General features: G+C 67.1%; 98 protein-coding genes (1 of these 98 running past the window's edge). 38 read left to right on the top strand and 60 right to left on the bottom strand.

Annotation, left to right across the window (positions count from 1 at the left end; genetic code table 11):
- Both gltB and AC5P7U_RS06340 read left to right on the top strand, forming a co-directional pair.
- Positions 1-16, top strand: partial view of a glutamate synthase large subunit gene (gltB, locus tag AC5P7U_RS06345; protein WP_414554846.1) — the 3' end only. 4439 nt of this gene lie to the left of the window's left edge; the window shows 16 of its 4455 coding nt (coding positions 4440-4455); its start codon lies off the left edge, out of view; it ends in the stop codon at positions 14-16.
- A gap of 85 nt (positions 17-101) precedes the next feature.
- Positions 102-1547 carry an FAD-dependent oxidoreductase gene (locus AC5P7U_RS06340; protein WP_197564321.1) on the top strand — a complete coding sequence of 482 codons (1446 nt, stop codon included), beginning with the start codon at positions 102-104 and terminating at the stop codon, positions 1545-1547.
- Here the strand turns inward: AC5P7U_RS06340 and AC5P7U_RS06335 are convergent.
- Entirely contained in the window at positions 1533-3944 is a 2412-nt protein-coding gene (locus AC5P7U_RS06335) for an ATP-binding protein (protein WP_312560650.1), read from the bottom strand. The two genes, AC5P7U_RS06340 and AC5P7U_RS06335, sit on opposite strands and share 15 nt — an antisense overlap.
- A 157-nt stretch (positions 3945-4101) precedes the next feature.
- Here AC5P7U_RS06335 and AC5P7U_RS06330 point away from each other — a divergent pair, with 157 nt between their 5' ends.
- Entirely contained in the window at positions 4102-4968 is an 867-nt protein-coding gene (locus AC5P7U_RS06330; RefSeq protein WP_308308737.1) for a methylglyoxal synthase, read from the top strand.
- A 332-nt stretch (positions 4969-5300) separates the two neighbouring features.
- Here AC5P7U_RS06330 and AC5P7U_RS06325 read toward each other — a convergent pair whose 3' ends face one another.
- Genes AC5P7U_RS06325 through ttcA form a run of 3 tightly spaced genes read right to left on the bottom strand, consistent with a single transcriptional unit; the run spans position 5301 to position 8002 of the window.
- A complete protein-coding gene (locus tag AC5P7U_RS06325; RefSeq protein WP_495220880.1) occupies positions 5301-6080 on the bottom strand; it encodes a M48 family metallopeptidase in 780 nt (259 codons plus the stop codon).
- A gap of 59 nt (positions 6081-6139) precedes the next feature.
- Positions 6140-7045 (bottom strand): recombination-associated protein RdgC, encoded by a 906-nt coding sequence (locus AC5P7U_RS06320; RefSeq protein WP_004153441.1) that lies wholly within the window; start codon positions 7043-7045, stop codon positions 6140-6142.
- Between the two features lie 36 nt (positions 7046-7081).
- Positions 7082-8002 (bottom strand): tRNA 2-thiocytidine(32) synthetase TtcA, encoded by a 921-nt coding sequence (ttcA, locus tag AC5P7U_RS06315; RefSeq protein WP_414554845.1) that lies wholly within the window; start codon positions 8000-8002, stop codon positions 7082-7084.
- Between the two features lie 91 nt (positions 8003-8093).
- On the opposite strand from ttcA, the gene AC5P7U_RS06310 reads away from it, so the two are divergent.
- Positions 8094-8297 (top strand): YdcH family protein, encoded by a 204-nt coding sequence (locus tag AC5P7U_RS06310; protein ID WP_004153435.1) that lies wholly within the window; start codon positions 8094-8096, stop codon positions 8295-8297.
- A gap of 100 nt (positions 8298-8397) precedes the next feature.
- Here AC5P7U_RS06310 and plsB read toward each other — a convergent pair whose 3' ends face one another.
- The 5 genes from plsB to AC5P7U_RS06285 all read right to left on the bottom strand — a co-directional run bounded on the left by plsB (position 8398) and on the right by AC5P7U_RS06285 (position 14954).
- Complete coding sequence (gene plsB / locus AC5P7U_RS06305; protein ID WP_053448401.1) at positions 8398-11034, bottom strand: glycerol-3-phosphate 1-O-acyltransferase PlsB; 2637 nt, start codon at positions 11032-11034, stop codon at positions 8398-8400.
- Complete coding sequence (locus AC5P7U_RS06300; RefSeq protein ID WP_197564317.1) at positions 11034-11987, bottom strand: hypothetical protein; 954 nt, start codon at positions 11985-11987, stop codon at positions 11034-11036. Before AC5P7U_RS06300 ends, plsB begins: the two co-directional genes overlap by 1 nt.
- A gap of 280 nt (positions 11988-12267) precedes the next feature.
- Positions 12268-13089: a S1 family peptidase gene (locus AC5P7U_RS06295; protein WP_004153433.1), complete on the bottom strand. Its 822-nt coding sequence runs from the start codon at positions 13087-13089 to the stop codon at positions 12268-12270.
- Between the two features lie 219 nt (positions 13090-13308).
- Positions 13309-14034 (bottom strand): orotidine-5'-phosphate decarboxylase, encoded by a 726-nt coding sequence (gene pyrF, locus AC5P7U_RS06290; RefSeq protein ID WP_004153432.1) that lies wholly within the window; start codon positions 14032-14034, stop codon positions 13309-13311.
- Complete coding sequence (locus AC5P7U_RS06285; RefSeq protein WP_004153431.1) at positions 14031-14954, bottom strand: 5'-nucleotidase, lipoprotein e(P4) family; 924 nt, start codon at positions 14952-14954, stop codon at positions 14031-14033. Before AC5P7U_RS06285 ends, pyrF begins: the two co-directional genes overlap by 4 nt.
- Before the next feature lie 101 nt (positions 14955-15055).
- Here AC5P7U_RS06285 and AC5P7U_RS06280 point away from each other — a divergent pair, with 101 nt between their 5' ends.
- Positions 15056-15706, top strand: coding sequence for a YceH family protein (locus AC5P7U_RS06280; RefSeq protein WP_495220879.1), 651 nt, complete (start codon positions 15056-15058; stop codon positions 15704-15706).
- A gap of 123 nt (positions 15707-15829) precedes the next feature.
- Here AC5P7U_RS06280 and AC5P7U_RS06275 read toward each other — a convergent pair whose 3' ends face one another.
- Both AC5P7U_RS06275 and AC5P7U_RS06270 read right to left on the bottom strand, forming a co-directional pair.
- Positions 15830-16354, bottom strand: coding sequence for a GNAT family N-acetyltransferase (locus AC5P7U_RS06275; protein WP_004153424.1), 525 nt, complete (start codon positions 16352-16354; stop codon positions 15830-15832).
- A 268-nt stretch (positions 16355-16622) separates the two neighbouring features.
- Complete coding sequence (locus tag AC5P7U_RS06270; RefSeq protein WP_049456653.1) at positions 16623-18599, bottom strand: UvrD-helicase domain-containing protein; 1977 nt, start codon at positions 18597-18599, stop codon at positions 16623-16625.
- A 101-nt stretch (positions 18600-18700) separates the two neighbouring features.
- Here AC5P7U_RS06270 and AC5P7U_RS06265 point away from each other — a divergent pair, with 101 nt between their 5' ends.
- Entirely contained in the window at positions 18701-19321 is a 621-nt protein-coding gene (locus AC5P7U_RS06265) for a thymidine kinase (RefSeq protein WP_008264720.1), read from the top strand.
- Between the two features lie 99 nt (positions 19322-19420).
- Entirely contained in the window at positions 19421-20128 is a 708-nt protein-coding gene (locus tag AC5P7U_RS06260; protein WP_004153410.1) for an SEL1-like repeat protein, read from the top strand.
- Between the two features lie 36 nt (positions 20129-20164).
- Here AC5P7U_RS06260 and AC5P7U_RS06255 read toward each other — a convergent pair whose 3' ends face one another.
- The 4 genes from AC5P7U_RS06255 to AC5P7U_RS06240 form a co-directional block, all read right to left on the bottom strand.
- Complete coding sequence (locus tag AC5P7U_RS06255; protein WP_004153409.1) at positions 20165-21769, bottom strand: OpgD/OpgG family glucan biosynthesis protein; 1605 nt, start codon at positions 21767-21769, stop codon at positions 20165-20167.
- 104 nt (positions 21770-21873) lie between these two features.
- Positions 21874-22686 (bottom strand): bifunctional DNA-formamidopyrimidine glycosylase/DNA-(apurinic or apyrimidinic site) lyase, encoded by an 813-nt coding sequence (mutM, locus tag AC5P7U_RS06250; RefSeq protein WP_004153408.1) that lies wholly within the window; start codon positions 22684-22686, stop codon positions 21874-21876.
- A 52-nt stretch (positions 22687-22738) separates the two neighbouring features.
- Positions 22739-23071, bottom strand: a complete 333-nt coding sequence (locus AC5P7U_RS06245) for an EF-hand domain-containing protein (protein ID WP_197564461.1) — start codon at positions 23069-23071, stop codon at positions 22739-22741.
- Positions 23068-24270: a DesA family fatty acid desaturase gene (locus AC5P7U_RS06240; protein WP_197564462.1), complete on the bottom strand. Its 1203-nt coding sequence runs from the start codon at positions 24268-24270 to the stop codon at positions 23068-23070. The genes AC5P7U_RS06245 and AC5P7U_RS06240 overlap by 4 nt, the downstream gene beginning before the upstream one ends.
- A gap of 151 nt (positions 24271-24421) precedes the next feature.
- Between AC5P7U_RS06240 and AC5P7U_RS06235 the strand changes: the two genes are divergently transcribed.
- On the top strand, positions 24422-25243 hold the full coding sequence (locus AC5P7U_RS06235) for an ABC transporter ATP-binding protein (protein WP_197564463.1): 822 nt from the start codon (positions 24422-24424) through the stop codon (positions 25241-25243).
- Positions 25244-25387: 144 nt separating this feature from the next.
- Here the strand turns inward: AC5P7U_RS06235 and AC5P7U_RS06230 are convergent, their stop codons facing one another.
- Positions 25388-26596: a DUF4785 domain-containing protein gene (locus tag AC5P7U_RS06230; protein ID WP_197564464.1), complete on the bottom strand. Its 1209-nt coding sequence runs from the start codon at positions 26594-26596 to the stop codon at positions 25388-25390.
- An 11-nt stretch (positions 26597-26607) separates the two neighbouring features.
- Positions 26608-27486 carry a hypothetical protein gene (locus AC5P7U_RS06225; RefSeq protein ID WP_004153391.1) on the bottom strand — a complete coding sequence of 293 codons (879 nt, stop codon included), beginning with the start codon at positions 27484-27486 and terminating at the stop codon, positions 26608-26610.
- Positions 27487-27748: 262 nt separating this feature from the next.
- Here AC5P7U_RS06225 and AC5P7U_RS06220 point away from each other — a divergent pair, with 262 nt between their 5' ends.
- Positions 27749-28588: an acid phosphatase gene (locus AC5P7U_RS06220; RefSeq protein ID WP_004153390.1), complete on the top strand. Its 840-nt coding sequence runs from the start codon at positions 27749-27751 to the stop codon at positions 28586-28588.
- Positions 28589-28700: 112 nt separating this feature from the next.
- Here the strand turns inward: AC5P7U_RS06220 and AC5P7U_RS06215 are convergent, their stop codons facing one another.
- Complete coding sequence (locus AC5P7U_RS06215) at positions 28701-30971, bottom strand: TonB-dependent receptor (RefSeq protein ID WP_197564467.1); 2271 nt, start codon at positions 30969-30971, stop codon at positions 28701-28703.
- Positions 30972-31130: 159 nt separating this feature from the next.
- Here AC5P7U_RS06215 and AC5P7U_RS06210 point away from each other — a divergent pair, with 159 nt between their 5' ends.
- Both AC5P7U_RS06210 and AC5P7U_RS06205 read left to right on the top strand, forming a co-directional pair.
- On the top strand, positions 31131-32144 hold the full coding sequence (locus tag AC5P7U_RS06210) for a TIGR00266 family protein (RefSeq protein ID WP_312560668.1): 1014 nt from the start codon (positions 31131-31133) through the stop codon (positions 32142-32144).
- 177 nt (positions 32145-32321) lie between these two features.
- A complete protein-coding gene (locus AC5P7U_RS06205; protein ID WP_197564469.1) occupies positions 32322-33314 on the top strand; it encodes a patatin-like phospholipase family protein in 993 nt (330 codons plus the stop codon).
- Positions 33315-33349: 35 nt separating this feature from the next.
- Here AC5P7U_RS06205 and AC5P7U_RS06200 read toward each other — a convergent pair whose 3' ends face one another.
- Entirely contained in the window at positions 33350-35356 is a 2007-nt protein-coding gene (locus AC5P7U_RS06200; protein ID WP_312560672.1) for a hypothetical protein, read from the bottom strand.
- Between the two features lie 85 nt (positions 35357-35441).
- Positions 35442-35924 (bottom strand): Lrp/AsnC family transcriptional regulator, encoded by a 483-nt coding sequence (locus tag AC5P7U_RS06195; RefSeq protein WP_004153377.1) that lies wholly within the window; start codon positions 35922-35924, stop codon positions 35442-35444.
- 126 nt (positions 35925-36050) lie between these two features.
- Between AC5P7U_RS06195 and phhA the strand changes: the two genes are divergently transcribed.
- Together phhA and AC5P7U_RS06185 are read left to right on the top strand one after the other, a co-directional pair.
- Positions 36051-36944 carry a phenylalanine 4-monooxygenase gene (phhA, locus tag AC5P7U_RS06190; protein ID WP_308309557.1) on the top strand — a complete coding sequence of 298 codons (894 nt, stop codon included), beginning with the start codon at positions 36051-36053 and terminating at the stop codon, positions 36942-36944.
- Positions 36945-36974: 30 nt separating this feature from the next.
- Positions 36975-37625, top strand: a complete 651-nt coding sequence (locus tag AC5P7U_RS06185; RefSeq protein WP_197564472.1) for a DMP19 family protein — start codon at positions 36975-36977, stop codon at positions 37623-37625.
- A 53-nt stretch (positions 37626-37678) separates the two neighbouring features.
- Here AC5P7U_RS06185 and AC5P7U_RS06180 read toward each other — a convergent pair whose 3' ends face one another.
- The 9 genes from AC5P7U_RS06180 to AC5P7U_RS06140 form a co-directional block, all read right to left on the bottom strand.
- Positions 37679-38779 carry a GDSL-type esterase/lipase family protein gene (locus tag AC5P7U_RS06180; protein ID WP_414554843.1) on the bottom strand — a complete coding sequence of 367 codons (1101 nt, stop codon included), beginning with the start codon at positions 38777-38779 and terminating at the stop codon, positions 37679-37681.
- A gap of 101 nt (positions 38780-38880) precedes the next feature.
- Positions 38881-39636, bottom strand: a complete 756-nt coding sequence (gene kduD, locus AC5P7U_RS06175; RefSeq protein WP_049456664.1) for a 2-dehydro-3-deoxy-D-gluconate 5-dehydrogenase KduD — start codon at positions 39634-39636, stop codon at positions 38881-38883.
- 81 nt (positions 39637-39717) lie between these two features.
- Entirely contained in the window at positions 39718-40566 is an 849-nt protein-coding gene (gene kduI, locus AC5P7U_RS06170) for a 5-dehydro-4-deoxy-D-glucuronate isomerase (RefSeq protein WP_049456665.1), read from the bottom strand.
- Positions 40567-40761: 195 nt separating this feature from the next.
- The gene (locus AC5P7U_RS06165) at positions 40762-41820 is read right to left on the bottom strand and encodes a LacI family DNA-binding transcriptional regulator (RefSeq protein WP_004153364.1); all 1059 of its coding nucleotides are present in this window, start codon (positions 41818-41820) and stop codon (positions 40762-40764) included.
- A 39-nt stretch (positions 41821-41859) separates the two neighbouring features.
- The gene (locus AC5P7U_RS06160) at positions 41860-43404 is read right to left on the bottom strand and encodes a family 43 glycosylhydrolase (RefSeq protein ID WP_193391334.1); all 1545 of its coding nucleotides are present in this window, start codon (positions 43402-43404) and stop codon (positions 41860-41862) included.
- Positions 43405-43469: 65 nt separating this feature from the next.
- On the bottom strand, positions 43470-44753 hold the full coding sequence (locus AC5P7U_RS06155) for a TRAP transporter large permease (protein ID WP_053508035.1): 1284 nt from the start codon (positions 44751-44753) through the stop codon (positions 43470-43472).
- A 3-nt stretch (positions 44754-44756) separates the two neighbouring features.
- Complete coding sequence (locus AC5P7U_RS06150; protein ID WP_053508038.1) at positions 44757-45287, bottom strand: TRAP transporter small permease; 531 nt, start codon at positions 45285-45287, stop codon at positions 44757-44759.
- Positions 45288-45298: 11 nt separating this feature from the next.
- Positions 45299-46300 (bottom strand): TRAP transporter substrate-binding protein, encoded by a 1002-nt coding sequence (locus AC5P7U_RS06145; protein WP_004153359.1) that lies wholly within the window; start codon positions 46298-46300, stop codon positions 45299-45301.
- A 40-nt stretch (positions 46301-46340) separates the two neighbouring features.
- Positions 46341-47168: a 2-keto-4-pentenoate hydratase gene (locus tag AC5P7U_RS06140; RefSeq protein WP_004153358.1), complete on the bottom strand. Its 828-nt coding sequence runs from the start codon at positions 47166-47168 to the stop codon at positions 46341-46343.
- A gap of 155 nt (positions 47169-47323) precedes the next feature.
- On the opposite strand from AC5P7U_RS06140, the gene AC5P7U_RS06135 reads away from it, so the two are divergent.
- Genes AC5P7U_RS06135 through AC5P7U_RS06125 form a run of 3 tightly spaced genes read left to right on the top strand, consistent with a single transcriptional unit; the run spans position 47324 to position 50574 of the window.
- The gene (locus tag AC5P7U_RS06135) at positions 47324-48316 is read left to right on the top strand and encodes an alpha/beta hydrolase (protein WP_495220877.1); all 993 of its coding nucleotides are present in this window, start codon (positions 47324-47326) and stop codon (positions 48314-48316) included.
- Positions 48313-49935, top strand: a complete 1623-nt coding sequence (locus tag AC5P7U_RS06130) for a carboxylesterase/lipase family protein (protein ID WP_481458474.1) — start codon at positions 48313-48315, stop codon at positions 49933-49935. The genes AC5P7U_RS06135 and AC5P7U_RS06130 overlap by 4 nt, the downstream gene beginning before the upstream one ends.
- 51 nt (positions 49936-49986) lie before the next feature.
- Positions 49987-50574 (top strand): cysteine dioxygenase family protein, encoded by a 588-nt coding sequence (locus tag AC5P7U_RS06125; protein WP_197564508.1) that lies wholly within the window; start codon positions 49987-49989, stop codon positions 50572-50574.
- A gap of 37 nt (positions 50575-50611) precedes the next feature.
- Here the strand turns inward: AC5P7U_RS06125 and AC5P7U_RS06120 are convergent, their stop codons facing one another.
- Together AC5P7U_RS06120 and AC5P7U_RS06115 are read right to left on the bottom strand one after the other, a co-directional pair.
- Positions 50612-54430 carry a LamG-like jellyroll fold domain-containing protein gene (locus AC5P7U_RS06120; RefSeq protein WP_495220875.1) on the bottom strand — a complete coding sequence of 1273 codons (3819 nt, stop codon included), beginning with the start codon at positions 54428-54430 and terminating at the stop codon, positions 50612-50614.
- 138 nt (positions 54431-54568) lie between these two features.
- Positions 54569-57319, bottom strand: coding sequence for a TonB-dependent receptor (locus tag AC5P7U_RS06115; protein WP_049456673.1), 2751 nt, complete (start codon positions 57317-57319; stop codon positions 54569-54571).
- Between the two features lie 285 nt (positions 57320-57604).
- On the opposite strand from AC5P7U_RS06115, the gene AC5P7U_RS06110 reads away from it, so the two are divergent.
- The 4 genes from AC5P7U_RS06110 to AC5P7U_RS06095 all read left to right on the top strand — a co-directional run bounded on the left by AC5P7U_RS06110 (position 57605) and on the right by AC5P7U_RS06095 (position 60894).
- Entirely contained in the window at positions 57605-58624 is a 1020-nt protein-coding gene (locus tag AC5P7U_RS06110; protein ID WP_004153355.1) for a sugar kinase, read from the top strand.
- Positions 58611-59249 carry a bifunctional 4-hydroxy-2-oxoglutarate aldolase/2-dehydro-3-deoxy-phosphogluconate aldolase gene (gene eda / locus AC5P7U_RS06105; RefSeq protein WP_197564511.1) on the top strand — a complete coding sequence of 213 codons (639 nt, stop codon included), beginning with the start codon at positions 58611-58613 and terminating at the stop codon, positions 59247-59249. The genes AC5P7U_RS06110 and eda overlap by 14 nt, the downstream gene beginning before the upstream one ends.
- 96 nt (positions 59250-59345) lie before the next feature.
- Positions 59346-60374 carry an alcohol dehydrogenase AdhP gene (gene adhP / locus AC5P7U_RS06100; RefSeq protein WP_004153350.1) on the top strand — a complete coding sequence of 343 codons (1029 nt, stop codon included), beginning with the start codon at positions 59346-59348 and terminating at the stop codon, positions 60372-60374.
- A gap of 127 nt (positions 60375-60501) precedes the next feature.
- The gene (locus AC5P7U_RS06095) at positions 60502-60894 is read left to right on the top strand and encodes a hypothetical protein (RefSeq protein WP_308309560.1); all 393 of its coding nucleotides are present in this window, start codon (positions 60502-60504) and stop codon (positions 60892-60894) included.
- 70 nt (positions 60895-60964) lie between these two features.
- On the opposite strand, the gene ligD is transcribed toward AC5P7U_RS06095, so the two are convergent.
- From ligD to AC5P7U_RS06080, 3 genes are all read right to left on the bottom strand, one after another.
- Positions 60965-63451, bottom strand: a complete 2487-nt coding sequence (ligD, locus tag AC5P7U_RS06090) for a DNA ligase D (RefSeq protein WP_414554840.1) — start codon at positions 63449-63451, stop codon at positions 60965-60967.
- A 3-nt stretch (positions 63452-63454) separates the two neighbouring features.
- Positions 63455-64360, bottom strand: coding sequence for a non-homologous end joining protein Ku (gene ku, locus AC5P7U_RS06085; protein WP_004153346.1), 906 nt, complete (start codon positions 64358-64360; stop codon positions 63455-63457).
- Positions 64361-64527: 167 nt separating this feature from the next.
- Positions 64528-64926: a hypothetical protein gene (locus AC5P7U_RS06080; protein ID WP_004153345.1), complete on the bottom strand. Its 399-nt coding sequence runs from the start codon at positions 64924-64926 to the stop codon at positions 64528-64530.
- Positions 64927-65073: 147 nt separating this feature from the next.
- Here AC5P7U_RS06080 and AC5P7U_RS06075 point away from each other — a divergent pair, with 147 nt between their 5' ends.
- Positions 65074-65418: a hypothetical protein gene (locus tag AC5P7U_RS06075; protein WP_004153343.1), complete on the top strand. Its 345-nt coding sequence runs from the start codon at positions 65074-65076 to the stop codon at positions 65416-65418.
- A gap of 13 nt (positions 65419-65431) precedes the next feature.
- On the opposite strand, the gene AC5P7U_RS06070 is transcribed toward AC5P7U_RS06075, so the two are convergent.
- Positions 65432-67522: a TonB-dependent receptor family protein gene (locus AC5P7U_RS06070; RefSeq protein WP_495220872.1), complete on the bottom strand. Its 2091-nt coding sequence runs from the start codon at positions 67520-67522 to the stop codon at positions 65432-65434.
- Positions 67523-67693: 171 nt separating this feature from the next.
- On the opposite strand from AC5P7U_RS06070, the gene AC5P7U_RS06065 reads away from it, so the two are divergent.
- From AC5P7U_RS06065 to AC5P7U_RS06055, 3 genes are all read left to right on the top strand, one after another.
- Positions 67694-68896, top strand: a complete 1203-nt coding sequence (locus tag AC5P7U_RS06065; RefSeq protein WP_495220870.1) for an amino acid aminotransferase — start codon at positions 67694-67696, stop codon at positions 68894-68896.
- Positions 68897-69326: 430 nt separating this feature from the next.
- The gene (locus AC5P7U_RS06060) at positions 69327-70343 is read left to right on the top strand and encodes a class 1 fructose-bisphosphatase (protein ID WP_049457829.1); all 1017 of its coding nucleotides are present in this window, start codon (positions 69327-69329) and stop codon (positions 70341-70343) included.
- Positions 70344-70450: 107 nt separating this feature from the next.
- Positions 70451-71158, top strand: coding sequence for a 2OG-Fe(II) oxygenase (locus tag AC5P7U_RS06055; RefSeq protein ID WP_008265923.1), 708 nt, complete (start codon positions 70451-70453; stop codon positions 71156-71158).
- Between the two features lie 22 nt (positions 71159-71180).
- Here AC5P7U_RS06055 and AC5P7U_RS06050 read toward each other — a convergent pair whose 3' ends face one another.
- The 15 genes from AC5P7U_RS06050 to dnaA all read right to left on the bottom strand — a co-directional run bounded on the left by AC5P7U_RS06050 (position 71181) and on the right by dnaA (position 87996).
- Complete coding sequence (locus tag AC5P7U_RS06050; protein WP_495220868.1) at positions 71181-72272, bottom strand: PA0069 family radical SAM protein; 1092 nt, start codon at positions 72270-72272, stop codon at positions 71181-71183.
- Between the two features lie 102 nt (positions 72273-72374).
- Positions 72375-73118 carry a pyridoxine 5'-phosphate synthase gene (locus tag AC5P7U_RS06045; RefSeq protein WP_049457826.1) on the bottom strand — a complete coding sequence of 248 codons (744 nt, stop codon included), beginning with the start codon at positions 73116-73118 and terminating at the stop codon, positions 72375-72377.
- Between the two features lie 9 nt (positions 73119-73127).
- Positions 73128-73397 (bottom strand): hypothetical protein, encoded by a 270-nt coding sequence (locus AC5P7U_RS06040; RefSeq protein WP_004153332.1) that lies wholly within the window; start codon positions 73395-73397, stop codon positions 73128-73130.
- 39 nt (positions 73398-73436) lie between these two features.
- Entirely contained in the window at positions 73437-74897 is a 1461-nt protein-coding gene (gene cls / locus AC5P7U_RS06035; protein ID WP_053508105.1) for a cardiolipin synthase, read from the bottom strand.
- Between the two features lie 102 nt (positions 74898-74999).
- Complete coding sequence (locus tag AC5P7U_RS06030; protein WP_004153330.1) at positions 75000-75413, bottom strand: ExbD/TolR family protein; 414 nt, start codon at positions 75411-75413, stop codon at positions 75000-75002.
- 3 nt (positions 75414-75416) lie between these two features.
- Entirely contained in the window at positions 75417-75842 is a 426-nt protein-coding gene (locus AC5P7U_RS06025) for an ExbD/TolR family protein (RefSeq protein WP_040006786.1), read from the bottom strand.
- A 57-nt stretch (positions 75843-75899) separates the two neighbouring features.
- Positions 75900-76661: a TonB-system energizer ExbB gene (exbB, locus tag AC5P7U_RS06020; RefSeq protein WP_008265438.1), complete on the bottom strand. Its 762-nt coding sequence runs from the start codon at positions 76659-76661 to the stop codon at positions 75900-75902.
- 93 nt (positions 76662-76754) lie between these two features.
- Positions 76755-77423 carry an energy transducer TonB gene (locus tag AC5P7U_RS06015; RefSeq protein WP_008265902.1) on the bottom strand — a complete coding sequence of 223 codons (669 nt, stop codon included), beginning with the start codon at positions 77421-77423 and terminating at the stop codon, positions 76755-76757.
- A gap of 143 nt (positions 77424-77566) precedes the next feature.
- Positions 77567-78757: a tetratricopeptide repeat protein gene (locus AC5P7U_RS06010; protein ID WP_006479408.1), complete on the bottom strand. Its 1191-nt coding sequence runs from the start codon at positions 78755-78757 to the stop codon at positions 77567-77569.
- 132 nt (positions 78758-78889) lie between these two features.
- Positions 78890-79696, bottom strand: a complete 807-nt coding sequence (locus AC5P7U_RS06005) for a M48 family metallopeptidase (protein WP_006479406.1) — start codon at positions 79694-79696, stop codon at positions 78890-78892.
- 71 nt (positions 79697-79767) lie between these two features.
- Entirely contained in the window at positions 79768-80613 is an 846-nt protein-coding gene (locus AC5P7U_RS06000) for a CPBP family intramembrane glutamic endopeptidase (protein ID WP_006479404.1), read from the bottom strand.
- Between the two features lie 67 nt (positions 80614-80680).
- The gene (gene gyrB / locus AC5P7U_RS05995) at positions 80681-83140 is read right to left on the bottom strand and encodes a DNA topoisomerase (ATP-hydrolyzing) subunit B (RefSeq protein ID WP_006479402.1); all 2460 of its coding nucleotides are present in this window, start codon (positions 83138-83140) and stop codon (positions 80681-80683) included.
- Between the two features lie 112 nt (positions 83141-83252).
- Entirely contained in the window at positions 83253-84347 is a 1095-nt protein-coding gene (gene recF, locus AC5P7U_RS05990; RefSeq protein ID WP_197564346.1) for a DNA replication/repair protein RecF, read from the bottom strand.
- Positions 84348-85288: 941 nt separating this feature from the next.
- Entirely contained in the window at positions 85289-86389 is a 1101-nt protein-coding gene (gene dnaN / locus AC5P7U_RS05985; protein ID WP_005411731.1) for a DNA polymerase III subunit beta, read from the bottom strand.
- Positions 86390-86664: 275 nt separating this feature from the next.
- Positions 86665-87996 (bottom strand): chromosomal replication initiator protein DnaA, encoded by a 1332-nt coding sequence (gene dnaA, locus AC5P7U_RS05980; protein WP_006479319.1) that lies wholly within the window; start codon positions 87994-87996, stop codon positions 86665-86667.
- A 254-nt stretch (positions 87997-88250) separates the two neighbouring features.
- On the opposite strand from dnaA, the gene rpmH reads away from it, so the two are divergent.
- The 6 genes from rpmH (at position 88251) to AC5P7U_RS05950 (ending at position 96049) form a co-directional block, all read left to right on the top strand.
- The gene (gene rpmH, locus AC5P7U_RS05975) at positions 88251-88391 is read left to right on the top strand and encodes a 50S ribosomal protein L34 (protein ID WP_005411729.1); all 141 of its coding nucleotides are present in this window, start codon (positions 88251-88253) and stop codon (positions 88389-88391) included.
- Positions 88392-88396: 5 nt separating this feature from the next.
- Positions 88397-88891, top strand: coding sequence for a ribonuclease P protein component (gene rnpA, locus AC5P7U_RS05970; RefSeq protein ID WP_006479316.1), 495 nt, complete (start codon positions 88397-88399; stop codon positions 88889-88891).
- Positions 88891-90606, top strand: a complete 1716-nt coding sequence (gene yidC / locus AC5P7U_RS05965; protein ID WP_495220867.1) for a membrane protein insertase YidC — start codon at positions 88891-88893, stop codon at positions 90604-90606. The genes rnpA and yidC overlap by 1 nt, the downstream gene beginning before the upstream one ends.
- Positions 90607-90721: 115 nt before the next feature.
- On the top strand, positions 90722-93394 hold the full coding sequence (locus AC5P7U_RS05960; RefSeq protein WP_481457953.1) for a polysaccharide deacetylase family protein: 2673 nt from the start codon (positions 90722-90724) through the stop codon (positions 93392-93394).
- A 3-nt stretch (positions 93395-93397) separates the two neighbouring features.
- The gene (gene mnmE, locus AC5P7U_RS05955) at positions 93398-94747 is read left to right on the top strand and encodes a tRNA uridine-5-carboxymethylaminomethyl(34) synthesis GTPase MnmE (RefSeq protein WP_481457954.1); all 1350 of its coding nucleotides are present in this window, start codon (positions 93398-93400) and stop codon (positions 94745-94747) included.
- Between the two features lie 195 nt (positions 94748-94942).
- Complete coding sequence (locus AC5P7U_RS05950) at positions 94943-96049, top strand: glycerophosphodiester phosphodiesterase (protein ID WP_197564350.1); 1107 nt, start codon at positions 94943-94945, stop codon at positions 96047-96049.
- A gap of 94 nt (positions 96050-96143) precedes the next feature.
- Here the strand turns inward: AC5P7U_RS05950 and AC5P7U_RS05945 are convergent, their stop codons facing one another.
- The gene (locus AC5P7U_RS05945) at positions 96144-96914 is read right to left on the bottom strand and encodes a rhomboid family intramembrane serine protease (RefSeq protein ID WP_006479183.1); all 771 of its coding nucleotides are present in this window, start codon (positions 96912-96914) and stop codon (positions 96144-96146) included.
- A 106-nt stretch (positions 96915-97020) separates the two neighbouring features.
- Positions 97021-97983: a TerC family protein gene (locus AC5P7U_RS05940; RefSeq protein WP_495220866.1), complete on the bottom strand. Its 963-nt coding sequence runs from the start codon at positions 97981-97983 to the stop codon at positions 97021-97023.
- A 290-nt stretch (positions 97984-98273) separates the two neighbouring features.
- On the opposite strand from AC5P7U_RS05940, the gene AC5P7U_RS05935 reads away from it, so the two are divergent.
- Positions 98274-99443: a class I SAM-dependent rRNA methyltransferase gene (locus AC5P7U_RS05935; RefSeq protein ID WP_180878534.1), complete on the top strand. Its 1170-nt coding sequence runs from the start codon at positions 98274-98276 to the stop codon at positions 99441-99443.
- Between the two features lie 158 nt (positions 99444-99601).
- A complete protein-coding gene (locus AC5P7U_RS05930) occupies positions 99602-100840 on the top strand; it encodes a dipeptidase (protein ID WP_006478948.1) in 1239 nt (412 codons plus the stop codon).
- A 93-nt stretch (positions 100841-100933) separates the two neighbouring features.
- On the opposite strand, the gene AC5P7U_RS05925 is transcribed toward AC5P7U_RS05930, so the two are convergent.
- From AC5P7U_RS05925 to AC5P7U_RS05915, 3 genes are all read right to left on the bottom strand, one after another.
- Entirely contained in the window at positions 100934-102361 is a 1428-nt protein-coding gene (locus AC5P7U_RS05925; RefSeq protein ID WP_006478919.1) for an amino acid permease, read from the bottom strand.
- Positions 102362-102606: 245 nt separating this feature from the next.
- Positions 102607-103236 (bottom strand): leucine efflux protein LeuE, encoded by a 630-nt coding sequence (leuE, locus tag AC5P7U_RS05920; protein WP_006478918.1) that lies wholly within the window; start codon positions 103234-103236, stop codon positions 102607-102609.
- 15 nt (positions 103237-103251) lie between these two features.
- Positions 103252-104223, bottom strand: a complete 972-nt coding sequence (locus AC5P7U_RS05915; RefSeq protein WP_495220865.1) for a LysR family transcriptional regulator — start codon at positions 104221-104223, stop codon at positions 103252-103254.
- 91 nt (positions 104224-104314) lie between these two features.
- Here AC5P7U_RS05915 and AC5P7U_RS05910 point away from each other — a divergent pair, with 91 nt between their 5' ends.
- Complete coding sequence (locus AC5P7U_RS05910; protein ID WP_049457810.1) at positions 104315-105322, top strand: zinc-binding alcohol dehydrogenase family protein; 1008 nt, start codon at positions 104315-104317, stop codon at positions 105320-105322.
- 26 nt (positions 105323-105348) lie between these two features.
- Here the strand turns inward: AC5P7U_RS05910 and AC5P7U_RS05905 are convergent, their stop codons facing one another.
- Positions 105349-105954, bottom strand: coding sequence for a glutathione S-transferase family protein (locus tag AC5P7U_RS05905; RefSeq protein ID WP_197563723.1), 606 nt, complete (start codon positions 105952-105954; stop codon positions 105349-105351).
- Positions 105955-105999: 45 nt separating this feature from the next.
- On the opposite strand from AC5P7U_RS05905, the gene AC5P7U_RS05900 reads away from it, so the two are divergent.
- From AC5P7U_RS05900 to AC5P7U_RS05885, 4 genes are all read left to right on the top strand, one after another.
- Positions 106000-107556, top strand: coding sequence for a DNA recombination protein RmuC (locus AC5P7U_RS05900; RefSeq protein WP_049457808.1), 1557 nt, complete (start codon positions 106000-106002; stop codon positions 107554-107556).
- 71 nt (positions 107557-107627) lie between these two features.
- The gene (locus AC5P7U_RS05895) at positions 107628-108023 is read left to right on the top strand and encodes a hypothetical protein (RefSeq protein ID WP_006478889.1); all 396 of its coding nucleotides are present in this window, start codon (positions 107628-107630) and stop codon (positions 108021-108023) included.
- Between the two features lie 145 nt (positions 108024-108168).
- Positions 108169-108714: a glutathione peroxidase gene (locus AC5P7U_RS05890; RefSeq protein ID WP_006478851.1), complete on the top strand. Its 546-nt coding sequence runs from the start codon at positions 108169-108171 to the stop codon at positions 108712-108714.
- A gap of 147 nt (positions 108715-108861) precedes the next feature.
- Positions 108862-109152, top strand: coding sequence for a DUF6916 family protein (locus AC5P7U_RS05885; RefSeq protein ID WP_006478849.1), 291 nt, complete (start codon positions 108862-108864; stop codon positions 109150-109152).
- Between the two features lie 16 nt (positions 109153-109168).
- On the opposite strand, the gene AC5P7U_RS05880 is transcribed toward AC5P7U_RS05885, so the two are convergent.
- From AC5P7U_RS05880 to AC5P7U_RS05865, 4 genes are read right to left on the bottom strand one after another with little or no spacing between them, the layout of a single operon-like run.
- Positions 109169-109720 (bottom strand): GNAT family N-acetyltransferase, encoded by a 552-nt coding sequence (locus AC5P7U_RS05880; RefSeq protein ID WP_164240915.1) that lies wholly within the window; start codon positions 109718-109720, stop codon positions 109169-109171.
- Positions 109717-110250, bottom strand: coding sequence for a phage tail protein (locus tag AC5P7U_RS05875; RefSeq protein ID WP_006478789.1), 534 nt, complete (start codon positions 110248-110250; stop codon positions 109717-109719). Before AC5P7U_RS05875 ends, AC5P7U_RS05880 begins: the two co-directional genes overlap by 4 nt.
- Positions 110251-110281: 31 nt before the next feature.
- On the bottom strand, positions 110282-110812 hold the full coding sequence (locus AC5P7U_RS05870; RefSeq protein WP_164240914.1) for a phage tail protein: 531 nt from the start codon (positions 110810-110812) through the stop codon (positions 110282-110284).
- 54 nt (positions 110813-110866) lie between these two features.
- Complete coding sequence (locus AC5P7U_RS05865; RefSeq protein ID WP_006478712.1) at positions 110867-111406, bottom strand: phage tail protein; 540 nt, start codon at positions 111404-111406, stop codon at positions 110867-110869.
- A gap of 293 nt (positions 111407-111699) precedes the next feature.
- Between AC5P7U_RS05865 and AC5P7U_RS05860 the strand changes: the two genes are divergently transcribed.
- A partial coding sequence (locus AC5P7U_RS05860) for a beta strand repeat-containing protein (protein ID WP_495220863.1) occupies positions 111700-115343 on the top strand: 3644 nt, incomplete at its 3' end.

Here is a 115343-nt window from a genome sequence, read left to right as displayed (position 1 = left end):
GCGACGCGCCGCCTGACGGGAGCACCGGCCGCTGGCCGGCACCCCAGGATCACGTAGTGCCGGCCGCTGGCCGGCAACCGGAAAACATCAAAGAGCCCGCCATGAGCCGCAAGCACGCCTTCCAGTTCCTCGACCTGCCCCGCACCATGCCGCAGCGCATCCCGGTGGAACTGCGCACCTCCGGCGACTGGGGCGAGCTGTACGGCAAGTTCGGCAAGGAGGATGCCCAGTACCAGGCCGGCCGCTGCCTGGACTGCGGCAACCCCTACTGCAGCTGGAAGTGCCCGGTGCACAACGCCATCCCGCAGTGGCTGCAGCTGGTGCAGGAGAACCGCATCCACGAAGCCGCCACGCTGTGCCACAGCACCAACCCGCTGCCGGAAGTATGCGGCCGCGTCTGCCCGCAGGACCGCCTGTGCGAAGGCAGCTGCACGCTGGAGGAATTCGGCGCGGTCACCATCGGCGCGGTGGAGAAGTACATCGTCGATACCGCGCTGGCCAGCGGCTGGCGCCCGGATCTGGGTGCCGTGCAGCCGACCGGCCACAGCGTGGCGGTGATCGGTGCCGGCCCGGCCGGCCTGGCCTGCGCCGACCGTCTGGCCCGCGCCGGCATCACCGCCGTGGTCTACGACCGCTATGAACAGATCGGTGGCCTGCTGCAGTTCGGCATTCCCAGCTTCAAGCTGGACAAGGACGTGATCCACCGCCGCCGCGAAGTACTGGAAGGCATGGGCGTGCAGTTCCGCCTCGGCGTGGAGATCGGCCGCGATGTCAGTGTGCAGCAGCTGCTGGACACCCACGATGCGGTGTTCGTCGGCACCGGGGCCTACCGCTACACCGACGGTGGCCTCGACGGCCAGGACCTGAAGGGCGTGCTGCCCGCGCTGCCGTTCCTGGTGCAGAACAGCCGGATTGTCGGCGGCGACGATCCGAAGGGCCGGCCGATCGCTGGCTGGGAAGACACCATCGCCCTGCCCGATCTCAACGGCAAGCGCGTGGTGGTGCTCGGTGGTGGCGACACCGGCATGGACTGCGTGCGCAGTGCGGTACGGTTGGGCGCGGCCAAGGTCACCTGTGCCTACCGCCGCGACGAGGCCAACATGCCCGGTAGCGCCCGCGAGGTGGCCAACGCGCGCGAGGAAGGCGTGCGCTTCCTGTTCAACCGACAACCGCTGTCGATCGAAGCCGGTGCCGATGATGAAGTGATCGGCGTGACCGTAGTCGAGACCCGCCTGGGCGAGCCCGATGCAAACGGCCGCCAGAACGCGGTGCCGATCGAGGGCAGCGAATCGCTGCTGGAAGCGGACGTGGTGATCATTGCCTTCGGCTTCTCGCCGACGCTGCCGGCGTGGTTGTCCGAGCACGGCGTGGAAGGCCGGTCGAACGGCCGAATCGTGGCCGGTGGCAAGGACCGCCTGCCATTCCAGACCGCGCATCCGCGCCTGTTCGCCGGCGGCGATGCGGTGCGCGGCGCCGACCTGGTGGTGACCGCCGTGGCCGAAGGCCGCGACGCTGCCGCCAGCATCGTGCGCCTACTGGCGGTTTGAGTCCGGTACCAGCAGTACGGCCAGCAGCGCGTGCAGCGACGGCGCTTCCACCGGCTTGGCCAGGAAATGCTCGATGCCGGCGTCGCGGCAGGCCTCGCGTGTCCTGTCCAGCACGCTGGCGGTGAGCGCGATGATCGGAACCCGCGCACGGGCTGCACAGGCATCGGCGCGGATCGCGCGCGCCAGCGTGAATCCGTCCATGTCAGGCATGTGGCAGTCGGTGATCACCAGATCGAACGGCCACGCCTGCCAGGCCTCGAGGGCCTTGCGGCCATCCGTGCAGGCATGCACATGCAGCCCCAGGCCGCGCAGGCGCTGCTCCAGCAGGTGCAGGTTGGTGGGATGGTCTTCGGCCACCAGCACCCAGGCGGGCGGCAGCGCCGGCACCGCCGCGGCCGGCGGCGGTGAGGCCTCCGCAGGCCGCTCGCAGGCGGCCAGGTCCAGCTCCATCCACACCGTCGTGCCCTCGCCGGGCCTGCTGCGCAGCTGCAGTTCGGCGCCCATCGACGCCGCCAGTTCGCGGCAGATCGCCAAGCCCAGGCCACTTCCGCCGAAGCGGCGCGTCGTCGACGTCTCGGCCTGGGTGTAGGCGGCGAACACCGCCTGCTGCCGTTCCGGACTGATGCCCACACCGCTGTCGCTCACCTGCAGGCGCAGCCGCTGGCCATCCTCCAAGTGCTGCAGCACCCGCACCTGCAGTTCCACGCTCCCCTGCTCGGTGAACTTCAGCGCGTTGCCGGCAAGATTGAACAGGATCTGGCGCAGGCGCAGGCCATCAGCAAGCAGCCCGGGCTGCAACGCCGGATCAAGTTCGATGCGGAGGTGCAGGCCCCGGCTGGCCGCAACAGGCATCAGCAGCTGCTGCACTGCCCGCAGCATCGCCGCCAGATTGGTGGGCCGCAGCTGCAAGGGCGCAGGCTGCAGGCGCTGGCTGTGCAGCACATCGTCGAGGATCTGCCGCAGCATCCTCGCCGCATCGACCACCGTGGCAAGCACCTGCTGCTGGCGCGCATCCAGGTCGCTGTCGGCCAACCGTTCCAGCATCCCCAGCAGGGTGCTCATCGGCGTACGGATCTGGTGGCTCATCGTCGCCAGGAAGTGGGTCTTGGCCAGCGCCACCTGCTCGGCCTCGCGTCGGGCCTGTGCCAGCGCAAGGGTGCGAGACTGCACTTCGCTGACATCCATCCAGTAGCCGCTCCACTCGATGCCGTCGCCGCCACGCGGCAGCGGTCGTCCATGCGAATGCACCCAACGCCAGCCCTGCGGCGACTGCGTCCGGAAGAGGACATCGATCGGCTCACGCGCCAGCGCGGCCGCGTCAACCGCTTCCGTCAACCGCGCATGATCGTCGGGGTGGACCGCGGCCAGCAGACGCCGATGATCGATCAACGCGGTCTCGACGCTGATCCCGAACAGCGCATGCACATCCCCTGCGATCTGCGGAATGCTGTAGTGGCCTTCTGCCGAGCGACGCGCCTGGAACACCACCGCCGGCAGATTCGAGGTCACCTCCTGCAGCCGCTGGGCGGCCACGCGGCGGCGCTCGCTTTCGCGGTGCACGCGCCAATAGCCGAACGCGTACACCAGCGCGAGCGCCAGCAGGATCAGCGAAGACGGCACCAGCCAGTGCAGAGCTGAAAGTGACGACTGGCTTCGCGGCACCGCCGGCAACCAGGCCGCACGCATAGCCTGGCGTCGTGCGTCACTCAAACTGGACACGGCCTGCTCGAACGGTTCGATGATGCCCGCACAGGCTGGCACCGTGGCCAGCACGAGCGCATCGTCGAAACCGGCCGGTGCAGCGACGACCAGTGGATCTCCCCGGTAGCGCCGCAGGGCAGCCTCGACCTCACCCAGATTGGCGATCACCGCATCGACCAGGCCGGTGCCCAGCAGCGAGAGCGCGTCATCGAGCGGTGCCGGGGGAAGCAGCTGTGCGCCCGGTGCCTGTTCGGCCAGCATCGCGGCCAACGGCTCGGGGTCCGGACTGGCCACGGTGCGTCCGCGCAGCGCCCCTATTCCCAGCACCGGTGGCGCATCCCGGCGCCGTACGATCACCTGCGGCAGCTGCAGGTAGGGAGCGCTGGCCACCCAGCCCGGGGGCAGTTGCGAACGGGGCCAGCCCAGCAGCGCCTGGATGCCGTCGGGCACCCTGCCCTCGGCCACCGCAGCGGCCAGCAACGGTTGTGGCTGCAAGGGTCGCTGGGCACCCAGCAGCGCCAGGTAGTCCGCATCGGGTCCGTTCGCCTGCCCCTGCACGCTGGCGGACAACGGCGTGCGGTCGGATGGCCAGGCGATACGCAGCGGCGACCCGCAACGTGCGGAGGTGGTGGCTGGCAGCAGCAGGCATGCCATCACGGCAGCGGCAGGAAACCCAACGACGTTCACGGCAGGCATCCTCATTCGCCGGCGGGAGAAACGGCCGCGCAGCGGTACCGCTGCCTGCCACGCTAGCGACGTGTCAGCAGGCAGCAATGAAGAAAGTTGTAAAAACATCCAGAACGGGGAATGGCGACATACACTGCCGCTTTCACCCGTATCTGCGGAGCTCTTGATGCGCATCGGCCTGGCTGCCAACCGTCTCCACCATCACGACGTGCGTGCGGCCCTGTTCCGCTGGTTGCGTGCCAGCGAGCCCGGACTGCGCGAACTGGGGGTGTCGCTGCACGCGGTCGGCCGCACCCATGACGCGATCGGGCGACAGGGATTCCTGGCCGGGTACGACGGCCTGCACCGCTATCCCTACGGACGCGAAGGCGGCCTGATGAAGCTGGTGGCCGAGGTGGTCGGCATGGGCCCGGAACGGACGCTGGATGGCGCGATCTATCTGATCGATCCGGTCGATCCGTCATCGGTGTTTCCGGAAGCGACGGCGCTGAAACGACAGTGCGTGATCCACGGCAAGCCGTTCATTTCGACCGTGGCCACTGCGCGCGACTGGGTGGAGGTGGAGCGTGTGCATGCCGGGCTGCCAAGCGATCCCGGTGCTGACGATCTGCATGCGTTCGAAGGGCAGACGCTGGCGCTGATCGCGCACGATGCGATGAAGCCGGCGATGCTGGCCTTCGCCGACGAGCACTTCGCGGTACTGGCGCGATTCGGCGAGCGCGTGGCGACGGGCACCACCGGGCAGCGCTTGAACGAACTGGCCTGGAGCCGCGGCTGGCCCAGTGACACGCCGTGGGTGACGCGCTACCAGAGCGGCCCGATGGGCGGTGATGCGCAGATTGCCGACCGCGTGCTGGAAGGGCGCTGCCAGCGCGCGATCTTCTTCGAGGACCCGCATGTGGCGCGCCAGCACGAGGCGGACATCCAGCTGCTGGAGCGCGCGGTGACCACGGTGACCGACCAGGCGGTGTGCATTACCGCGCCGCGGGTGGCGGCACGCTGGGCGGCGGCGGCGGCGCTGCGGGTGGGGTGATGGAGGTTTCGGCCAACGGCTGAGCCCCTCGTGGCTGGCGGTATCTGAAGGCAAAGCCGTGCTGGGCCGGGCGGGTGAGCCATGCAGGGGACGCTGCAAGTACATCCCTGTAAGCTCGATGGCGCCATCCATGGCGCCAACGCCCCTGCATGGCTCACCCGCCCGGCCTCAGACAGTTTCCGTGCGTGCCCAGCCACGGAAGAAAGAAAGAAGAGCAGGAGCGGGTCGCGCGCTGCGCGCGCTCTTCTGTAGAGCCGGGCCATGCTCGGCTGCTCTTCAACGAGATGACTGGAACCCCGCGCTGCGCGCGTTGGCCGAGCATCGGCTCGGCTCTACAACAGCTGGCGTAGCATGGCCTTCAGTCTGCGCCCTTCCAGTTGGAAGTAGTCGCGCTGTTCTCGCCAGGCGGGGAAGCGCTGTTCCACTTCATGCCAGAACGCGGGCGAGTGGTTGGGCTGGATCAGGTGGCAGAGTTCGTGCACCAGCACGTACTCGAACGCTTCCGGGCGCCCCAGCACCAGCGCAAGGTCCAGCGCCATGCTGCCGTCGGGGGCCAGCGAGCCCCATTGCGAGGACATCACCTTCAGCCGCAGGCGGCTCGGCGCGCGCGGCAGGGTGGGCAGGTACTTCGGCAGCCAGCGGCCGACATCGGCACGGGTCTGGGCTTCGTAGAATTCGCGCAGCAGGCGGCGCAGGGTGGCATCGCCGCCACGGCTCGGCCATTGCACGCAGGCGCCGTGCGCGTCGATCTCCAGGCGCGCATAGCGGCCTTCCTGCCAACGCAGCGGCAACAGTTCACCGCGCAACGGCAGCACACCGGCTTCGCCCGGCTGCAGCGGCGCCGGCAGGCCGTGGCCCTGGTACTGGCGCAGCTGCAGCGCCAACCAGTCGCGGTGCTGTTCCAGGAATCGCTCGCCCATCACCAGGCTGGCGCGCGGCGGCAGGGTCAAGCGTGCGCCACGCTCGTCCACGCTCAGCTTGATCCGGCGTGCGCGCGGATCGCGCACGCGCAGCACCTCGATCTCGGCATCCTCCAGGCGCAGGCGGACGGTGTCACGCTGCACGGTGGCGGGCGGAGCGGGTGAGATCAGGCGGCGCAACAGGCGGCTCATGGCGCCAGCATAGCGCCGCTTCGGGCCGCTGGATGACCGGCGGCCCACGCAGTGCCTGTTCAGTCAGCCTTGCTGAGCTTGAAGGCTTCTTCCAGCAACAGGAACAGGCGGCGGATCTCGGCGCTCTGCAGGGCGAAGCGGGCGTCGAACTCGGCGCGGCGGCCGTCTTCGTCGGCGTGCTCCAGCTGGTCCAGGGCACCGTCGAGGAACTTCAGCTTGCGCACGATCAGGTCGTCGCCGATCACGAACGACAGGTTGTCTTCGAAGATCAGCGCCAGCTTGGTCACCTGCTTGCCGGCGTCCAGGTGCTTGTCGATCTCGTCGCAGCGCAGCTCCTGGTGCTGGCACTTGACCACCGCGCCGCCCTCCACCGGGTCCTTCATCTCGCACTCTTCGCCCAGGCTCAGCCCGGTCGGCAGCGGCTCGCCGGCAATCCAGCCGGTCAGGATCGAGCGCGGCGCGACTTCGGCATTCAGCGGCATCGCCGGGAAGCTGCCGAGCAGGCCGCGGATGTCGGACATGAAGTATTCGCCGGTCTTGCGGCTGGAGGTATCCACCGCGACATAACCGTGCTGCAGGTCGATGAAGGCGTCATTGCGCGAAGACTTCACAAAGGCGCGCGGCAGCAGCTCATGCAGCAGGTCGTCCTTCATGCGCTTGCGCTCGCGCCCGCCCGGGCGACGGCCTTCCTTTTCCTCGATCTCCTCCAGCTTGCGCTCGAGCAGGTCGTTGACCACCGCCGCCGGCAGGATCTTGTCCTCACCGCCCACGGTCAGCCACAGGTGCTCGGCGATGCGGTGGGAGAGCAGTTCCTTCTCCTCGCGGCCGAACGGCGAGATGAAGCCGCGCGAATTCATTTCCAGCGCGCCGACCGGCTTCAGCAGGGCGTGCGGCAGCAGGGTGTCGACTTCGGAAAAATCGGTGGCGGTCGGGAAACGGAAGAACGTCAGGTTGCGAAAGAACATGGAATTCCGGATGGCAAAGAGGAAGGGCGACCGACCTTAAATGGCGGGCGTCTCGGGATCTGCGTCGGCGTCGGCCGGGGAGCCGGCCAGCCAGGCATGGGCGTCGGGCAGCGGCGCGTCGTCGCGACGGCCCAGCGCCATGAAGTCGAACAGGGTGGTATCGGCCAGCTGCGAGGGCCGCACTTCGCCCATGGCACGCGCGATCTGCTCGATGCGGCCCGGGTGGTCCTTCTCCCACTGCCGGAGCATCAGGCCGACCTGGCGGCGCTGCAGGTTCTCCTGGCTGCCGCACAGGTTGCAGGGAATGATCGGGAACTGGCGTGCCTGCGCGTACTCGACGATGTCGCTCTCGCGCACGTACGCCAGCGGCCGGATCACCACGTGCCTGCCGTCATCGCTGCGCAGCTTCGGCGGCATGCCCGACAGCTTGGCGTGGTGGAACAGGTTCATGAAGAACGTGGCCACCATGTCGTCGCGGTGATGGCCCAGCGCGATCTTGGTGAAACCGTGCGTCTCGGCATAGTTGTACAGCGCGCCACGACGCAGGCGCGAGCACAGCGAACACATGGTCTTGCCTTCCGGAATGACCCGGCTGACCACCGAATAGGTGTCCTGCTCGATGATGTGGTACGGCACGCCCAGCCCGGCGAGGTACTCGGGCAGGATGTGCTCGGGGAAGTCCGGCTGCTTCTGGTCCAGGTTCACCGCCACCAGCTCGAACGGCACCGGCGCCTTCTTCTGCAGCTGCAGCAGCACGTCCAGCAGGGTGTAGCTGTCCTTGCCACCGGACAGGCAGACCATGACCTTGTCACCGGCCTCGATCATGCCGAAGTCGGCAATCGCCTCGCCCACCTGGCGGCGCAGGCGCTTGGCCAGCTTGTGCTGCTCGCGCTCGGCCACGCGCGGATCGCGGGCGGCGCGGGGCGGGGGATCGGGAAGGGAGATCACGGCACTCATGGTCTCCATTCTAACGGCTCGGAGCCGCCGCGGCCGGGCCGAGGGGCTCCCCTCTCCCGGCAGTCATCATCGCTGTGTATGCTCGGAGGCTGTGGACACCTACAGCCCCGCCGAGATCGTCGAGCACCTCGCCGCCCTGCGCGCCGAGCACCGCCTGCTGGATGAACAGATCACCCGCATGGCCGCCAACGGCGAGGACGAGCTGGAGTCCAAGCGCCTGAAGCGTCGCAAGCTGCAGCTGAAGGACTGCATCGCCCGGCTGGAAAGCCTGCAGATTCCCGACGAGCCGGCCTGACGCCGGGTTCGGATGGGGGCCAACCTTGGTTGGCCTACTGCTTTGGTGGGGGCCAACCTTGGTTGGCATGCCGTTCGCCGGGCAACCCTCGGCCCTGCCGTCAATCCTGCGGCGCAGCCTCGTCCGGGCGTGCCGCTTCCGGGCTGACCCGCTCGATGGTGTGGCGCAGCTCGCGGCCGAGGATGAACTTGGCATCCTTGGCCCAGGCATCCAGGCGTTCGTCGAACAGCAGCTTGCTGTTCTCGTCCGGCCACACCAGCCGCAGTTCGCGCAGCTTCTGGATGAAGCCGCGGAACAGGGACTTGTCGAAGAACTCCGGTGCCGCCGGTGCATACAGCAGGCTCAGGCGCTGCGCCGCCTGCTGGCACAGGCTTTCCAGCTCGGCCGCGCCGAGCACGCCGGGGCCGTTCTTCACCAGCACAGAAATGGCGATGTAGTAGCGCTCGAACGCCTGCTGCAGCGAATGGCCGATCGCACGCAGGCGGAACACTTCGTCGGTCTGCCCGGTGTTGCGCGCCAGGATGCCGCCGTCGTCATCGTTGACGTTCTGCAGCAGGCCTTCGCGCACGAACACATCGATGGTCCGGTCGATACGCTGGGCGAACTCGTCCTCGCTCCACGGCAGGAACAGTTCGGCCTGCAGGAACGGGTACACCGTGCGGCCCAGCTGGACCAGGCCGGTACGGCTCATGCGGCGGTTGTTCTGGAAGCAGCAGGCCACCCACGAGGAGGCGGTGAACAGGTGCACCACGTTGTTGCGGAAGTAGCTCAGCAGCACCGCGGTATCGCCGCTGACGCTGAGCACATCGCCCAGTGGGTGCTTGATGCGGGTGAGGACGTTGATTTCCTCGGCGTGGGCGATGATCCGCTCCGGCGAGTGCGGAGTGACCGTCACCCGGTCCGAATACGGCATCTCGACCAGCAGGGTCTTGCACAGCTCGATCTGCGCGATCAGGTCGGCCTCGCCCATCGCATGCTTGGGCGTGGACAACAGGGCCAGCGCCAGCAGGTTGATCGGGTTGACGTCGGCGGCGCCGTTGATGCGCACCTGGATGCGTTCGGCCAGCGTGTCCACCGTGGTCGACAGCCAGGCCGGCTTCTCGTCCTCGGAGACCGCTTCCCCCTTCCACTCCGGCGCCTTCTCGGCCAGCACATCGTTCAGCGCGATCGGCTCGCCGAAGTTCACTACCACCTGGCCGTAGTTCTGCTTGAGCACCTTGGGGATGCCCCACAGCAGCGACCAGATCGATTCCTTTTCCTTCGGCCGGCCGGACAGTTCGTCCAGGTAGCTGCCGCCTTCCATCAGTTTCTCGTAACCGATGTAGATGGGCTGGAACAGCACCGGCTTGCGCGGCTGGCGCAGGAACGCGCGCAGCGTCATCGAGATCATGCCGCCCTTGGGCTGCAGCAGGCGGCCGGTACGCGAGCGGCCACCTTCGACGAAGTACTCCAGCGAATAGCCGCCAGCCACCAGCTGTGCAACGTATTCACTCAGCACCGCCGAGTACAGCGCGTTGCCGCGGATCGAGCGGCGGATGAAGAACGCGCCACCCTTGCGCAGCAGGGTGCCGACCACCGGCAGGTTCAGGTTGATGCCGGCCACGATGTGCGGCGGCACGATGCCGCGGTCGTACAGCAGGTAGGACAGCAGCAGGTAGTCCATGTGGCTGCGGTGGCTGGGCACGTACACCACTTCATGGCCCGGCGCAGCCGCCTTGAACTTGTCCAGGTGATGCACCAGCACACCGGCATAGATGCGGTTCCACACGTGGCTGAGCATGAAGCTGGCCGAGCGCACCACCGGGCTGGAATAGTCCGCGGCGATTTCCCAGGCGTAGGCATGTGCCTTCTTCCAGGCATCGGCCGGCTTCGAATTGTCGCGCTTGGCCTGTGCGGCGATCGCCTCGCGCACCGGTTCGGCTGCCAGCACCTGGTCGACCAGCAGGCGCCGGGTCGACAGGTCGGGGCCGATCACCGATTCACGGATGCGGCGGAAATGGGTGCGCAGCACGCGCTGCAGCTTGCGCACCGTGCGCTCCGGCTCCAGGCCTTCGTCCACGGTGCTGCGCAGCGAGATCGGCGGGGCGAAGCGGACGATGGTGCTGCGGCCGTTGAGCAGCACCGCCAGCAGGCGGCGGAAGCGGCCGACCAGTGCCCAGTTTTCCGAGAACAGCACGGCGAACCAGCCGCTCTGCTTGTCTGGCGCGCGGCCGACGAAGATCGACACCGGCACCAGGTGCACGTCCAGGTCATCGCGCACGCGATGTGCCTGCAGCACCTTGGCCAGCGAATCGGAGTGGGTCTTGGCGCCACGCTGCTCGGGGATCAGCGAATTGCTGGAGCTGCGTCGCGACAGCGCCAGGTAGGCGCGCTTGCGGCCGGTCGGGTCACCGGCCAGCGGCACCAGCGGCGACGGCAGCCCGGCCTGGCGGCAGGCCTTGTCCAGGATCAGCGCGTTGGACAGGCCATAGTCTTCCAGCACGTACATGACCGGGCGGCCATCGTTGTACTGGCCAGGGTCTTCCGGTTCGATCTTCAGCGACAGCCACGGCTCCACCAGGCGGCCCAGCAGGCGCGCCCACAGCGGGCGGCGGCCGGCCGAACGCGCGTGCGCCGGCGGCGGTACCGGGTTCGGGCCGGTACCGGTCGAGGGGGACGCCGGCACCGTATCGGCGGGCGTCGACGGAGATTCTTCGCCGGGGAACGGCAGCGGGTTCTGTTTCGACATCGGCGCCATTATGGCTTAGGCGGTGGCGTTGCCGCTTCCCCGCCCTCGGCGGGGACTTCGGCCGGGGCCGGCGCTGCGTCGGCACGGGCCGCATCGGCCTTGCGCAACAGCGCGTCGGTGTCGGCCAGGGTGCGGGTCAGGTACCAGTGGCCCTCGCGCCGGCTCAGTGGCAGCTGCAGGCTCATCTCGCGGCCTGCCAGGTCGTAGTGCAGGCGCACCAGCGCGTTGTCACCTTCCACCGACAGCAGTTCCCCACGCACGCTGCGCAGGGCTTCGTCCACGCCCAGCCCGTAGCTGCCCAGCACGGCCTTGAGGGTATGGATGAACGGTGCCAGCTGCTGCAGGCTGCCTTCCATGCCCGCGGCCTGCAGGCCGGCCTCGTCATCGAAGCCGACCTTGCCGGCAGCGCCGACCAGCGCGGCGATGGTGCTGCGCGCACGGGCGCGGTCGCTGATCGGTGCGCCCTGCGCCCAGGCCGCGAGGGTCTCGACCAGGGCAATGTAATGCGCCTGCTGGCCGGGGGTGTAGCCCTTCTGGTGGCGCAGGTACTGCACGCCGAAGTTGCCCATCGACTGTGCGGCCTGGCGCACCGCACCGGCCTGGCCGGCCAGCTGGCGGTCGAAGCTGCGCTGCAGCTCGGTGCTGGCATTGGGCTTGCGCAGGGCGGCCAGCATCGGCAGCAGCTGGTCGCCCAGTGGCAGCTCGGTCAGCGGCCACTGGCTGTGGCCCTCGGCCCAGGCCTGCTGCAGGCGCTGGTACTGGCTGGGCGGTACCGACAGCCTGGCGTAACCGACCAGATCGTCTTCGGCCAGGCGCAACGCCATCGCCTGTACCGCAGCCACCGGCTCGGCCGCTGGCTTGGCCGGGTCGTTGCCAGACTCGCGGCACGCCGCCACGGCCAGCAGCAGCATGGCCGCCAGCCCCCATCCACGCGCAGACCTTCCTCGCACCGCCACGCTCATGCATTCGGACTCCCCGGACCGGTCCGCATCTTGCGGCCTGCGACGTGACAGCGGCAAGCCGGGCCGTCACGGTTTCCACAGCCGAGGATGCAAATCGCTGAAAAGCATAAAAAAAGAGCCGGGATCACAGGGATCACAGGCTCTTCAAGCCGGCACGGGGCCGGAGGACAGTGTTGTGGCACATGTCCGGTCCAAGGACCGGATGGCGGCGATCCTACGCTGCCCGGAAAGTTAAGGCAACACTTCACGTAATGCGATATATGTATTTGATTTTATTGAATCAATCGCGCTGCCAGACGGCCTCAATGAAATCTACGGCGTGTTTTTCGGCGATTCGGGCATAAACGCCGGGATAGCCGGCCAGCGCGCAGCCTTCGCCCCAGCTGACCACGCCGAACTGGGTCCAGCCCTCGCGCAGTCGCAGCAGCAGCGGCCCGCCGGAATCACCCTGGCAGCTGTCGATGCCCTCGCGGCCGGCACAGATCACCTTGCCGCTCGACAGCTCACCTCCGTAGGCCTGCTGGCATTCGTTGAACGGCACGAACGGCACCTGCACCGTCTGCAGCTGGGTGGGATAGACCCGGCCATCGCCGATGTCGGTGTCACCCCAGCCGATCACGGTGAACTCGCGGCCCGGCTTGAGATAGCTCGCATCGGGCCGCAGCCGCAGGGCGACCGGCTGCGCATCGGCCAGCGGCGCGCTGAGCTGGATCAGGGCGACGTCATGCTCCAGTGAGTTGCCGCTGTTGAAGGCCGGATGGATGTGGATTGCCTTGACGTTGGAGGCACGCGACGCGGCCTCGGTGGAGAGCGTGGCCTCGCCGGCCAGCACCGCCAGGCCGGTCGGATTCTCGCCCTGCAGGCAATGCGCGGCGGTCAGTACCCACGACGGTGAAATGAGCGTGCCGCCGCAGAAATGGCGGTCATGGTCCGAGTCGCCGTCGAAGACGCCCTGGATGCTGACCATGAACGGGTACTCGCCCGGTTGGGCGGCTTCGCCGCCGATGATGCGCGGTGCCTCGCGCACCTGCGGTGCGGCGATCGCAGGTGTGGCAGACGCGGCCAACAGCAGGCCGATGAACAAAGAGGTGCTGCGATACATGATCCCTGTACTCCTCTATCGATGGTTGGAACCGGCACGGCCGCGGTCCGTGCCGGTGCATCGATTGGGAAGCAGTGATGGCGTTCACAGGGCGAACGCGCGCACAGTTTCCACGCCATGCGCTGTCTGCGTCAGTGGTGGCCGCACAAATGCGAACGCCATCGCGCACGGGTCGCGATGGCGTTCATAGTGCCGGCGTGACCGGCGTTCTCCACTGCCTCAGCGCGCAGCCAGAGCCGACGCGATTTCCTGCTGGATCGCCCGCGCCGCCGCCTGCGGATCGGTGGCCAGGCGGATCGGACGGCCGACCACGATCGCATCGGCGCCATCGGCAAAGGCCTGGGCCACGCCGACCGTGCGCTTCTGGTCATCGCCGACCGGGCCGCCGGGGCGGATGCCCGGGCAGACGATCGAGAATCCAGCGCCGGTGGCGGCACGGATCGGGGCCGCTTCCTGGCCCGACGCGATCACGCCATCGATGCCCGCCGCCTGGGCGGCCAGCGCGCGCTCGACCACCACGTCCACCGGCTCGCGGTCGATGCCCATCTGCGCCAGGTCCGGGCGGCCCATCGAAGTCAGCACGGTCACCGCCAGCAGGCGCATGTCGCTGCTGTTGGCGGCCGCGCAGGCCTCCATCATCGCTGGATGCCAGCCGTGGATGGTGGCGTAGCTGACCGGCCACTGCGACAACCGCTTGATCACCGCCGCGGCGGTGGCCGGGATGTCGAAGAACTTCAGGTCGACGAACACCCGCTTGTCGCGCCGGGCCAGTTCGTCGAGCACCTGGAAGTACTCGCCGGAGGCGAGCAGTTCCATGCCGATCTTGTAGAACGCCACGCTGTCGCCGAGGCGATCGACCCACTCCAGTGCCTGCACGCGGTCGGGCACGTCCAGCGCGAAGATCAGGCGCTCGTCATCGCGCAGCGGCAGTGGCGCGCGGCTCACGGTGCGTAGTCCAGGGCGGCGCGCTTGGCGTCGTGGCGGGCCTGCCGCGACTGGCTGTAGTCATTGTTGAACTGCGCCGGCTCGAAGCCGCCGTAGGTCGGGTTCGGCAGCATCCACCAACGCTCGCCGAACCAGTCGTGGTACTGCTGCAGCAGCGCGTCACGGCCGTCGTTGGTGTTGGCGGTCACTTCCACGAAGTCGCCCAGCTGGTCGCCGAACTGCATCAGCACGCGGTACTGCTGCCCGGCCAGGCGGCGGCGGCAGTTCTTCTCGCTGCCGTTCTGCTCGCAGCCCGGCACCACGGTGCCCAGGCCGAGGAACACGCTGTCGTCGGCCACCGGCAGGCCCTGCTCGCGCAGGTTGGCCAGGGTGGCGTCCTTCAGGTGCACGGCGCGGTTGGAGATGTACAGCAGGGTCACGCCCCTGGCGTTGGCGGCCTTGGCGAAATCAACCACGCCGGGGATGGCCTTGGCCTTCTTCTCGGCCACCCACTGGTCCCAGGTCAGCTCGTCGTATTCCTTGCCATCGCGCACCAGGCGCGCCTGGTAGGGCGAGTTGTCCAGCACGGTTTCATCCACGTCCAGCACCACGGCCGGCTTCAGGCCCTTGGCCTCGTTGCCGCGCTCCTCCGGCACCAGTGCGTCCCAGTGGGCTTCCTTCAGCGCCGCGTCCAGGTGGTCGGCGGCGGCACGGTAGGTCTGCTCGGTGATCGCCTTGTACTCCTGCGCGCGCTGCATCCACAGCACCGCGTTGAGGTTGTCGTTGGCGGTGGCATCGAGCGTGCCATCGGCCTTGGCGGCGGCGGCCGGGGCCTCCGGGGCAGCGGCTTCGGCGGCAGGCGCATCCACGCGCTTGCAGGCAGACAGGCCCAGCGCCGCAGTGGCGAGCAGGGTCAGGGACAGGGAAACGGGACGACGCATGGGTTCACCGGCAATCAGATATACCGGCGCATTTTACCGGCAAAGCCGCCGCCGGGACGGCTATGCTTGGCGGTTGACCCGTTGCCCTTCCGGAGGCCGCCATGACCGATTCCGCCCAGACCCCCGACGTCCCCCTGCTCGACGCCGTGCAGGCCCGCCTGCTGGGCTGCCTGGTGGAGAAGGAGGCGACCACCCCGGACACCTACCCGCTGACGGTCAACGCCGCCCAGTCGGCGGCCAACCAGAAGACCGCGCGCGAGCCGGTGATGAACGTGGACGCCGGCAGCGTGCAGCACGCGCTGCGCCAGCTGGAGGCATTGGGCCTGGCCCGCCAGCACTTCTCCTCGCGCGCGGACCGCTACGAGCACCGCCTGCAGGCCGCACTGGACCTGACCCGGCAGCAGACCGTGCTGCTGGCGCTGCTGCTGCTGCGCGGGCCGCAGACCCTGGGCGAGCTGGTCTCGCGCAGCGAGCGCCTGCACCGTTTCGTCGACACCGACGAAGCCCGACACGCCATCGAGCGCCTGCAGCAGCGCGCGCTGCTGGTGGTGCTGCCGCGTGCCAGTGGCCAGCGCGAAGACCGCTACATGCACCTGCTGTGTGGCGAAGTGGACGGCGCAGCGCTGGCGGCGAAGTTCGCCAGCAGCGGCGGTGGCAGCGACGCAGCCGATCCGGGCCTGGCCGAGCGCGTGGCACAGCTGGAAGCGGCCGTGGCCGAACTGCAGGCGCAGCTGGCCGAACTGCGCGGCTGAAGCTGTGCCCGGGAGTGCCGACCGCTGGCCGGCAACCCTGGTTCACCGTGATGCCGGCCAGCGGCCGGCACTACCGGATGTCCTGCCGATGCGGTGCCGACCCACGGTCGGCACCCACCACGATCAAACCTCGGCCGCGCCCGGCGTGGCATACAGCCGGCTCGGGCTGTCCACGCCCGGCAGCTGGATCACCCCGCGTTCCTGCATGCCCAGGCCCAGCAGGATCTTCCCGGAAACCACGTTGTCCAGGTCGGTGATGCCGTACAGATCCACGATGCCCAGCTCCGCACGTGCATGCGCGAACACCGCCCGCGCCGCCTCCCCGGCATAGCCCTGCCCCGTGAACTCCGACAGCACGGCATAGCCGATATCCGGCCGCGGCAGGCCATCGCGCCGCACCAGCCCGGCATTGCCCAGCCAGGCACCATCGGCCAGCCGCTCGATGGCGTACATGCCGAACCCGTTCAACGCATAGCTGTGCAGCACGCGCAGCGCAATGTACTCGCGCGCCTGCGCTTCGCTGCGCACATTGCGGTCACCGATGAAGCGCACGAAGCCCGGATCATTCAACAGCGCCAGCATCGGCGCCGCATCCCGGTCGGGCTCGATCGCACGCAGACGCAGGCGTTCACTTTCGATGGGATGCACGCGCAGTCCTCCAGCCGAAACCCCGATTCTGCCTCAACGCCCGGCTGTTGCCGTGGCCTTTGATCTTCTTTTTTCTTTTCCGTGGCTGGCGCGCACGGAACCTGTCCAGGGCCGGGTAGATGGGTTGCGCAGGGGCGTGAGCCGCATGGATGCGGCGACCGAGCTTACAGGGACGTACTTGCAGCGTCCCCTGCGCAGCCCATCTACCCGTCCAACCACAGATGTAATGCGAACGGCGCCAACCACGAGGGGCTGCGCCGTTCGCCGATCAATCGAACAACGCCTCGATCGCCGCCAACCCCGCACTCGCCCGCTCCTTCTTCCGCGCCGCGTCGGCCACCGGATCCGCACCATCGCGCTGGATCTCCTCGGCCGGAATCTCCTCGAAGAACCGGCTCGGTTTCAGCCGCACGTGCTCGCCGAACTTGCGCGTCAGCTTGCTGTAGCTCATCCACAGCTGGATCTTGGCCCGGGTGATGCCCACGTACAGCAGGCGTCGTTCTTCCTGCAGGTTGCCCTCGTCCAGGCTGACCTGGTGCGGCAGCACGCCGTCCTCGCAGCCGACGATGAAGACATAGGGGAACTCCAGGCCCTTGGAAGCATGCATGGTCATCATCCGCACCTGGTTGCCGCCCTCGTCCTTGTCGCTGCGCGACAGCAGCGCCAGCTGGCCGGCCAGGTCGGCGGCGGTGGCACCGCGCGGGCCGCCCTCGAACCACTGCGCCAGTTCCTCGATGTTGTTGGCGCGGCGCTGGTAGCTGGCCTCCTCCTTGGCCTGCTGGCGCAGCTCGCTGAGCAGGCCGGATTCCTTGGCGACCTTGCGGATCATGTCGCCGGAGGTGACCTGCCGGGTCTGCGCACGCAGGTCGCGCAGGATGTCGGTGAAGCGGGCCAGGCTGTTGGCCGCGCGCGGCGGCAGCTGCTGCAGGGCACCGATCGCCTCGGCGGCCTGCGCCATCGGCATGTCCTTTTCCTGTGCCAGTTCAGCCAGCTTGGCCAGCGTGCCGGCGCCGACGTCGCGCTTGGGCGACTGCACCGCGCGCATGAACGCGGTGTCGTCGTCCGGGTTCACCAGCAGGCGCAGCCAGGCCAGCGTGTCCTTCACTTCCTGGCGTTCCAGGAACATGGTGCCGCCGGTCAGGTGGTACGGAATGCGCAGCAGCTGCATCGCCTTTTCCAGCGGACGCGACTGGAAGTTGCCGCGGAACAGGATGCAGAAATCGCTCCACGGCACATTGCGCGACTGCGCCACGAAGGCGATCTCGGCCGCGACCTTTTCGGCTTCGTGTTCGCTGTTGCGGCATTCCCACACGCGGATGCGCTCGCCGTCGGCCTGGTCGCTCCACAGCTTCTTCAGGTGCTCGTGCGGGTTGTTGGCGATCAGCGCGTTGGCTGCGCGCAGCACGCGGTTGGAGCAGCGGTAGTTCTGCTCCAGCTTGATGATCTCCAGCGCGGGGTAATCGCGCCCCATCTGCTGCAGGTTCTCCGGGTTGGCGCCGCGCCAGGCATAGATCGACTGGTCATCGTCACCCACGCAGGTGAAATTGCCCTTGTCGCCGGCCAGCTGCTTGAGCAGGCGGTACTGCGCGTCGTTGGTGTCCTGGCATTCGTCCACCAGCAGGTAGCCGATGCGCTCGCGCCAGGCCAGCGCGATCTCCGGGTTCTCTTCCAGGATCTGCACCGGCAAGCGGATCAGGTCGTCGAAGTCGACCGCATTGAACGCGGTCAGGCGCAGCTGGTAGCGCTCGTAGACGCTGGCAGCTTCCTTCTCGCGGTTGCTGCGTGCGGCGGCCATCGCCTGCTCGGGCGACAGGCCGGCATTCTTCGCGCGCGACACCAGGTTCTTCATGTCCTCGATGTCGTCGGGCTTGGCGCCGTACATCAGATCCTTGATCTGTGCCGCCGCATCGTCGGCATCGAAGATCGAGAAGCCGCGCTTCAGGCCCACCGCAGCGTGCTCGATCTGCAGGAACTTCAGGCCCAGCGCATGGAAGGTACAGATCGTCACCTCGTCGGCATCCTGCTCGCGCAGGCGCTTGGCCACGCGCTCGCGCATTTCCTTGGCCGACTTGTTGGTGAAGGTGATCGCCGCGATGCGCCGGGCCGGGTAGCGGCCACAGCCGATCAGGTGGGCGATCTTTTCCACGATCACGCGGGTCTTGCCGCTGCCCGCACCGGCGAGCACCAGCAACGGACCTTCGATGTGCAGGACGGCGGCGGCTTGGGGGGGATTGAGACCGTGCATGGGATGGGGATTGTAGCGGGGCCGGGTGACGACCACAGCCGGCCGCCGGTGGGGTTGCTGAACGGCTTCGGCGGACTGGGGCTGCGGCGTACAATCCGTCGATGGCCAAGCTCTACTTCTACTATTCGGCGATGAACGCCGGCAAGACCACCACCCTGCTGCAGAGCGCACACAACTATCGCGAGCGCGGCATGCGGGTGGCGATCCTGACTCCGCGCCTGGACGATCGCGCCGGCGCCGGCGTGGTCGCTTCGCGCATCGGCCTGCGCGCCGATGGCATGGCCTTCGACCGCGATACCGACCTGCAGCGCTGGGTCGAGCAGGATCTGGCAGCGAACGGACCGATGGGCTGCGTGCTGGTGGACGAGGCGCAGTTCCTGACCCGCGCCCAGGTCTGGCAGCTCAGCGAAGTGGTCGACCAGCTGCGCATTCCGGTGCTGTGCTACGGCCTGCGCACCGATTTCCGCGGCGAGCTGTTCGAAGGCAGCCAGTACCTGCTGGCCTGGGCCGACGAGATGCAGGAGATCAAGACCATCTGCCACAGCGGCAAGAAGGCGACGATGACCGTGCGCGTGGACGAGCATGGCCACGCGGTACAGGATGGCCCGCAGGTGGAGATCGGCGGCAATGACCGCTACGTGTCGGTCAGCCGCGCCGAATTCAAGAAGATCACCCGCGGTGAAGGACGGATCGATCCGGCGCAGGCGCCGCTGCCGTTGTAACACCAGCCGGAACATCCCGGCCCATGACCACCGGCGGTTTACAGGCTCCCGCCGGCTGCCTAGGCTGGGGCCGATCAGCTGTCGAACAGGACGTCCGCCATGCGCCGCACCCTGCTTTTGCTTGCCCTGTTGTCTGCCCACCTGCCCGCCCTGGCAGCCGAGCGTCCCGCTTCTCCGGAAGAGGACGCGACGCTGATCAATGCTGGCTTCCTCGACAGCCACCCGGACATCATGTACCGGCAATGGGGCGTCGGCGCGCTGCATCGCAATGACGTCAAGGCCGCCATGGATCATTTCCGCCGGGCCGCGCGCTATGCCGACAAGCCCGCCCAGGGCTACCTTGGCGAAATGTACTGGTTCGGGGTCGACCAGCCACGCGACCCGGTGATGGCATTCGCCTGGATGGATGTGGCCGCAGAACGCGGCTATCCGTTGTTCGCCGAACTGCGCGACGAGTACTGGGCAACCCTGCCACTGGAACAGCACCAGGCGGCACGTGCGCAGGCGCAGGCGCTGCGCGCAGAGTACGGCGATGCCGTGGCACGGCCACGCATGGCGGACGTTCTCAGGAAGGGTCGCCGGGAAATGACCGGCAGCCGCACCGGCTCGATGAGCAACAACGTCGATGTCGTCTTCATGGACGGCGGCATCAGCCGAACCATCAAGGCCGACCGCCTGTACGACCCGAAGTACTGGGACCCCAAGCAGTACGAACGCTGGCAGGACGAGACCTGGATGAAGATCCGCCGCGGCACGGTGCAGGTGGGCGTGCCGACCCAGAGCACCGCCACCGAGGCCAAGCCCTGAACGGGACGGGCCGGTGGCTGGCCGGCCCGTCACCGCTCAGTACAGCGTGCGCTCCGGCGCTCCGGCCGGCGGCGGGGTGTACTGGTACAGCCAGGTCTCGGTGAGGGTCTTGCCGCCACTGCGCAGGAACAGGCGGATGTCGATCTGCTCGGTGCTGCCTTCCGGCGGCACCAGGTCGAACATCGCGCGGTAGCCGTTGATCTCGCGCAGCGGCCGTGCCGACACGATCTCGACCCGGCCGCGGCTGGCTTCCACCACCGCTTCAACCTCGGCCTTGTCGATCAGCGAGGCCAGCTCGCCACCTTCGAAGTCCACCGCGAAACGCCAGCTGAAATACTCGCGCTTCTTGCCGACCACGCCGCCCAGGCCGGTACGGCTGGCGACGCAGTGCGCCAGCGGCGGCCGTGCCGGCGGTTCGGCGCCCCAGTACAGGCGGTAGCCGACCAGCAGTTCCTGGCCCGGCTGCGGCTTTTCCTTCGGGTTCCAGAACGCCACGATGTTGTCGAAGGTCTCGTCCACGGTGGGAATCTCCACCAGCTGCACCGAGCCTTCGCCCCACTCGCCCTTCGGCTCCACCCACAGGCACGGGCGCTTCTCGTAGAACACGCCATCGTCCTGGTAGTGGTCGAAGTTGCGGTCGCGCTGCAGCAGGCCGAAGCCGCGCGGGTTGCGGTCCACGAACATGTTGAAACGCAGGTTGCGCGGGTTCAGCAGCGGCCGCCAGATCCACTCACCGGCACCGGTCCACAGCGACAGGCCGTCGGTATCGTGGATTTCCGGGCGCCAGTCCCAGCCCATGCGGCGGTCGTTCTCGCCCACCTGGTACATGCTGGTGCACGGTGCGATGCCCAGCCGCTCGATCGTCTTGCGCGGGTATAGCGCGCTGTCGATGTCCATCAGCAGCACGTCACCATTGGTGATCGCGAAGCGATAGGCGCCGGCCACGCTGGGCGAATCCAGCAGGCCATAGACCACGATGGTCTCCGAATCAGCCGACGGCTGTTCCAGGTAGTAGGCGATGAAATCCGGGAATTCCTCCGGCTTGCCCATGCCGGTGTCGATCGCCAGGCCACGCGCGGACTGGCCATACTGGCCCTCCTTGCCCACCGCGCGGAAGTAGCTGGCGCCGAGGAACGCGGCGAAGTCGCGGTCGGTGTCCTTGCGTGTGTTGAGGCGGAACCCGGCGAAGCCGAGGTCGGCCGGCAGTTCGCCATCCTTGATGCCGCTCTTTCCGTAGTTGAACGCCGCGCCGTCATAGGCCAGCTCCTGCGCCTTGCCGTCGACCACATCGAACATGCGTACCGGCGAGTGGAAGTACAGGCCCAGATGGAAGAACTTGGCCTGGAACCTGCCCGGCTGGTCCGCCCACAGGGCGTGGTCCTGGCGGTAGCCGATCGACTGGTACTGGTCCCAGTCCAGGCCTTCCAGGCGGCCCGGCAGCACCCGCTTGTGGCTCTTGTAGGGCGCCTGTGCCAGCGCGCGTGCCTGGCCCTTCAGGGTGGCAAAGTCGAACGGCTGCGGCTGGCCAAGACGGCGCAGGCCCATCTGGCCGCTCTTGCTGGCCGCGCATGCGGGCAGGGACGGCAGGCCGAATGCAGCCAGGGCGAGGGAGGCATTGCGGATGAAGTCGCGTCGTTGCATGCAGGCGCGTCAGGCACAGAAGGAAGGTCGGCCATCATAGGCAGACAAACGTTAACGGGCAGCGGAGACGCACCCTGCCCGTTCAGCTGCCGCTGGCCGCCTGCTCAGCGCTGGCAGTGGCTGCACCAGACGCTGGCACGCTGGCCGATGGTGGCGTGCTTCAGCGCGCGGCCACAGTTCGGGCAGGGCAGCCCATCACGGCCGTACACCAGCAGCTCCTGCTCGAAGTAGCCCGGTGCGCCGTCGGGGCTGATGAAATCGCGCAGGGTGGTACCGCCACGGGTGATCGCATATCCCAGGATCTCCTTCACTGCGTCGGCCAGCCGCTGGTAGCGCTCGCGCGAGATCTTTCCCGCCTCGCGCAGCGGACTGATGCCGGCCTTGAACAGGCTCTCGGCGGCGTAGATGTTGCCCACGCCCACCACCACCGCCTGGTCCATCAGGAAGGTCTTCACCGGCGCGCTGCGGCCACGGCTGCGGTCGAACAGGTAATCGCCATCGAAGGCGTCGTCCAGCGGCTCCGGGCCCAGGCCCTGCAACAGCGGGTGGGTCTCCCCGGCCGGCTGCCAGAGCAGGCTGCCGAAGCGACGCGGATCGTTGAAGCGCAGCAGGCGGCCGTTGTCGAGGCTGATGTCGACGTGGTCGTGGGCACGCAGCGGGGTATCGCCAGGCAACACGCGCAGGCTGCCGGACATGCCCAGGTGCAGCACCGCGCTGCCGATGGCGGTGTCCAGCAGCAGGTACTTGGCGCGCCGGCGGATATCCTCGATGCGCTGCCCCGGCAGCAGCTCGGCCACTTCCGGCGGAATCGGCCAGCGCAGGTCGGCGCGGCGCAGGATCACCCCATGCACGCGGCGCCCCTGCAGGTGCGGCGCCAGGCCGCGACGGGTGGTTTCGACTTCGGGCAGTTCAGGCATGCGGCAATTCTACGCCTCAGCGGCGGGCACGGCCGGGCGCCGGCAGGCGTGCTCAGCGCGGCGGCGCGGCCAGCTCGCGCGCATCCAGGAACCCGTCGCCGTTGGCATCCTGCGTGTGGAAGCGCTGCACGATCACCTGCCGTTGCTGCACGCGGCTGATCGCCCTGCCCTTGCCACCGGGCAGCTCATCGGCGCTCAGCACGCCATCGCCATTGCGGTCCATGCGGTCGAAGGCGTACAGCATCCACTGCACGTACTCGGCCTCACTGACCTTGCCGTCGCCATCGCTGTCCATCCGCTGCAGGTAGCTGGCGGTATCGGTAACCTGGGCCAGCACAGCACCGGGCAGCAGGGCAGCCAGCAGCACCCCGAGCCCTGCCCTCACGCGCCCACCAGGCTGTAGCCCTTCAGCCGCGCGGCGTAGGCCTGCAACGCCGCGATGCCGCTTTCCTCGGCCTCGCGGCACCAGGCCTGCAGCTGGTGCAGGCGCTCGGCGGCATCGTGGCCGCGGGCTTCCAGCAGCGCGGCCAATCGCCCGCGGTACTCGACCAGGGTGCGGATGCGCGGCCGCTGTGCCACCCATTCACTGAGCTGGGCACGGTTGTCCGGCTTCAGCCAGCGGCCGTCGTTGACCAGGCCACGGCGCAGCCGGCGTGGCAGCAGGCGGCGCAGCTTGGCCCCGGCGTGGGCGGCCTCCTCGCGCAGGGCCGGCATGAACACATTGCGCTGGTAATCTGTCATCGCCTGGAAACGGTGCGACAGCAGCGCCTTCAGGGTTTCGGCATCAGGCACGGCGATGTTCGGGCGCACGTCCATGGCCGGCGCCACCCGCAGCACCTTGGCCAGGCGCAGCGCCTGCAGCAGGCGGATCGCACTCCAGCCGATGTCGAATTCCCAGCGCCGCATCGCAAAGCGCGCCGAGCTGGGGAAGGCATGGTGGTTGTTGTGCAGTTCCTCGCCGCCGATCCAGAAGCCCCACGGCGTCAGGTTGGTGGAGGTATCGGCCGATTCGTAGTTGCGGTAGCCCCACCAGTGGCCGAGCCCATTGACCACGCCGGCCGCCCAGAACGGGATCCACGCCATCTGGATCGCCCACAGGGCCACGCCGGGCAGGCCGAACAACACGGTATTGATCGCCAACAGCAACACCGGCCCCAACGTGGCATGCGGGGTATACAGGCGCCGCTCGATCGCGTCGTCCGGGGTGCCGCGCCCGTACTGCTCGATGTCCGCGCGCTGGCCGCGGGCTTCGCGATACAGCTCCACGCCGTGCCAGAACACCTTGCCAATGCCGCGGGTGACCGGGCTGTGCGGGTCCTCCTCGGTCTCCACCTTGGCGTGGTGCTTGCGGTGGATGGCCACCCATTCGCGGGTGATCATCGAGGTGGTCAGCCACAGCCAGAAGCGGAACACGTGGGCCAGCACCGGGTGGAAATCGACCCCGCGATGGGCCTGGCTGCGATGCAGGTAGAGGGTCACCGAGAAGATCGTGATCTGGGTGAAGACCAGCAGGACTGCCAGCATGGCCCACCACCCCAGGCCGAGCACACCACCGGTCAACAGGGACATCAGGTCATCTGGCATGACGGCGCTCCGGTTCGGTGCGGGGATGGCAGACATCATGGGCGCTTGCGTTGCAAACTGCATCCCTGCGGCGGTGTTCTTCACCGCCATCCGTGGCACCGTTCACAGTTGGGGACCCGAGTTGTCGAACCTTGATCCACGCGCCAGCGCCATGACCGCCGCCGCGTCCGCTGCGGCACTGCCCCCGTTGATCGAACTGGACCGCGCCACCGTGGTGCGCGGCCAGGTGAAGGTGCTGCATGGGCTCAGCCTGCGCATCGCGCAGGGCCAGCACACCGCCCTGCTCGGCCCGAACGGCTGCGGCAAGTCGACCTTCATCAAGCTGATCACCCGCGAGCTGTACCCGCTGGCCCAGGGTGACGGCTCGGTGGCCGTGAAGGTGCTGGGCCAGAACCGCTGGCAGGTGGACCGGCTGCGCTCGCAGCTGGGCATCGTCACCGGTGACCTCAGCAGCAACCTGGCCGACATGCCCGGTCTGACCGTGGAACAGGCGGTGCTGTCCGGCTTCTTCGCCAGCTACGTGGTGCCGGCCTTCCGCGAAGTGACCGCCGACATGCGTACACGCGTCGGCGAGACGCTGGCGATGACCGGTGCGTTGTCGCTGCGCGAGCGCGTATACGCCGAGCTGTCGGCCGGCGAGACCCGCCGCGTGCTGATCGCGCGCGCACTGGTCAACCGGCCGCAGGCGCTGCTGCTGGACGAGCCGTCCACCGGACTGGACCTGGTCGCCCGCGAGCAGCTGGTGGCAACCATGCGGGTGCTGGCGCAGCAGGGCATCACCCTGGTGCTGGTAACCCACCACATCGAAGAGATCATTCCCGAGATCGAGCGGGTGGTGCTGCTGCGCGACGGCCGCGTTCTGGCCGATGGCAGCCGTGCCGAGCTGCTGCGCAACGAACCGCTGTCGGCGGTGTTCGGCGGCGCGATCACCGTATGCGAACAGGAAGGCCGGTTGACCGCTTACGCTGGATAGAAAGACGAATCGCTTTCCGTAGCCGGCTGTAGCGTCGAGCCATGCTCGACTGCCGTTCGCCGCGAGCAGAAGCAGCCGAGCATGGCTCGGCTCTACAGAAGGCGGAGCAGCGGGCCGAATCTTCCGGCCCGCTGCCCTTCTTGCTCAGAACCGCAACGCCAGCGCGCGCGATTCGATCGGGGCCATCCGGCTCTGGTCCTGCAGCTGCAGGTCACGCAGCTCATACGGCGCACCGAAGCCCGCGGGCAATGCGGCCTGGTCGAACGGCAGTACCAGCTGCCCCGCACCCGGGCCGTCGAACCACGCCGCCGCGTGCGCCTGCGCGACCGGCTTCAGCTGGCCATCGCGGCCGCTGGCGTACAGCGTGCCCCGCGCCTCGTAGCGGCCGGCGGCGGCCACCTGCAACGGCAACGCCACCTGGCGGCTGGCCGGGTCCGGTGCGGCCTGGCCACTGAAGCGCGCGGTCGGCCGCGCCACCGCGAAGGCCACCTTGCCATCGCGCAACACGCCATCGGCCTGGGCGAACACCTGCAGCTCCCACAGCCCCTGCGCAGTACCGACATCGGCCGGGATCCGCACCTGCGCGCGCAGACTGCCATCGGTGGTGCGCAGCAGGCGCTGCGGCCAGCTGCGGCCATCCGGTGCGACCAGCAGGGCTTCGCCGCCCAAGCCGCCACGACGTGATGCCAGCTGCGCGGCGGTGGCGCCGTCTTCCAGCAGGCGTGCCTGCAGCTGCACATTGCCACCGGCCAGCACCTGCGCCTGGCTGGCCTGCACCTCCAACCGCAGCGGGCTGTTCGGTTCCAGCACCTGCACCACGTAGCGGCCCTGCGCCTGTGCACTCTGCAGCGTGTACGCACCGACCGCGCTGGTCGCGCCGGTACGCAGCATGCTGCTGCCGTCACGCACTGGCATGCCGGCATCCTGCAGTGCGCGTGCATCGACACTGCGGGCCACGCTGCTGCGGCCGGCGGGGTCGCGTACCTGCAGGGTGCTGGCCGGCAGCGCGCGGGCACCTTCGGCCGGGCTCAGCTGGATCACTGCATCAGGCGCCGTCAGCGGCAGGTGCAGGCCGCGCTGCAGCTGCGCGCCATCGACCGGCTGCCAGTAGCTGCGGCTGACCGACGCATACGGCGTGGCGGCCTGCAGCGGTTGTGCCGGGTCCAGCGCCCAGGCAAACGACAACGGCGCGTGTTCGCTTTCATCAGCAGGCAGCGGCGCGGCCACCAGTGCCGCAGGCACCTGATCGCCTGCGCGGGTGGCTTGCAGCGGCTGTGCGGCCCGCGCCGCGGACAGGGAAAGGGACAGCACCGCCAGCATCGCGCTGGCCAGCAGCGTGGAATGGATCGTCATGGTCGTCTCCCTCACTGGGTCAGGTCGTTGCGCAGGATGGTGCCGAGGCCGAAGCACTCGCGCCGGCTCTGGTTGTGGCTGAGCGGCTCTGCCCCCTGGGTGCGCGCCTTGTCTGTGAACCAGGTGGTGCCGGCGGCCTTCTGGCTGCTGCACTCCAGGAAACCATCGGAGCAGGACGACAGCCAGTTCTGGGTGAACTCCAGACCGACATTGGCGGCGTAGCCGCCGCAGTAGCTGTTGCTGTCCCACACCGCCGATTCGACATCACTGCCGACCACCGCGCGGAAGGGTTTGGGCAATGCAGGGCGGCCGGCAGTGCCGTACAGGTTCTGCGCGTTGTAGGTGGCCATGCTCGCCACCTGCTGCTGGCGCACCGCGTCGTTCTTGTAGCCCAGCAGCCAGCCCAGCGAGGTTTCGAAGGTGTTGCCGTTGAGCACCGCATCGGCCAGTGGCGTGCCCGCCGAAGACGGTGCCAGCGCGTTGACCTTGCGTACCGTGCGGATGATCTTCGGGTAACGGCTGTCGTAGGTCGGGTTGGACAGGATCCAGCGCATCACGTTGCCGCCGTTGGAGTGGGTGATCACCACCAGCTGGGTGATGCCACGGCTGTCGATGAAGCTGGTCAGCTGGTTGGCCAGGCAGCCAGCGGCTTCCGGCTTCCACATGTACTGGGTGAAATCGCAGTTGATGACGACGTAGTTGCTGCTGTTCGGCAGACCCTGGCGCACGGTGTCGATGATGGCCGGCTGCCAGTAGTCCTGGGTGGCATTGGTCTGCGCGCCGGTGCCGTGCACGAAGGCCACGCCGACCACGTCGGCGGCCTGCGCCGGCGCTGTTGCCAGCCCGAGGACCAGGGCCAGGACGGTACTTCCTGTTGCGGTGCTGCGCATCGCTTCTCTCCCTCTGTCAGCGGATCCCCCCGACCCGGCTGTGACTGGACGGCCCCCGGTGCCTGCCGTTGTGCCGATGCTCACGGCGCAGGCGCGTGAAAGTCCGTGCGCTGCGCCCGGATTCAGAAGACTGAGGTCAATCGATGACGCTTTTCATATCGCGGCAATGACCGTGCCGGGTCTGGCGGTATGACCGATGGCCACTGCGGTGTCGTATGGGGGCTGCGATCATGGCGCGATGTTTTCTCCCCGGAGCCTGTCCATGTCGCTGATTTCCCACCCTGCCCGCCCGCTGCTCGGCCTTGCCGTCGCTGTGGCCCTGGCCGGTTGCGCCGCCACCGCCGCCAAGCCGACCGCCGTCGAAGCCAACATCACCACCAAGGCGGTGGGTTACCTGGACAAGAGCGCGGTACCGGCCAGCCTCGACCTGGTGCCGGCGCCGCCAGCGGCCGGTTCGGCTGCCCTCGCCCTCGACGAACAGGTCAGCCGTGAAGCCCGCGCGCTGCGTGGCAGCCCGCGCTTCGCCCAAGCCGGCATCGATGCCGAACTCAGCTTCCCCGAAGGCGCCAACCACTTCTCCTGTGCCGCCGACATCGACGTCGATGCGGTGAAGACCCCTGCCCTGTATCGCCTGCTGGAACGCAGCCGGATCGACGCCAGCGCCGCCACCAAGGCCGCCAAGAACCATTACCAGCGCCCGCGCCCGTTCATGGTCAACGGTGAGCCGACCTGCTCGCCGAAGGACGAGGACGGCCTGCGCAAGAACGGCTCCTACCCGTCGGGCCACACCTCGATCGGCTGGGCCTGGGCGCTGATCCTGTCGGAGATTGCGCCGGATCGCGCCGATGCCATCCAGGCCCGTGGCCGCAACTACGGCGAGAGCCGCCTGGTGTGCAACGTGCACTGGCAGAGCGACATCCTGGAAGGGCGCTTCATGGGCGCCGCTGCCGTTGCACGCCTGCACGACAACGCCGCGTTCAACAAGGACCTGCTGGCCGCACGCAGGGAAATCGCTGCCGCGCGCAAGGCCGGCCTGCACTCCAGCCGTGACTGCGCCACCGAGAATGCGGTGCTGAAGGTGCGCCCGCAGAGCGCGCTGTAAGCGCGCGCCGGATCAACCGTTGCCGGCCAGCGGCCGGCACTACCGGTAGGTGTGAAACAGAAGGGCCGGCATTGCGCCGGCCCTTCTTCATTGCACTATGGCAGCAACCGCATCAGAACTTCGCGGTGAACTCCACGCCCCAGGTACGCGGCTCGTTGAGGAAGCCGGTCAGGTTGTTGAAGTCGATCGCACCGACCACGCGGGTCTGGTTGGTCAGGTTGCGGCCGAACACGGCCACGTCGTACTGGCCGTAGTCCCAGTTGTAGCCCAGGCGCAGGCCGCCTTCCAGCGAACTACGGCCGCGGAATTCCGGCGACTCGTAGATGAAGAAGTTCACCGCGCTGCGGTAGGCCCAGTCGGTGTAGGCATACAGCTCGCTGCCATCGCTGAGCGGGAAGCCCACGCGCAGGGTCGCGTTGTGGATCCACTTCGGCGCCTGCGGCAGCGGATTGCCGTTGACCAGGGCGTAGGTCTGGCCGTTGATCACCGTGGTCGGATCGGTGATGGTGCAGCCACCGCCACAGATCGCCACCGCCAGGTTCTTGTCCTTGATCTCGGTGTCGTTGTAGCTGCTGCCGAAGGTCAGCAGGACGTTGTCGGCCAGGTAGGCCTCCAGGTCCAGCTCCACGCCCTGGCCGATGGTCTTGTTGGCGTTGAGCAGGGTGGCGGTGTTGTTGCTGCCGCCCACCGCGATCAGCTGCTGGCCATCGACGTTGTAGCGGAACACGCTCAGGCCCAGGCGCGCGCGACGCTCGAACAGGTCGGCCTTGATGCCGGCTTCATACGAGATCACCTTCTCCGAATCGGCCTGCGACAGGCCCGGGGCGAAGGCCAGGCGGCCCTGGATCGACGGAGCGCGGAAGCCCTTGGCCACGCGGGCGTAGGCATTGATGTCGTCGGTCAGCTTGTACACGCCGCTGACATCCCAGCTGACGTCGTTGACGTCGGTGTTGGCCAGGTACGGGCCACTGACCGGGGTGCCGAACGGAACGGCCTGCAGCACGCTGGCGCTGAAGTCCTTCTTGTCCTGGGTGTAGCGCACGCCGGCACGCAGCTTGAAGCGGTCGGTGACATCGAAGTCACCCGAGGCGAACACCGCCCAGGCCTTGTTGCGCTGGTTCTGCACCACGTGGCCGGTCTGCGGATTGCCCGGGGTCAGCGAGTCGTAGTTGAAGTTGTTGATGGTCACGTCTTCATCGAAGTAGAAGACGCCGGCCTGCCAGTCGAAGCGGCCCCACTCGTTGGACTCGATGCGGACTTCCTGCGTCCACTGGCGGTGGTGCGGCAGGCCGTCGGCCGACTCGGACGAGAACGGAATCAGGCCCGGGCCGTAGTTGCCGGCACCCAGGAAAGCTGCACCGTAGCCGCCGTCGATGTCGCCACGGTTGAGCGATTCGGCGGTCTCGTAACCGGTGATCGAGTGCAGGGTCACCGAGCCGAGGTTCCACTGCAGGCGCGCGCTGCCACCCCAGGTTTCCAGGTCGGAGAAGTTGACGCCGTCGTTGGCCACCTTGTCGCGGTCGAAGTTCTCGACCAGCGAATTGCCGCCCTTCTGGATGATGTTGGCGCGGAACAGGCGCGCGGTGCCGTTGAGCTTGCGCTTGTGCAGGTTGAACAGCGCTTCGAAGTCATCGCCTTCGTACAGGAACTGCACGCGGCCGGCCGCTTCGTCGTAGCCTTCGAAGCCGCTGTTGGGCGCGCCGGCGCGGGTGTTGTCGACCCAATCGTCGCGGCGCTGGTAGATCGCCGACACGCGCGCCGACCAGCGGTCGGTCAGCGGGCCGCCATAGGCGCCCTGCACGTTCCAGCTGTTGTAGCTGCCGTAGCCGACGCGGATGTAGCCATCGGCATCCTGCGACGGACGCGCCGAATCGAACTTGACCACGCCGGCCGGGGTGTTGCGGCCGAACAGCGTGCCCTGCGGGCCGCGCAGCACTTCCACGTTGGCCAGGTCGAACAGCGGGAAGCCCTTCAGCAGCGGGCTTTCCTGCACCACGTCGTCATACACCAGCGACACCGGCTGCGAGGCATTGAGGTCGAAATCGGTGTTGCCCAGGCCCCGGATGTAGAAGCGCGGGAAGGCACGGCCGTAGGACGACTCGATGTTGAGGCTGGGCACGCGCGCGGCCAGGAAGCGGATGTCATCGCCGGCCGAGCCGAGCACATCCAGCTTCTCGCCCTGGATCGCGCTCAGTGCAACCGGTACGTCCTTGGCGTTCTCGACGCGGCGCTGCGCGGTCACCTGCAGGGCATCGAGGGCAACCGGATCCTTGGCAGCGGGGGTTTCCTGGGCGGCTGCTACCAGCGGCAGCAGGGCGGAAAGAGCGGCAACGAGGGGGCGCGCGACCGGAAATCGGCCACGGGAGGTGCGGGTCGGGGACATGGCGGTAGGCTGTGTTTGGAGGGGTGGTAAAACGGCGCTACCAGATAATTGTTGCAATACAGCACCTGCCTCGCAAATGCCTGCCGTTCATGGCGCCGTCGCCCGCGCCCCGGCGCGCTCGCTAGACTCGGGGTTTTCCAGCCCCGCCGAGCCGTCGCGATGACCCAGTGGTACTTCCATGCCTCCGCCCAGGCCGACCGTGTCGGCCCGCTCGATGACCCGGCCGCGCGGCGCTACGCGCAGGCCAACCCGCGCGCGCTGGCCTGGTGCCAGGGCATGAGCGGATGGACTCCCATCCCCGACGTGGCCGAGCTGCAGGTGCCGGCACCGGGCATGCCCACGACCCCGCCGCCGGTCCCCGCTGTCTCCAGCGGCCGCGCCGACGACATCGACTTCCGCATCGTCGGGCATGAAATGCAGTTCGTGGAGATCGAGCTCGACCCCGGCGAAAGCGCCATCGCCGAGGCCGGCGCGCTGATGTTCAAGGACGCCACGGTGCAGATGGATACGGTGTTCGGCGCTGCCAATGGCGACCAGGGCGGTTTCATGGGCAAGGTGATGGCCGCCGGCAAGCGCGTGCTGACCGGCGAGAGCCTGTTCGCCACCGTCTACACCCAGAGCGGCCATGGCAAGGGCAAGGTCGCCTTCGCCGCGCCCTACCCCGGCACCGTGCTGGCAATGAAGCTGGACCAGCATGGCGGCCGCCTGATCTGCCAGAAGGACAGCTTCCTGGCCGGCGCGCGCGGCGTGCAGATCGGCGTGCAGTTCCAGCGCAGGATCATGACCGGGCTGTTCGGCGGCGAGGGCTTCATCATGCAGAAGCTGGAGGGCGACGGCTGGGTGTTCATCCACGCTGGCGGCTGCGTGATCGAGCGCGAGCTGGCGGCTGGCGAGCGCCTGGACGTGGATACCGGCTGCGTGGTGGCCTACCACCCGACCGTGGACATGGATGTGCGCCGTGTCACCGGCGTCAAGAGCATGCTGTTCGGTGGCGAGGGCGTGTTCCTGGCCACGTTGACCGGCCCGGGCAAGGTCTGGCTGCAATCGCTGCCGTTCTCGCGCCTGGCCGGACGCATGTGGATGGCGGCGCCGCAGGGCGGTGGCCAGAGCCGTGGTGAGGGCTCGGTGCTCGGCGGACTGGGCCGGATGCTGGACGGCGACAACCGGTTCTGACCCGCTCGCCCGGTAGGTGCCGACCTTGGTCGGCACTGGAATCTGCGTGTGCCGACCTTGGTAGGCACCTACCGCACCCCTTTCCTGAATGGGCGAGGCTCCCCACCCTGCCCGCCCCGCCAGCGCTTCGGTATGCTGGCGCCCTTTCCAGAATCCAGCGCCGCGAGCGCACTGCCGATGAGCCTGTTCCGCCCCCGCATGCTGCTGTCCGTCGCCCTGATCGGCCTGCTGGCCGGCTGCGGCGGCGATCCGGTCCGTCCCGCGCCGCCGCCGGCACCGACCGTGGTGCCGCAGGCCAAGCCGGTGAAGATCGGCATCGCGCTGGGTGGCGGCGCGGCCAAGGGCTTCGCCCACATCGGCGTGATCAAGATGCTGGAAGCCAACGGCTTCGAACCGGTGGTGGTGTCCGGCACCAGCGCCGGCAGCGTGGTCGGCGCCCTGTATGCCAGCGGCATGGACGCGTTCCAGATGCAGAGCAAGGCGGTGGCACTGGATGAAGCCAGCATCCGCGACGTGCGCCTGTTCTCCGGTGGCCTGGTGCAGGGCCAGAAGCTGCAGGACTACGTCAACGAACAGGTGGCCAACCGCCCGGCCGAACGCCTGAAGAAGCCGTTCGCCGCGGTCGCCACGCAGCTGGAAACCGGCGAGCGCGCGATCTTCGTGCGCGGCAACGTCGGCCAGGCCGTGCGCGCGTCAAGCAGCATCCCCGGCGTGTTCGAGCCGGTGAAGATCGGTGGCCACAACTACATCGATGGCGGCGTGGTCAGCCCGGTGCCGGTGGATGCCGCGCGCCAGCTCGGCGCAGACTTCGTGATCGCCGTGGACATCTCCAGCAAGGCCAGTGGCAAGGCGCCCACCGGCATGCTCGGCATCGTCAACCAGTCGATCTCGATCATGGGCCAGCGCCTGGGCGAGCAGGAACTGGCGCGCGCCGACATCGTGATCCGGCCGAAGGTACTGGACATCGGCGCTGCCGATTTCAGCCAGCGCGGCACCGCGATCCTGGAGGGCGAGAAGGCCGCGATGGCGGCGATGCCGCAGATCCGCGCCAAGATCCAGCAGTTGCAGAAGGCCCGTGCCGCCGCCGCGGCACCGGCACCGGTTGCCGCGCCGAAGTGCGAGGAAGCCTCGCGCTTGGGCAAGCTGATGGGCCGCAAGGACAAGTGCTGAACACCCCGGCGCACCGCCACTGAGCGGTGCGCCGCTCAGCGCGCGTGGCGATGGCCTGCGGCGTGCTGGCGCTCCTGCCGCATCTGCTCCCTGGACCGTTCGTGCTCGGCCGCGCTCTGCTGCAGCTGCGCCACCGCATCGCCGGGCAGCCACAGTTGCCGGCTGGCCCGGGTCATCGCCACATAGGCCGCGCGCACCGGGCTGTGCCGCGAACGCTTGCCGGCGACCGCCTTGAAGCAGCAGTCGGACATCGAGACGACATCGAACTGCAGGTTCTTGGCATGTTCGGCCAGGCACAGCACGATCTGGCTGTCCTCGACGGGAACCAGCGCCTGCAATGTCTGCATGATCCGTTGCCCGCCATCGCTGCGGGTAAACAGGTCTGCCAGCCGTCCTTCGCCACGTGCCACGAACTGCTCGACCACCCGTTCCCAAGGCCGCAGCGAACCGCCTTGGCGCACCACGTTCCATGCTTCGATCGGCTCGCGCAGGGCGCTGTGCAGCGGCCGCAGCGTGGCCGGGTGGATATGCAGCCGCGCGCCCCGCGCATGCAGGCGCACCGCATCCTCCATCAGCCGTACCACGTCGCCGTAGATGCGGATGCCTGCATCGGGCACCTGTGACCAGTCGGCGTACTGCAGCAGCCCGGTGGCGCGATCGGTGGCACCGGCAAACGGTTCCGCATCGCGCCCCAGGTAGTCCATCGCCAGCGTCTGGTTGACCAGTTCATCCACCTGCCGGCCCTGCCGCACCGACTGGTGCATCTCCACCCGCTTGGCCGCCTGCCAGCGATGCACGTTTCCGCTCAGGCGCTGGTGCGGATCGCCCAGGCTGACCACGCCCGGCGCATGCGCGGCCAACAGCTGCCGCCAGGCGGGACTGAGATCGTGTGCCTCGTCGATCAGCAGCATGCCCAGTTCCAGCGGCGGTGCGACGCCCTGCAACCACAGCCACTTGCCGATATGCGCCGCGGTCAGGCTGAGGCAGCCTCCGCGCTGGACACCGGCATCGAACATGCAGCGCCACACCTGCTCGGCCGCCGCGATGTAGGGATCGGCGTTGATCATGGCCCAGTGCACGGTGCGCTTGAAGTGCCACGGTTGCAGGCTCGCCGCAGACGATGCGCACCACTGGGTGATTGCATCGAGTGCGGTGCGCAGCACCTGTTCCGGTGTTCTGCTGCCGATGGGCTGCAGGCCGATCCGGTCGGCGATGACGCGCGGTGACAGCGTGCTGATCCGGTAGGTGGCGACGAAGCCCCGGGTCTTTCCACTGCGCGCGGCATGCTGCGCGAGATGGTTGGCGAACTCGATCTGGGTCATCAGCCGCCTGGCGGTGCTGGCCGGCACGCGGGCTCGGAACGCGTCCACCTGCCCTCGCGAGGGCGCGATATAGGTGTAGCGGCCCGGCCGCGCGTCCATCAGCGCCAGCACCAGGTGGCCCTTGCCGGTGCCGGCGTAGCCATCGAGGTCGATCAGTTCATCCGGATTGGCCGCGATGGCACGCAGCACACGGGCCTGTTCGGAGGTGTACAGGCCATGGTGTTCAAACGCCCGCGCGTCCGTCGCCATCGCCTCGCCGGGGTCCTGCGCGCCGTCTTCATCCTCGCTGCCGAAGGCGGCGGGAAAGTGGATCTCCTGTTCGACCAGGGTCTCCTGGCAGGCCAGCTGCAAGGCCAGTCCCGGGTAGGCCTGCGGGGATTGCCCGATGAAGTCCTGCAGGATCTCCGCCGGTGCCAGCAGCACGCCATGGGCGGCCAGCGCGGACAGCCAGGCGTCCAGTTCCGGCTGTGCACCACCGCCGGCACCCGCCAGCTGCTTGCCCGCGTCCTCGCTGCTGGCAAACAGCACGCAGGCGTCATGCAGCAGGCGCTCGATCTCGGCCGGCGCATGCAGGCGCGCGCGGCACAGCTGCGCGGCCATCAACCCGGCCTGTTCGAGCGCGGTCTGCGGTGGGGTGCCATGGGCGATGTAGCGCGCCAGCGACTTGCGCTGCAGCGGCAGGAAGGTGGTGTTGAGCACCGGGTGCTGGAGTCGGGACATGCCTGGAGCCGGAAAGGAACGCTGCGCCGTGCGCAGGGCGGTGATGCTCGGCTACCCGCCCGGCCGCGTCAAATCGCGGCGGCGCTCATTCCAGCTGCGACAGCGGCAACGCCTGGAAGCCCTTCACTGTGCGCAGCACGAAGCTGGAATTGGCGTCGGCCACGCCACCGGCGTTGAGCAGGCGGTCCAGCAGGAAGTGCGAGAAGTGCTCCAGGTCGCGCACATAGACGTGCAGCAGGTAGTCCATGTCGCCGGTCAGCGCATGGCAGGCCACCACCTCATCCCAGCCCTGCACGCTGTCCACGAAGTGGCCGATGGCGGCCTGGTCGTGCTTCTCCAGCTGCACCCGTACGAAGGCCTGCAGGCCCAGGCGCAGCTGCCGCGGCTCCAGCCGCGCGCCATAACCGACGATCACGCCTTCGCTTTCCAGCCGCTGCAGGCGACGCAGGCAGGCCGAGGGCGACAGGTTCACCCGCGTCGCCAGCTCGGCGTTGGTGGCGCGTCCATCCCGCTGGATTTCGGCCAGCAGACGTATATCCGTGCGATCGAACTGGACTTCTCCGGCCATTGTTGCCCCGCAACATGGTGAGTACGCAATGATATTGCGCCAACAAGGCCAATCGGCGCAACTTTTGCAACCCTGTTGCGCGCTGCCTGCCCTAGCATCGTGGGTATGCCCATCAAGGAGCGTCCCATGGATCTCGCCCAGCCCCGCCGCGTCGAACACCAGCAGACCGACAAGGGCTACGTGCCGGTGTACACCACCGCGCTCGTCGAGCAGCCGTGGGACACCTACAGCGCCGATGACCACGCCACCTGGAGCACGCTGTACCAGCGCCAGCGCGAGCTGCTGGTCGGCCGCGCCTGCCAGGAGTTCCTCGATGCGCAGGACGAGATGGGCATGAGCGCGCACATGATTCCGCGCTTCGACCAGCTCAACGAAGTGCTCGGCGCCGCCACCGGCTGGACCCTGGTCGGCGTCGAAGGCCTGCTGCCGGAACTGGATTTCTTCGACCACCTGGCCAACCGCCGTTTCCCGGTGACGTGGTGGATCCGTCGCCCGGACCAGATCGACTACATCGCCGAGCCGGACCTGTTCCACGATCTGTTCGGCCACGTGCCGCTGCTGATGAACCCGGTGTTCGCCGACTACATGGAGGCCTACGGCCGCGGTGGCGTCAAAGCCCACGCGATCGGCCCGGATGCGCTGCAGAACCTGACCCGCCTGTACTGGTACACGGTGGAATTCGGCCTGATCGACACGCCTCAGGGCCTGCGCATCTACGGTGCCGGCATCGTGTCGTCGAAGGGCGAATCGCTGTACTCGCTGGAATCGGCCGCGCCCAACCGCATCGGCTTCGACCTGCAGCGGATCATGCGCACCAAATACCGCATCGATACCTTCCAGAAGACCTACTTCGTCATCGACAGCTTCGAACAGCTGATGCAGGCGACGTCGCCGGACTTCACGCCGATCTATGCCGCACTGGCCGACCAGGCGCACCTGCCGGCCGGTGATGTGCAGCGCGATGACCGCGTGTTCCAGGCCGGTACCGGTGAAGGCTGGGCCGACGGCGGCGACGTGTAAACACGCGGTCGCGCAGGTAGTCTGCGGGACATGACTGATGTGTTTGCTGCCTTCCGCGTCACCGACGTCGCCTTCGACGACGACTTCATCCTGCTGACCCTCGCCGATGGCCGCCGCACCCGCCAGCCACTGCGCTGGGCGCCCGCGCTGTTCGAAGCCACGACCGAACAGCGCGCGCACTGGGTCGCCACCGCCGATGGCCTGGGCGTGAACTGGCCCGCACTGCTGCCGCCGCGCGAGGATGGCGTGGTCGATGTTCCCAACCAGGTGTGGGACGACCACTACGAGGCGGCGCTGGCGCGCTTGAAGGCGGCTGCATGGGCGCTGGATGCGTTGTCCGATGAAGACCAGCAGCTGGTGGCGCTGTGGCGCATGGAAGCGGACATCAACAACGGCGGCTTCATGCAGTTCCTGTGCAACTGGGGTGACCCTACCTGCCAGCTGGCGCTGCGTGCGTTGCAGGCGATGGGCGCGGTGCAGACCCACGCGATCCTGGCCGGCATGCGCGGGTTGCTGGACCGGCTGGAAGACGACCCGGCAATCACACAGCTGCACGACCTGTATGGCGCGATGACCGAGCAGGAGCAGGCCGCCCTGCATGCCTTTGACGAAGCCTATTTCGAGCGGCCGGAAGACCTGGCGCGGCTGGGGCTGAAGCACTTCGGGCCGGAGCCGTTGTAGAGCCAAGCGCGGATCGCGTTGATCTGTAGAGCCGAGCCCATGCTCGGCTGCGTTCAATCACGCGGGTACGCCAGCAGCACCACCAGATCCTCCTCACCCACCTGCTGCAGCGCGTGCGTGCTGCCGGTGCGCGTCAGCAGCGCGTGGCCCGCCCGCACGTCGTGCTGCTTTCCATCCAGCACGTAGCTGCCCTGCCCGCTCACGATGTAATAGATCTCATCCTTGTGCTGCGGGTGCAGGCCGATGCCGGCGCCCTTGTGCAGCACGCGCTTGCGCAGCACGAACGGCAGGTCCGCGGCGTCGGCGAAGAACGGGTACGCGGTGGTCGGACCGGCGCCGCCATGCGGGCCTGGCTGCATGCGTGCAACCGTGTCTTCATGCATCACCTGCGAGGGTCGCTGCGCATCGGCGCCCTGCCCTGCGCCCATCACATCGCAGTCGATGTCACGCACCAGCGCCGGTTGCAATGCGGGCAGCAGTGGCACCGCCTCGCGCAGCACCAGGCAGGCCACTGCATTGGCACCGGCCACGCTGAAGTGGGTGCCGTCGGCTTTGTTCTGCGCAGGCACGAACAGGAAGTACGGGCGCGCGCCCTGTTCGCCCAACGCACGTATCCAGCGCGTGCTGCGGTCATTGAGCTCGATCAGCGCGACGTGTTCGCGCGCAGCCAGCTGCTGCATCGCCAGCGTGTAACGCGCGTGCGTATCCAGCAGCGATCCGAAGTCGTGCAGCAGCCGCGCCACCGGCGTGACCAGCACCGGCGTGGCGCCCTTGTCACGCGCCACCTGCACATAGCGCATCAGCAGGCGCGGATAGTCGGTGTCCGGGTCGGTGTAACGCGTGCGGTCTTCGAACTTCGCATCGTTGTGGCCGAACTGGATCAGCAGCACGTCGCCGCGGCGCAGCTCGCTGGCGATCGCCTCCAGGCGCCCTTCGTCGATGAAGCTGCGTGTGCTGCGCCCGCCCTTGGCGTGGTTGTGCACTTCGAAGCGCGCCGGGTCCAGGTAGCTCTGCAGCGCCTGGCCCCAGCCCGCCTGCGGCGCACGCTCCGGCCCATACTCGGCGGCGGTGGAGTCACCGGCGATGAACAGCCGCACCGGCGCCGCCTGCGCGGTGGTGCACGAGAGCAGCAACAGCAGCAGCAGGTTGCGCATGGCGGAGCCCCGGTAGTGCCGGCCGCTGGCCGGCAACCTCATTAACGATGAAAGCACCGCCTCGATGCCGGCCAGCGGCCGGCACTACCCAAGACCGCGCGTCAGCGCGCCAGCCAACCACCATCCACCGGCAGCACCGCACCGTTGATGTAATCCGACGCCGACGACGCCAGGAACACGGCCGCACCGGCCAGGTCGTCCGGGGTGCCCCAGCGGCCGGCCGGGATGCGGTCGAGGATGGCCTTGTTGCGGTCCTGGTCGGCGCGCAGCTGGGCGGTGTTGTCGGTGGCCATGTAGCCCGGCGCAATGGCATTGATGTTCACGCCCTTGCCTGCCCACTCGTTGGCCAGCAGGCGGGTGATGCCGGCGATACCGCTCTTGCTGGCGGTGTACGACGGCACGCGGATACCGCCCTGGAACGACAGCATCGAAGCAATGTTGATGATCTTGCCGTGGCCCTGTTCGATGAAATGGCGGCCGGCAGCCTGCGAGATGAAGAACGCAGACTTGATGTTGACGTTCATCACGTCATCCCAGTCCTGCTCGCTGAAGTCCACCGCATCGGCACGGCGAATCAGGCCGGCGTTGTTGACCAGGATGTCCAGCCCGCCCAGGCCCTCGATGGTTTCGCGCACCACGCGCGCCACCGGCTCGATGCTGATCAGGTTGGCCTCGATGGCCAGGCAGCGGCGTCCCAGCGCGGTGATCTTTTCGATGGTTTCGGTGGGCGGGGCGATGCCGGCCACGGCGACGTCGGCGCCAGCGGCGGCCAATGCCACGGCGATGCCCTGGCCCAGGCCGGTATTACCACCGGTTACCAGAGCGACCTTGCCTTCCAGGCTGAAGGGATTAGCCATTGCGTATGCATTCCTTGATAGAGGCGAGCGGGATCAGCGGCAACGGCCGCCGGCACGCGGTGCGTGGCGGCCGGGCAGGGCTTACTTGAGCTGGCAGATGTCCAGCACGTGCATGTCGGTGTAATCGAGGTTCTCGCCACCCATCGCCCAGATGAAGGCGTAGTTGCTGGTGCCGGCGCCCATGTGGATCGACCACGGCGGTGACACCACCGCTTCGTTGTTCTGGATCACGATGTGACGCTGCGCGGCCGGCTCACCCATGAAGTGGTAGACGCGGTCGCTGTCACCGAGGTCGAAGTAGAAGTAGACCTCGCTGCGGCGGTCGTGCAGGTGCGGCGGCATGGTGTTCCAGACGCTGCCCGGCTTGAGCACGGTCAGGCCCAGCAGCAGCTGCGAGGACTGGCAGGTGGCCGGCACGATGTACTGGTAGATGGTGCGCTCGTTGCTGGTTTCCAGCGCGCCGCGATCCAGCGCCACCGCATCCTTGATCGACAGCTGCCTGGTTTCGAAGCGAGCGTGGGCGGGGGTCGAAGCCAGGTAGAACTGCGCCGGGTTGGCGGCGTCCTGCGAGGCGAACACGACATCCTTGCTGCCCATGGCCACGTACAGGCCGTCCTTCGGACCCAGCGTGTAGACCGTGCCGTCGACGGTGATGGTACCGGTGCCACTGCCGACGTTGATCACGCCCAGTTCCCGGCGTTCCAGGAACGGATGGCCCGCCGCCGACGCCGGTTCGGTCTGGGTCGGCAGGGCCAGCGGTGCGTCCACCGGTGCGGCACCACCGATCACGAAGCGCTCGTAGTGGGTGTACTTGAGGGTCACCGCACCGGCATTGAACAGGCCATCGAGCAGGTACAGGTCGCGCAGCTGGTCGTTGCTGGCACCGTTGATGGCATCGGGATGGGTGGCGTAGTGGGTCTTGCAGTACATGGCTTCTCCAGAGCGGGGGGCGGGCCGACGGTTCGGCCCCGGCACGGTTCACGGTCGATTCTAGCCAGACAGGAAACCGGTGTCATTTTGCGTCGCACGATAGCGGGGGCTGGCCGGGCGGGGCGATGTAGATGGGGTGGGAAGGTGAAGTGTCACCACCAACGGTGGTGACTTTCCGGATTGAGGCCTTCGGCCTCAGTCCTCTGGCGGCTGGCAGGAATCGCGCACGATCAGGTGCGGCCGCACGCTGGCAATGGGCAACGATGCCTGGCCTTCGGGCTGGATCAGCATCGCCGCAGCGGTACGCCCGGTGTCGCGGGTATGCCTGCGTACCGAGGTCAGCGAAGGCCACAGGCGGGAGGCCAGCGGGCTGTCGTCATAGCCGACGATGGACAGCTGACGCGGAATGTTGATGCCGGCGCGCAGCGCCACCTTGTAGATGCCGGCGGCCATTTCGTCGTTGCCGGTGAAGATGGCGGTCGGGCGGCGCTTGCCCAGCAGCAGTTTCTCGGCAGCGGCCACGCCGGATTCGAAGGTGTAGCCCGCCTCGATGATGCGGTCCTTCGGCAGCTCGATACCGCGCTGTGACAACGCGTCGATGAAGCCGGCGGTACGTTCATGGGCGGAACGGTAGGCGCTGGGACCGGTCACCAGGGCAATGTCACGGTGGCCGAGCGAAAGCAGATAGTCGGCGGCTTCGGCTGCACCGTCACGGTCATGGGTGACCACCATCTGTGAGCTTTCATCCAGCGGCAGTGCAGCGACGCGGGTGAAGCGGCAGCCGATCTCATCGAGCATGTCCGCCAGCGCCTGGTCTTCCGAGGCGCGCGGCACCAGGATCACGCCGTGCAGCTTCTGTTGCTGCACGAAGCGGCGCACGCCCTCGATGTAACCGGGGCTTCGGCTGTCACAGGGGTGCACCACCAGCTCGAAGCTGGATCCGCGCAGTGCGTCCAGCGCACCGTACTGCATGTCCACGATGTACTGTGCGGTGGGGTTGTCGTAGACCATGCCGATCAGGAAGGAGCGGCGGAAGGCCAGTCCACGGGCCAGCGGATCGGGCATGTAGCCCACTTCACGCATCAACGCTTCCACCTTGTCGCGCGTGTCCTTGCGCACCAGCGGTGAGTTGTTGATGATTCTTGAAACCGTTTTCTTGGATACACCCGACAGTCGCGCGATGTCGTTGATGGTGGCTGCCTTGCCCTTCGCCAATGCCGGCGTAGCGGCATCGTTCTTGTTGCGCACTGACATGTTTTGAACCCGATAAGTCTGGGGATTCCGGCTCCGCGCTCAATCCAGCGCGCGGTAGCGGAAGTTGCGGAAGGTTACCGTACCGTCGCCAGCCGCATACAGCGCCGGCTTCAGCGCCAGGAACCTGCCCGCTACATTGTGATGGTAACCGGACACTTCCATCTGAACCGGATACTTCTGCCAAGTGTGCCCGTCGGTACTGGAGTGGAAGGTGACGATGTGGCGGTTGTTGGTGACCCGCAGCCACAGCCGGCCGCCACGCGCACCGGCCGCCAGTCGGGCAGGGCGCTCCTCGCCGTAGCGATGCATGATGAACGACTCGCCATTGCTGCCCACTCCCGCATACAGGCGGTCGCTGTAGAACAGCAGCGCGCCGCCCACGGCGCCGGGGGCGATCTCCATCTCCACGTCGAACTGGTAGGCCGGGTCGCCGGCGATGGTGGTCAGTGGCGAGGCGTCGCGCGGGCTGTTGCCCTTGCCCTGCAGGACCAGACCGTTGCCGCTGAAACCCAACCGCCGGTACTCATCCGGTGCCGGGTTGAAGAACGCCCACTGCGGGCCGAGCGTGCTGCCTCGGAAATCGTCCGACAGCGCCATGCCATGCGGGGCCAGTGCCTGTCCGGCCGGCTTGCGCAGCGGCTGGCCGAGATCGCCGCCGGTGGCCCGGAACCAGCCATCGCCGGTCCACTCGATCGGCTCCAGCAGGGCCTGCCGCCCCAGCGTCCAGAAGCCGTTCTCGTAACCGTGGTACATCATCCACCAGCGTCCATCGGTGCCTTCGATCACCGTCGCGTGGCCCCGAGACCACCAGGGTTCGGCCGCCGACCGCGTGCGCGTGATCGGATTGTTGGGGGCATTCACCCAGGGACCGTGGATCGAACGCGAGCGCGCGGTGATCACCATGTGCCCGGTCGGTGGGCCGGCAGTACCGCCCACCGCGGTGGTCATGTAGTACCAGCCATCGCGGAAGTGGATCTTCGGGCCCTCCTGCGCGTAGGCCTCCACGTCCCAGCTTTCCGGGTAGCGCCAGCCGTCATAGACATGCGTCGGCGTGCCGACCACGCTCAGGCCATCGTCGGCCAGCTGCACATAGTCGCCGCCGCTCAGGAACAGATAGCGCTTGCCGTCCTCGCCCACCGCATGACCGGGATCGATGTAGCCCCCCAGGCCGATATCGATCGGCGCGCTCCACGGGCCCTTGATGTCATCGGCCCAGACCACGAAGTTGCTGCGCCGGCCAGCGGTACGGGCCGGGAAGTAGATGAAGTAGCGCCCCTTGTGCTTGACGATGTCCGGCGCCCAGATCGCGCCGACGTTGCGGGTGATGGCATGGCCAAGCGGCTGCCAGTTCACCAGGTCGCGCGAATGCCAGATCGGCAGGCCGGGATAGGCATCGAACGAAGACAGCGTGAGGTAGTAGTCGTCGCCGTCCTTGAGCACCGACGGATCAGGGCGGTCACCGGCCAGTACCGGGTTCAGGAAGGTGCCATCGCCCCGGTCGGCCTGGCGCTGGTGTTCCAGCCCCCGCGCCCACGGCGTCGGCACCGGCGCGGCATCGGTGGCCGCCACCGGCAACGCCGGCATCAGCAGAGCGAGCAGGGTGGCGGCAGTGACGATACGCAGCGCGTGCATGGCGGCCTCCTCCGGTCTCAGCCGCGCAGCGCGGCTGGCAACCACAGTGACAGGGCGGGGAAGAAGGTGACCACCAGCAGCACGCCCAGCGCGGCGAACCAGAACGGCCAGATGGTGCGCATGCTCTGGCCCACGCTGATCTTGCCGATGGAGGTCCCGATGAACAGCACCGATCCCACCGGCGGTGTCACCAGGCCCAGACCGCCCGTCAGCACCAGCACCAGCCCAAAGTGGATCGGATCGATGCCGTAGGCCCTGGCCACCGGCAGGAAGATCGGCGTGCAGATCAGGATCATCGGCGCCAGGTCCATGAAGGTGCCCAGCAACAGCAGCATCACCACGATCATCAGCAGCACCATGAACTGGCTGTGCGCGAACGACTGCAGGAAATCCACGGCCGCAGCCGGTACCTGCAGGTAGGCCAGCAGCCAGCCGAAAACGGCGGCGGTGGCGATCACGAACAGGATCACGCCGGTACTGCGCGCAGCATGGATGACGGTGTCGAAGAACTCGCGCCAGCGCAGCTGCCGGTACAGCACGGTGGTGACCAGCAAGGCATAGACCACGGCGATGGCCGCGCTCTCCACGGCGGTGAAGATGCCGGCACGGATGCCGACGAAGATCAGCGCGACCAGGCCCAGGCCGGGCAGGGCGGAGACAATGCGCAGCGCCACGGCGCGCCAGCCGGGGAACACTTCCACGCCGTAGCCGCGACGTCGTGCCACCACATAGCCGGTGATCATCAATGCCAGCGTCATCAGCAGCGCCGGTACGATACCCGCAGCGAACAGATCGGCGATGGACAGGCCCCCTCCCGCCGCCGCCGAGAACAGGATCAGGTTGTGCGATGGCGGTACCAGCAGCGCCACCAGCGCAGCGGTGATGCTGACATTGACGGCGAAATCGCGGTCATAGCCGCGCTTGACCATCTGCGGAATCATCGTGCCACCGACCGCCGACACATCGGCGATGGCTGAGCCGGACACGCCACCGAAGAACAGCGAGGACAGGATCGAGACCTGGCCCAGGCCACCGCGCAGGCGTCCGACCAGTGACGAGGCCAGCGCGATCAGCCGCTCGGAGATGCCGCCGCGCATCATGATCTCGCCTGCAAAGATGAACAGTGGAATGGCGATGAGCGAGGCGGAGCCGGTGCCGGCCGAGATCTGTTGCACCAGCACGATGCTGGGAATGTCCAGGTAGAGCAGGGTGGCCAGCGCCGCGGCGGCCAGCGCGTAGGCCACCGGCACGCCCAGCAGAAGCAGCACGGCGAATACGGAGAACAGGATGGTGATGCCCATGGATCAACGATCTCCTTCAGCGTCGTCGCTGCCGGCGTCGCGGGCCTGCAGCGCTTTCCACGCACGGTTCAGCGCGAACAGCACCATCAGCGCACCACCCACGGCCAGCGGCAGGTAGTTGATGCTCTGCGGCAGGTTGGCGCCGGCGGTCTTGATGTCCAGCCCGTCCAGCAGCAGGTCGGCCGACCAGAAGGCGATGAACCCACCCAGCACGGCCACCACCACCTGCACCAGCACATCCACCGCGCGGCGCACGCCAGGGCCCATGTGAGCGTGCAGCAGGAAGAAGCCGAAGTGACGGTTGGTATGCACGCCGCAGGCGGCGCCCAGGCTCATCGCCGTGGCCAGCAGCAGCAGGGTGACCGGCTCGGTCCAGCTGGGCGAATCGTTGATGACGTAGCGCGCGAACACCTGCCAGCCCTGTACCACCACCAGCCCCAGAAGGGCAGCGACGGCACAGTAGATGGCGATGTCGGCGATGCGGTCCAGCAGTCGCTGTGCGGGCCCGGCGGTGGCCGGCAGGGTCTTGGTCATGGCAGATGTCCTCAGGCAGCGCGGATGCGGTCAACCAGCGCGGCGATGTCCGGCTGTTGCAGGTACTGCTTGAGCAGCGGCTGGGCGGCGGCCCGGAAGGCGGGCATGTCGACCTCATTGGCTTTCACGCCATAGGCCAGCACGGCGCGGCGTGCAGCGTCCTCCGACGCGTCCCAGTGCTCGCGCATCACCGTCACCGATGCGCGTGCGGTGTGCAGCAACAGCTGGCGATCATCCGCGCCCAATCGTTCGAAGCGGGCGCGCGACATCAGCAGCACGTCCGGTGCGTACGAATGGTCGCTCTGCGACCAGTAGTGCGCCGCCTCGAAGTGGCGGCTGGAGTGGAAGCTGCGCATGTTGTTCTCGGCACCATCGATCATGTGCGTTTCCATGCCCGAGAACGTGTCGCCCAGCGACATCGGCGTCGGATTGGCACCGAGCAGGCGCATCAGCTGGATGAAGATGTCCGAGGAGGCCACGCGCAGCTTCAGGCCATGCAGATCCTTCGGCGAAATGATCGGATGCTTGGTGTTGTAGAAGCAGCGTGCGCCGGAATCGTAGATCGCCAGTCCGACCAGGTCGCGGCTTTCAAAGCCGCGCAGCACCGTGTCTGCCACGCCGCTATCGAGCGCGGCGCGCTGGTGCGCGACCGACCTGAAGACATAGGGCAGGCAAAGCGCCTGGGTCAGGGGAAATGCATTGTTCAGTGCACCGGCATACACGCGGGTGATGTCGATGGCACCGAAGCGTGCCATGTCGATCGCTTCCGACTCGCGGCCCAGCTGCCCTGAATGATACTGGCGCAGGTGCAGCCGGCCGTTGGTCTCACGCTCCAGCGTTTCGCCGATCCACTTCACCGCAGTGACGGTCGGGTAGTCGGCCACGTGCACGTCGGTGGCGGTCAGCAGGGTGCTGCCGTCCACGCTGCCGCCCGGCCCGCGGCCGCAGGCGGCGAGCATCGGCGTAGCCAGTGCGGCAGCGCCACCGGCCAGGAAGTTACGTCGTGTGATCATCTGCGCCCTCCCGCGCGTGTTCACCAGGGCAGGCCAGCGGTCAACCCGCTGGCACGGCCCGGCAGGCAATGTCACCGAAGCCGGCAAAGCGCACCAGCGCCGTTTGTCCTGCCTCGATGTCGTGGATGCCGGTGGCATTGCCGGTTGCGATCAGATCGCCCTTGCGCAGCGGCCGGCCGCGCAGCGCCGAACGGGACAGTGCGAAGGCGTAGGCCGCACGCAGGCCACCGGGCAGGCGGGGCGCACCACCGGAACCGACCACCTCGCCGTCGATGAGGGTTTCCGCGCGCAGGTCGATCTCATCGCGGGCCGTCCAGCCGGCAATCTCCTGCCCCAGCACCAGCCCGTTGTTGTTGCCGAAGTCGGATACCACGACGCGCGGGCCCAGTTCGTTGATGGTGGCCAGCGGGCTGCTGGCCACTTCCACGCCGATGTAGAGGCGCGCGGGCAGGGCCTCAGCCTGCTCCGGAGACCAGTGCAGCTGACCGGCCGGCGCGTCTTCCAGCAGCTCCAGCACATACTCTGCCTCCACTGCACCGAAGCCGCCGACGAACACCGGGATGTCCGTTGTTCCACCGGTATCATTCCAGAGCTGACGTTTGAAGATCGGCCCCAGCAGGCGCTCATCCCCGGAACCATCGCGACGCTCGGCGGCGATGTATCCCACCTTCCAGCCGATCACCTGGTCGTCCCAGAGATCAATCGCCTGGTCCTGGACCAGGTAGGCATTCACCAGATCTGCCGGGATAGCGCCTGGAAACGCAGGCAGGGTGTTGCCTGCGCGGCGTGCGGCGGTGAAGGCGCGGGCGATCGCGGCTGCATCGTCCGGCGTCGGCGTCTGCCCCTGTGTGCCGTGTTCGTTGCTCAAGAACGGTCTCCCTCTGCGTTGTTGCACTGCCCATCGACAGCGTCTGCAGGAGGTGTATATGGTAAACCGGTGTCATCACGCAAGCCGCAGCGCATCACGCCCTCTTTCCCGGCGCGTGCGGCACGCTGCCCACCCCCGCTGGAGCCCGGTCCGACATGCGTTTGCCCACCCTTGTACTGTGCCTGTCCGTTCTGCTGGCCGCTGCGCCCGCACCTGCCGCCGAGGTCCCACTGCGCGACGGGCAGCGGCTGGGCAGGGAGGTCGCGGGCGAACGCCTGCCCCTATGGCCAGACGGCCGGGTGCCCGGCGAAAGCAACCCGGCACGGCCGGCGCGCGTGGTTGAACGCAGCCCCGACCCGGCCCATCCGGACCGGTTCGTGGATGGCATCGATGCGCCCTACCTGATGGTGCACACCCCTGTACATCCGAACGGCCATGCCGTGCTGGTCATTCCAGGCGGTGGTTACCAGCGGGTGGTGATCGACAAGGAAGGCAGTGCGCTGGTACCCGACTGGGTGCAGCGCGCCGGGTTTACCCTGTTCGTCCTTCGCTACCGTCTGCCGCAGCCGGGCAGGGACCGCCAGGCCGCGCTGGCCGATGCCCAGCGCGCGCTGCGGGTGGTGCGCGACCAGGCCGCGCGGCGCGGCCTGCGCACCGACGACGTAGCGGTCGTTGGCTTCTCCGCCGGCGGCCACGTGGCTGCGCGGCTGGCCACCGGTTTCGATGCTCCGGTCTATCCCGCAGGTGATGCGATCGATCGGTTGAGCGCGCGGCCGGCGCGGGCGGTGCTGGTCTATCCGGTCATCGACATGGGCGCGCATGCACACAGCGGTTCGCGCGGGCGCCTGCTGGGCGAGCATCCTGATGCCGCCCTGGCTGCGCAGTATTCCCTGCAGCAGCATCTCCGCCCGGACATGCCACCGACGATGCTGATACATGCCAATGACGATCGGGTGGTCAGCGTGCACAACAGCCAAGTGATGGCGCAGGCCCTGGCCGCCGCGGGTGTCGAGCACGAGCTGCATGTGTTCGCCCATGGTGGACATGGCTTCGGCATGCACCTGCAGCGCGGTTCGACGCTGGCGCTGTGGCCGGCCCTGGCACAGGCCTGGCTGGTGGCAGGGGCCGGTGCGGAGGACGGCCGGTGACGGGAGCGCCAAGCGATCTGCAGCGCCGCCGCTTTCTGCGCGACAGTGCGCGCTGGGCGTTGGCCACGGCCACTCTGGCAGCCCTGCCGGCAACGGCGGTGCCGGGCGCACGCGACGACCGCCTGCCGATCGTCCGGCTGCGCGGAGGGCGTGTGCGTGGCCAGCGTCAACAGGGCGTGCTGGTGTTCCGTGGCCTGCGCTACGGCGCCGATACGGGCGCCTATCGCTTCCAGCCACCACGCCGGGAAGCGGCCTGGAACGGGATCGCCGATGCGCTGGACTATGGCGCGGCCGCACCACAGGGCGGCACCGAAGGTCCGGGGAGCGAGGACTGCCTGTACCTCAACGTCTGGACGCCCGCGCTGGGCGATGGCGCCCGTCGCCCCGTGCTGGTCTACATCCACGGCGGTGGTTTCAACAATGGCGCCGGCAGCGACCCCCTCTACGACGGCAGCGCGCTCTGCCGTCGCGGCGACGTGGTGGTGGTCACCCTCAACCATCGCCTGAACGCCTTCGGCTATCTGTATCTGGGTGCGCTGGGTGATGCACGCTACGCCGCGTCGGGCAATGCCGGCCAGCTCGACCTGGTGCAGGCGCTGCAGTGGGTGCGCGAGCATGCGGCCACCTTCGGCGGTGATGCCGGCAACATCACCGTGTTCGGCCAGTCCGGCGGAGGGGCCAAGATCGCCACGCTGATGGCGATGCCGGCCGCACGCGGCCTGTTCCAGCGCGCCTGGACGATGAGCGGACAGCAGGTCACTGCAGCCGGCCCGCGTGCAGCGGCACAGCGCGCGGCGATCGCCATGCAGGCCGTGGGCGCGAACGACCTGGCGGCATTGCTGCGGTTGCCCGCCGCCGATCTGCTGGCGGCCACCCGTGCACGCGATCCCTCACGGGTGGAAAGCTCTTCGCTGTACTTCGGGCCGGTACTGGACGAGGTCTGCCTGCCGGTCCATCCGTTCTGGCCGCAGGCACCGCGGCAATCGGCCGGCATTCCGATGGTGATCGGCAATACCCGCGACGAGACCCGTGCGTTTCTCGGCAATGACCCGGCCAACTTCGCCTTGACGTGGGACACCTTGCCGGCGCAGCTGGAACGCCAGCAGTTCGTCGATCTGCTGCCGCAGACGGTGATCGCCGAGTACCGGCGCCTGTACCCGCACTACACGCCGTCGGAAGTGTTTTTCGCCGCCACCACCGCCGGGCGGTCCTGGCGCGGTGCGCTGGAGGAACTGGAGGCGCGTGCGCGCCAGCCCAGCGGCGCGGCCCCCACCTGGGCGTATCAGCTGGAGTGGGGATCGCCGGTGGAAGAAGGCCGGCTGCGCGCCTTTCATACCCTGGACATTCCGCTGGTGTTCGACAACGCCGGCCTGCCGGGGGCCCGCACCGGAGGCGGTGCAGATGCGCAAGCGCTGGCCGCGACGATGAGCGATGCGCTGATCGCGTTCGCGCGCACCGGCGACCCCAATCATCATGGAATGTCGCAATGGGCCCCTTACGGCCTGCCGCAGCGGCAAACCATGCTGTTCGACCGCCACAGCCGCGTGGTCGATGATCCACGTGCGGGCGAACGGGCGCTGTATGGAAAAGTACCGTTCGTGCAGCGCGGCACGCAGTGATGACACCGCGGTGCAAACATTCCGTTAACTCCTCTCGGCTAGAGTCGGGTCATGGGAGAGATGTCCTCGCCACTGTCGTTCACCGGACGGGAGCGCCTGGTCGCCGCGATCGATACCGCGGTGATGCTGCGCAGGCCCGAGGCGATCACCGGGGCGCTGCAGCAGGTCCTGCGTGAGGCCATCGTCGATCCTTCGATCCAGCTGCCACCCAGCGTGCGGCGCCCGGTCGAAGGACACTATGCCCGCCGCGAACTGCACCGCAGCCCGACCCTGGGCTACAGCGTCATCGCGATGTGCTGGGGCCCGGGCCAGGGCACGCCACTGCACGACCACGATGCGATGTGGTGTGTGGAGGGCGTCTGGCAGGGTGAACTGGTCGTCACCCCGTACGCACTGCTGGAGCAGGATGGCGAACGCCATCGCTTCGCCGCCCAGCCGACGCTGTACGGCCATCGCGGCAGCGCGGGCAGCCTGATCCCACCGCACGAGTACCACACGCTGTGCAACGCTAGCGATGCGGATGTGGCGGTATCGCTGCACGTGTACGAGGGCGTGATGGAACGCAGCGCCGTGTTCGAGCCGCTGGGTGAAGACTGGTACCAGCGGCGGGTGAAGCGCCTGGAAACCGAGGCGTCCTGACGGTACCCGCCGGGACACGCCCGGCGAAGCGATGGAATCACTGCGGCACGGCTGCCACGTTGTTCAACCGTGTCACTTCCTCGCCGCCATCGGCCAGCGCCACGCGCACGCGCAGCCCACTGCGGTCACCGGCCGGCAACGGCAGCAGGACCCGCACGGTCTTCGGCTGCAGGTCGGTCGGTGCCGCCATCGCGGGCACCTCGGTGCGTGCGATCTCGCGGCCACGCGCATCTTCCAGCACGGCCACGCCCACGCCACTGCCAACGTGGCCCAGGCTGTGCACGGTCACCTGCAACTGGCGGCCGTCCACATGCAGATCGCCACGGCCCACGCCCAGGTCCGCGCGTGTCTCCACCGCCGTGCCCGCAGACACACGCTCGAACTCGAACACCTCGGTGCGGCCCGGGCGGAACTGCATCGGCACCGAAGCACTGGTCTCCAGCTTCACGCTGCGTTCGACCGGCGTGCCGTCGATGCGGCCATCGCCGTTGGTATCCACGCCACTGCGGATGCGCCAGGTACCGCTGGCCACGTTCCAGCCGGTCATGTCAGCGGCAATGGTGCGCGCCCCCAGGTTGTAGCTGGTCACGGTGAAGCGCTCGCGCGAGGGCGCATGCACCAGCAGGGCGACCTGCTCGGCGGCACCATCGCGGTCGAAGCGCCAGCTGACGGTATGGCCGGGCCAACTCTGGTTGCGCTTCAGCGCGATACCGCCCAGGCGTGCGCGCTGCAGGAATTCGCTCGGTGCTTCCACCCGGTCGGACCACCAGTGTCCATCGGTGTTCATGTAGGCGCGTTGCACCTTGGCTTGGAGGCCCTCGGCATGCAGCGCATCGATGTACTTCATGTCACCACTGGCCTGCCACGCCATCAGGCTGGCGAAGCCGGTCCTGCCGGCATCGGCCTCGGCGGTCAGCTTCGGGTACCAGTCCTGCTGCCGGCCGAGCACGTCGACGTAGTTCTCGCCGAGGTTGGCCAGCGCACCCGGGCCACCGCGCGCTACCCGGTAATCCAGCGCCTGCAGGTACTTGGCATCGCCGGTCCAGCGCCACGCCGCCCAGAAGGTGTGCATCGTGTCGCCGCCGCCGGAGCCGTTGTTCAACTCGCCGCCGCGGGTGGCACCGGTGGCCCAGTTGATCTCGTTGGGCAGGGTGAAGCGCCCCTGGTCGTCCTTGCCTGCATGGGCCAGGTAGCCATCGGCCAGGCCGATCACCAGCCTGCGGCCAGTCGGGTCGGCGTTGTACTGGCCCAGCAGGAAGGCTGGGTGCAGCACCGGGAACGAGTACGGCTTCTGCCACTGCCAGTTGGGTTCGCGGTAGATCTTGTTGCCACCGAACCAGTTGCTGGAGAACAGCAGGTGGCCCTGCGGATTGCGCAGGATGATGCGCTCGTCGAAAGCCTTCACCGTTTCCATCAGCCGCTCCAGCGTCAACGGGTCGCCCCAGTTGAGGTAGAGCATGGCGCTGTTGGTGTTGATGCCTTCCTCATAGGAATGCAGTTCGTCGGTTTCGATGGTGCTCAGGCCATTGCTGAACATGCCATTGCGGTACACCGCATCGGACAGCGCGGTCAGCGAAGCATTCAGCCGCTCCGGCTGCACGCCCATCAGCGCCAGCCCCGGCCACTGCTGGGTCAGGTCGGAGTCATCGGAAATGCCGCCGCCGAAATCACCGTAGGCCACCTGCCGCTCATCGATCCACCAGTCAACGAACCGGCGCACCTGGGCCAGATCCTGCACCTGGTTGAACGCCCACGCCGGCACGCCCCTGGGTACCTCCGGCGCGGTGTAGGGCGGTCGACCCTGGCTGTTGTAGCTGATGTAGTTCCAGTACAGGCGACCGAGTTCGTGGTCCGGGTCCACGCGCAGCAGATCGCTCAGATCGGCGTAGACGCGTGCATAGAGGCGCTGCCGCTTGGAGGTGGTGTGTTCCTCCACCAGGAAGCCCCAGTTGTCGCGCACCTGGTTGAAGCGGTCGGCCACGTGTTCCTTCAAGGCTTCGGCACGCGGCTTGAACACCAGGCGGATCTGCGCGCCGTCCAGCGCGCCGGCATCGAAGCCCGGTGCGGCCGAGGCGATGCTCAACCACAGGCTGTCCGGGGTAAGGATGCGATCGCGCAGGTCCAGCCACAGCGTGCGCTGCTGCCCCGGCGGCACCGACACCGAGACATCGATCATGTCGCGTGCCGGCCAGATCGGATCCTTGATGCGGATGTTGAGCGGGATCAGCCCATCGTGGGTGGCCGGCAGGTCCAATGCAGGAAGGTCGATGGCCACGCCATCCAGGCCGTCATGCATGTTTTCCCAGCTGTAGGCCCAGCTGCGGATCAGCGGCTGGTCGGCCGGGGCGTCGCCCACGCCGGAAGGAATCAGTACATGCACGATCGGGCGAGGTTGCGCCGGCAGGCTGTCGGCGCTGCGCCGGCGCGAACCGGCGCCCTTGGGCAGGGCCATCACCGTGCTGCGCTCGGACACCGGGAAGCGGCCATCGATGTAGCGCCGCAGCGCTTCCAGGTTGGTGTAGTCGGGCAGCGCCTGGCTGTCGATCACGTAGGCCTGTGTCACCGTGCCTTCCGGTTCGGCGCCTTCGCTCACGTTGTAGGCCCAGACTTCCTGGATCGGCGTTTCCTGTTCCACGTTGCTGAAACGCAGCACGCCTCCCTGCTGCGCGGGGATGTCCTGCACGCTGCGCACCACGCCGCGCGGGCGCGTGGCCAGCACGTCGGTGGCATGTTCTGCGTCGGGCCCGTGGGCCAGCGTGCCGAAGGCCGCACCGCGGATCTCCACGCGGTTCACGGTCTCGCCCACCGGCAGGGTCAGGTCCAGGTACTGCCCGCTTTCCACGTAGGTGTTCCAGTCCGGCAGCTGGAAATAGTCGTTGCGGCCGGGCAGGCGCGAGCGGTTGTAGACGCCCGGCCAGGTGGTTTCGGCGATGCCATCGGTGGCCTTCCACATCCATGCCTTCATGTCGCGGGTGTCGGCGAATTCGATCTTGCGGATGCGCGTTCCGCCCGCCGCCAGCGCAGGCGGTGCCGCGCCGTCCCAGCCGAAGCGGTGGCGCCATGCGCGCTGGTCGGAGGCCGGCGCCACCGCGCTGGCCGCGACCTTGCCGGCGGCCAGGGCCTGCACCGCCGCCGCGTCCAGCATGCGGTCATACACGCGGATGTGCTGGAAATCACTGCCGCGCAGGAAGTTGTAGCGGCTCTGCACCTGGTACGGAGCCATCACCCGGCCCGCCAGGCCAAGCTGATCCAGCGCGGCATCGTAATCGCCGGTTGCCTGCGCGCGCGCCACTTCACGACCATCGACGAACAGGCGCACGCCCTGGTCTTCGTCCCAGGCGAAGGCCAGGTGCAGCCACTGGTCCGGCCCCGGCGGCGTGTCCATGCGGAAGGACACGCGGGTGCGTGCGAGGTTGGCATCGGTGACGAAAGCATCGAAACCGCGTCCGTTCCAGTCGATGCGCAGCCAGGCCATGTCCCAGCTGCTGTGGTCGGCGTAACCGACGCGGAAGATCACGAACGGAGCCTCGCCCACCGCATAGCGCGAGCGCCAGTCGAAGGCGAGAGTGCCGCGCTGGGCGAGGATGTTGCCCGGCGCGTCCCAGGCCAGCACGCCATCGTCTTCCCACTGGATCGCCTTGCCACGTACACCGTCGTCGACCACCGCCACCTTGTCGCGGAAGTTCGGTACGGCCTCGCCCTGTGCTGTCGCAGCCTGCAGGCCGTGGTTGGCATCGACGTGGAAGAGCAGGGTGGGAGCAAGCAGGTTGGCGGCATCGGCGGCGGCCGTCGCGGGGCCAGCAGCCAGCGCCACTGCCAACAGCAGGCAGCGAAACACAGTCGTGCGGTGCGGCATGGAGATGTTTCCTTTCAACGGGCCACGGCCGGCGGTGGGCCGCCGGACCGTAGCAAGGCCACGCCGCGACGGCACCTTGCGGCGCAGCAGTGGTCACGGCAAACGGCGGCGCGCATCGATGCGCGCCGCCGGCGTTGCTCAGAACTTGTAGCGCACGCCGAGCAGGAACTGGCGGCCGGTTTCGGTGTACTGCAGCGGCAGACGGCCGGTCGCCGGCGAGTACACCCACTCGTCCGACGCTTCGTTGGTCAGGTTGATGCCTTCCAGGCTCAGTTCCAGCTGATCGCTGATTTTGTAGCGGATCGAGGCATCAATGACCGTGGTACCGGTCATGCCGTGGTAGCCGTCCAGGTTGAAGCCGGTTTCCTGGCCGGGTACCTGGGTGAGGTAGTCGTCGCGGTTGGTGGCCGAGACGCGACCGGCAAAGGTTTCGCCTTCGTAGAACAACGTCGCGTTCCAGGACGACTTGGACAGCCCCAGCAGATCGTTCTTCATCACCGGCTGGCCGGCCGAGTTGATGTACTGGATCTTCGATTCCACCCAGGTGTAGTTCAACTGCACACCGAGGTTGGACCACTTGCCCGGCAGGAAAGTGAAGGGCTGCGTGTAGTTGGCTTCTGCACCGTACAGTTCACCACCGGGGGTGTTGACCGGGCGGGTGAAGGTGAAATCGTCGGTGGGCGAGGCGCCGGTACCGATCAGCAGTTCGGCGGGCAGGCCGCTGTCGGTGTACGGGCGGTTCTCGCGCAGGGTCTGCACGGAGGTCTCGATGTCCTTGTAGAACAGGCCCAGGCCGGCCATCGCACCTTCAGCGAAGTACCACTCGAAGCCCAGGTCGACGTTGGTGGCGCGCGTCGGGTCCAGGTTGGGATTGCCGCTGGAGATGGTACGTGCACCGCCGGCCACGGCCACTGTTGCACCGGGCGTCAGGCTACCCAGGCCCGGACGGGTCATCACCTTGGCCGCGCCCAGGCGGATCAGGAAATCAGGCGTGACCTCGGCCACCAGGTTGAACGAAGGCAGGGTGTCGTCGTAGGTGCGGGTGGCGGTGGTCGAGGTGGTGCCACTGGCCAGCGTGGAAAGCCCGGTGGACGACTGCTTGGTGCGCACGTAACGCACGCCGACGTTGCCCGACAGCGGCAGCGAGCCGACCTCGGTGCTGAACTCGCCCATCAGGTACACACCGCGATCCTTCTCTTCCACGCTGCGCACGTTGTTGGCGCGCGGTGCGACGGCGTAGATGCCGCTGTTGCTGTAGATGTCGAACTGGTCGGCGATCGCGTCCAGGTTAGGCACCACCCAGTTGGACGGGTTGCCGTTGATGCCCTTCAGGCCGGCGGGGCTGGTCATGTCCACCGGCACGATGCGGCTGCCGTTGGCGAAGGTGGGCACGGCCAGTTCGCTGGCGCGGCGCAGCTCGGTGGTCTTGAACGTGTAGTCCTTGGCCAGCACGCCGCCCTTCAGTCGGAAGCCGGGGCTGATGTTCCAGTTGAAGTCGATCTGGCCGGTGTCGAAATCATTGTCCACGTACTGCGGGCGCAAACGGATTTCGGCCAGCTCCCAACCATTGGGATCGGTCGGGTCGATGCCGTAGTTGAGGATCGGGAAACGGCTGTTGCCACGGTAGTCGTAGCTGTAACCCTTGACGTCGTACTTGTCCATGATGACCGTGGTCTGCACCGGGTTCTCGTGCCTGGAGCGCGAGATGCCCAGCTTGCCGGACACGGTGAAATCATCACCGAAACGGTGCTGGCCGTTCAGGCTGATCTGCTTGAACTCGGTACTCCACTCGTCGTGGCGGTTCTCGGTGCGGATGTCGACGTTGTCGAATTCGCCGTACAGCAGCGCACCGTTGCGGATCTCGCCGTTCTTGACGATGGTGCTCGGCTTGCCGACCAGGCGCGGCGTGCTGCTGCTGCCACGGCTGAAGGAGATCGCTTCGATGTACTGCTCATCGCGGGTGGCATCGATCTTCGAGTACAGCACGTCCAGCGAGACTTCGGTGGCGGTGCTGGGCTTCCACTGCAGCGAGCCGGTCACGCCCAGGCGCTTCTGCTCGTGCTCCATCTGTACATAGCGCGGGAAGCGCGGGTGGAAGACATCGGCCGCACGCGCTGCGGCAAACGGTGAGGACGCGGCGAAGTTGCCGTTGCTGGGGCCATTGGCCCAGCGTCCGGTGTTGGAGCCCTCCTCCAGCACCTGGCGCTCGGAGTAGGCCACCGACAGCAGCGCGCCGAAGGTGCCATCGGCGAAGGTGTTGGAGATCAGCGCGGCCAATCGCGGGTCGGCTTTTTCAGCCATCTGGTTGTAGCCGGCCTGGCCACTGGCGGCGAAGGTGAAGCCGTCATAGTCGAACGGGCGCGCGGTGCGCAGGTCGACCGTGGCGCCCAGCGATCCTTCTTCCACGTCGGCCGAGGCCGTCTTGCGAACCAGCAGCTGCGAGAACAGGTCCGAAGCGAACACATTGAAGTCGAAGCCACGGCCACGGTTGGTACCGCCGCTCTGGTCACCGGCACCCACGGTGGTCAGCGCCTCCATGCCGTTGATGCGCACGCGGGTGAAATCCGGGCCTAGCCCGCGCACCGAAATGTTGCGACCCTCACCGGCCTCGCGGGTGATCACCACGCCCGGGATGCGCTGCAGCGATTCGGCCAGATTGAGGTCGGGGAACTTGCCGATGTCCTCGGCGACGATGGCATCGACCACGCCGGCCTCGCCACGCTTGATGTCCAGGGCTTTCTCGACGCTGGCGCGGTAGCCGGTGACATTCACCGTGTCCAGGTCGGTAGCGGTCTGCTGCTGGGCGGTCGCGTTTGCCGACAGGGCCAGTGCAACGCCCATCGCCAGCAAGGTAACCGGTGTCTTTTTTCCATGGATCCGAGATTGCATGCCTTTCCCCTCTCCCAAAGGTCTGGTATCGCGGCTGTATAGCGGAATGACACCGCTGGTCAAAGCCGACGTTAGCAGCACGATTGGGATCGGGCATCTTGCACCGCAACAGATCTGTAATGTCTCCAAGATGCTTGCGGGACAATGCTTTCGACATCATGACCAAGCACGTTCAAGGCAAACTCGGTCTAGAATGACACCGATAGTCAATTGCCACGCCCCTCGCGTGGTCCACCTACATGCCATGCAGTGTCCCATGCTGGTGGCGCGCGTGAAGGAGCTGATATGGGTCGTATCGTCTGTTTCGGTGAGCTGTTGCTGCGCTTGGGCGCGCCCGGCCACGAGCTGCTGCTGCAATCGCCACAGCTGCAGGTTCATGTGGGTGGCGCCGAGGCAAACGTAGGTGTCTCGCTGTCCCGGCTGGGACATCACGTGGCGATGGTGGGTGCGGTGGCGGGCAATCCGCTGGGTGCCCATGCGCTGGGCGAACTGCGCCGGCACGGCGTGGATACCCGTCATGTGCGCGAAGTACCGGACGCACGCATGGGGCTGTACTTCCTCACCACCGGCGCGGTCCAGCGTGCCAGCGAAGTGGTCTATGACCGCGCCGATTCGGCGTTCGCGCGCAGCACCGCGGCTGACTATGACTGGCCCGCGCTGCTGCAGGGTGCACAGTGGCTGCATGTATCCGGTGTCAGCCCGGCACTGGGACCGGAGGTGGCGGCCGCCACGCTGGCGGCGGCATGCGCGGCTCGACAGGCCGGTGTCCGGGTCTCCTTCGACGGCAATTTCCGGCCCCGGCTCTGGCAGCGCTGGGGCGGAGATGCCCAAGTGGTGTTGCGCGAGCTGTTCGCGCAGGCTGACATCGTGTTCGCCGACTATCGCGACATGGAAGTCGTATTGGGCACGCGCTTCAGTCAGCCCGAGGTGATGGAGCGGATCGACGCGGCTGCAACCGCCGCGTTCAGTGCATTCCCGCAACTGCAATGGATGGCATGCACACAGCGGCAGGTGCTGAGCGTGGACCATCATGCGATGGGCGCGTTGCTGCTGGGTCGTGACGGGACGCGCGCGCACGCCCCGCCGCGCCATCTGCAGGGCATTGTCGACCGCATCGGCGGCGGTGATGCCTTCGCGGCCGGCATCCTGCATGGCATCCTGTGCGGCCTTGATGCCGACGCCACCGTGCGTTTCGGCCTGGCCGCCGGGACGTTGAAGCACTCCATTCCCGGCGATTTCAATCCTGTCAGCGAAGCTGACGTGCTGGCCCTGTTGGGCGAGGAGCGATTCGATGTCCGCCGCTGATCCGCGCCTGCGCGCGCTGCTGAAGCTGGCACCGGTGATTCCGGTGTACACCCCCGAAGATGTGAATGAAGCGGTCAACGTGGCCCAGGCGCTGTTCCGCGGCGGCCTGCCGGTGATCGAAGTGACCCTGCGCACGCCGCAGGCACTGGATGCCATCAAGGCGATGGTCGAGGCGGTGCCGGATGCGGTGATCGGTGCCGGCACCGTGCTCAACGCCGCGCAGATGCAGGCGGCCAGGCAGGCCGGCGCGCGTTTCGCGGTGTCACCCGGTGCAACGGCGACGCTGTATGCGGCGGCGCGCGATGCCGACCTGCCGTACCTGCCTGGCGCTGCCACGGCTTCGGACCTGATCCTGGGCCTGGAGCACGGCCGTGACACCTTCAAGTTCTTCCCGGCAGTGCAGGCCGGCGGTGCCGCGCTGCTGGCGGCCTGGCACGGGCCGTTCGCCGACGTGCGCTTCTGCCCGACCGGCGGCATCAGCGCGCAGACCGCGCCGCAGTTCCTGCACCTGCCCAACGTGCTGTGCGTGGGCGGTTCGTGGCTGACCACCCCGGCGCTGCTGCAGACCCGTGACTGGGACACCATCGAGCGCCTGGCCCGCGAGGCCTCGGTGCTGGCCAGCTGAACCGGCGGCACGAATCGTCAAAGGTTTGATCGTGATCAAAGCGCCGGCCCCGGGCCGGCGTCATTCTGTGGGCAAGCGCACTACGGAGATCCGGACATGAATCCAACCATGAAGGCCGCTGTCGTGCGTGAGTTCGGCAAACCACTGGTGATCGAGGAAGTCTCGGTACCGCGCCCGGGGGCGGGCGAGGTACTGGTCAAGATCGAGGCCTGCGGCGTCTGCCACACCGACCTGCACGCCGCCGAGGGCGACTGGCCGGTGAAACCGAACCCGCCATTCATCCCCGGCCACGAGGGCGTGGGGCACGTCGTGGCCGTGGGAGGCGGGGTAGGGCACGTCAGGGAAGGCGACAGGGTCGGCATCCCCTGGTTGTACTCGGCGTGTGGCCATTGCGAACACTGCCTGGGTGGCTGGGAGACGCTGTGCGAGACGCAGCGCAACACCGGTTACTCGGTCAACGGCGGCTTCGCCGAGTACGCACTGGCCGATGCCAACTATGTCGGCCTGCTTCCGAAGGAAGTGGGCTTCGTCGAGATCGCGCCGGTACTGTGCGCCGGCGTGACCGTCTACAAGGGCCTGAAGGTCACCGACACCAGGCCCGGTGACTGGGTGGCGATCTCCGGCATCGGCGGCCTCGGCCACATGGCGGTGCAGTACGCCCGTGCGATGGGCCTGAACGTGGCCGCGGTGGACGTGGATGACAACAAACTGGTGCTGGCGCGGCAGCTGGGTGCCCAGGTCACCGTCAACGCACGCACCACCGATCCGGCCGCCTTCCTGAAGAAGGAGATCGGCGGTGCCCACGGTGCGCTGGTCACAGCCGTTTCGCCGAAGGCATTCGAGCAGGCGCTGGGCATGGTCCGGCGTGGCGGTACCGTCTCGCTCAATGGCCTGCCGCCGGGCAACTTCCCGCTGGATATCTTTGGCATGGTGCTCAACGGCATCACCGTGCGTGGCTCGATCGTCGGCACCCGGCTGGACCTGCAGGAGTCGCTGCAGTTTGCCGCCGAGGGCAAGGTCGCCGCCACGGTCAGCACCGATCGCCTGGAAAACATCAACGACGTGTTCGCGCGCATGCACGCGGGCACCATCGAAGGCCGCGTGGTGCTCGACTTCGCCGCCTGACCGCCTGTGCATGGCCGCCGGTGCACCGTACCCCTCTCCCACGGGCACGGCGGCCATGCCGATCCACCGGTAGCGCCGGCCGCTGGCCGGCAAGCGCAGGCGCTTTGCGCAGCCGTACAATGCGCGCATGCCCGGCCTGCTCAAGACCCTGTTCCTGTCCATCGTCGCCCTGATCGGTGGCGTACTGTCGCTCGCGCTGGTCAGCAGCGTCGCCAGCTGGCTGCCACCGCTGCTGGGCCTGTCGCCAGGCAACAACAGCGTGCAGCTGGGCTGGGACCTGGCGTTCAGCGTGCTCGGGGGCGTCGCCGGCATCTCCTTTGCCACTTATTACGCGCCCTGCTGGCCGCGCTCGCATGGCTTCTCGATCTGGTCGCTGATCGCGCTGGGCTGCGGCTACGCGGTGTGGAGCGTGGGCGCGGATTTCCCGATGTGGTTCGTCGTTTCCCTGCTGGTCTCGCTGCCGCTGCAGCTGCTGGTGGGCTGGTGGTTCGGTCGCCGCGCATCGCGCGATCCGGACTGAGCGCATGCAGGTAGTGCCGGCCGCTGGCCGGCAACGGTGGGATGCCGAGGTTGCCGGCCAGCGGCCGACACTACCGCTTCAGCGGCGGCAGCGTCTGCTTCAACCGTTCGATGCCCTGCCAGGGGTCACCCTTCAGCCGTTTCGCACGCGCCAGCGCCCTGGTCATCGGGAACGCATCGGCGGCGGTCACCTTCGCCAGTTCCTCCCAGCGCAACGGCACCGCCACGCCAGCGCTCGCGCGCGCCCGCAATGACCACGAACACACGCTGGTAGCCCCGCGCGTGTTGCGCAGCCAATCGATGAAGATTACCCCGCTGCGCTTCGCCTTGCTCATCGTCGCTACGTAGCGATCAGGCTGCTGCAGTGCCATCGCCTGCGCGAACGCCTCGCAGAACGCCTTGGCCTCCTCCCAGTCCCCCTTCGGCTGCAGCGGCACCACCACGTGCACGCCCTTGCCGCCAGACAGCCGCACGAAGCTCTGCAGGCCGATCTGCAACAGGCGATCGCGGACATCACGCGCCCCGGCTTTCACCTGCGCCCAGCTCACGCCGTCGCCGGGGTCGAGATCGAACACCAGACGGTCCGGATGCTCCGGGTCGTCTACCGTCGCACCCCACGGATGCAGCTCCAGCGTGTTCATCTGCACCAGCTGGAGCAGCCCACGCGCGTCGTCGATGTAGACGTAGTCCTCGCGACCACTTTTCTGCTGCAGTGGCACCGCATGCACGGCGTCACCCAAGCCGGGGCCATGATGCTTCTGGAAGAAACAGGCCTTGCCGGCACCGTCGGGGCAACGCAGCAGCGACAACGGCCTGCTGGCAATCTCCGGCAGGATCCAGCGCGCCATCTGCCGGTAATAGTCGGCCACGTCGCCCTTGCTGAGTTTCTGATCCCGGAATACCACGCGTTCGGGGTGCGTGATCTGCACCTCGCCTGCGGCGTCCACGTCTGCAGCATTCACTTCCAGATCCTCCACCTGCTTGTCGTTGCGCAGCCGCTTGAAACTAGCCTGGCGCAGCAGCCCTTCCTTGCCCCAGCCACGGAAGGCGACCTCGGCCACCACCAGCGGCTTCACCCAGCGCACGCTGGACGCACCGAACGGCACATGCGCCGGCAACGGCAGTACGGGGGACTTCACCGCCAGCGGCTGCAGTGCCTTGTGCAGCGCGCGCAGGCTTTCATCGTCGAAGCCGGTGCCCACGCGACCTACATAGCGCAGGCCGGCCTTGTCCTGCGCGGCCAGAAGCAACGAGCCGAATCCTACCCGCGAACCCTTGGGTGCCGTGTGCCCGACGATCACGAACTCGTCGGTGTCCTCGTGCTTGACCTTGACCCAGCTGCGCGCACGGGCATTCACATACGGAGCATCCACCTGCTTGCTCACGATGCCCTCGAAACCCGCTTTGCCACTGGCAGCGAACACCTGTGGCCCGTGATCGATCACATGCTCACTGAAGGCGAGGATGCCGGGTACATTGCCCAGCAGCGTTTTCAGCAGCGCCTTGCGTTCCAGCAAGGGCGCGCGGCTGACATCGGTACCGGCAACACCTGGCAGGTCGAAGACGATGTAGCGCAGCGGCTGTTTCGAACTGCCGTCGATCACCCGTTGCAGTGCTGCGAAGTCACTGCGGCCCTGCGCATCCAGTACCACCAGTTCACCGTCCAGGCGCGCGTCGCGCACCGGCAGCGCCCGGATGGCCTGCGCGACTTCGGGAAAATCGGCCGTCCAGTCCAGGCCATTGCGCGAACGCAGTTTCACTTCGCCATCGTGCAGATCAGCCAGCAGTCGATAGCCGTCCCACTTGATCTCATGCAGCCAGTGCTCGCCATCCGGCGCGCTGTTGCGGTGATCGGTCAATTGCGGTTTGAAGGCGCGGGGGTAGGGCGTGTCGCGTGCGCCGTCCAGTTTCAGCGCGCGCGCATGCCAGCGTGCATCGGCCTTGCGGGTAGCCCTGCGTGCGGCCGGTGCAGCGCGCTCTGTCCTTCCCGCCGTGCGCGTCTTCGCCGCCGATGAGCGTTTCGGCACGGGCGCTTGCAATAGATCGTCCGCTTCGGCATCGCGCGCTTCCTCATCATCGCGCTTGATCAGCAGCCATTGCACCTGACGCCCCTTCATCGCCGTGCGCACCAGCTTCCAAGCGCCGGCCAACCGCTGCCCGTGCAGCACGAAGTCGATCTTGCCCGCCGCCAGCGCCTGCAATGGATCACCTTCGCAGGCCCAGGTGCCGTGATCGAAGATCTCCACGTGGCCGGCACCGTAATGACCTTCGGGGATGTCTCCTTCGAAGCCGGCGTAGGACAGCGGATGGTCTTCCACTTCCACCGCCAGCCGCTTCTCGCCGATGCGCAGCGAAGGCCCCTTCGGCACGGCCCAGCTCTTCAGTACACCGTCCATTTCCAGGCGGAAATCGTAGTGGCGCGAACTGGCGTGATGCAGCTGGATGACGAACGTTGGCCGTCGCTTCGGGTCACCGTGGGCGGGGGTGTCGTCTGGCTCCGGCGTCTGGCCGCTACCCCCGCCGAGGCGACGCTTGCGCCGGTACTGGTGCAGCGACATGGCTCAACCTGCCTTGCGCCGCGTGGTCTTCTTGACGGCCTTCCTGGTGGCCTTCTTTGCCACCTTCTTCGCAGGTGCCTTGCGGGCCGCCGTCTTCTTCGCCGGTGTGCGCGTGTTCGCATCCAGGCTCTTCTGCAGCAGTGCCATGAAGTCGACCACGTTGGTGGCCGCATCCTCATGCGGTGCCGGCTCCTCTTCCACCCGGGTGGTGCCGCCCTTGGACTTGATGCGCTTGTTCAGCACCTGCTGCAGGCGCTCGCGGAATTCGTCGTGGTACTGCGAGGGGTCCCAGTCGCCGGCCATCGACTCGATCAGCTGTTCGGCCATTGCCGATTCCTTGCCAGTGATGCGGTAGTCGGAGAGTTTTCCGGTGGGCAGCGCGTAGTCGTCCGGATCCACCAGCTCCTGCGGGTAGCGCAGGATCATCAGCACCAGCGCGTCTGCCTGCGGCATCACCGCGCACAGATACTCGCGCGTGCGTACCACCACCCGCGCGATGCCCACCTTGCCGGTTTTGCGCAGCGTCTCGCGCAGCAGCACATAGCCCTTCTCCGCCTTCTTGCCTGGCACCAGCAGATACGGCTTCTCGTAGTAGCGCGGATCGATCTGCGCTGCATCCACGAACGATTCCACTTCCACCGCTTCGTGGCTTTCCGGCGCGGCCGAGCGGATATCGCCTTCCTCCAGCACGACATAGCTGCCCTTGTCGTACTCGTAGGCTTTGACGATGTCCTTCCAGGGCACTTCCTCGCCGGTATCGGCGTTGACCCGCTCGAACCGGATCGGTTTGCGATCACGCGAATCGAGCATGCGGAACTGCAGGTCGACCTTGCGTTCGCCGGACATCAGCGACACCGGCACGTTGAGAAGACCGAACGACAGCGTGCCGGTCCAGATTGGGCGGGCCATGGAGATACCTGTGACGGGGCAGGGGACAGCCAGCTTCAGCCCGGCGATGTAAACCACCCGTGTCGGTGCCGTGCACGTGGGTTCTACGCAGATGCGGTAGTGCCGGCCGCTGGCCGGCAACCCCAGAAAACTCCAGGCAGCGAACCTCTGCCGGCCAGCGGCCGGCACTACTGCAGTAGTGGCCGCACTGCTGCTGCCGGAATATGGTCCAGCGCGCGCCAGGCGTCTTCCACCACCGGCCGTGCCTGCGACCAGTTCAGCCGCGACTGTCCGCGCATCTGTTCCCAGTGCTCGGCCAGTTCCTCGCAGGTATCGGCGGCGTCACCGCGCGGCCAGTCGGCGGCGTGGGTGGTCAGCGCGAAGGCATAGACCGGGCATAGATCACGCCAGTTGCGATGACCGGGCCCGCGACGCTCCTCGTAATCGCTGAGCATGTACTGCAGGTAATCCTGCGCCACCGCCTGCGGGTCTTCGTGGCGACGCGTGCGGCGCTGCGCGGTGCGCTGGCCGAGCGGATCCAGCAGGGCGTTGAACACGGACGGTGCGGGTCGTTCAAGACGGGGCATGGCCGGCTCCTGCAGCGGGGGCGGGTGGGCAGGAATACGCGCGGTGCCGTTACCAGCGGGTGAGCGAGATGTTCATGACGCCAGGTTCGCGGCAGCTTTACCTGCGCCGCGGTGTAGTGGGAGCCCCCGAGCGCAGGCAGCCAGACCATGAGCCGTGAAACCTCCCGAGACCCGCTGCGGGAAAACCACCCGCCCATTGCCGGCGAGCAGCGTGGCAAGCGCGACGCCGACACTGCCGACTACCGCGGTACCGGGGCCCCCTTCTTCGATGCCGCGCAGGGCGACGACCACCTGCCGGTGAAGCATGAGGCTGAACAGGCGGCCCAGGACCGCAAGGACGGCGGCGACCGCCATCGCGGTGGGCAGGAAAGCCCGCTCAAGCGCCGCGAGCGCAAGCAGCGGGCCAGCGACAACCAGGATGAGGCACTGGAGGAAACCTTCCCGGCCAGCGACCCGACCTCACCGTTCGTGCCGGCCAAGGCACCTGATTGACGGGTCGTGCCGCCTAGCGCCACGACCACTGCAGTCCCACGCTGGCCCGCCGCCCCGGTCCCGGCTCGTAGAAGCGGCCGTTGCCGTCGTTGACGATCACCGAGCCGATGTAGGCCTGGTCCAGCACGTTCTCCAGCCTGGCGAAGGCACGCAGCTCGCCGCCGGGCAGGGCCCAGCGGCGACCACCTTCCAGATGCAGCACGGCGAAGCCCGGCGCGCGCTCGGTGGCCACGTCGTTCACCACCGTGTCGCTGCTGGCATTGGCTTCCAGCGCCCACTGCCAGTCACCCGGCGTCCACTGCAGCCGGGCAAACGCCTGCTGGCGCGGCACGCCGGGCAGGCGGCTGCCGGTGGTAACCACGGTATTGGAGGTCAGGTAGGGCGAGCGCACCTGCGCCTGCAGCCAGGTCCAGGCCAGCTGCAGTTGCAGCTGCTCGGCCAGCGGCTGGCGATACTGCAGCTCCAGCCCTTGGCGACGGGTGCGGCCGATGTTGCGGTACGTGCTGCGTCCACCGATGTTGCTGGCAACGGCCAGCTCATCGTCGGTACCTGCACGGAACAGGCTGACATCAAGCTGGGTTCCATCCTGTGCGTGCCACTTGCTGCCCACTTCCACGGAGCGGCTGCGCGCGGCCGCGAGATCCAGTGCCAGTCCCGCCTGTCCGTCGGCGCGATAGCCCAGTTCGTTGAAGGTGGGCGTCTCGAAGCCGCGGCCCACAGCAGCATGCAGGCGCCACCGCGGGCTGGCCTCGAAGCTGATGCCGGCCACCGGCGTGGTCGCCCGGTAGCGGCGGTGGCCGCTGTCGGCCGGGTTGCGGCCGGTGATGTAGCGATCGTCCGATTCGAAGCGCACGATGCTGTGGCGCACGCCCGCCAGCAACGACCAGCGCGGGCTCCATTGCCACCAGGCCTGCGCGAACTGGTCCACGTTCTGCACGATGTCGATCTGGTCGCGGCGCAGCTGCCCGCGTACGCCCAGCGTACTGCCGATGAAGTTCTCGTAGCCGGTGCGGTGCTGGCGCTGGCGGTCGGCACTCAGCCCGGCCACCAGGTCCAGCGGCCGTCCGGCGAGATCGCCGTGCCAGCCCCAGCGCGCATCCAGCCCGCCGTAGCCTCCGTCCAGGTCGATCACCCCGCCCGCATGCAGGGGATTGGCCTGGGCCGCCGGCGGAATCGGCAGGTACTGACGCACCGCGCGCTGGCCGGCATAGCCCATCAGCTGCCAGCGCTGCGCGCCGGCCTCGCGGGTCCAGCGCAGCCCGGCCTGCTGCTGGCGCACCGATTTGCGGGTGTTGTACTGGTGTGCCACGGCGGTGGCCTGGCGCGGGTCCGCCGCCACCTGCGCGCGGGTCAGGCCCAGCGGGTCCTGCGCATCGGGCGCATCCAGCGCATTGAGCAGCAGCTCCAGCCGCCCACCGCCCAGGTCACCGCCGATACGCGCGTTGAGCGATTCACGGCGCGCGCGGCTGTGGTCACGCCAGCCATCGGTACGGAAGTGGTTGGCGGCGATGTTGTAGTCCAGCCCGTGGCCTGCACCCTTCAGTTGCGCGCCGACACTGAGCGTGTTGTCGGCGCCGGCATTGAGGCGCAGCCGCCATGGGTCGCCGGCCTGGCCCTGTGCGCTCCACACCTGCAGCACGCCACCGGAGGAGTTGCCATACAGCGCCGAGAACGGTCCCCGCAGCACGTCGATGCGCTCGGCGCCGAGCACGCTGGCATGCGACAACTGACCCTGGCCGTCGGGCATGGTCGCCGGTACCCCGTCGATCAGCACCCGCACCCCGCGCACACCGAAGGTCGAGCGCGCGCCGAAACCGCGGATCGACAGCTGCGTGTCCTGCGCGAAGTTCTGCCGGTCGCGCGCGATCAGGCCCGGCACCCCGCCCAACGCCTCGGACAGCTGTGCGCCGGCGCCAGCGCGGCCGGCGCCGATCCAGACCGTGTCCAGGCTGGCCGGCAGCGCGAACGGGTCGATGCCCGGCACCCGCGCGGCCTGCACCTGCACGGCAGGCAGGGCGGTGGGGGCGGGCTCGGCCATGCTGGCAAATGGCGACAGCAGCAGGGCGGAGAGCGGCAGGCAATGGCGGCGTGCGGCAGGATTCATGATTCAGGTTGATGGATCGGGCGGCAACGCACGCCATGGTACGGGCCCGGGGATGACGATGGCGGCGGCCAGCCCCGGCAGGCTTTGTTACGATGGGCTGTTTCCGGCTGGAAAGCCGCAAGCCGCGTGGCGCAATTCCTCCCCCTTTCCGTCTACCGAACGAGTACCGCCGTGTCCTTCTTTGCAAACGTGGAACTGGTCCCAGGCGACCCGATCCTGGGCCTGACCGAGGCGTACAACGCCGACAGCCGCCCGACCAAGGTCAACCTGGGTGTGGGCATCTACTACGACGAGAGTGGCCGCATTCCGCTGCTGCGCGCCGTCAAGCAGATCGAGCAGCAGCTCGCCGCTGAAGCCAAACCGCGCGGCTACCTGCCGATCGATGGCCTGCCGGCGTACACGCAGGCCACGCGCGAACTGGTGTTCGGCAAGGACTCGCCGCTGCTGGCCGCCGGCCGCGTCACCACCGCGCAGACGGTGGGTGGCAGCGGTGCGCTGCGCGTCGGCGCCGACGTGCTGAAGAAGCTGCTGCCGCACGCCACCGTCGCGCTGAGCAACCCGAGCTGGGAAAACCACCGCGCCGTGTTCAGCGCGGCCGGCTTCGAGGTGGTGGATTACACCTACTTCGACCCGACCACCCATGGCGTCGATTTCGACGGCATGCTGGCCGACCTGGGCAAGCTGCAGGCCGGCACCGTGGTGCTGCTGCACGCCTGCTGCCACAACCCCACCGGCGCCGACCTCACCCTCACCCAGTGGAAGCAGGTCGCGCAGCTGCTGAAGGACAAGCAGCTGTTCCCCTTCATCGACATGGCCTACCAAGGCTTCGACAAGGGCATCGAGCAGGACGGCGCCGCCGTGCGCATCATCGCCGAAGCCGGCATCGACAGCTTCATCGTCGCCAACTCGTACTCCAAGTCGTTCTCGTTGTACGGCGAACGCGTGGGTGCGCTGTCGATGGTCGCCCCGACCGCCGCGGACGCCAAGGCCGTGCAGTCGCAGGTCAAGCGCGTGATCCGCACGATCTACTCCAGCCCGTCCACCCATGGTGCCGCGCTGGTGGCCGGCGTGCTGACCAACCCGGACCTGCGCGCGATGTGGGAGCAGGAACTGACCGAGATGCGCGAGCGCATCCATGCCCTGCGCCAGGGCCTGGTCGAGAAGCTGGCCGCTGCCGGTGCACCGCAGTTCGGCTTCATCAACGAGCAGGCCGGCATGTTCTCCTACTCCGGCCTGAGCCGTGAGCAGGTCGAACGCCTGCGCGACGAGTTCGGCATCTACGCCGTCGGCACCGGCCGCATCTGCGTGGCCGCGCTGAACCAGAACAACCTGGAATACGTCGCCAAGGCCGTGGCCACCGTCGCCAAGGGCTGAAGCAACGCTCCAGTAGCTTGAAGACAAAGGCGCCGAAAGGCGCCTTGGTTTTTGCTTCTGCTTTGCCTTTGCCTCTGCCTTTGCCACACCCTCCGCGCTCGTGGCGAACCCTGAAGCGCAGGGCGAGGTACACCGTGGACAGGACCGTGAGGCGCATGGATGCGCCGACCGAGCCCCCATGGGTGAGGGCGCTTTATCTGCGAGGCATGCCTCGCAAGCGCCCGAACGCCCAGCCGCCAGCGGCTGGGCCGGACCACGGAGTGGGGTTTACGGCGTGTCCTGGCCACGGTGTACCTCGCCCTGTGCCTCCATGAAGGAAGGCGCCACGAGCGCAACGCCTCTGGAAACGATTACGCCTTCCCGCGGTCACGCACGCCCCCGCCAGACCGGCGACAATAGGCGTTTTCCCGCTGCCGAGACCTGCCCGCTCATGTCCCGTACTTCGTTGACCCGCTTCCTGATCCAGGAACAGCACGCCGGCCGCATCAACGCCGACCTGCGCCAGCTGATCGCGGTCGTCGCCCGCGCCTGCACCAGCATCTCCATCGCCGTCAGCAAGGGCGCCCTCGGCGGCGTGCTGGGCGAGGCCGGGACCGGCAACGTGCAGGGCGAAGCGCAGAAGAAGCTGGACGTCATCAGCAATGAGATCCTGCTCGAAGCCAACGCCTGGGGCGGCCACCTCGCCGCCTGTGCCTCGGAGGAAATGGACCACAGCCAGCCAGTGCCGGACATCTATCCGCGTGGCGACTTCCTGCTGCTGTTCGATCCCCTCGATGGCAGCTCCAACATCGACGTCAACGTCTCGGTCGGCACCATCTTCTCGGTGCTGCGCTGCCCGACCAACGTCGAACTGCCGGGCGATGACGCGTTCCTGCAGCCGGGCAGCAAGCAGATCGCCGCCGGTTACTGCATCTACGGGCCCAGCACCCAGCTGGTGCTGACCGTCGGCCACGGCACCCACGCCTTCACCCTGGACCGCGAGAAAGGCGAGTTCGTGCTGACCACCGAGAACATGCAGATCCCGGCGGCCACCCAGGAATTCGCCATCAACATGTCCAACCAGCGGCATTGGGAAGCGCCGATGCAGGCCTACGTCGGCGACCTGCTGGCCGGCAAGGAAGGCGCGCGCGGCAAGAACTTCAACATGCGCTGGATCGCCAGCATGGTCGCCGACGTGCATCGCATCCTGACCCGCGGCGGCATCTTCATCTACCCGTGGGACAAGAAGGACCCGTCCAAGGCCGGCAAGCTGCGCCTGATGTACGAAGCCAACCCGATGGGCCTGCTGGTCGAGCAGGCCGGTGGCGCTGCCTGGACCGGCCGCGAGCGCATCCTCGATATCCAGCCCGACCAGCTGCACCAGCGCGTGCCGGTATTCCTCGGCTCGCGCGAGGAAGTCGCCGAAGCCGTGCGCTACCACCACGCGCACGACGACGCGCAGGGCTGAGGGCCGTCACCCGACAACGGTCATGGCAGATCGATGACATGACCGTGGGGTGACACCACGGGCGGCAAACGGCACCATCTAGCCATTGCCGCCTAAGGAATGCACGCATGCACGAGCAGGGCCCGGTCGATTTCATCGAAGTCATCCACAATGCCGTCCCCAGCGACGTCTGCGCGGCGATCGTCGAGCGCATGCGTGCAACGCGTGGCCTGCTGCCCGGTGCGGTGGGCAGTGGTGTGTTCCCGGAACTCAAGCACAGCAAGGATCTGCGCATCAGTGGACTGGACGGCTGGCAGGATGTCGACCAGCAGCTGCAGATCGCAGTGTTCAACGGCCTGCTGACTTATCTACGCCGTTATCCACAGGCGTTGATCGCTCCGCTGATGTTGCAGATCCAGGACAGCAATGGCCAGCCGCGACGCCTGTCTGCCGAGGACTTCCCCGACATGCCGCCGCAGCAGCTGGCCGACCTGGCCCGCACCTGCCTGCGCCCGGGCGCGATCAACCTGCAGTGGTATGCGGCGGGCGAGGGCGGTTACCCGTACTGGCACTGCGAGCTGTACCCGAAGGATGCCCAGGCCGAGACCCTGCACCGGCACGTGTTGTGGACGCTGTACCTCAACGATGACTTCGAAGAGGGCGAAACCGAGTTCCTGTTCCAGGGCCGCAAGATCGCCCCGCGCACCGGCAGCCTGCTGATCGCCCCGACCGCGTTCACCCACACCCATCGCGGCAACCGGCCGCAGGGCGGCGACAAGTTCATCGCCACCAGCTGGATCCTGTTCCAGAGCGCGCAGAAGCTGTTTGGAGCGTAGGGTCGAGCTTGCTCGACCCTACTCAGAACAACGAGCCCTGCGGCGAATCCTTCTTCGGCGGCAGCGGCTTCTCGAACCGGCTGCAATCCAGCTTCGGCCAATGGCTGTTCTGCGCATTGAACCCGAGGCGCTTGCGCGCCAGCTTGAAGCGGTTGTTCAACAGGTCCGCATACACGCCTTCGCCGCGCATGCGCGTGCCGAACTGGCTGTCGTAGTCCTTGCCACCGCGAAGCTGATGGATGGTGCTCATCACGTGCGCGGCGCGATCCGGGTGATGGGTGTCCAGCCAGTCGCGGAACAGCGGTGCCACTTCCAGTGGCAGGCGCAGCAGCACGTAGCCGGCGGTGCTGGCGCCAGCGTCGTGTGCGGCCTCCAGCACGGCTTCCAGTTCGCTGTCGTTGATCCATGGAATCACCGGCGCCACCATCACCCCGACCGGAATACCGGCCTCATGCAGCCGCTTCATCGCGCGCAGCCGTGCATGCGGTGCCGATGCGCGTGGCTCGAGCTTGGCCGAGAGATGCGGGTCCAACGAGGTCACCGAGAAATGCACGCTGACCAGGTTTTCCGCGGCCAGCGGCGCGAGCAGATCGATATCGCGCTCGACCAGCGCGTTCTTGGTGATCAACGAGAACGGATGTTTCGTCTCCAGCATCACTTCGATCAGCTGGCGGGTCAGCTTGAACTTGCGCTCGATCGGTTGGTACGCATCGGTGTTGATGCCCAGCGCGATCGGCTGCGGCAGGTAACCCGGTTTCGACAGTTCCTTGCGCAACAGTTGCGGCGCATTGATCTTGGCGAACAGCTTGGTCTCGAAATCCAGGCCCGGCGACAGGTTCAGATAGGCATGCGAGGGGCGCGCAAAGCAGTACGAGCAGCCATGCTCGCAGCCGCGATACGGATTCACCGACTGGCTGAAGCCGACGTCCGGTGAATTGTTGCGGGTGATGATGCTGCGTGCGGTTTCGGCGCGCACCTCGGTGCGCAGGCGCGGGGCGAGGAACTCTTCGCTCTCATCGACGGCCCAGCCATCATCCACCGCCTCGCTGACGGTGCTTTCAAAGCGCCCTGCAAGGTGGGACGTGGAACCTCGGCCCTTGATCGCAATACCCATGGACGCAGGGTACGCCGCGATCGTCTCAACGGCTGCGACGGCCGCCTGAAGGATTCAGGACGGTGCAGAGTCGAGCATGGCTCGACTCTGCACGGGGAGGGGTCAGAGCAGCGCCAGGTACCCGCGCACGGTGGCATCCAGGCCGTCATACAGCGCTTCACCGATCAGCGCGTGGCCGATCGACACCTCCAGCACGTCCGGCACGTGGGCCAGGAAGTCGCGCAGGTTGTCCTGCGACAGATCGTGGCCAGCGTTGACGCCCAGGCCGACGGCCTGCGCGCGGCGTGCGGCGGTGGCGAACAGCGCCAGCATCGCCTCGGCGTCGCCGGCGGCGTGTGCCTCGGCGTAGGGGCCGGTATACAGCTCGATGCGGTCTGCGCCGACTTCAGCTGCCTGCTCCAGCAGTGGGTTGCCGGCGTCAACGAACAGGCTGACCCGGCAACCCATTGCTTTCAGTTCGGCGACCAGCGGGCGCAGGCGCTCGGCGTCGCGCTCGAAGTCGAAGCCATGGTCGGACGTGATCTGGCCATCGCCGTCCGGCACCAGGGTGGCCTGTGCCGGGCGGGTCTGCGCGCACAGCGGCAACAACCCCGGGTAACCCTCGCGTGGCGGTGCGAACGGGTTGCCTTCGATGTTGAACTCGACGCCGCGCGCGCGGGTCAGCGTGGACAGGGCCAGCACGTCCTCGGCGGTGATATGGCGACGGTCCGGCCGCGGGTGCACGGTGATGCCATGCGCACCGGCATCCAGGCAGGCCTGGGCGGCGCGCACCACGTCGGGTTCGGCGCCGCCACGCGAATTGCGCAGGACGGCGATCTTGTTGACGTTGACGCTGAGCTGGGTCATGGAACGGTACTACTTGGAAAGAGGGGACGGATCGTGGTCGTTGCCGTCATCGTTGCGGCGGGCCTGTGCCTGTTCGCGCAGGTGGCGCAGTTCCTCGGCATCGACCAGGGTGGCAGGGTCGCGCTGCAGGTCGCCGAAGCGGGCCACGTATCGGCCACGTACCCAGGCCAGCAGGAAGGCGAGGGCCGCCAGCAGGCACACGGTCATCAGCCCGGGGCTGGGGGTCTTCAGCGCAAAGGCGAAGCAGCCCAGCGCCAGCAGCAGGTACAACCAGTACATAGTCGGGCTCCCGGATGATCGCCGCAGTGTAGCGCTGCGTCAGAGCAGCGGCGAGGCCAGCCGCGCGAACGCCTCGGGCAGGCGGTGCAGCCACAGCGAGCGGCCGGCCTGGTCGTGCACGCGGGTGGCACGGTCGAATTCGCCCTGCAGCAGCTCGGCCAGGGCGGCGACGCGGTCACGGTCGCTGATCATCATCGACAGCTCGAAGTTCAGCCGGAAGCTGCGGTGGTCGAAGTTGGCACTGCCGACGATGCAGACATCGTCGTCGGCGATGAAGGCCTTGGTGTGCAGCATGCGCGGGCCGTACTCATAGATCTTCACGCCGGCATGCAGCAGCTCGTCGAAATAGGAGCGCGCAGCCTGGGTGACGAACCAGGAGTCACTCATCTTTGGCACCAGCAGGCGTACGTCCAGGCCGCCCAGCGCCGCCGAGGTCAGCGCCATCCGCGCGGCCTCGCCGGGCACGAAGTAGGGCGTGACCAGCCAGACGCGTTCGTGCGCCTCCTGGATAGCGGCCACATGCAGGCGGTGAATCGTTTCCCATCCCGAGTCGGGCCCGGACACCAGCACCTGGGCGTTGATCGGGCCGTCCGCGCGCAGCGGCATCTCGGCCGGCCACAGGCGCGCGATGTCGAAGCGCGAATGGTCCTGGCCACTGGCGTACAGCCAGTCCTCGGCGAATACCAGCTGCAGGCTGCGCACCACGTGACCGCGGATGCGCATGTGCAGGTCACGGTAGGCGTCGGCCCTGCGGCTCTCGTCTTCGTCGTCGGTGATGTTGATGCCGCCGGTGAAGGCCAGGCGGCCGTCCACGATCACCAGCTTGCGATGGGTGCGCAGGTTCAACCAGGGCCGCTTGAACGGCTTCAGCAGTTGCCGCGGATGGAACCAGATCGCTTCGCCGCCTGCATCCAGCAGCGGCTGCAGGAAGCGGCGGGGCAGGGCGGAAGAGCCCACCGCATCGAGCAGCAGGCGCACCTGCACGCCGGCACGGGCACGTTCGACCAGGGCATCGCGCAGCGCAGTGCCTGCGTGGTCCGGGTTGAAGATGTAGTACTCCAGGTGCACGTGGTCGCGCGCCTGTGCGACGGCTTCCAGCAGGGCTGCGTAGGTGGCGGCGCCATCCACCAGCCAGGTCACTTCGGTGGCGCTGCTCGGTGCCAGCCCGGTGGTTGCCTGGGCGATCTTGGCCAGCTCGGTGCAGTCGGCATCGGGTGGGCAGACGTCGCTGTAGTGCTCCATGCCCGAACGCGCACGGCCACGACGCAGGCGCTGCCGCTTCACCTTCTGCGGGCCAAGCAGGTAGTAGATGAAGAGGCCCAGGTAGGGCAGCAACGCCAGCGACAGGATCCAGCTCAGCGTCGCGACGGGCTCGCGCTTCTGCAGCATGATCCAGCCTGCCAGAGCGAACAGGTACAGCAGATAAGCCACCGCCAGGATCGTGCCGAGGTGGGCGATGCCGTCGAGCCAATGGCGCAGGGAGTCGAAGAGGGCGAGCATCCGCCGATCATAACGGCCCGGGCCGTCAGGGATAAAAAAAGACGCCCCTGTTTCCAGGGGCGTCTGCAGTCGCGTCATGACTGTTGTGTTGCGGTGTAGCGATTACTGCTGCACAAAACCGATCTTCTTCATCTGAGCATTCTTCGCGGCGGCCAGGACCTTGGCCATCACGTCGTACTCGGAATCCGGGCTGGCGTCGATGCGCAGTTCCGGCTGGTTGGTCGGGTCACGCTGGACCTCCTGCTCCATCCGCTGCTGCAGCTCGCCGGTATTGATCGGGCTGTTGTTCCACGAGACCTGGTTGCTGGCGTCGATCTTCAGCTCGATCGGCGGCGGCGGTTCGACCAGCTGCGGCGGTGGGTTGAGCACGCGCTGCGGCAGGTCCACGGCGATCGGGTACGTCATGATCGGCGCGGTCACGATGAAGATGATCAGCAGAACCAGCATCACGTCCACGAGGGGCGTGACGTTGATGTCTGCCATGGGGCCCTTGCCACCACCACTACTGAATGCCATGGCTTATTGCCCCTTTTCTTTGGTCGCGACGAAGCCGACGTCCAGCATGCCCTGCTCCTGCGCAACCTTGGTCAGGTCGTTGATGACGCGCATCTTGGTGGTGCGGTCACCACGCAGGTTCAGCGGCGGCTGCGGGGTCTGCTGGGCGGCGGTCGCCAAGCGCGACTCGAGAGTCTGCTTGTTGATTTCTTCGTCGTTCCAGTAGATCGAGCCGTCTTCCTTGACTGCCAGAGTGATCGGGCCGGCACGCTTTTCAGCGTCTTCCGGCTTCTGGATCAGGTTGGCTTCCGGCAGATCCACCTTGACCTTGTGGGACATCAGGGGCGCCGTGATGATGAAGATGATCAGCAGCACCAGCATCACGTCCACGAGGGGCGTAACGTTGATGTCGGCCATGGGGCCGCCGCTGTTACCACTACTGAAAGCCATAACGGGCTCCGTCTAGATCGTGTTGACTACGTTCTCGCTGGGTACAGCGCGTCGCAATTAGCGGACGCGCGAACCGGTGGCGAAGAAGTCGTGCAGGTCGTGCGCGAAGGTATCGAACTTGCTGATGGTCGCGCTGTTGACCTTGCTGAAGAAGTTGAAGGCGAACACGGCCGGGATTGCGACGAACAGACCGATCGCGGTCATGATCAGCGCTTCACCCACCGGGCCGGCAACGGCGTCGATCGAAGCGGAGCCGGTGGCACCGATCTTGATCAGCGCGCCGTAGATGCCCCACACGGTACCCAGCAGACCGACGAACGGAGCGGTCGCACCGACGGTCGCCAGCAGGGTCATGCCCGACTGCAGCTTGTTGCTTTCGCGGGTGACGGCCTGGCGCAGGGCGCGGTCGACGAACTCCGAACGGCTCAGGTTCTCACCGACGCCGCCGGTGGCACCGCCTTCAGCGCGCTGGTGGTGGGCAGCTGCCTGGGCAGCGTCCAGGGCGATCTTCGAGAACGGCTCGGATGCCGGCTGTTCTTCCATCGCACGGATGGCGTCCTGTGCGTTCGGGGTGTCCCAGAACAGGCTGACGACGCGATCAGCAGCGCTCTTCAGACGAACCGAACGGAAGATGTTGATGACGGTCCAGTACCAGGACATGGCCGACATCACGATCAGGGTCAGCAGCACGACCCAGGAAACCGCGAAATCACCCGGCTTGGTGGTCATTTCGTGGATCAGGTGCTCGAAGCCCATCTGCGACAGGGCGTTGGACGGATTGCCCCCGGCAGCAGCGGCGATGAAAAGTTCCTGCAGCATGACGCTTACCTTTGTTGTGTGTGGTGATAAAGGGTGTAGCTAAGCTAAACAATCGAACCGTGAGCGGGGGGTGGCCGGCGGCCACCCGGCCCATCAGTTCAGCGCAAAGTTGACCGGGACGCGAACGCGACCTGCCGCCTTCTTACCGCCAGATTCAGCGGCGTTGAAGCGCCACTTGCGAGCTGCTTCCATCGCAGCACGGTCCAGGTCGCGGTTACGGCTGGACTTTTCCACCGTGACATTGGTGACGTTGCCGCTGGCATCGACATCAATGATCAGGATCACTTCGCCCTGGATACCGGCGCGGAAGGCTGCCGGCGGGTAGCGCGGCGGATTCATGGCCTTCGACGAGATGTCCACGCTGGCCTCGATCGAGGTCGGCGGTGCCGGCGGCGACGGCGGCGACGGCGGGGTGACGATGTCGTTCGGGCGCGGTTCCGGCACGTCCACGACCGGCGCCTGCGGCGGCGGCGGGACCGGCGACGGCTTCGGCGGCGACAGATTCTTCACCGGCGGCGGCGGAGTATCTGTCGGCGGCGGCGGCGGCGGCGGCGGGGGCGGCGGCGGCGGTGCGTCGACGATGGTCACCATGACGTTGCGCTCCTTCTCCGCAACGGCCTTGGGAGCCACGGCGGGGATGAGGAGCATCATGAAGGCGGCCAGATGCAGGGCAATTACAAACGCGATGCCGACGATGCGAGGCCAGCTCAGCCCCTTGTCATCGGGTTGTTCGTACCGGTGAACGACTAGTTGTTCCGTCATGCGCCAAGAGCTCAATAGTGGGGCCGGGATGCCGGGGGCGGAATCCCTGATCAGCGGTGCATGACACCGCAGGAACCTCCAAGCTTATACCAATCCTGAGCGCCTGCGCATCAATCGAGCAGGCATTCAGGCGTTATTCCTACTTACTTCAGGTTGATGATTTTCTTGGCATCAGCCTGGTTCTTCACACCCTTCGCCAGCGCCTGCTGGGCGGCCTGCTTGGCCTCCGGGATGCGACCTTCGGCATGCAGGACGCGTGCCAGGTTCAGGTAGGTCTCACCGTCCTTGGAGAGCGGGGCGGCCTTCTGCCACGCGTCGATCGCCTGCGGCACCTGGTCGGAGTAGTAGTAGGACTGGGCCAGCGCCAGGTAGACCTGGTAATCCGGCTTCAGGATGCCCTTCTGCAACCCTTCGTTGATGACCGCGATGACGTCCTTTTCCTTGTGCTCGGTGTTGGCATAGATCGAGTACAGCTGCTTGTACTCGCGCTCTTCGGTGAGCTGGCCGCTGCTGCGCAGCTTGTCCATCACCGCAGCCGCCTTGTCCATCTGGTCGGCCTGCATGTACATGCTGGCCAGGTTCAGCTGGGCCTTCTTGTCGTTCGGGTTCTTGGCCGCCAGTGCCTCGGCTTCCTTGACCGCTTCACCGGACTGGCCGGCTTCGGACAGGGCCGCCATCAGCAGCTGGTTCCAGTTGTCCTTCGGTTCGGTGGCGCCGGCGATGGCCTGCTTCAGCACCGGGATCGCTTCCTGGTAGCGCTCCAGCTGGTACAGCGCCTGCCCCTTGGCAATCAGTTCTTCCGGCTTGGTCGACTTGCTCTCGGCGAAGTACTTGTCGAGGGTGGCCAGGCCTTCGGCGGTCTTGTCGTCCTGCATCTGCAGCTGGCCCAGCATCAGCATCGACTGGAAGTGGCCGTTGTTGTCCAGGCCGTTGAACTGGATGACCTGCTTCAGATAGGCGATCGCCGCCGGGGTGTCATCGGTCTGGTAGGCGGCCTGCGAGGCCAGCTGCGCGGCCAGCGACTTGTCGTACTCGTTCGAGGCGCTGTCGGCCAGGATTGCGTCAGCCTGTTCGCGGGTCTCCGGGAACTTTTCCTTGTTGTAGCTGTCGATCATCTTCTGCAGCTTGCTGCCCATCTTGGCCGAGGCCTTGACGGTCGGCTCCTGGCGGGTCGCATTCGGGTACAGCGCTTCGGCCTTGGCCTGCTTGCTGCCGCCGCGGTTGCCACGCTCGGACGAACGCGAGGACTGCGCAAAGGCATCGGTGACCACGGCGCCGGTCAGGGCGGTCGCGACGAGGACGGAAAGCACAGCTTTGTGGTTACGCAAAATCATCGTTCACCTCGATCGAACCGCCGGTTAGCGGCAAAGTCGGACTGTCAGAAAAATCTGAGCCGCCAAACGTATCAGAAACAGATGGCGTGAGAAATCGTTTTATGTGCTGCAATACAGCATAGAACTGCGCACTCATCCGCACTTCGGCCGCAGTCCGGCCGCCTGCGCCTGCTGATAGACCGGCGTCAGCGCCGGTGCATCGCGTCGCAACTCCTGGATCCGGTTGGCCGGGTCGGGGTGGGTGGACAGCCATTGTGGGCTGCGACCGCCACTGGCGGCCATCATGTTCTGCCACAGATCGACCGCCTGCGCCGGGTTGAAACCGGCCTGGGCCATCAGTCGCTGGCCGATCACATCGGCCTCGCTTTCCTGGGTACGCGACCCCGGCAGCAGGAACGCGGTCTGGGCGCCCATCCCACCGAGCTGGTTCACGGTGCTGGCAGCGCCCTCGCCATAAGCGGCACCGGCCAGTGCGCCGAGCACGGCCAAGCCGGTCTGCGCGCCCATCTGGCGGGTGATGCGCTCTTCGTGGTGGCGCGCGATGACGTGGCCGATTTCATGGCCGATCACGGCAGCCAGCTGGTCCTGGTTCTTCGCCACGGTGAAGATGCCGGTGTTCACGCCCACCTTGCCGCCGGGCAGGGCGAACGCGTTCGGCTCCTTGTCGACGAATACCGCCGTCTCCCACCGTACGCCACGGTATTGGGCTGGCAGCTGCGCGACCAGCGCATTGACCACGCACTGCACGTAACCGTTCTGGCGGCCGTCGGTGCTGATCTTTTCCTTCTGCTTGGTTTCGGCGAACGCCTGCGCGCCCAGCTGGTCCAGCTGGGCCTGGGAGACGCCGCCCACCATCTGCCGGCGCCCGGTCGGGGACGTCGTGGTCGCGCAAGCGCTGACCAGGGTGGTGATGACAAGGGCCAGCAGCAGTTGTTTCATGGAAGCTCCCCCGTGTTCATGTCCGCAGTGTGTAGCGTACCGGCTTAATCTTTCGTCAAGCGGACACGGCGTTACGTTGACCCCAGGAACACCATCGCGGCAAGTGCAACGGCGTTGTTCAGCGCATGTGCGGTGATCGCGGCCCATAGCGTGCCGGTGCGCCGGTACAGCCAGCAGAACGCGGCGCCCATGCCGCCATACACCAGCCACAACTGGAGCATGCCCAGCAGGGAGTTCTTGCTCAGACCCGGCACTTCGTGCACGAGGGCAAATGCCAGGCTGCTGAGGATGATACCCAGCCAGGGACGTCCCGCCTTCCACAGGCGCCCGAACAACACGCGGCGGAACAGCAGCTCTTCGTAGGCCGGCGCCAGCACCACGGCGAACAACACGAGGAACAACGGGAAACGCGCAATCGCGTTCTGCATCAGTTCCACGTTGGTCGGCACCGGTTCGATGCCGAACTGCTTGGCCAGGAAGGCGATGCCATTGCTGCCGATCACGATCAGCGCAGCCACCAGCAGGGTCCAGCCCCAGGTCGAGGGCCTCCGCAGCGCCTGGCGGGAAGTGGAGCGCTCGTCCGTCGTGGCCGGACGCCGCCAGAAGTACACCACCAGTGCCGCGCCGCCGGTGGCGATCAACGCCATCAGGATCTGCGCCAGTGCACCCGGCTGGCCAACCGCCGCGCCAACCGCGTCAGGCGACAGCACGCCACCATGGGCCTCGGCATTGGCACGGCCGACCACGATCGCGCGGTAGAACCCCCAGAACAGCCCGGTGATCAAGCTCAGGCTGAACAGGGTGACGATGGCGATGCCCAGGTCGATGAAGAAACCCGCCAACGGGGAACCGGCGCGCGGCGCGGCCGAGGCCGGCGGAATCGGGGGCGGGGCGGAAACCGGGGCGGAAGCGGACATCAAGTACCTGCGTTCAAGGGGCGAAGGCCGGCGCGCCTCCCCGCGCACCGGCCGTGTCCCGATTGTGTCAGATATCCAGGTTGGCGACCTTCAGCGCGTTGTCCTCGATGAAATCGCGACGCGGTTCGACCACATCGCCCATCAGGGTGCTGAAGATCTGGTCGGCGGCAACGGCATCTTCGATGCGCACCTGCAACAGCCGACGGGTTTCCGGGTTCACGGTGGTGTCCCACAGCTGCTCCGGATTCATTTCACCCAGACCCTTGAATCGCTGGATCTGGCGGCCGCGCTTGGCCTCCTCGAGCAGCCAGTTCTGCGCCTTGGCAAAACTGTCCACTTCGATCGACTTGGCGCCGCGCGAAATGGTCGCACCTTCGCGGATCAGGCCGTGCAGCAGCTTGGAGGCCTGGTGGATCGCGCGCAGTTCACCGCTTTCGAAGGCCGACATCGGCAACACCTGGATGTGCTGCTCGCCCATGTGGCGACGGGTCACCAGCACGGCGGCCGGGCGCTCGTCGTTGGCTTCCTGCAGTTCCAGGCTGAAGCGCGGGCTGCCCAGGCTGCCCTGGTTGAGGCGCTTGGCCAGTGCTTCCAGGCCTTCGCCTTCGCCGGCAGTGCGCAGGCTGTCCATGTCCATCGGCACGAAATCGACCAGCGCCTCGAGCAGGTTGCGGTCGTAGCGGTGCGCGTTGCGTTCGATCGAATCCAGCGCCGCGGCGTAGGCCAGCAGCAGCTTTTCCAGCGCCAGGCCTTCGATGCCCGGTTCGCCAGCGGCGGGCACCAGCGCCGCGTTTTCCACCGCGCTGCTGGCCAGATAGCTGTCCAGCGCCGGGTCGTCCTTCAGGTACAGCTCCTGCTTGCCCTGCTTGATCTTGTACAGCGGCGGCAGGCCGATGTAGACATAACCGCGCTCGATCAGCTCCGGCATCTGACGGTAGAAGAACGTCAGCAGCAGGGTACGGATGTGCGCGCCGTCGACGTCGGCGTCGGTCATGATGATGATCTTGTGGTAACGCAGCTTGTCCGGGTTGTACTCGTCGCGGCCGATGCCGGTGCCCAGCGCGGTGATCAGCGTACCGACCTGGTCCGACGACAGCATGCGGTCGAAGCGCGCGCGTTCCACGTTGAGGATCTTGCCGCGCAGCGGCAGCACCGCCTGGTTCTTGCGGTTGCGACCCTGCTTGGCCGAGCCACCTGCCGAGTCACCCTCGACGATGAACAGCTCGGACAGCGCCGGATCCTTTTCCTGGCAGTCGGCCAGCTTGCCCGGCAGGCCGGCGATGTCCAGCGCGCCCTTGCGGCGGGTCAGGTCGCGGGCCTTGCGTGCGGCTTCACGTGCACGCGCGGCATCGACGATCTTGCCGGCGATGGCCTTGGCTTCGTTCGGGTTCTCCTGCAGGAACTCTTCCAGGCGGGCACCAAAGGCGTTTTCCACCGCCGGGCGCACGTCGGAGCTGACCAGCTTTTCCTTGGTCTGGCTGGAGAAGCTCGGGTCGGGCACCTTCACCGACAGCACCGCGATCATGCCTTCGCGCATGTCATCGCCGGTCAGGTTGATCTTGGCCTGCTTGGCGATGCCGTTCTGCTCGATGTAGTTGTTGAGCACACGGGTCAGCGCACCACGGAAGCCGGCGAGATGGGTACCGCCGTCCTTCTGCGGGATGTTGTTGGTGAAGCAGTACATCGTCTCCTGGTAGGAGTCGGTCCACTGCAGCGCCACGTCCACGACGATGTTGTTGTGCTCGCCGGTGACCGAAATGACGTTCGGGTGCAGCGGGGTCTTCAGCTGCGCCAGATGCTCCACGAAGCTGCGGATGCCGCCTTCGTAGTGGAAGTCATCGCGCCGACCGTCGCCGCGCTCATCGGCAAGGACGATCTTGACGCCGGAATTGAGGAACGACAGTTCGCGCAGGCGGCGGGCCAGGATGTCGTAGTGGAATTCCACGTTGTCGTGGAACGCCACGGTCGACGGCCAGAAGCGCACGGTGGTGCCGCGCTTGGTGGTGGTTTCCAGCTTGGCCAGCGGGGTCACGGCCGCACCGTTGCTGAATTCCTGCTGGTAGTGGAAGCCGTTCTGGAACACATCCACCAGCAGCTTCTGCGACAGCGCGTTGACCACACTGACACCCACGCCATGCAGGCCGCCGGACACCTTGTAGCTGTTGTCATCGAACTTGCCGCCTGCGTGCAGCACGGTCATCACCACTTCGGCTGCCGAAACCTCGCGGCCCAGCTTGGCGCTCATCTGCTCGTGCTTGCCGGTCGGGATGCCGCGACCGTTATCGGACACCGAGACCGAGCCATCGGTGTGGATCGTCACCGCGACGTGGTCGGCATGGCCGGCCAGCGCTTCGTCGATCGAGTTGTCGACGACCTCGAACACCATGTGGTGCAGACCGGTGCCGTCATGCACGTCACCGATGTACATGCCGGGACGCTTGCGGACAGCCTCCAGGCCTTCCAGGGCGGTAATGCTGTTGGCGTCGTAATTGCCGTTGTTTGCCGGGGTGTTCTGTTCGTCGCTCATTGCGCTTGCCGTAGGCTCCGCAGGTCGGCCACCGCGCGAGGCGATGTGCCGAGAATGAAAGGATTCCAACCCGAATTATACCAGCCGGGGTCGAGCGGCCCTGGGGTGACCACTATGGCACAGCCACGATCTGTGCATGTTCCACGTGGAACCGGGTGATGTCGGCCAGATCCTGCAGTGCCGACGGGGTTTCGGTGGCCGTGATGAAGATCTGCGCCGGGCCATCAAGCAGACGCTGCAGGACCCGCGCCTGGTGGGTGCGGTCCAGCTCCGAGGCCAGATCATCGAGTGCGATCACCGGCCACTCGCCGCGTTGCTCCGCATAGTCCTCGGCCTGCGCCAGCAGGCACGCCAGCGCGGTCAGCTTGGCCTGCCCCCGTGACAGCGCGTCGCGACCGGGAATGTTGTGGAAACCCACGCTCCAGTCCGCGCGGTGCGGGCCGACCGAGGTGTAACCGGCCTGGCGGTCCCGTTCACGGGCCAGAAGCAGGGCATCGGCCAGAGGAAGCTCATGCCGACGCCAGCCCGGGCTCAATTCCAGCGTCTGGATCCCGAGTTGCGGGGCCAGGGTGGCTGCCAACGACACCGTGCGCTGCTGCAGTCGCTCCAGGTAGTGCTGGCGGCGGCTGGTCAGCGGTTCTCCAGCCTCGGCCAGCTCGTGATCCCAGGTATCGAGCATCCGCGATGGCCCACCCTGCTTGAGCAGCGCGTTACGCTGCTTCAGTGCCCGCGAGTAGCGGCGCCACAAGGACAGGAAATCAGGTTCCACGTGGAACAGGCCCCAATCGAGGAAGCGGCGGCGGGGTTCTCCACCGCCGCTCACCAGCGCATGGCTGCCTGGCTCGAAGGTCACCACGGCCAGGGCAGCGCAGAGATTCCCGAGCTGCGCGACATCCTCTCCGTCCAATCGCCCCTTCCAGTCCTGACCGCTGTGGCGCAGGCCCGCCTTGCGGCGATGGGGCGGGTGATTGTCGCGCTGCTCGTCCCATTCCACGAAGACTTCCAGGGCCTCCTGGCCCTGACGGACCAGGCCATCGCGAACCCGGCCGCGAAAGCTGCGGCCATAGGCCATCAGGTGCAGGGCCTCGAGCACGCTGGTCTTGCCGGCACCGTTGTCGCCGGTCAGCAGGTTCAATCCTGGCTGCGGCAACAGGTCCACCGCACTGAAGCGACGCAGTTGGTGCAGGGCGAGGCGGCGGATCTGCATGGGGCGCGAAGGACCATCCGCACGGGGCGGTAGTAGGGTGGGTAATCCATCAGCTTACTGCATCGGTCAAGCCTGACGCGGTGGCGACAGCACGCGGGCCAGGACGCGCCATCCGCCGATCAGCATTTACGCGTTCCACGTGGTGAACAGCCCACTTCTGGCGCCCCTCGCGATCTGGAGGGGCCTGAAATTGCTTCAAATCTGCGCCGGGTTCCACGGTGTGGACCCTCAGATTTCAGCGATTTCACGGCATCCGGGCCGCGCTACGGACGGCCTCAATGTCGATCCCAACCGAAACTGCTGCCGATATCTTCAAATCTGCGATGAGAGCTCCTGCAGGGTTCCACAGAATTCAAGGAATTCAGACCGGCCGTTCCACGCTGTCCACAGCGGGACTGTATGACTTATACACAAGGTATGGGCAATCTGTGGATAAAAAAGCCCTTTTACCGGGCCGACGAAACTATCCACAGGTTCCCCCCCAGCCCCAAGGCGCTCTATACAGGGGGTTTCAGCTGTATAAATTCCTTTTAAAACATGGAGATAGTGCATTTTTCCACGAGATCTGGCCCTACCATCACCACCATGCTTTAGATTTATACCCAGATTTAGAAGCTAGGCTCGACCCAATTTCCTCCAAACGCGTCCTGTGGACAGTGGCGTTTACAGGAGCTGCAGCCACACCTTCGAACACCATCGCGAGCGCGCCTCATGGCGTCGCCAATGGCGCTCCGATCTCCCACAACCACAATTCTGGTCACATCCGATCCGAAGGCGAACTCGCACCGTCAGAAGTGGAAGGGAAACTGCAGGACAGGCTCCACTCCAACGCCGTTGCATCAACGCTTGAGTCCAGCGCGACTACCAGTGCTCCACGTGGAACAAAAAACGCCCGGGAAAATCCCGGGCGTCATTCGGTTCCACGTGGAACAGCGCTGATGTCAGAGACGCAGCGGCATCACCACGTGACGCGACTTCTCGCTGCTGGATTCACGCACCAGCGCCGAGGAGTTGGAGTCGCGCAGCTGGATGATGACTTCCTCGTCGCGCAGCGCCGACAGGGCATCCAGCAGGTAGTTCACGTTGAAGCCGATGGCCAGGTCGCTGACCGTGGTGTCGGCTTCGATCTCTTCCTGGGCTTCTTCCTGTTCCGGGTTGTGCGCGCTGATCTTCAGGTTGCCCGGCGAGACTTCCACGCGGATACCGCGGTACTTCTCGTTGGACAGGATCGCGGCACGCTGCAGCGAGGCACGCAGGGCTTCACGGTCAACCTTCACTTCGCGGTCGGCGCCGATCGGGATCACGGCTTCGTAATCCGGGAAGCGGCCGTCGATCAGCTTCGAGGTGAAAGTGACATCGTCGCGCTTGACGCGCACGTGGCTACGGCCGACTTCCAGCTCGATCTCGCGATCACCGCTTTCCAGCAGGCGCTGCAGTTCGGTCACGCCCTTGCGCGGCACGATGATCTGGCGCTTGGAACCGCTGGGCTTGGCCAGATCGGTTTCACACAGCGCCAGGCGATGACCGTCGGTCGCGACGGTACGCAGGGCGTCACCGCGCAGATCGAACAGCAGGCCGTTGAGGTAGTAGCGCACGTCCTGCTGGGCCATCGCGAACGCGGTGCGTTCGATCAGTTCCTTCAGGGTCGCTTCGCCGATGGCCACGCGCTCGGTGGCTTCCACCTCGTCCACCGACGGGAAGTCGTTGGAGGGCAGGGTTGCCAGGGTGAAGCGGCTGCGACCGGCCTGCACGGTGATCTTGTCACCGGTCTGCGAGACGGTGATCCGGCTGCCGTCGGGCAGCGCACGGATGATCTCGAACAGCTTGCGGGCGGGAATCGTGGTTTCGCCGTCCTGGGCATCTTCAACCGCGATCCGCGACACCATCTCCACTTCCAGGTCGGTACCGGTCAGCGACAGCTGGCCGTTCTGCACCTGGACCAGGAAATTGGCCAGAACCGGAAGGGTCTGGCGGCGTTCGACCACGTTGACGACCTGTGCCAACGGCTTGAGAAAGGCTTCGCGCTGCAGTGTGAAACGCATGTGGTTCCGTGCCCCTATGCTTTAAAAAATGTGGAATAAATCAAAAGCTTGGTGGTGCTGGTAGAGACAGAATCGCTGGAAAACAACGCTAAGTCTTTGTAAATAAAAGAATTTCAGACCTCGAAACCCTCTGTATTACCGACCCCCAGGGGGTGGGGAAAGCTGTGGATAGAATCGGCGCGATTTCAGACGCCATTTTTATCCACAACGTGTCCCGCGCTTGCTACCGGATTCTGCACCGTTTTGTGCGATGACGCCTCATCGGCATCGGTGCATCATTCGCTCAGCTTCCGGATCAGCTTGTCCCAGTCCTCGCGGAGCTTGCCGTCGGTTTCCATCAGGGTCCGGATCTGGCGGCAGGCATGCAGCACCGTGGTGTGATCGCGACCGGCAAAGGCATCGCCGATCTCGGGCAGGCTGTGCTCGGTCAGTTCCTTGGTCAGGGCCATGGCGACCTGGCGCGGGCGGGCCAGCGAGCGGGTCCGACGCTTCGACAGCAGATCCTTGATCTGCAGGCCGTAGTAGTCGGCAACGGTTTTCTGGATGTTGGGAATGCTGATCGCCTGCTGCTGGGCACGCAGCAGGTCGCGCAGGGTTTCCTGGGCGAATTCGGTGGTGATCGCGCGGCCGGTGAAATTGGCGCGGGCGGTCAGGGTATTGAGCGCGCCTTCGAGGTCGCGCACGTTGGAGCGCATCTTCTTGGCGATCAGGAACGCAACATCATCGGGAATCTCGGCACCGCGTTCGCGCGCCTTGGCCAGCACGATCGCGGCACGGGTCTCGAAGTCCGGCGGTTCGATCGCGACCGACAGGCCCCAGGCAAGCCGCGACTTCAGGCGCGCTTCCAGGCCTTCGACTTCGCGCGGATAGCGGTCGCAGGTCAGGATGATCTGCTGCTTGCCATCGAACAGCGCGTTGAAGGTGTGGAAGAACTCTTCCTGGGTGCGGTCCTTGCCGGCGAAGAACTGGATGTCATCGATCAACAGCGCGTCCACCTGCTGGAACTGGCGCTTGAACTGATCCATGGTCTTTTCCTGAAGGGCCCGGATCATCGCGCTGAAGAACTGCTCCGAACGCAGGTACAGCACCTTCGCCCCCGGGTTGGCCTGGCGCATGGCATTGCCGGCGGCGAACATCAGGTGGGTCTTGCCCAGGCCGGTGCCTCCGTACAGCAGCAGCGGGTTGTGCGCACGGTCGCCCGGCTTCTGCGCCGCCTGGAAGGCAGCGGCCAGGCCCAGCTGGTTGCTGCGGCCTTCGACGAAGTTGGCGAAGGTGTAGTGGTTGTCCAGGTTGCCGGCAAACGGCACCTGCGGTTCGCTGGAGACGTGCGCCGACGGCGTGGAAACCGGCGCGTTCTGCATCTCGACCGGGCGCGGACGCGAGCCGATTTCAAGAAAAACGTCGCTGAAACCGGCGAAATGAGCCAACAGCTCGCGGATCCGGGCCAGGTACAGCTCGCGGACCTGGTCGACGATGAAGGCATTCGGTGCATACAGCACCAGGCTGTCCACGCGCAGATCGGCCTGCAGCGGCTTCAACCAGGTATGAACGTCTTCCGGCGGGAACTCCGCTTCGAGGCGCTCGAGACTACGGGACCAAGCATCCATCAGCAATAATCGTCCGGTGGCCGGGGCGTGGACGCGACAAGGCGCCCAAACACAGGCCGGAAAGGGGGAAATGGATGGCTCAGACTACCACCGAGCGCCCGCCTTCGGAATGCTTGTCCCCTACTTATTCACAAAAACATCCACAGCTATTGCACAGGGCAGTGAATTGGCGTAGCTGCCAGGGCTTGACTTGGGGCGGGGTACCTCTCTAGAATTTCCGGTTCTTTCCGTCCCATTCATACGAGAGGCCCCCAATGGCCACGAAGCGCACCTACCAGCCCAGCAACCTCAAGCGTAAGCGCGACCACGGCTTCCGTGCCCGTATGAAGACCGCTGACGGCCGCAAGATCCTGTCGCGTCGCCGCGCCAAGGGCCGCAAAGTCCTGAGCGCCTGATTGCCATGCCGCACCTCGCGGCAGACGCAATCCCTTCGACAGTGAATACTGCAGACCCGCGCAAGCGATTCCCTCGCTCTGCGCGGGTTCGCACGCGTGCCGAATACTCAACGGTCTTCAACGGCGCCCGCCGTGTGTCCGATCCGCTGATGACCCTGCACTGGCTGCCGGCTGACCGGCCGGCCAGGCTGGGTCTGGCGGTTTCCCGCAAGGTTGATCCGAACGCCGTCGGGCGTAACCGGATCAAGCGCGTCCTGCGCGACATCCTGCGTCAGACACGTACCGAAATCCAGCCAGGCGACTTCGTCGTCGTGGCTCGTAGTGCTGCGCGTTCCGCCAGCAACGACGAGATCCGCCAGGCCTTCCTGCGCCTGCTGCGTCGCCTGCGTGCATTGCCCACGCCGGGCGTGGACGGCACAATGCCGCCGCCTGATGGCATCGCAACTCCTTCTTTGACCGAGCCGGCATCGCGTCCCGGCCCCGCCGAGCCTGTCCGCTGATGAACCAGACCCGCGTATTCCTCATTTTTGCCTGGCTGATGGTGGCCGTGCTGCTGTGGATGGAGTGGAACCGTGAAAAGGCTGCTCCGACCCCGGCACCGACGACCACGTCGGCCCCGGCCGCCGCACAGAGCGTTCCGGGTTCCAGCCCGGGCGCCATCCCCAGTGCCCAGGTTCCGGGCGCCCCCGGCCAGGCTGCCGTGCAGGCCCAGGCCAGTGCCACCCCGGCCAGCCAGCGCGTGACCGTCACCACCGACGTGCTGCGCCTGGTGCTCGATGGCGGCCGCGTGCTCGACGCCGAGCTGCTGCAGTTCCCGCAGACCAAGGACGAAGGCAGCCCGCCGGTGCGCCTGCTGACCGAAGATCCCGCGCATCCGTACAGCGCGATCAGCGGCTGGGCCAGCGAGGACAAGAACACTCCGGTCCCGGGCGCTGACGGCTTCAAGCTGGTCGGTGACACCAATGACTTCGTGCTGGCCAAGGGCCAGAACGAGCTGCAGATCCCGTTCGTGTGGACCGCCGACAACGGCGTGACCATCAAGCGCACCCTGACCGTCTCGCGCAACGAGTACGCGGTGCGCTTCAAGGACGAAGTCAGCAACACCGGCACCGCGCCGTGGAATGGTTACGTCTACCGCACCCTGGACCGCACCCCGACCATCCTGTCGCGGAGCATGACCAACCCGGACTCCTTCAGCTTCAACGGCGCCACCTGGTACGACAACGACAAGAAGTACCAGCGTCGTGCGTTCAAGGACTACCTGGAAGACGGCACGCTGAACCAGAACATCACCGGCGGCTGGCTGGCGATGCTGCAGCACCATTTCTTCACCGCCTGGATCCCGCAGAAGGACCAGACGGCGCACTACGTGCTGTCGCAGGTGGCCGGTCGTGACCTGATCGAGGCGCGTGGCCCGGCCTTCACCGTGGCCCCGGGCCAGTCCACCAGCACCGAGGCCCGCCTGTGGGTCGGCCCGAAGCTGGTCAACCTGATCGCCAAGGAAGACGTGCCGGGCCTGGACCGCGTGGTCGACTACAGCCGCTTCTCGATGATGGCGGTAATCGGACAGGGCCTGTTCTGGGTGCTGAACCAGGTGCACAAGCTGGTCGGCAACTGGGGCTGGGCGATCGTCGGCCTGGTGGTGCTGCTGAAGCTGGTGCTGTATCCGTTGTCGGCCGTGCAGTACAAGAGCGGCGCCAAGATGCGTCGTTTCCAGCCGCGCATCGCGCAGCTGAAGGAACGCTATGGCGATGACCGCCAGAAGTTCCAGACCGCGATGATGGAGCTGTACAAGAAGGAAAAGATCAATCCGATGGGCGGCTGCCTGCCGATCCTCATCCAGATGCCGATCTTCTTCGCCCTGTACTGGGTGCTGGTCGAGTCGGTCGAGCTGCGCCAGGCGCCGTGGCTGGGCTGGATCCAGGACCTGACCGCACGCGACCCGTACTTCATCCTGCCGGTCATCAACGTGGCGGTGATGTGGTTCACCCAGAAGCTGACCCCGGCACCGGGCATGGACCCGATGCAGCAGAAGATGATGCAGTTCATGCCGCTGGTGTTCGGCGTCATGATGGCCTTCATGCCGTCCGGCCTGGTGCTGTATTGGGTGGTCAACGGCGGCCTCGGCCTGCTGCAGCAGTGGTGGATGACCAAGCGCCATGGCGGCGATCCGGTCCCGGCCACCACTGCCCCGGCCCCGGTCAAGAAGAAGTAACGGGTAGAGCCGGCCGCTGGCCGGCTGACCTCAGCAGAAGCCCGCCGCAAGGCGGGCTTTTCGCATGCGGCGTTAGAATTCCCGGCACACCGTTCCTCCCACCTTCGAGTCCACCATGCCGCGTGCGCTGTCGTTCTGCCTGTTCCTGCCCTCGCTGTTGTTGACCCTGGTCGTGGCCGGGTGTGGCGACAAGGATGCGAAGGCACCGGCGGCCGCCGTCACCCAGCCCAGCGCGCAGGCCGCGGCCGCCGCTGATCCGGCCGCCGCACCGTTGCTGGCGGCACTGCAGAAGCAGCTGGATGGCTATCGCCGGATCATCGTGCTGCTGGCCGATGAAGACCAGCAGAGTGCTACAGACCGGGGTACGTCCACGCGCGTTGGCCAGCAGCTGTTTCACGATGGCTTGGAACAGCGCACGGCGATTGCCGCGCAGTTCGACACCCTGCTGCGCGGTACCAGCCCGCAGCGCTTCGCCACCCTTGGCACCGTGCTGGACTACGTCGAGTCGGCACCGGAACTGTTCGACGCCGACCGCCTGGCGTTCCGCGAAGTGCTGCGCGATCTACACGAACGGGTCGGTACCGATTCGTCGCTGCCGGCGGTGAAACTGCACCAGCGCATCGGCGAAGACCTGGAAGCACTCGATGAAATCGAGCGCAACTACAACCAGGAACTGACCCGGATCTTCAGCCGTTTCGAACGCACCCGCGCCATCGAGCTGAAGCGCGAGAAGTGGGAGGACTACATCGCCCACCTGCACAAGGATTACAGCCGCGAGGCGATCCTGCGCGACTACGGGGTGATCGAGCCGTACCCGATGTCGATGAAGGACAGCGACCGCGAGATCTTCGGCCGCGACCTGCCGCCCAAGACCGTGGTGCTGACCTTCGATGATGGCCCGCACAAGGCCTACACCGATGAAGTGGTCGCCATCCTCAAGCGCTACGACGTGCCGGGCGTGTTCTTCGAGGTGGGCCGCAACCTGGGCAAGGTCGAGAGCGACGGCAGGGTCAGCCTCGGGCCGATGGCGAAGATCAGCCGCAGCCTGATGGAAGAGGGCTATGCGGTCGGCAACCACAGCCTGACCCACGCCCAGCTCTCGCGCACCACCGGCGACGCGCTGCGCCAGCAGGTGCTCGACACCGATACCCTGCTGAAGGATGTCGACAGCAAGCGCGCGCCGCTGTTCCGCTTCCCGTACGGCGCGCGCAATGCCGAAGGCCTGCAGCTGCTCAACGAGGCCGGGCTGAAGTCGATCATGTGGAACATCGACTCGATGGACTGGGCCGACCCGGTGCCGGAATCGATCGTGCAGCGCGTGCTCGGCCAGGTGAACAAGGAACAGCGCGGCATCATCCTGTTCCATGACATCCACGACCGTGCGGTGAAGGCGCTGCCGCAGATCCTCGACCGCCTGATCGCCGACGGCTACCAGTTCGCCGGCTGGAACGGCCGCGACTTCACCGTCGCCCGCGCGCGCAAGGGCGCGGCCAGCGACGCCACCGTCACCACCGGCTACGAGAAGTCGTGGGCGATCGTGGTAGGCATCGACAGTTACGCCAAGTGGCCGAAGCTGGAGTACGCCAGCCACGATGCGCAGGCGGTGGCCGACACGCTGACAGGGCAGTTCGGCTTCCCCTCTTCACAGGTGATCGTGCTGAAGAATGAGCAGGCCACCCGCAACAACATCCTGGCCGCCTTCCACGACCGCCTGGCCGACGATCGCACCGGAAAGAACGACCGCGTGTTCGTGTTCTTCGCCGGCCATGGCGCGACCCGCCAGCTCGCCTCCGGGCGCGACCTTGGCTACATCATCCCGGTGGATTCGGACCCGAAAGAGTTCGCCACCGACGCGATCGCGATGACCGACATCCAGAACATCGCCGAGAGCATGCAGGCCAAGCACGTGATGTTCGTGATGGATGCCTGCTACAGCGGCCTGGGCCTGACCCGGGGTGGCCCCTCGTCGTCGTCATTCCTGCGCGAGAACGCACGCCGCAGCGCGCGGCAGATGCTGACCGCCGGCGGTGCCGACCAGCAGGTGGCCGATGCCGGCCCGAACGGCCATTCGGTGTTCACCTGGGTGCTGCTGCAGGCGCTGGCCGGCAAGGGTGACCTCAACGGCGATGGCCTGATCACCGGTACCGAGCTGGCCGCGTACGTGGCGCCGGCAGTGTCGGCGGTTTCGCACCAGACCCCGGCCTTCGGCAGCCTGCCCGGTTCGCAGGGCGGCGAGTTCGTGTTCCAGGTGCCCGACAGCCAGGAGTTCCTCACCGCCGATACGCGCCAGCTGACCGCCGATGCGATCGCGCTGAACAACAAGGTCGATGCTGCCAGCGAGGCCAAGGGCAACCAGGCGCCGGTGACCGTGGCCGACCTGCAGGGTGGCAAGGCCAGGCTGGTGGTGCCCACCGCCGGCCCGGCGTCCGACCGCCAGCGCGCGCAGCAGGCCAACGACCGCGGCCTGCAGCTGTACCGCGAGAAGCAGTACGACGAGGCGGCCGCGCAGTTCGCCGAAGCGCTGAAGCTGCGCCCCGATTTCGCCCAGGCCGCGAACAACCTCGGCTTCGTCTACTACCGCCAGCAGCGCTACGCCGAAGCGGCGCGCTGGCTGGAGAACACGCTGAAGATTGATCCCTCGCGCGCGGTGGCCTATATCAACCTGGGCGATGCCTACTTCAACGCCGGCGACAAGCCCAAGGCCAGGCAGGCCTACACCACCTACCTGGCGCTGCAGCCGCAGGGCAGTGGTGCGGCGCAGGCACGCGCGCAGCTGGAGAAGCTCTGAGCCATGGATACCACGATCCACACCGACACCATCGTGGCCATCGCCAGCGCCCCCGGCGCCGGGGGGGTTGGCCTGCTGCGCCTGTCCGGCCCGCGCGCGGCGGCCATCGCCAACGCACTGGGTGCGCCTGCATTGCGCCCGCGCCATGCGCATTACGCGCGCCTGCGCGACGCCGACGATGAGGTGATCGACGATGGCATCGTGCTTTGGTTCCCCGCGCCCAACAGCTTCACCGGCGAAGAAGTGGTGGAACTGCAGGGGCACGGCAGCCCCGTGCTGTTGCAGCAGCTGGTCGCGCGCTGCATCGCGCTGGGTGCGCGCCAGGCGCGGCCGGGTGAGTTCAGCGAACGGGCGTTTCTCAACGGCAAGCTGGACCTGGCCCAGGCCGAGGCCATCGCCGACCTGATCGCCGCCGGCGACAACCGTGCCGCGCGTGCTGCGCGCCGTTCGCTGGATGGTGTGTTCTCGCGCCGCATCGAGGCGGTGGTCGAACAGCTGGTGCTGCTGCGCATCCACGTGGAAGCGGCCATCGACTTCGCCGACGAACCGCTGGACACCCTCGGTGGCGCGCAGGTACGGCGCGGGCTGGAACAGGCGCGCAGCGATCTGGCCCTGCTGCGCCGCGATGCCGAACGTGGTCGCCGCCTGCGCGACAGCCTGCACGCGGTGCTGATCGGGCCACCGAATGCCGGCAAGAGTTCATTGCTCAATGCGTTGGCTGGCAGCGAGCGTGCGATCGTCACCGACATTGCCGGCACCACCCGCGACACGCTGCGCGAGACGATCCGCCTGGATGGCCTGGAACTGACCCTGGTCGACACCGCCGGCCTGCGCGACGGCGGCGATGCCATCGAGCGCGAAGGCATGCGTCGCGCACATGTGGAAATCGAGCGCACCGACCTGGCGCTGATCGTGCTGGATGCACGCGATCCGGCGGCCGGTGAAGCGGCCCTCGGTGATGCAGTGATGGCGGTGCCGCACAAGGTCTACATCCACAACAAGTCGGACCTGCTGGATGTGCTGCCGACGCTGGACGATCCGGATCGCGTGTTCGTCTCGGCCGCGACCGGTGCCGGGCTCGATGACCTGCATGTGCGCCTGCGCAGCATCGCTTCGGCCGGGGCAGGGGAGCAGGTGGACGGCGAGTTCTCCGCGCGCACCCGCCACGTCGATGCGATCGAGCGCGCGCAGGAACATGCGCAGCGCGCCGATGGTGAGCTGGCCCACGAACACCTGGAACTGGCCGCCGAGGAACTGCGGCTGGCGCACGATGCACTGGGCGAGATCACCGGGCAGATGAGTGCCGATGATCTGCTGGGACGGATCTTCTCCAGCTTCTGCATCGGCAAGTAACGCTGGTGCCAGATCCCCGAACGGGCTCACGCTCTAGTGGGTGCCAACCTTGGTTGGCACAGGGCGTCCGGGGTCATCGACGCCGGCTGGCAGAGCGCCGACCCAGGTCGGCGACTACCGGATGCGTGTGGTCCCCCGCCTGTCACATTGCCGCCGCATACTGACGCCCATCACATACCGCTTGGGGAAGTCGCAGTGAAGTCGTGGGGTTGTGCGTTGCTGTTGTCGCTGGCCGTGGCACCATCGGTGGCCATGAGTGCTGAATCCTCCACCCCGGCCGCACACAAGGTGTCGGTCTATGGCCACCGCGGTGCAAGCGCGCTGCTGCCCGAGCACACCCTGGCCGCCTATGCGCAGGCGATTGCCGATGGCGCCGACTACATCGAACCGGACCTGGTGATGACCAGGGACGGGAAGATGGTGGCCCGCCACGAGAACGAGATCGGTGGCACCACCGACGTTGCCTCGCATCCCGAGTTCGCCAGCCGCCGCACCAGCAAGGTGATCGACGGGCAGAAGGTCGAGGGCTGGTTCACCGAAGACTTCACCCTGGCCGAGCTGAAGACGCTGTACGCGCGTGAGCGCCTGCCGGAACTGCGCAGCACCGCCTACGACGGCCAGTTCCGCATCGCCAGCCTTGACGAGATCCTGGCCTTCCTGGTGCAGCAGGCAGGGCGTGCCAACCGTGGCATCGGCCTGGTGCCGGAGATCAAGCACCCGACCTACTTCCAGTCGATCGGCCTGCCGATGGAAGACAAACTGCTGGCGGCGCTGCGCGGCAACGCCTATACCAACGTCGGCCCGGTCACCATCCAGTCGTTCGAGACTGCCAACCTGCGCTACCTGCGCGGCAAGATCCCGCGCGACAGCAACATCCGCCTGCTGCAGCTGCTGTGGAAGGGCGACACCCAGCCGGCCGACGTCGCCAAGGCCGGTGGCACGCTGACCTACGCACAGATGATGACCCCGGCCGGCCTGAAGGACATCGCCGTGTACGCCGACAGCATCGGCCCGGAGCTGCGCTCGATCATTCCGCTGGATGACAAGGGCGCGCTGGGCACGCCCACCTCGCTGGTGCGCGATGCGCATGCGGTGGGCCTGATGGTGATCCCGTACACCTTCCGCCCGGAGAACCACTTCCAGGCCAGCAACCTGCGCAAGGGTGCCGACAATGCACGCAACGCCGAGGGTTCGATCGCCGAGATGCGCGCGTACCTGGCCACCGGCATCGATGCCTTCTTCACCGACGACCCGGCGCTGGGCCGGCAGGCGGTGGATGGGATGGGTGCGGCGGGGAACTGATTCTCCCCCGGTAGTGCCGGCCGCTGGCCGGCAAGCTCATGAACCTTCGGTGGGAATTGCCGGGTTGCCGGCCAGCGGCCGGCACTACCACACCTCAGCCGCGCGGATCGTCCGGCCGCCGGAACGGAATCACCACGTAGTCCTGGCCCTCGCGCGGCTGCCACAGCACCGGCACGCGCTGCGGTGACGGCGGCTCCAGCTCGTCGTCGGCCAGCGGTTCGGACTCATCCTCTTCGTCCTCCCAGCTGTAGCGCTGGCGCGGCGGCAGGGGGTCGGCATTGCGGAACAGCAACGCGGCAATGATGCCGGCGAAGGCGCCGCCCATGTGCGACTGCCACGACACGCCGTCGGCGTGCGGCAGGACGGTCATCAGCATGCCGCCGTAGAACAGCATGCCGATCAGGCCGGTGGCGATCGCCGCGCGGTCGCGACGCAGCAGGCCGAGGCTGGCGAGCAGGAACATCAGGCCGTGGGTCACGCCACTGGCGCCCAGGTGCACGCTGCCCGGATTGCCCAGCATCCAGGCACCCAGGCCCGAACCCAGCCACAGCAGGGGCAGGGCGCGTACGGTGGCTTTTGGATAGACGCTGCCGGCCAGGGTGCCGAGGATCAGGATGGCGATGCTGTTGGCGGCGATGTGCTCGACCGAGGCATGCAGCATCGGGCCACCGACCAGGCCGAGCAGGCCCTTGGCTTCCAGCGGCGCTACCGCCCAGGGGCGCCAGTCGAACGTGCCCTGCAGGGCGAACACGGCCACCAGCACCAGCACGGCGGCCAGGCTGACATTGAACGCCCGCAGGATGCGCGAGCGGTCATTGCGGGGGGCCGGTACGTCGCCGGCGGGCAGGGGCGCGTTGTTGTCCATACCTCAGCAATGGCGGTGGTTGCCGCGAAACCAAGGCCGCCGCGGCGGGAGAGTGGAGACGGCCGGCGGGACAATCCCGCCGGCCGTGCCGTTCAGCGATTCAGCTTCAGGCGTGGCCCGATCCTTCCTTCGGCGGGTACTTCAGGCTCAGCACCACGGTGGCGGTGATGATCACCGCGACCACGCCCAGCGACACCGGGGTCGGGATCTTGAACAGGTCGATGATCATCATCTTGATGCCGATGAAGCCCAGCACCAGCGCCAGGCCATACGGCAGCAGGTGGAAGCGGTCGGCCATGCCGGCCAGCAGGAAGAACATCGCGCGCAGGCCCAGCACCGCGAACACGTTGGAGGTGAGCACGATGAACGGGTCGGTGGTGATCGCGAAGATCGCCGGGATGCTGTCCACGGCGAAGATCACGTCGGTGACCGCGATCAGGATCAGTACCGCGAACAGCGGGGTGAACCAGCGCACGCCATCGCGCTTCACGCTCAGCGCGTTGCCGGCGTAGTCCGGCAGCAGGCGCAGGTGCTTGCGCATCCAGCGCAGGGCCGGATTGGTCTCCAGATCGGGCTCCTGGCCGGCGGCGAACCACATCTTCCAGCCGGTGAACAGCAGGAAGGCACCGAACACGTAAAGCAGCCAATGGAACTGGCTGATCAGTACGCTGCCGGCGAAAATCATGATCGTACGCAGCACGATCGCACCCAGGATGCCGATGATCAGCACCTTCTGGCGCTGTTCCTCCGGCACCGCGAAGTAGCTCATGATCATCAGGAAGACAAAGATGTTGTCGACCGCCAGCGCCTTCTCGACCAGGTAGCCGGTCAGGAATTCGAGGCCGACCTTGTTGGCCACGACCTGGCCGGCGGTCTCATTCAGGTAGTACCAGAGGCCGGCGTTGAACAGCAGGGCCAGCGCGACCCAGCCGATCGACCACCACAGGGCCTCCTTGAAGGTGACCTTGTGCGGTCCACCATGGCGCATCAACACGAGGTCGACCAGCAGGGCGATGACCACCACCGCTGCGAAGCCGCCCCACAACCACACGTTACCGATCGTCTGCATTGGGAATGTCCGTTGGAAAGATGAATGCCAGGCCGGACGGCGAGGATCTGCAACGGAGGATCGGGAGGGGATCCAGGGACAGAGCTTCGCCAGTACGGCGAAGGTCTCGCTCGCAGTTCCAATGGCTGGAACTGCCGTTGCACCGGAGCCTGCGGGCTCGAATTGACGGCGACAACGTCTGGGAGCTACTCCCCTTCTGGCGCCGATTCTGCCGTCTGCCCGGGCCGCCGTCAATTGCCGCGCCTGTGCTGGATTTCCGGCCCCCGCCGCCCCCCGGCTACAATGGGCGGATGAATACCCCCCTTCCGATTGTCCGCCTCAAGAATGCGTGGCGTTCCAGCCACCCGTGGATCTTCCAGAAACTGGTCGAGAAGCCGACCGTCCGGCCCAAGCCCGGTTCCATCGTCGACGTGGTCGGCATCGATGGCGAGTTCATTGGCCGGGGGTTCTACAACGGGCATTCGCGCATTGCCGTGCGCATCCTCGAAACCGACCCGAACGTGCCGGTCGATGCCGGCTGGTTCTCGCGCAAGATCGCCCAGGCGGTGTCGCTGCGCCGTGAGGTGCTGAAGCTCGATGCGGTGTCCGATGCCTGGCGCGTGGTGCACAGCGAAGGCGACGGCCTGTCCGGCCTGGTGGTCGACCGCTACGGCGACCTGGTGGTGGTCGAATTCTTCGCCGCCGGCATGTTCCGCCACCGCGAGTGGATCTACGACGCGCTGCGCGAGCAGTTCCCGGGGTGCCGCTTCCACAGCTTCGCCGACGAGCACGTGCAGAAGCAGGAAAGCTTCGACTTCCACGGCAATACCACCACCGAAGCAGCGGTGATCACCGAGTACGGCATCAAGTTCCGCGCCGACCCGGCCGGTGCCCACAAGACCGGTTTCTTCGCCGACCAGCGCGAGAACCGCGAGTGGCTGAGCCAGCAGGTGGAAGGCAAGAGCGTGCTCGACCTGTGCTGCAACACCGGCGGTTTCGCCGTGTACGCGGCCGCGCGCGGTGCGTCGGACGTGGTCGGCATCGACATCGATGAAGACGTCATCCAGATCGCCAAGGGCAATTCGCGCCTGAACAACGTGCGCCCGAAGTTCGTCCAGTCCGACATCTTCCCGTGGCTGCGTGATGCCGCCAACCGCGGCGAGCAGTACGACGTGGTGATCCTGGACCCGGCGAAGATGACCCGCGACCGCGACCAGGTGATCACCGCGCTGAAGAAGTACCTGGACATGAACAAGCTGGCGCTGGGCGTGGTCAAGCCCGGTGGCCTGTTCGCCACCTTCTCCTGCACCGGCCTGGTGGCCGAGGACCAGTTCCTCGACATGCTGCGCCGCGCCGCCTACTTCTCCGGCCGCACGATCCAGATCCTGAAGGTGGCCGGCGCCGGTCCGGACCATCCGTTCATGGCCCACGTGCAGGAATCGCGTTACCTGAAGGCCGTGTTCTGCCGCGTGGTGGATTGATTCGCAGGATCCCGGCTACGTTCGGCATCGGGTAGTGCCGGCCGCTGGCCGGCTCATCCTGGTCTCCGACTCTCGCTGAGAGCCGGCCAGCGGCCGGCACTACCGTTTGTTGTCATCTCGGCGCTATGGTCTGACGCTTCCCATCGAGGTGAAGCGTCATGACGTTGCGCAGTCTGTCTTTGCTGGTCTCGCTGGCGCTGTGTGCGCCGCTGTCCGCCCACGCCGTTGAGTTCAGCGCGCAGGAGCTGGCCCGTGCCAAGGTGCTGCAACAGCGCCTGGTCACCCTCGACAGCCATCTGGATACGCCGGCCAACTTCGGTCGCAGCGGCTTCGACATCGAGCAGCGCCACGACCGCAACGCGCTTTCGCAGGTGGACTACCCGCGCATGGTCGAAGGCGCGTTGGACGGCGGCTTCTGGGCGATCTACACCGATCAGGGCGACCGCAGCGCAGCGGCCCACCTGGCCGAGCGTGACCATGGCCTGCAGCGGTTGCTGGAAATCCGCGAGATGCTGGCGGCCAATCCCGAGCGCTTTGCCTTGGCGCTGACCGCCGATGATGCGGCAAGGATCAAGGCCGCCGGCAAGCGGGTGGTCTACATCAGCATGGAAAACGCCAGCCCGCTGGTGGCCGATCCCAGCCTGCTTTCGTTCTACCATCGCGCCGGCCTGCGCCTGCTCAGCACCGTGCACTTCGCCAACAACGAGTTCGCCGATTCGGCCACCGATCCCAAGGGTGCGGAGTGGAAAGGCCTGAGCCCGGCCGGCAAGGAGCTGGTGCGGCAGGCGGTGAAGCTGGGCATCGTGATCGACCAGTCGCATGCCTCCGACGCAGTGTTCGACGACCTGCTGGCGATGATGCCGGTGCCGTTCGTGCTCTCGCACAGCTCGGCCAAGGCGGTCTACGACCACCCGCGCAATCTGGACGATGCACGCCTGCGCAAGCTGGCCAAGGCGGGCGGCGTGATCCAGGTGAATGCCTACGGTGGCTATCTGATCGACACCGCCAAGACACCGGAGCGCAAGCAGGCCGAAGAAGCGCTGAGCAAGCAGCTGGGTGGCTGGGAAGGGATGGGCATCGAGCAGGGTGTTGCCCTGCTGAAGGCCGAGCAGGAACTGGACCACGAGCACCCGGTGCGCCATGCCAGCCTGGACGATTTCTTCGCCCACTTCGAGCACATCCTCAAGGTGGTCGGCCCCGAGCATGTGGGCATCGGCCTGGACTGGGATGGCGGCGGTGGCCTGAGCGACCTGCCCGATGTCAGCCAGCTGCCGAAGATCACTGCGTGGCTGCTGCGCAAGGGCTACACCGAGCAGCAGATTGCCGGCATCTGGGGCGGCAACCTGCTGCGGGTGATGCGCCAGGCGCAGGATCACGCAGCAAAACAGGGCGTGTGAAACGCCCTGCGGTAGTGCCGGCCGCTGGCCGGCATTGCCCGTATCAACAGGATCCGGGTTGCCGGCCAGCGGCCGGCACTACCGGTGACTCGTTTACTTCGCGATCAGCGCGTGGCGGCGGCTGTACAGGAAGTACAGCACCAGGCCGGCCACGTTCCACAGCAGGAAGTACAGCTGGGTGCGGTGCGGCAGGCTGATGAACAGGTAGATGCAGCCCAGCGCCGCCAGCGGGCCGACCACGAAGGCCAGCGGGGTGCGGAAGGTGCGCTCGCGGTTCGGTTCGCGCAGACGCAGCACCACCAGGCAGATGCCCACCGCGGTGAACGCGGCCAGGGTGCCGGCGTTGGCCAGCGCCGCGATCTCGTCCAGGCGCGCCACGCCGGCCAGCGCCGACACCACCACCGCGGTGAACAGCGTGGTCGCCACCGGCGTGCCGGTACGGGCGTTGACCTTGGACAGGCCACGCGGCAGCAGGCCATCGCGGCTCATCACGAAGAAGATGCGGCTCTGGCCATACAGGAAGGCCAGCAGCACGGTCGGCAGCGCGATGATCGCGATCACGCCGATCACCATCGCCGCGGTCGGGTGGCCCAGCTGGCGCATGATCAGTGCCAGCGGCTCGGCGCTGTGGCCGAACACCGCGTAGCTCATCGCACCGACTGCCGCCAGCGCCACCAGCACGTAGACGATGGTGCAGCCGATCATCGAGCCGATGATGCCGATCGACAGGTCGCGGCCCGGGTTCTTGGTTTCTTCGGCGGCGGTGGAGATCGCATCGAAGCCGTAGAAGGCGAAGAAGATGATCGCTGCCGCGGCCATTACGCCGTGCTCGACGCCATCAGGGCCCATCGACTTGGCAAAGCCATACGGCATGAACGGCTGCAGGTTGGCGCTGTCGAAGGCGGGCAGGGCGACGGCCACGAAGATGGCCAGCGCGATCAGCTTGAACACCACCAGGATCGCGTTGAGGGTGGCGCTCTCCTTGGTACCGGCCATCAGCATGCCGGCCACCAGCCAGGTGATGACGATCGCCGGCAGGTTGATCATGCCGCCTTCCACGTGCGGGCCGGCGGCAAGCCAGGCCGGCAGGTGCACGTTCCAGCCGAACTGGGTGTGCACCCATTCGAGGAAGCCGACGAAGTAGCCGGACCAGCCCACCGCTACCGTACTCACCACCAGCGAGTACTCCAGGATCAGGCTCCAGCCCACCACCCAGGCGAACACCTCGCCCAGCGCACTGTAGCTGTAAGTGTAGGCGCTGCCGGCGGCCGGCATCATCGTCGACAGCTCGGCGTAGGACAGCGCCGCGCAGGCGCAGACCGCGCCAGCGATGGCGAAGGAGATCAGCACGGCCGGGCCGGCCAGGTTGGCGCCGACGCCGATCAGCGTGTAGATGCCGGTACCGACGATGGCGCCGATGCCCAGCGCGATCAGGTGTGGCCAGCTGAGCGTGGGGATCAGACGCCTGCCGGCTTCGTGGACGGTGACGGAATCTAGGGACTTGCGCCGGAGCAGGGACATGCAGGCCTCGGAAGGGGTGACTAAGAACGACAAGTTCCCGAGTGTGACCGAACGCAGCGCAGCATTACCACTGACGGGGGTCGTGCATGGGTTGAATGCGTCAGTGATGATGGCTCGCCATCAGCTTCAGTGACGAAATCAGCACAATTGCAGGCAAAGATCGAATTCGTCCGAGGTCCCTCCGGTCGGCAGAGCCGATTCAGCGGGCGAGCGTCCAGCGCAGTGGGGTCAATGGGTTGGCCCGTTCATCCATTCAGGCCCAGGCGGATACCGAAGCCGACCAGGAACAGGCCGGCCACGCGGCGCAGCGCGTCGCTGATCCGCGGGTGCTGGATCAGCCGGCGGCGGGCCAGGTTGCCGACGCCGATCAGCATCGAGCAATAAGCGATGCTGACCACCAGGATGATGCCGGCCAGCGCCGCGAAGGTGGCAATGCCCTGGTGGGCCTTCGGGTCGATGAACAGCGGCAGGAACGCCATGTAGAACAGGATCGCCTTCGGATTGAGCAGGCTGACCAGGATGGCCTGCTGGAAGTAGCGGCCCGGATGCATGCGGATCGGCCCGGCGTCACCCCCTTCGTGCTTCGGGGTCCGCAGCAGGCTGATGCCGACCCACACCAGGTAGGCCGCACCGAGGTACTGCACGGCATGGAACACCAGCGGATTGGCCTTCAGCAGCGCGGCCACGCCGGCCAGCGCCAGCCACATCAGGATCTGGTCGCCGACCAGCAGGCCGGCCAATGCGGTGTAGCCGCCACGCACGCCGCCACGGCCGGTGGCGGTCAGCAGGGTGAAGGTACCGGGGCCGGGCAGGGCGAGAAACACCAGCACAGCGACCAGAAACGTCCACAGGTCCTGGATGCCCATCCACGGCATGGCGGTGTTCTCTTGTTACGGGGGGCCGCCATTGTCGGCCAGCGCCGCGATTGGCGACAGAGGGCTGGCGGGGCCACCGGGCATGCCAGACAGCAGCGGTTGCAGGTGCTGGCGCAGCTGCGCGTGCAGTTGCCGTACCGCCGGCGAGAACTGTTTGCGATGCGGGCACACCAGCTGCAGCGGGATGCTGCTGCCGGCACCGTCGAGCAGCAGCTGCAGGCGCCCGGCCTGCACGTCCTCGCGCAGGTCCAGCCAGGATTTGTAGGTGATGCCTTCGCCGGCCACGGCCCAGCGCCGCACCACATCGGCGTCATCGCAGACCAGCGGGCCGCGCACCGGAATCACGCTGCGGCGCCCTTCGACGTCGAATGACCAGCGATCGTAGGCGCGGCCACTGAGCTGGTAGACCAGGCAATCATGCTCGCGCAGGTCTTCCAGGCGGCCGGGCGTGCCGCGCCGCTGCAGGTACCCGGGCGAGGCCGCAAGTACACGCCGGTTGCCTTCCAGCAGGGGCAGGGCGACGTAGTTGGCGTCGTCGAAGTGGCCGATACGGATGGCTACGTCGACGGGATCGCGGAACACGTCAGCGACTTCGTCGGACAGGCGCAGGTGCAGGCGCAGCCGCGGATGCGCGGCGCGGAACGCGCTCAACCAGGGAAGCAGCAGGTTGCGGCCGAGGTCTGACGGCGCCGACAGCTGCAGGGTGCCGTGCAGTTCGGTGTCCTCGCCCTGCACGCGCGCCTGGCCCTCGCGCAGGGTGGCCAGTACCTCCTGTGCATAGGGCAGGTACAGCGCGCCTTCGCCGGTCAGGCGCAGGCTGCGGGTGGTGCGCACGAACAGGCGCAGGTCCAGCTCGCGCTCCAGCCGTGCCACGGCGGCCGCGACCTGGCCAGGCAGCAGATCGGCCTCGCGCGCGGCCTGCGAGAAGCTGCCCAGTGCAGCCGTGCGGACGAACATCTGCAGGTCGTCGAAACGGATCATTTTCATTACTGGAGTGAAAGTCCTGCCCGATTCTGCGCCTTTCTGCGGCGCCGCGCGCGGCGCAACCTGTCGCCTCCTTCCCCACTGGAACGCTGCCATGCGCGCCATTGCCTACACCCAAGCCGGCCTGCCGATCGATGATGCCCAGGCCCTGATCGACATCGAACTGGAGCTGCCGCAGCCCGGCCCGCGCGACCTGCGGGTGGCCGTACGCGCGGTGGCGGTGAACCCTGTCGACACCAAGGTGCGCCGCGGCGTGGCCACCGATGGCCCGCGCGTGCTCGGATGGGATGCGGTCGGCATCGTCGATGCGGTGGGCAGCGAGGTCACCCTGTTCCAGCCTGGCGATGCGGTCTACTACGCCGGCGTGATCGACCGCCCCGGCAGCAATGCCGAGTACCAGCTGGTGGACGAGCGCAGCGTCGGCCGCAAGCCGGCCAGCCTCGACGATGCCGCCGCCGCCGCGCTGCCGTTGACCGCAATCACCGCCTGGGAGCTGCTGTTCGACCGCCTGCGCATCGCCGAGGGCGGCGGCGAAGGCCAGACCCTGCTGGTGATCGGCGCTGCCGGTGGCGTCGGATCGATCCTGGTGCAGCTGGCGCGGAAGCTGACCAAGCTGACGGTGATCGGCACCGCCTCGCGCCCGGATACCCAGGACTGGGTGTACGCCATGGGCGCGCACCATGTGATCGACCATAGCCTGCCCCTGGCCGAGGGCCTGGCGCGGCTGGGCATCAGCGAGGTACAGCACGTAGCCGGCCTGACCCACTCCGACCAGCACTACGCACAGATCGTGGAACTGCTGGCGCCGCAGGGCCAGTTCGGCCTGATCGACGACCCGGGCCCGGTGGATGTGATGGCGCTCAAGCGCAAGGCGCTGTCGCTGCACTGGGAATCGATGTTCACCCGCCCGCTGTACAAGACCGCGGACATGCAGCGCCAGCACGACCTGTTGAACCGGGTGGCCGAGCTGATCGACGCCGGCGTGCTGCAGACCACGTTGGGTGAGCACTTCGGGCGCATCGACGCGGCCAACCTGCGGCGTGCCCATGCGCTGCTGGAGAGCCATCGCGCCAAGGGCAAGATCGTGCTGGAAGGCTGGTAAGGCCGGGTCGTTCCCGCGCCCCTGCCTCAGGCCACGCCGTTGTCGACGTGATCGGCAAAACCGGGTTGCTGGCGCAGGCGTTCGAACCAGGCCTCCACGTTCGGCAGCGTGGGCGTGTTGCCGGGCGTGCTGCGCCAGCGCTGGGTCGACAGGCCCAGCACGACATCGGCGAGGGTGAAGGTGTTGCCCGCCACGTAGCTGTCCGTAGCGGCCAGCTGCGCATCAAGCACGCCCATCAGGCGATTCCACCGCGCCAGGCTGGCCTCGGCGCGGGCATCGTCCGGATAGTCCGGGTGTTGCCGCACCCGGGCCATGAACACGTGGCGCCAGGCGCTGTTGAGGTCGCTGGCCTGCCAGTCCATCCACTGTTCGACGCGGGCCCGCGCCTGAGCGGTGGCGGGCAGCAGGTCGTCGCGCCCGGCGCGTGTGGCCAGGTAACGGCAGATGCTGTTGGACTCCCACAGCCAGAAACCGCCGTCGCGCAGTACCGGTACCTGCCGGTTCGGGTTCAGCGTGGCCAGCAGGTCCGGCGCCGGCGCCGGTTCGTGATGCAGCGGCAGGTCAAGCCCGGCGCACAGCCACAGCACCTTGCGGACATTGATCGAGGTGGGCTTTCCGTACAGAGCGAGCATGGTCCTGACGCAGCGGCTGAGACTCGGCCAGCCTACACTTGCCACATGCAAACCGAATTCCTGCTCATCGGCGGCCTTCTATTGGCCGTGCTCATCCTGCAGCTGGTCGCCCTGCTGCGCCGCCCGCCGCATGACCGCCTGGAACAGGCCGTACGCGAGGAGGCCCGCTCCGGGCGCAGCGAACTGCGCGAGCAGCTCGATGGATTCGCCCGCGCGCTGACCGATCTGTCGACCCGCACCGACCAGCGTCTGGACCTGCTGCGCGAGGCGCTCGGCGAAGATGCCCGCAAGGCGCGTGCCGAGGCCGCCGACAGCCAGCAGCGGGGAGCGGCGCTGATGGGGCAGCGCCTGCAGGAACTGCGCGGCCAGCTGGAAACCTTTGGCCAGCAGCAGGAGGCACGCATCCACGCCTTCGGCCAGCAGTTGCAGGAACTCACCGCGCGTACTGATACCCAGCTCGGTGCGCTGCGCCAGACCCTGGTGGACGATGCGCGCAAGGGCCGTGAGGAAGGCGCGCAGTCGCAGCAGCGGTTGACCGAAAGCCTGGGCCTGCGCCTGCAGGAACTGACCCAGCGCAACGAACAGCGCATCGCCGAGATGCGCACCACGCTGGAGGAGCAGCTGCGCGCGCTGCAGAACGACAATGCGCAGAAGCTGGAACAGATGCGCCACACTGTCGATGAGAAGCTGCAGTCGACGCTGGAAACGCGGCTGGGCAATTCCTTCAAGCTGGTCTCCGAGCGCCTGGAGCAGGTGCAGCGCGGCCTTGGCGAGATGCAGCAGCTGGCCACCGGCGTGGGCGACCTCAAGCGCGTGCTGACCAACGTCAAGAACCGCGGCAGCTGGGGCGAAGTGCAGCTGGAGAACATCCTCGAGCAGACCCTGACCCAGGAGCAGTACGCGCGTGCGGTGAAGGTGCGCCCGGACAGCGGTGAAATGGTCGATATCGCGGTGCGCCTGCCGGGCCGCAGCAACGACGACACGCCGGTGTGGCTGCCGATCGACTCCAAGTTCCCCCGCGAGGACTACGAACGTCTGCTCGATGCCCAGGAACAGGGCGATGCCGAGGGCGTGCGGCTGCAGGGCATCCAGCTTGAGCGCGCGGTACGCGTGCAGGCCAAGTCGATCTGCGACAAGTACATCGCGCCGCCGCACACCACCGACTTCGCGGTGATGTTCCTGCCCACCGAAGGCCTGTATGCCGAGGTGATCCGGCGCCCGGGCCTGGTCGACCTGCTGCAGCGCGAGCATCGCGTGGTGGTGGCCGGGCCGACCACGGTCACCGCGCTGCTCAACAGCCTGCAGATGGGTTTCCGCACGCTGGCCATCGAACAGCGCTCCAGCGAGGTGTGGAGCCTGCTGGGCGCGGTGAAGAGCGAGTTCGGCAAGTTCGCCGGCATCCTCGAGAAGGCCGAAAAGCAGATCACCACCGTCGGCCGCAGCATCGGCGAGGCCAGCCGCAAGACACGTACCATCGAGCGCCGCCTGCGCGGCGTGGAATCGCTGGCTGCCGAACAGGCGCAGTCGCTGCTGGGCGACCTGGGTGACGCTGAAACCGCAGGCGAGGACGAGAGTGGCGACGGTGACAGCGAGGAGGCCTGAGCCGCACTGACACGCCGCCTGCATCGTCGATGCGTATGCTGGCGGCCTGTCCGTTTCGATCAGGTATCGCCATGCGCCTGCGCTTCTGCACCAGTGTTGTCCTGACCGTGCTGCTCGCCGCCTGCAGCAGCGCGCCACCGGCCGTGGGTACGGCGGGGCAGGCGGCAAGCAATACGCCCGAAGCCACCGAGGCCTACCGCGAAGCACGCGACGTCGACTGCCAGGCCGCCGGCGGCACCCTGCAGCGGCTGGGCCGCCTGCAGCGCGAGCAGTGCGTGATTCCCTATGCCGATGCCGGCAAGGCCTGCAGCGGCAAGAGCGACTGCACCGGCCAGTGCCTGGCCAGGGGTGAGGTGGCCGTTGGCAGCGCCACCACCGGTACCTGCCAGCGTGATGCCAGCCAGAACTTTGGTTGCCGCCAGCGCATCGAGGACGGCAAGGCACAGGGCACGATCTGCGTGGACTGATCGTAGTGCCGGCCGCTGGCCGGCAACCGCATGAACCGCTGGGAACGATCGCAGCATTGCCGGCCGGCGGCCGGCGGCCGGCACTACCGGCATCGCACGGCGCTATGCTGGTGGGCCATTCCCCGCTGTAGCCGGAGCCCCCCGCGTGAGCACTTCGATCCAGGACATTTCCCTCACCACCATCGACGGCCAGCCGTCCTCGCTTGCCGACTACCGGGGCAAGGTGCTGCTGCTGGTCAACGTCGCCTCCAAGTGCGGCCTGACCCCGCAGTACGAAGGCCTGCAGGCGCTGTATGCGGAAAAGCATGCACAGGGCCTGGAAGTGCTGGGCTTCCCCGCCAACAACTTCCTCGGCCAGGAGCCGGGCAGCGAGGCGGAAATCCAGCAGTTCTGCCAGCTCACCTACGATGTCAGCTTCCCGATGTTCTCCAAGATCAGCGTGGCCGGTGAGGACACCCACCCGCTGTACCAGCAGCTGACCGCCGCCCAGCCGCAGTCGATCGGTGAAGGCCCGCTGCGCGAGCGCCTGGCCAGCAAGGAGATCCCGATCCACGCCGCGCCGGCGGTGCTGTGGAACTTCGAGAAATTCCTGGTCGGCCGCGATGGCAAGGTCGTCGCACGCTTTGCCCCGGACGTGGCCGCCGACGATGCGCGCCTGCGCGAGGCCATCGAGGCGGCGCTGGCGGCTTGAGGGAAGCGTGCCAACCCAGGTTGGCACCCACCGGGAAGAAACGCCTGCAGGCGCGTATCGCGCCTGCACCCCCGCTTGCGCGGGCACTACGCAGCGGCGAGGATGTCACCGCCGCGCTGCCCGCGGCATGCCGACAGGGGAGGCGGCTTGGATCTTCTTACGCTTGAACACTTTGCCGGCTGCGTCGACGAAACCTTCGCCGCCGATCTGGATGGCATGCGGGTTGACTTCGTGCTGGTCGAGGCGCGTGCGCTGCCGGGGGCGCGCGCCGACGCACCACGAGCACCGTTCTCACTTCTGTTCCGCAACGCCGCGCCCATCCTGTTCCCGCAGCAGACCTTTCCCATGCGGCACGCACGGGTGGGCGAGGTCGGCATTTTCCTGGTGCCGATCGCTCAGGAGCGCGCAGGCTTCCTCTACCAGGCCGTGTTCACCTGATGCCGGCGTGGGCCGGCTACGCCAACGGATTCCAGCGCATCGCAACATGAAGGCTGCTGCCTGACGCATCACTTGCGATGAATCCCAGGCGCTCGTAAAGCCGGCGTGCCCCGGGGTTGTGAATCTGCACGTGCAGGCACAGCGCGCGCCGGCGTGCCGCCGATGCCTGCTGCAGGCATCGGATCATCGCGCTGCCGAGTCCGTTGCCCTGGCAGTGCGGCAGCAGGCTGATGTCGATCAGCAGATCATCGGCGCCGGTCGGGTCCAGGTAGACCCGACCGATCGCCTGCTCGTCCTTCTCGACCGCGAGGTAGTGCGCCTGCGGGTGGTGCTGCAGATAGTGCTGGTGTTGGGCCGCGAACTGCTGCGCCAGGAACTGCTGCTTGGCCAGGTCCGGCCATGGCACAGCCTGCAGTTCCTCCTGGCGGGTGCTGGCATACAGCGCCTGCAACCACGGCAGGTCGGCATCGCCGAGCGCACGCCAGCGCCATGCCGCTGGCGTGGGTGCTTCGACGCATGGGCGGAGCCGTTCCGTCGGGAACGGCGCCAATGCCCGCACCGGGATCATTCGAACTGCGGGAAGTTGCCGTGCAGGGCGATGCAGAAGTTCACCGCCAGATACGGTTGCCGGTTCTCATGCGGCTGCCCGCCGCCGGCAGGGCCGAGCAGGGTCGGTGACATCGGCGTGGCCGGTGGCTCTGCGCTGAAAGGCTTGATCGCGTTTGATCCGGGCATCGACAGCGCACCGTTGGCAACGGGCGTGGCGGTGCGCTTGGCGGCGGGCTGGGCGTAGGCCACCAGGTCGTGGCGGTGTGCCGGCAGCATGGCCGTGGTGAGCGAGACCGCAGCCTGGCCGAAGGTTTCGCCAGCGACGCGCGGGGTCAGGCCGGGCCCCGCGCCCTGGTGGGTGGCGCCGCGCGCGACCAGGTTCGGCAACTGGAACGTGTTTACGCCATCGCCGCCATACTGGGTGCCCAGCAGCGAGTACAGCGCAGGGTTCTGCCGGATGGGAATCAGTGCTCCGTTGCAGAACGCCCAGTCTGCCGGACTGTAGTTGAAGGCGAACATCTGGATTTCGCCGTAGAAGGGGTCGGTCATGATCGGGTCTCCGCCGGTTGCGAAAGGAAGGTCAGCCGCGTGACGGGAAAATGCCCGACCAGGCGATGCAGTACTGAACGGTCAGGGTCGGCATGCAGTTCTCGTGCGGCAGGCTGCTGCCGGTGGCGGAGACTGCAGCCGAATCCAGCACCATTGCGGTGGCGCCGTTGGTGTCGGTGACGTAGTAGGGTTCGCCGCTGGCCGAGCCCGGGACGGCGGTAGCCGAAGGTACGTCCGCCGTGGCGGCGGCGCTGGTGAGGTTCAGTGGGTGGTTGTGCGCTGGCAGCTGCGGCAGGGTCAGGGTTACCGATTCGGTGCCGCCGGATTGACCGATCACGCGCTGGGTCAATCCCAATCCCTGGCCCTGGTGAACGGGCAGGCGACCACGCAGGTCTGGCAGGCCGAAGGTGTTCTGGCCATCCCCGCCGTAGGTGGTACCGATCAGAGTAAACAGGGCTTCCTGCCCGGCGACCGGCACAAGGCGGCCGTCGCAGGGAAACCAGCCAACCGGCAGGCGGCTGAATCCGAACATGCGGATCTCGCCGACAAAAGGCGTACTCATCTGTGCGTGCTCCTGGAAAGTAGGGCGGAACGGAGTGCGTTGGTGCCGGCGCGATCAGTCGCGCGGCGGGTACAGTCCGCCCTGGATGCAGATGAAGAAGTTGATGACTCCGAAGGGCTGCATGTTCGCGTGTGCCTGGTTGCTGCCGGACACGCCCACCGACTCGCCGGCCTGCGGCACGGCCGGGCTGGCCTGGGTGGCATACATCTTCGGGTTGCTGGCGGTGCCGGCGAAGGTGGCACCGGTGGGGTTGCGCACGGTGCCGGCGCTGGTCACGCCCAGCACCCCGTGCGTATGCGGCGGGATGTTGCCGACCAGCAGGGTGATCGACTCGGCGCCGGCGGCCGTGCCTACCGGCTGCGCCGGCGGCTGCCAGGCGGAGTCCACCGAGATGCCGGCCGATACCGGCACGCGGCCGCGCAGGTCGGGCAAGGCGAAGGTGGTGCGGCCATCACCGCCATACTGGACCCCCAACAGAGCGAACAGGGCCTGGTTGGTCTGGATCGGCATCAACTGGCCGTCGCACAAGGCGAAGCCCCTGGGTGCAAAAGGAAAACCGGCCATGATGATCTGGCCGAGATAGACATCGCTCATCGAAATCCCCCTTGGATGCTGAGCGCGGGGCGCCGGACTGGCGCCCGCGTACTCTGAAGGCCATTCAGGTTGTGTACAAGTCCCTGCCCCTGCCGGCGCATCGCCAGACCCTTGTAGCTCTATCTTCTGGTCGGGGACTCTGTTCCAATGGCGCCACGGAGGGGCGTGGATGGCCTACCGCTGGCACCGCCGGGGATTGGCAGGGGAGAACCTCCCCGGAAGCACCGCCAGCTGGAACGCGCACCTCGATGTTGTTCCACATCCAGGTGGGATTCTTCTAAGGGGGAAGAGTCATGGCGTTCCTTTCCGGTACCGCGCGTTCCGCGCGTTCGTTCGCGTTCGTCCTGCTGCTGTCCTGCCTGGCCCTGCTGTGGCCCGGGCTGGCCTCCGCCGCCAATACGTCCACCCTCTGCGGCCCCTTCTCGGTGCACGTGCCGAGCGGAGGCAGCGTGCCGATCAACGTCACGGCCTGCGCCAGGAACATCAATTTCGCCGGTGATGGTCCCGTCGATGGACCCGCGCTCCCGCAGCGTGGCAGTGCCATCCTGCGCATCGCCGGCAGCAGCTGGTTCGTCGACTACAGCCACAACGGGCTCAACACCGTCGGCGATGTCTTTGAGTTCTCCGACACCGACGGCAATACGGTCACGGTGACGATGATCATCGACCCGCCGGCGTCGTCGATCGTGGTCAGTCCTGCGGTCCTCGATCCGATGACGGCCGGCACGGCCTTCAGCCAGACCTTGAGTGCTACAGGCGGTGCTTCGCCATATACCTACGCAATCAACGGCGGCCAGTTGCCACAGGGGCTGGCCCTGAACAGCAACGGCACGCTCTCGGGAACCCCGACCCGGCGTGGTGCCGTCAGCTTCACCGTGCGCGCCACCGACAACCTGGGGGCCGTGGTCGACAAGGCGTACGCGCTGACGGTGCAGAATCCGTCCCTGTCGATCACGCCGACCGCCGCGACGGCAGTGATCGGCAATGTGTTCACGCTGGCCCTCAATGGCAGTGGCGGCGTTGCCCCGTACACCTATGCGGTGGAATCGGGCGCCTTGCCGCCAGGCATCACGTTCAACGGCGTGGACACCTTCAGCGGCACGCCCAGTGGCCCTGCGCAGGCCTATCCACTGACGCTGCGGATCACCGACAACAGTGCAGGCGCGGCGCCCTACTACGAACTGAAGTCTTTCACCCTCACGGTCAGCAACGCGCCCACCGTCAGCATCAATGTATCGCCGAGCAGCGTCGCCGAGGACAGTGGCACGCCGCTGGTGTACACGGTAACGCGCAGCGCCAGCCAACCGACCCCGATGCTGGTGAACCTGACGCTTTCCGGGACGGCGACCAGCGGCACCGACTACACCGGCGCGGTGTCCAGCGTGACCATCCCGGCCAACGCCACCAGTGCCACGTTCAACATCGTTCCCGTCGCCGATACTCAGGTCGAATCCGATGAAACGGTGATCTTCACCGTGGCCGCGGGCGCCGGTTACACGGTGGGTGCACCGGCCAGTGCCACCGGCACCATCGTCAACGACGACTTCCCGGTGGCCACGGTCAGCGTCTCGCCGGCAACCGTCAACGAGAATGGCGGTGTGCCGCTGGTCTACACCATCACCCTGGATCGGCCCAACCCGGTGCCGTTGTCGATTGCCTTCACCCTGGGCGGCACCGGAGCCAGCGGTACCGACTACACCGCGGTCAGTTCGCCGCTGGTGATCGGCGCAGGTGCCACCAGCGCGACCGTGAGCATCGCGCCCATCCCGGATGCCATTCCCGAACCTGACAAGACCGTGGTGTTGACCCTCGCCTCCGGCGCCGGGTATCAGATCGGCGTGCCGGCCAGTGCCACCGGTACCCTGCGCGACGATGACCTGCCGGGGCTGAGCATCAACGACGTCAGCGCCAACGAAGGCGACAGTGGCACCACCGGTTTCACCTTCACGGTATCGCTGAACGCGCCTGCGCCCGCCGGCGGGGTCAGCTTCGACATTGCCACTGCCAATGGCACTGCCACTGCGGGCTCGGACTATGTCGCACGCAGTCTGGCCGCACAGACCATTCCTGCCGGCAGCCAGACCTACAGTTTCGTCGTGCAGGTCAATGGCGACACACTGCATGAGTTGAACGAGGACTTCTTCGTCAATGTGACCAATGTCAGCGGCGCGACGCTGACCGACGGCCAAGGCCGGGGCACGATCATCAATGATGACGCGGCACCCTCATTGTCCATCGCCGACATCAACGTCACCGAGGGCAACAGCGGCACCACGCCGGCGGTGTTGACCGTGACACTGTCAGCGGCAAGCGCGCTGCCGGTCCAGGTCCAGTACGCCACGGCCAATGTCACCGCCGTTGCGCCGACCGATTACACGGCCGCCAGCGGCACGCTCAGCTTCCCGCCCGGCACGACCACGCAGACGATTACCGTGCTGATCAACGGCGATACCACGGTGGAGCCCGACGAGACCTTCCAGGTCAATCTGAGCAACCCGGTCAACGCCAGCGTGGCCGACGGCTCGGCCGTGGTCACCATCGTCTCCGATGACGCACCGGTGGTGGTGGGGCCGACGGTGCTGCCGACGGCGAAGGCAGGCGTTGCCTACAGCCAGACGTTCTCGGCTACCGGCGGCACCGGGTCCTACACCTACGCGCTGTCGGGCACGCTGCCCACCGGCCTGACGTTCAACACCAGCACCGGGACACTGTCCGGCACGCCGACCCAGGCGGGCACGTTCTCGTTCAGCGTGAGTGCCACCGACAGCAGCCCGACACCGAACATGGGGACGGCGTTCTACGGGCTGATTGTGCCCGGGCCGACCCTGGCGCTGCCGGGCGCTGCGCTGCCAGGCGCAGTACGCGGCCAGCCGTTCAGCAGTAATCGTGGGCCGGTCAGTGGCGGCAATGCTCCCTATACCTTCAGTGTCACAGGCGTACTGCCGACAGGACTGGCGATCAGCCCCAACGGGGTGATCAGCGGCACGCCAACCGCGGTGGGCACGTTCAACTTCACGGTCGTCGCCCGTGACAGTACCAGTGGCACAGGTGCGCCCTTCGACGTTACCGAGAACCTGACCATCACCGTCGCGGAGTCACTGCCGCTGGCAGGCAACAGTACGTTGAGCGTGGGCTTCAATGCTCCGGCGGCGAACGTAGCACTGATCCTGAGTGGCGGTCCCGCCACCTCGCTGGCGCTGGCGGCGGCGCCCACCCATGGCACGGCACTGGTGACCGGCCCGACCACGATCAGTTACCAGCCGGCAACCGGTTATGCCGGATCGGACAGCTTCTCCTATACCGCGACCGGACCGGGGGGAACGTCCTCACCGGCGACGGTCACTGTCACCGTCGCCGATCCGGTCATCAGCATCGCTGCCAGCGGCGGTTTCAACGCTGTGGCTGGCATGCCGTACAGCCAGACGTTCACCTGGTCCGGCGGCAGCGCGCCCTTCAGCGGTTACCAGGTGTCCAATCTGCCGGCCGGACTGTCGGTCACCGCGACCACCGCCAACAGTGCAACCGTCAGTGGTACGCCGACGGCCTCAGGTACCTTCAACATCAACGCATCAGCCAGGGACAGCAGTACCGGCAACGGCCCGTATACGGTCGGCCAGCTGTTCAGCCTGGTGGTTGCCGGTCCAAGCCTGTCGGTGATGCCAACCGTACTGCCGGCGGCGACCGCTGGCAGCAGCTATCAGCAGGTCATCAGTGCTACGGGTGGCATCGCACCGTACCAGGTGGTGCTGACCGGCACACTGCCGGTGGGCATGAGCTTCAACACCGCCAACGGCACGTTGTCGGGCACGCCGACGCAGTCGGGTACGTTCGCGTTGAGTGCGACGATTACCGACAGTACCGGCGGCACGCCGGCCAGCGTCACCCAGAGCTACAGCCTGGTGGTAGCCAGCCCGGTGCTGGCGGCGACCCCGGGCAC

It is taken from the genome of Stenotrophomonas sp. YJH_SMC_57, assembly GCF_059369755.1.
Note: the sequence above shows the minus strand (reverse complement) of the source record. Positions and strands in the feature narration are given on the sequence as shown.

Coding starts and splice junctions, on each gene's coding strand:
- dnaN (WP_005411731.1), bottom strand. CDS start 86,389: ATGCGTTTCACACTGCAGCGCGAAGCCTTTCTCAAGCCGTTGGCACAG.
- AC5P7U_RS06005 (WP_006479406.1), bottom strand. CDS start 79,696: ATGAAACAACTGCTGCTGGCCCTTGTCATCACCACCCTGGTCAGCGCT.
- adhP (WP_004153350.1), top strand. CDS start 59,346: ATGAATCCAACCATGAAGGCCGCTGTCGTGCGTGAGTTCGGCAAACCA.
- dnaA (WP_006479319.1), bottom strand. CDS start 87,996: ATGGATGCTTGGTCCCGTAGTCTCGAGCGCCTCGAAGCGGAGTTCCCG.
- AC5P7U_RS06015 (WP_008265902.1), bottom strand. CDS start 77,423: ATGACGGAACAACTAGTCGTTCACCGGTACGAACAACCCGATGACAAG.
- AC5P7U_RS06055 (WP_008265923.1), top strand. CDS start 70,451: ATGCACGAGCAGGGCCCGGTCGATTTCATCGAAGTCATCCACAATGCC.
- AC5P7U_RS06220 (WP_004153390.1), top strand. CDS start 27,749: ATGTCGCTGATTTCCCACCCTGCCCGCCCGCTGCTCGGCCTTGCCGTC.
- AC5P7U_RS06270 (WP_049456653.1), bottom strand. CDS start 18,599: ATGCACGGTCTCAATCCCCCCCAAGCCGCCGCCGTCCTGCACATCGAA.
- AC5P7U_RS06110 (WP_004153355.1), top strand. CDS start 57,605: ATGGGTCGTATCGTCTGTTTCGGTGAGCTGTTGCTGCGCTTGGGCGCG.
- AC5P7U_RS06200 (WP_312560672.1), bottom strand. CDS start 35,356: ATGTCCCGACTCCAGCACCCGGTGCTCAACACCACCTTCCTGCCGCTG.
- AC5P7U_RS06075 (WP_004153343.1), top strand. CDS start 65,074: ATGAGCCGTGAAACCTCCCGAGACCCGCTGCGGGAAAACCACCCGCCC.
- AC5P7U_RS05865 (WP_006478712.1), bottom strand. CDS start 111,406: ATGAGCGATGTCTATCTCGGCCAGATCATCATGGCCGGTTTTCCTTTT.
- AC5P7U_RS06060 (WP_049457829.1), top strand. CDS start 69,327: ATGTCCCGTACTTCGTTGACCCGCTTCCTGATCCAGGAACAGCACGCC.
- AC5P7U_RS06215 (WP_197564467.1), bottom strand. CDS start 30,971: ATGTCCCCGACCCGCACCTCCCGTGGCCGATTTCCGGTCGCGCGCCCC.
- AC5P7U_RS06135 (WP_495220877.1), top strand. CDS start 47,324: ATGCGTTTGCCCACCCTTGTACTGTGCCTGTCCGTTCTGCTGGCCGCT.
- AC5P7U_RS05875 (WP_006478789.1), bottom strand. CDS start 110,250: ATGACCGACCCCTTCTACGGCGAAATCCAGATGTTCGCCTTCAACTAC.
- ligD (WP_414554840.1), bottom strand. CDS start 63,451: ATGTCGCTGCACCAGTACCGGCGCAAGCGTCGCCTCGGCGGGGGTAGC.
- AC5P7U_RS05905 (WP_197563723.1), bottom strand. CDS start 105,954: ATGCTCGCTCTGTACGGAAAGCCCACCTCGATCAATGTCCGCAAGGTG.
- AC5P7U_RS06260 (WP_004153410.1), top strand. CDS start 19,421: ATGCGCCGCACCCTGCTTTTGCTTGCCCTGTTGTCTGCCCACCTGCCC.
- gyrB (WP_006479402.1), bottom strand. CDS start 83,140: ATGAGCGACGAACAGAACACCCCGGCAAACAACGGCAATTACGACGCC.
- ku (WP_004153346.1), bottom strand. CDS start 64,360: ATGGCCCGCCCAATCTGGACCGGCACGCTGTCGTTCGGTCTTCTCAAC.
- AC5P7U_RS06280 (WP_495220879.1), top strand. CDS start 15,056: ATGACCGATTCCGCCCAGACCCCCGACGTCCCCCTGCTCGACGCCGTG.
- AC5P7U_RS05900 (WP_049457808.1), top strand. CDS start 106,000: ATGCAAACCGAATTCCTGCTCATCGGCGGCCTTCTATTGGCCGTGCTC.
- AC5P7U_RS06210 (WP_312560668.1), top strand. CDS start 31,131: ATGACCCAGTGGTACTTCCATGCCTCCGCCCAGGCCGACCGTGTCGGC.
- AC5P7U_RS06125 (WP_197564508.1), top strand. CDS start 49,987: ATGGGAGAGATGTCCTCGCCACTGTCGTTCACCGGACGGGAGCGCCTG.
- leuE (WP_006478918.1), bottom strand. CDS start 103,236: ATGCCGTGGATGGGCATCCAGGACCTGTGGACGTTTCTGGTCGCTGTG.
- AC5P7U_RS05935 (WP_180878534.1), top strand. CDS start 98,274: ATGAATACCCCCCTTCCGATTGTCCGCCTCAAGAATGCGTGGCGTTCC.
- AC5P7U_RS06165 (WP_004153364.1), bottom strand. CDS start 41,820: ATGTCAGTGCGCAACAAGAACGATGCCGCTACGCCGGCATTGGCGAAG.
- exbB (WP_008265438.1), bottom strand. CDS start 76,661: ATGCTGCAGGAACTTTTCATCGCCGCTGCTGCCGGGGGCAATCCGTCC.
- AC5P7U_RS06185 (WP_197564472.1), top strand. CDS start 36,975: ATGACTGATGTGTTTGCTGCCTTCCGCGTCACCGACGTCGCCTTCGAC.
- AC5P7U_RS06095 (WP_308309560.1), top strand. CDS start 60,502: ATGCCCGGCCTGCTCAAGACCCTGTTCCTGTCCATCGTCGCCCTGATC.
- AC5P7U_RS06225 (WP_004153391.1), bottom strand. CDS start 27,486: ATGCGCAGCACCGCAACAGGAAGTACCGTCCTGGCCCTGGTCCTCGGG.
- AC5P7U_RS06115 (WP_049456673.1), bottom strand. CDS start 57,319: ATGCAATCTCGGATCCATGGAAAAAAGACACCGGTTACCTTGCTGGCG.
- AC5P7U_RS06025 (WP_040006786.1), bottom strand. CDS start 75,842: ATGGCTTTCAGTAGTGGTAACAGCGGCGGCCCCATGGCCGACATCAAC.
- AC5P7U_RS06335 (WP_312560650.1), bottom strand. CDS start 3,944: ATGCCTGCCGTGAACGTCGTTGGGTTTCCTGCCGCTGCCGTGATGGCA.
- AC5P7U_RS06150 (WP_053508038.1), bottom strand. CDS start 45,287: ATGACCAAGACCCTGCCGGCCACCGCCGGGCCCGCACAGCGACTGCTG.
- AC5P7U_RS06040 (WP_004153332.1), bottom strand. CDS start 73,397: ATGTACTGGTTGTACCTGCTGCTGGCGCTGGGCTGCTTCGCCTTTGCG.
- AC5P7U_RS06285 (WP_004153431.1), bottom strand. CDS start 14,954: ATGCGTCGTCCCGTTTCCCTGTCCCTGACCCTGCTCGCCACTGCGGCG.
- AC5P7U_RS06325 (WP_495220880.1), bottom strand. CDS start 6,080: ATGAGCCGCCTGTTGCGCCGCCTGATCTCACCCGCTCCGCCCGCCACC.
- eda (WP_197564511.1), top strand. CDS start 58,611: ATGTCCGCCGCTGATCCGCGCCTGCGCGCGCTGCTGAAGCTGGCACCG.
- AC5P7U_RS06080 (WP_004153345.1), bottom strand. CDS start 64,926: ATGCCCCGTCTTGAACGACCCGCACCGTCCGTGTTCAACGCCCTGCTG.
- rnpA (WP_006479316.1), top strand. CDS start 88,397: ATGCCGCACCTCGCGGCAGACGCAATCCCTTCGACAGTGAATACTGCA.
- plsB (WP_053448401.1), bottom strand. CDS start 11,034: ATGGCGCCGATGTCGAAACAGAACCCGCTGCCGTTCCCCGGCGAAGAA.
- AC5P7U_RS06235 (WP_197564463.1), top strand. CDS start 24,422: ATGACCGCCGCCGCGTCCGCTGCGGCACTGCCCCCGTTGATCGAACTG.
- yidC (WP_495220867.1), top strand. CDS start 88,891: ATGAACCAGACCCGCGTATTCCTCATTTTTGCCTGGCTGATGGTGGCC.
- AC5P7U_RS05910 (WP_049457810.1), top strand. CDS start 104,315: ATGCGCGCCATTGCCTACACCCAAGCCGGCCTGCCGATCGATGATGCC.
- AC5P7U_RS06120 (WP_495220875.1), bottom strand. CDS start 54,430: ATGCCGCACCGCACGACTGTGTTTCGCTGCCTGCTGTTGGCAGTGGCG.
- AC5P7U_RS06340 (WP_197564321.1), top strand. CDS start 102: ATGAGCCGCAAGCACGCCTTCCAGTTCCTCGACCTGCCCCGCACCATG.
- AC5P7U_RS06320 (WP_004153441.1), bottom strand. CDS start 7,045: ATGTTCTTTCGCAACCTGACGTTCTTCCGTTTCCCGACCGCCACCGAT.
- ttcA (WP_414554845.1), bottom strand. CDS start 8,002: ATGAGTGCCGTGATCTCCCTTCCCGATCCCCCGCCCCGCGCCGCCCGC.
- kduD (WP_049456664.1), bottom strand. CDS start 39,636: ATGGCTAATCCCTTCAGCCTGGAAGGCAAGGTCGCTCTGGTAACCGGT.
- AC5P7U_RS05930 (WP_006478948.1), top strand. CDS start 99,602: ATGACGTTGCGCAGTCTGTCTTTGCTGGTCTCGCTGGCGCTGTGTGCG.
- AC5P7U_RS06050 (WP_495220868.1), bottom strand. CDS start 72,272: ATGGGTATTGCGATCAAGGGCCGAGGTTCCACGTCCCACCTTGCAGGG.
- AC5P7U_RS06070 (WP_495220872.1), bottom strand. CDS start 67,522: ATGAATCCTGCCGCACGCCGCCATTGCCTGCCGCTCTCCGCCCTGCTG.
- AC5P7U_RS06255 (WP_004153409.1), bottom strand. CDS start 21,769: ATGCAACGACGCGACTTCATCCGCAATGCCTCCCTCGCCCTGGCTGCA.
- AC5P7U_RS06240 (WP_197564462.1), bottom strand. CDS start 24,270: ATGCCAGATGACCTGATGTCCCTGTTGACCGGTGGTGTGCTCGGCCTG.
- cls (WP_053508105.1), bottom strand. CDS start 74,897: ATGCTCGCCCTCTTCGACTCCCTGCGCCATTGGCTCGACGGCATCGCC.
- AC5P7U_RS05895 (WP_006478889.1), top strand. CDS start 107,628: ATGCGCCTGCGCTTCTGCACCAGTGTTGTCCTGACCGTGCTGCTCGCC.
- AC5P7U_RS06180 (WP_414554843.1), bottom strand. CDS start 38,779: ATGCGCAACCTGCTGCTGCTGTTGCTGCTCTCGTGCACCACCGCGCAG.
- mnmE (WP_481457954.1), top strand. CDS start 93,398: ATGGATACCACGATCCACACCGACACCATCGTGGCCATCGCCAGCGCC.
- AC5P7U_RS06160 (WP_193391334.1), bottom strand. CDS start 43,404: ATGCCGGCGTTGCCGGTGGCGGCCACCGATGCCGCGCCGGTGCCGACG.
- AC5P7U_RS06145 (WP_004153359.1), bottom strand. CDS start 46,300: ATGATCACACGACGTAACTTCCTGGCCGGTGGCGCTGCCGCACTGGCT.
- kduI (WP_049456665.1), bottom strand. CDS start 40,566: ATGTACTGCAAGACCCACTACGCCACCCATCCCGATGCCATCAACGGT.
- rpmH (WP_005411729.1), top strand. CDS start 88,251: ATGGCCACGAAGCGCACCTACCAGCCCAGCAACCTCAAGCGTAAGCGC.
- AC5P7U_RS05945 (WP_006479183.1), bottom strand. CDS start 96,914: ATGGACAACAACGCGCCCCTGCCCGCCGGCGACGTACCGGCCCCCCGC.
- AC5P7U_RS05870 (WP_164240914.1), bottom strand. CDS start 110,812: ATGAGTACGCCTTTTGTCGGCGAGATCCGCATGTTCGGATTCAGCCGC.
- AC5P7U_RS06205 (WP_197564469.1), top strand. CDS start 32,322: ATGAGCCTGTTCCGCCCCCGCATGCTGCTGTCCGTCGCCCTGATCGGC.
- AC5P7U_RS06195 (WP_004153377.1), bottom strand. CDS start 35,924: ATGGCCGGAGAAGTCCAGTTCGATCGCACGGATATACGTCTGCTGGCC.
- AC5P7U_RS05940 (WP_495220866.1), bottom strand. CDS start 97,983: ATGCAGACGATCGGTAACGTGTGGTTGTGGGGCGGCTTCGCAGCGGTG.
- AC5P7U_RS05960 (WP_481457953.1), top strand. CDS start 90,722: ATGCCGCGTGCGCTGTCGTTCTGCCTGTTCCTGCCCTCGCTGTTGTTG.
- recF (WP_197564346.1), bottom strand. CDS start 84,347: ATGCAGATCCGCCGCCTCGCCCTGCACCAACTGCGTCGCTTCAGTGCG.
- mutM (WP_004153408.1), bottom strand. CDS start 22,686: ATGCCTGAACTGCCCGAAGTCGAAACCACCCGTCGCGGCCTGGCGCCG.
- AC5P7U_RS06230 (WP_197564464.1), bottom strand. CDS start 26,596: ATGACGATCCATTCCACGCTGCTGGCCAGCGCGATGCTGGCGGTGCTG.
- AC5P7U_RS06010 (WP_006479408.1), bottom strand. CDS start 78,757: ATGATTTTGCGTAACCACAAAGCTGTGCTTTCCGTCCTCGTCGCGACC.
- phhA (WP_308309557.1), top strand. CDS start 36,051: ATGGATCTCGCCCAGCCCCGCCGCGTCGAACACCAGCAGACCGACAAG.
- AC5P7U_RS06030 (WP_004153330.1), bottom strand. CDS start 75,413: ATGGCATTCAGTAGTGGTGGTGGCAAGGGCCCCATGGCAGACATCAAC.
- AC5P7U_RS05880 (WP_164240915.1), bottom strand. CDS start 109,720: ATGATCCCGGTGCGGGCATTGGCGCCGTTCCCGACGGAACGGCTCCGC.
- AC5P7U_RS05915 (WP_495220865.1), bottom strand. CDS start 104,223: ATGAAAATGATCCGTTTCGACGACCTGCAGATGTTCGTCCGCACGGCT.
- AC5P7U_RS06330 (WP_308308737.1), top strand. CDS start 4,102: ATGCGCATCGGCCTGGCTGCCAACCGTCTCCACCATCACGACGTGCGT.
- AC5P7U_RS06295 (WP_004153433.1), bottom strand. CDS start 13,089: ATGTATCGCAGCACCTCTTTGTTCATCGGCCTGCTGTTGGCCGCGTCT.
- AC5P7U_RS06300 (WP_197564317.1), bottom strand. CDS start 11,987: ATGAGCGTGGCGGTGCGAGGAAGGTCTGCGCGTGGATGGGGGCTGGCG.
- AC5P7U_RS06045 (WP_049457826.1), bottom strand. CDS start 73,118: ATGACCCAGCTCAGCGTCAACGTCAACAAGATCGCCGTCCTGCGCAAT.
- AC5P7U_RS06000 (WP_006479404.1), bottom strand. CDS start 80,613: ATGTCCGCTTCCGCCCCGGTTTCCGCCCCGCCCCCGATTCCGCCGGCC.
- AC5P7U_RS06155 (WP_053508035.1), bottom strand. CDS start 44,753: ATGGGCATCACCATCCTGTTCTCCGTATTCGCCGTGCTGCTTCTGCTG.
- AC5P7U_RS05925 (WP_006478919.1), bottom strand. CDS start 102,361: ATGTCCCTGCTCCGGCGCAAGTCCCTAGATTCCGTCACCGTCCACGAA.
- AC5P7U_RS06265 (WP_008264720.1), top strand. CDS start 18,701: ATGGCCAAGCTCTACTTCTACTATTCGGCGATGAACGCCGGCAAGACC.